The sequence below is a fragment of the Streptomyces sp. NPDC020807 genome (assembly GCF_040641575.1).
In the GTDB taxonomy this organism is placed as follows: Bacteria; Actinomycetota; Actinomycetes; order Streptomycetales; family Streptomycetaceae; genus Streptomyces.
This window is the reverse complement of the sequence record NZ_JBFADU010000008.1, coordinates 168,703-280,998: the sequence shown is the minus strand read 5'-3', so window position 1 is coordinate 280,998 and position 112,296 is coordinate 168,703. Positions and strand designations below refer to the sequence as shown.

95 protein-coding genes and 4 pseudogenes (1 of these 99 only partly in view) are annotated in these 112,296 nt (G+C 72.9%); 66 read left to right on the top strand and 33 right to left on the bottom strand.

Going from position 1 to position 112,296, the window contains the following annotated elements:
- Positions 1 to 104: 104 nt before the first annotated feature.
- From AB0G79_RS16170 to AB0G79_RS16125, 10 genes and pseudogenes are all read left to right on the top strand, one after another.
- Positions 105 to 539, top strand: a complete 435-nt coding sequence (locus AB0G79_RS16170; protein WP_360806607.1) for a PPOX class F420-dependent oxidoreductase — start codon at positions 105 to 107, stop codon at positions 537 to 539.
- A 114-nt stretch (positions 540 to 653) separates the two neighbouring features.
- Positions 654 to 2,063, top strand: a complete 1,410-nt coding sequence (locus AB0G79_RS16165; protein ID WP_360806604.1) for a UL36 very large tegument protein — start codon at positions 654 to 656, stop codon at positions 2,061 to 2,063.
- Between the two features lie 234 nt (positions 2,064 to 2,297).
- Positions 2,298 to 3,140: a nitrilase-related carbon-nitrogen hydrolase gene (locus AB0G79_RS16160; protein WP_360806601.1), complete on the top strand. Its 843-nt coding sequence runs from the start codon at positions 2,298 to 2,300 to the stop codon at positions 3,138 to 3,140.
- Entirely contained in the window at positions 3,137 to 4,417 is a 1,281-nt protein-coding gene (locus tag AB0G79_RS16155) for an aspartate aminotransferase family protein (RefSeq protein WP_360806598.1), read from the top strand. Before AB0G79_RS16160 ends, AB0G79_RS16155 begins: the two co-directional genes overlap by 4 nt.
- A gap of 26 nt (positions 4,418 to 4,443) precedes the next feature.
- Positions 4,444 to 4,824 (top strand): annotated as a pseudogene (locus AB0G79_RS16150) (amidohydrolase family protein); the annotation flags it as partial.
- Positions 4,825 to 4,883: 59 nt separating this feature from the next.
- The gene (gene hydA, locus AB0G79_RS16145; protein WP_360806595.1) at positions 4,884 to 6,275 is read left to right on the top strand and encodes a dihydropyrimidinase; all 1,392 of its coding nucleotides are present in this window, start codon (positions 4,884 to 4,886) and stop codon (positions 6,273 to 6,275) included.
- Between the two features lie 45 nt (positions 6,276 to 6,320).
- Complete coding sequence (locus AB0G79_RS16140; RefSeq protein ID WP_360806592.1) at positions 6,321 to 7,334, top strand: TIGR03842 family LLM class F420-dependent oxidoreductase; 1,014 nt, start codon at positions 6,321 to 6,323, stop codon at positions 7,332 to 7,334.
- A gap of 160 nt (positions 7,335 to 7,494) precedes the next feature.
- Positions 7,495 to 8,466, top strand: coding sequence for an ROK family protein (locus tag AB0G79_RS16135; protein ID WP_360806589.1), 972 nt, complete (start codon positions 7,495 to 7,497; stop codon positions 8,464 to 8,466).
- 121 nt (positions 8,467 to 8,587) lie between these two features.
- Entirely contained in the window at positions 8,588 to 9,778 is a 1,191-nt protein-coding gene (manA, locus tag AB0G79_RS16130; protein ID WP_360806586.1) for a mannose-6-phosphate isomerase, class I, read from the top strand.
- Positions 9,779 to 10,121: 343 nt separating this feature from the next.
- Complete coding sequence (locus AB0G79_RS16125; RefSeq protein ID WP_360806583.1) at positions 10,122 to 11,429, top strand: cellulase family glycosylhydrolase; 1,308 nt, start codon at positions 10,122 to 10,124, stop codon at positions 11,427 to 11,429.
- A 163-nt stretch (positions 11,430 to 11,592) separates the two neighbouring features.
- Here AB0G79_RS16125 and AB0G79_RS16120 read toward each other — a convergent pair whose 3' ends face one another.
- Together AB0G79_RS16120 and AB0G79_RS16115 are read right to left on the bottom strand one after the other, a co-directional pair.
- Positions 11,593 to 12,639, bottom strand: a complete 1,047-nt coding sequence (locus AB0G79_RS16120) for a LacI family DNA-binding transcriptional regulator (RefSeq protein WP_360806580.1) — start codon at positions 12,637 to 12,639, stop codon at positions 11,593 to 11,595.
- Positions 12,636 to 15,032: a glycoside hydrolase family 2 protein gene (locus AB0G79_RS16115; RefSeq protein WP_360806577.1), complete on the bottom strand. Its 2,397-nt coding sequence runs from the start codon at positions 15,030 to 15,032 to the stop codon at positions 12,636 to 12,638. The genes AB0G79_RS16120 and AB0G79_RS16115 overlap by 4 nt, the downstream gene beginning before the upstream one ends.
- A 275-nt stretch (positions 15,033 to 15,307) precedes the next feature.
- On the opposite strand from AB0G79_RS16115, the gene AB0G79_RS16110 reads away from it, so the two are divergent.
- The 3 genes from AB0G79_RS16110 (at position 15,308) to AB0G79_RS16100 (ending at position 18,597) form a co-directional block, all read left to right on the top strand.
- Positions 15,308 to 16,633 carry an ABC transporter substrate-binding protein gene (locus tag AB0G79_RS16110; RefSeq protein ID WP_360806574.1) on the top strand — a complete coding sequence of 442 codons (1,326 nt, stop codon included), beginning with the start codon at positions 15,308 to 15,310 and terminating at the stop codon, positions 16,631 to 16,633.
- A gap of 120 nt (positions 16,634 to 16,753) precedes the next feature.
- On the top strand, positions 16,754 to 17,725 hold the full coding sequence (locus AB0G79_RS16105) for a sugar ABC transporter permease (RefSeq protein ID WP_360806649.1): 972 nt from the start codon (positions 16,754 to 16,756) through the stop codon (positions 17,723 to 17,725).
- Positions 17,722 to 18,597: a carbohydrate ABC transporter permease gene (locus AB0G79_RS16100; RefSeq protein WP_360806571.1), complete on the top strand. Its 876-nt coding sequence runs from the start codon at positions 17,722 to 17,724 to the stop codon at positions 18,595 to 18,597. Before AB0G79_RS16105 ends, AB0G79_RS16100 begins: the two co-directional genes overlap by 4 nt.
- Before the next feature lie 79 nt (positions 18,598 to 18,676).
- Here AB0G79_RS16100 and AB0G79_RS16095 read toward each other — a convergent pair whose 3' ends face one another.
- Positions 18,677 to 19,714, bottom strand: a complete 1,038-nt coding sequence (locus AB0G79_RS16095) for a LacI family DNA-binding transcriptional regulator (RefSeq protein ID WP_360806568.1) — start codon at positions 19,712 to 19,714, stop codon at positions 18,677 to 18,679.
- Between the two features lie 285 nt (positions 19,715 to 19,999).
- Between AB0G79_RS16095 and AB0G79_RS16090 the strand changes: the two genes are divergently transcribed.
- Positions 20,000 to 21,682: a cellulose binding domain-containing protein gene (locus tag AB0G79_RS16090; protein ID WP_360806565.1), complete on the top strand. Its 1,683-nt coding sequence runs from the start codon at positions 20,000 to 20,002 to the stop codon at positions 21,680 to 21,682.
- A gap of 86 nt (positions 21,683 to 21,768) precedes the next feature.
- Positions 21,769 to 23,529: an ABC transporter ATP-binding protein gene (locus AB0G79_RS16085; protein ID WP_360806562.1), complete on the top strand. Its 1,761-nt coding sequence runs from the start codon at positions 21,769 to 21,771 to the stop codon at positions 23,527 to 23,529.
- Positions 23,530 to 23,608: 79 nt separating this feature from the next.
- On the opposite strand, the gene AB0G79_RS16080 is transcribed toward AB0G79_RS16085, so the two are convergent.
- A complete protein-coding gene (locus tag AB0G79_RS16080) occupies positions 23,609 to 24,916 on the bottom strand; it encodes a cellulase family glycosylhydrolase (protein ID WP_360806559.1) in 1,308 nt (435 codons plus the stop codon).
- 584 nt (positions 24,917 to 25,500) lie between these two features.
- Here AB0G79_RS16080 and AB0G79_RS16075 point away from each other — a divergent pair.
- From AB0G79_RS16075 to AB0G79_RS16000, 16 genes and pseudogenes are all read left to right on the top strand, one after another.
- A pseudogene (locus tag AB0G79_RS16075) lies at positions 25,501 to 26,301 on the top strand (amidohydrolase family protein); the annotation flags it as partial.
- An 81-nt stretch (positions 26,302 to 26,382) separates the two neighbouring features.
- Positions 26,383 to 26,754: pseudogene (locus AB0G79_RS16070) on the top strand (LLM class flavin-dependent oxidoreductase); the annotation flags it as partial.
- Positions 26,755 to 27,016: 262 nt separating this feature from the next.
- Complete coding sequence (locus AB0G79_RS16065) at positions 27,017 to 27,775, top strand: DUF6202 family protein (RefSeq protein ID WP_360806556.1); 759 nt, start codon at positions 27,017 to 27,019, stop codon at positions 27,773 to 27,775.
- Between the two features lie 22 nt (positions 27,776 to 27,797).
- Complete coding sequence (locus AB0G79_RS16060; protein ID WP_360806553.1) at positions 27,798 to 28,901, top strand: DUF6421 family protein; 1,104 nt, start codon at positions 27,798 to 27,800, stop codon at positions 28,899 to 28,901.
- Positions 28,898 to 29,734 (top strand): PhzF family phenazine biosynthesis protein, encoded by an 837-nt coding sequence (locus tag AB0G79_RS16055; RefSeq protein ID WP_360806550.1) that lies wholly within the window; start codon positions 28,898 to 28,900, stop codon positions 29,732 to 29,734. Before AB0G79_RS16060 ends, AB0G79_RS16055 begins: the two co-directional genes overlap by 4 nt.
- A 3-nt stretch (positions 29,735 to 29,737) precedes the next feature.
- Positions 29,738 to 30,739: a proline racemase family protein gene (locus AB0G79_RS16050; protein WP_360806547.1), complete on the top strand. Its 1,002-nt coding sequence runs from the start codon at positions 29,738 to 29,740 to the stop codon at positions 30,737 to 30,739.
- A 34-nt stretch (positions 30,740 to 30,773) separates the two neighbouring features.
- Entirely contained in the window at positions 30,774 to 31,643 is an 870-nt protein-coding gene (locus AB0G79_RS16045) for an aspartyl/asparaginyl beta-hydroxylase domain-containing protein (RefSeq protein ID WP_360806544.1), read from the top strand.
- Positions 31,640 to 31,894 carry a phosphopantetheine-binding protein gene (locus AB0G79_RS16040; RefSeq protein WP_360806541.1) on the top strand — a complete coding sequence of 85 codons (255 nt, stop codon included), beginning with the start codon at positions 31,640 to 31,642 and terminating at the stop codon, positions 31,892 to 31,894. Before AB0G79_RS16045 ends, AB0G79_RS16040 begins: the two co-directional genes overlap by 4 nt.
- Positions 31,891 to 33,738 (top strand): hypothetical protein, encoded by a 1,848-nt coding sequence (locus tag AB0G79_RS16035; RefSeq protein ID WP_360806538.1) that lies wholly within the window; start codon positions 31,891 to 31,893, stop codon positions 33,736 to 33,738. The genes AB0G79_RS16040 and AB0G79_RS16035 overlap by 4 nt, the downstream gene beginning before the upstream one ends.
- Positions 33,739 to 35,382: an amino acid adenylation domain-containing protein gene (locus tag AB0G79_RS16030; protein WP_360806535.1), complete on the top strand. Its 1,644-nt coding sequence runs from the start codon at positions 33,739 to 33,741 to the stop codon at positions 35,380 to 35,382.
- Entirely contained in the window at positions 35,375 to 36,703 is a 1,329-nt protein-coding gene (locus tag AB0G79_RS16025) for a hypothetical protein (protein ID WP_360806532.1), read from the top strand. The genes AB0G79_RS16030 and AB0G79_RS16025 overlap by 8 nt, the downstream gene beginning before the upstream one ends.
- A complete protein-coding gene (locus AB0G79_RS16020; RefSeq protein WP_360806529.1) occupies positions 36,700 to 37,968 on the top strand; it encodes an MFS transporter in 1,269 nt (422 codons plus the stop codon). Before AB0G79_RS16025 ends, AB0G79_RS16020 begins: the two co-directional genes overlap by 4 nt.
- 243 nt (positions 37,969 to 38,211) lie before the next feature.
- The gene (locus AB0G79_RS16015) at positions 38,212 to 39,528 is read left to right on the top strand and encodes a lipase (protein ID WP_360806526.1); all 1,317 of its coding nucleotides are present in this window, start codon (positions 38,212 to 38,214) and stop codon (positions 39,526 to 39,528) included.
- A 27-nt stretch (positions 39,529 to 39,555) separates the two neighbouring features.
- Positions 39,556 to 40,596, top strand: a complete 1,041-nt coding sequence (locus AB0G79_RS16010; RefSeq protein WP_360806523.1) for an alpha/beta hydrolase — start codon at positions 39,556 to 39,558, stop codon at positions 40,594 to 40,596.
- Positions 40,593 to 42,062, top strand: a complete 1,470-nt coding sequence (locus AB0G79_RS16005) for a carboxylesterase family protein (protein WP_360806520.1) — start codon at positions 40,593 to 40,595, stop codon at positions 42,060 to 42,062. Before AB0G79_RS16010 ends, AB0G79_RS16005 begins: the two co-directional genes overlap by 4 nt.
- A gap of 141 nt (positions 42,063 to 42,203) precedes the next feature.
- Positions 42,204 to 43,703, top strand: coding sequence for an NCS1 family nucleobase:cation symporter-1 (locus AB0G79_RS16000; RefSeq protein ID WP_360806517.1), 1,500 nt, complete (start codon positions 42,204 to 42,206; stop codon positions 43,701 to 43,703).
- Here the strand turns inward: AB0G79_RS16000 and AB0G79_RS15995 are convergent.
- From AB0G79_RS15995 to AB0G79_RS15985, 3 genes are all read right to left on the bottom strand, one after another.
- A complete protein-coding gene (locus AB0G79_RS15995) occupies positions 43,672 to 44,460 on the bottom strand; it encodes a serine protease (RefSeq protein ID WP_360806514.1) in 789 nt (262 codons plus the stop codon). The two genes, AB0G79_RS16000 and AB0G79_RS15995, sit on opposite strands and share 32 nt — an antisense overlap.
- A 191-nt stretch (positions 44,461 to 44,651) precedes the next feature.
- Entirely contained in the window at positions 44,652 to 45,707 is a 1,056-nt protein-coding gene (locus AB0G79_RS15990) for a biotin/lipoate A/B protein ligase family protein (RefSeq protein WP_360806511.1), read from the bottom strand.
- A gap of 76 nt (positions 45,708 to 45,783) precedes the next feature.
- Positions 45,784 to 47,061, bottom strand: a complete 1,278-nt coding sequence (locus tag AB0G79_RS15985; RefSeq protein WP_360806509.1) for an MFS transporter — start codon at positions 47,059 to 47,061, stop codon at positions 45,784 to 45,786.
- A gap of 136 nt (positions 47,062 to 47,197) precedes the next feature.
- Between AB0G79_RS15985 and AB0G79_RS15980 the strand changes: the two genes are divergently transcribed.
- The 9 genes from AB0G79_RS15980 (at position 47,198) to AB0G79_RS15940 (ending at position 55,946) form a co-directional block, all read left to right on the top strand.
- On the top strand, positions 47,198 to 47,521 hold the full coding sequence (locus AB0G79_RS15980; RefSeq protein WP_360806506.1) for a rhodanese-like domain-containing protein: 324 nt from the start codon (positions 47,198 to 47,200) through the stop codon (positions 47,519 to 47,521).
- A gap of 100 nt (positions 47,522 to 47,621) precedes the next feature.
- Complete coding sequence (locus tag AB0G79_RS15975; RefSeq protein WP_360806503.1) at positions 47,622 to 49,010, top strand: rhodanese-like domain-containing protein; 1,389 nt, start codon at positions 47,622 to 47,624, stop codon at positions 49,008 to 49,010.
- Between the two features lie 327 nt (positions 49,011 to 49,337).
- On the top strand, positions 49,338 to 49,919 hold the full coding sequence (locus AB0G79_RS15970; RefSeq protein ID WP_360806500.1) for a rhodanese-like domain-containing protein: 582 nt from the start codon (positions 49,338 to 49,340) through the stop codon (positions 49,917 to 49,919).
- Positions 49,916 to 50,827, top strand: coding sequence for a sulfite exporter TauE/SafE family protein (locus AB0G79_RS15965; protein ID WP_360806497.1), 912 nt, complete (start codon positions 49,916 to 49,918; stop codon positions 50,825 to 50,827). The genes AB0G79_RS15970 and AB0G79_RS15965 overlap by 4 nt, the downstream gene beginning before the upstream one ends.
- Before the next feature lie 57 nt (positions 50,828 to 50,884).
- Positions 50,885 to 51,721, top strand: a complete 837-nt coding sequence (locus AB0G79_RS15960) for an inositol monophosphatase family protein (RefSeq protein ID WP_360806494.1) — start codon at positions 50,885 to 50,887, stop codon at positions 51,719 to 51,721.
- 94 nt (positions 51,722 to 51,815) lie between these two features.
- Entirely contained in the window at positions 51,816 to 53,246 is a 1,431-nt protein-coding gene (locus AB0G79_RS15955; RefSeq protein ID WP_360806646.1) for an NAD(P)/FAD-dependent oxidoreductase, read from the top strand.
- A gap of 9 nt (positions 53,247 to 53,255) precedes the next feature.
- Positions 53,256 to 53,876 (top strand): L-threonylcarbamoyladenylate synthase, encoded by a 621-nt coding sequence (locus tag AB0G79_RS15950; RefSeq protein WP_360806491.1) that lies wholly within the window; start codon positions 53,256 to 53,258, stop codon positions 53,874 to 53,876.
- 84 nt (positions 53,877 to 53,960) lie between these two features.
- Positions 53,961 to 55,436: an AlkA N-terminal domain-containing protein gene (locus AB0G79_RS15945; RefSeq protein WP_360806488.1), complete on the top strand. Its 1,476-nt coding sequence runs from the start codon at positions 53,961 to 53,963 to the stop codon at positions 55,434 to 55,436.
- A 9-nt stretch (positions 55,437 to 55,445) separates the two neighbouring features.
- Entirely contained in the window at positions 55,446 to 55,946 is a 501-nt protein-coding gene (locus AB0G79_RS15940; protein ID WP_360806485.1) for a methylated-DNA--[protein]-cysteine S-methyltransferase, read from the top strand.
- A 9-nt stretch (positions 55,947 to 55,955) separates the two neighbouring features.
- Here the strand turns inward: AB0G79_RS15940 and AB0G79_RS15935 are convergent, their stop codons facing one another.
- Positions 55,956 to 56,675: a Sir2 family NAD-dependent protein deacetylase gene (locus AB0G79_RS15935; RefSeq protein WP_360806483.1), complete on the bottom strand. Its 720-nt coding sequence runs from the start codon at positions 56,673 to 56,675 to the stop codon at positions 55,956 to 55,958.
- A 65-nt stretch (positions 56,676 to 56,740) separates the two neighbouring features.
- On the opposite strand from AB0G79_RS15935, the gene AB0G79_RS15930 reads away from it, so the two are divergent.
- Complete coding sequence (locus AB0G79_RS15930) at positions 56,741 to 56,944, top strand: type II toxin-antitoxin system VapB family antitoxin (protein ID WP_360806480.1); 204 nt, start codon at positions 56,741 to 56,743, stop codon at positions 56,942 to 56,944.
- Between the two features lie 43 nt (positions 56,945 to 56,987).
- Here the strand turns inward: AB0G79_RS15930 and AB0G79_RS15925 are convergent, their stop codons facing one another.
- The 3 genes from AB0G79_RS15925 to AB0G79_RS15915 are packed head-to-tail and all read right to left on the bottom strand — an operon-like array spanning position 56,988 to position 59,384.
- Positions 56,988 to 57,491: an NUDIX hydrolase gene (locus AB0G79_RS15925; RefSeq protein WP_360806477.1), complete on the bottom strand. Its 504-nt coding sequence runs from the start codon at positions 57,489 to 57,491 to the stop codon at positions 56,988 to 56,990.
- A complete protein-coding gene (locus tag AB0G79_RS15920; protein ID WP_360806474.1) occupies positions 57,488 to 57,634 on the bottom strand; it encodes a hypothetical protein in 147 nt (48 codons plus the stop codon). The genes AB0G79_RS15925 and AB0G79_RS15920 overlap by 4 nt, the downstream gene beginning before the upstream one ends.
- 46 nt (positions 57,635 to 57,680) lie before the next feature.
- Positions 57,681 to 59,384, bottom strand: coding sequence for a BCCT family transporter (locus AB0G79_RS15915; RefSeq protein ID WP_360806471.1), 1,704 nt, complete (start codon positions 59,382 to 59,384; stop codon positions 57,681 to 57,683).
- Positions 59,385 to 59,496: 112 nt separating this feature from the next.
- Between AB0G79_RS15915 and AB0G79_RS15910 the strand changes: the two genes are divergently transcribed.
- Positions 59,497 to 60,648 carry a glycerate kinase gene (locus tag AB0G79_RS15910; RefSeq protein WP_360806468.1) on the top strand — a complete coding sequence of 384 codons (1,152 nt, stop codon included), beginning with the start codon at positions 59,497 to 59,499 and terminating at the stop codon, positions 60,646 to 60,648.
- A gap of 64 nt (positions 60,649 to 60,712) precedes the next feature.
- Here the strand turns inward: AB0G79_RS15910 and AB0G79_RS15905 are convergent, their stop codons facing one another.
- Positions 60,713 to 61,909 (bottom strand): helix-turn-helix domain-containing protein, encoded by a 1,197-nt coding sequence (locus AB0G79_RS15905; RefSeq protein ID WP_360806465.1) that lies wholly within the window; start codon positions 61,907 to 61,909, stop codon positions 60,713 to 60,715.
- Positions 61,910 to 62,085: 176 nt separating this feature from the next.
- Between AB0G79_RS15905 and AB0G79_RS15900 the strand changes: the two genes are divergently transcribed.
- The 5 genes from AB0G79_RS15900 to AB0G79_RS15880 are packed head-to-tail and all read left to right on the top strand — an operon-like array spanning position 62,086 to position 66,984.
- Positions 62,086 to 62,907, top strand: a complete 822-nt coding sequence (locus AB0G79_RS15900) for an ABC transporter ATP-binding protein (protein ID WP_360806462.1) — start codon at positions 62,086 to 62,088, stop codon at positions 62,905 to 62,907.
- Positions 62,908 to 62,920: 13 nt separating this feature from the next.
- Positions 62,921 to 63,724, top strand: a complete 804-nt coding sequence (locus tag AB0G79_RS15895; protein ID WP_360806459.1) for an ABC transporter ATP-binding protein — start codon at positions 62,921 to 62,923, stop codon at positions 63,722 to 63,724.
- Positions 63,721 to 64,611: a branched-chain amino acid ABC transporter permease gene (locus AB0G79_RS15890; RefSeq protein ID WP_360806456.1), complete on the top strand. Its 891-nt coding sequence runs from the start codon at positions 63,721 to 63,723 to the stop codon at positions 64,609 to 64,611. The genes AB0G79_RS15895 and AB0G79_RS15890 overlap by 4 nt, the downstream gene beginning before the upstream one ends.
- A 28-nt stretch (positions 64,612 to 64,639) precedes the next feature.
- Complete coding sequence (locus AB0G79_RS15885) at positions 64,640 to 65,722, top strand: branched-chain amino acid ABC transporter permease (RefSeq protein ID WP_360806643.1); 1,083 nt, start codon at positions 64,640 to 64,642, stop codon at positions 65,720 to 65,722.
- Positions 65,719 to 66,984, top strand: a complete 1,266-nt coding sequence (locus AB0G79_RS15880; RefSeq protein ID WP_360806453.1) for an ABC transporter substrate-binding protein — start codon at positions 65,719 to 65,721, stop codon at positions 66,982 to 66,984. The genes AB0G79_RS15885 and AB0G79_RS15880 overlap by 4 nt, the downstream gene beginning before the upstream one ends.
- On the opposite strand, the gene AB0G79_RS15875 is transcribed toward AB0G79_RS15880, so the two are convergent.
- The gene (locus tag AB0G79_RS15875) at positions 66,972 to 67,808 is read right to left on the bottom strand and encodes an NAD(P)-dependent oxidoreductase (RefSeq protein WP_360806450.1); all 837 of its coding nucleotides are present in this window, start codon (positions 67,806 to 67,808) and stop codon (positions 66,972 to 66,974) included. The genes AB0G79_RS15880 and AB0G79_RS15875 overlap by 13 nt on opposite strands.
- 89 nt (positions 67,809 to 67,897) lie before the next feature.
- Between AB0G79_RS15875 and AB0G79_RS15870 the strand changes: the two are divergent.
- Positions 67,898 to 68,326 (top strand): annotated as a pseudogene (locus tag AB0G79_RS15870) (GNAT family N-acetyltransferase); the annotation flags it as partial.
- 72 nt (positions 68,327 to 68,398) lie between these two features.
- Positions 68,399 to 68,902, top strand: coding sequence for a GNAT family N-acetyltransferase (locus AB0G79_RS15865; protein ID WP_360806640.1), 504 nt, complete (start codon positions 68,399 to 68,401; stop codon positions 68,900 to 68,902).
- Between the two features lie 83 nt (positions 68,903 to 68,985).
- Here AB0G79_RS15865 and pssA read toward each other — a convergent pair whose 3' ends face one another.
- The 9 genes from pssA to AB0G79_RS15820 form a co-directional block, all read right to left on the bottom strand.
- Entirely contained in the window at positions 68,986 to 69,852 is an 867-nt protein-coding gene (gene pssA / locus AB0G79_RS15860; RefSeq protein WP_360806637.1) for a CDP-diacylglycerol--serine O-phosphatidyltransferase, read from the bottom strand.
- Positions 69,845 to 70,501, bottom strand: a complete 657-nt coding sequence (locus AB0G79_RS15855; RefSeq protein ID WP_360806448.1) for a phosphatidylserine decarboxylase — start codon at positions 70,499 to 70,501, stop codon at positions 69,845 to 69,847. The genes pssA and AB0G79_RS15855 overlap by 8 nt, the downstream gene beginning before the upstream one ends.
- A gap of 170 nt (positions 70,502 to 70,671) precedes the next feature.
- Complete coding sequence (locus AB0G79_RS15850) at positions 70,672 to 71,877, bottom strand: acyl-CoA dehydrogenase family protein (protein ID WP_360806445.1); 1,206 nt, start codon at positions 71,875 to 71,877, stop codon at positions 70,672 to 70,674.
- A gap of 2 nt (positions 71,878 to 71,879) precedes the next feature.
- The gene (locus AB0G79_RS15845) at positions 71,880 to 72,392 is read right to left on the bottom strand and encodes a MaoC family dehydratase (RefSeq protein WP_360806442.1); all 513 of its coding nucleotides are present in this window, start codon (positions 72,390 to 72,392) and stop codon (positions 71,880 to 71,882) included.
- Positions 72,393 to 72,396: 4 nt separating this feature from the next.
- A complete protein-coding gene (locus AB0G79_RS15840) occupies positions 72,397 to 73,374 on the bottom strand; it encodes a CoA ester lyase (protein ID WP_360806439.1) in 978 nt (325 codons plus the stop codon).
- Entirely contained in the window at positions 73,371 to 75,431 is a 2,061-nt protein-coding gene (locus AB0G79_RS15835) for a protein meaA (protein ID WP_360806436.1), read from the bottom strand. The genes AB0G79_RS15840 and AB0G79_RS15835 overlap by 4 nt, the downstream gene beginning before the upstream one ends.
- Before the next feature lie 14 nt (positions 75,432 to 75,445).
- Positions 75,446 to 76,783, bottom strand: coding sequence for a crotonyl-CoA carboxylase/reductase (gene ccrA, locus AB0G79_RS15830; protein WP_360806433.1), 1,338 nt, complete (start codon positions 76,781 to 76,783; stop codon positions 75,446 to 75,448).
- A 400-nt stretch (positions 76,784 to 77,183) separates the two neighbouring features.
- Positions 77,184 to 78,011 (bottom strand): TetR family transcriptional regulator, encoded by an 828-nt coding sequence (locus tag AB0G79_RS15825; RefSeq protein ID WP_360806430.1) that lies wholly within the window; start codon positions 78,009 to 78,011, stop codon positions 77,184 to 77,186.
- A gap of 127 nt (positions 78,012 to 78,138) precedes the next feature.
- The gene (locus AB0G79_RS15820) at positions 78,139 to 79,920 is read right to left on the bottom strand and encodes a 3-hydroxybutyryl-CoA dehydrogenase (protein ID WP_360806427.1); all 1,782 of its coding nucleotides are present in this window, start codon (positions 79,918 to 79,920) and stop codon (positions 78,139 to 78,141) included.
- A gap of 299 nt (positions 79,921 to 80,219) precedes the next feature.
- Between AB0G79_RS15820 and AB0G79_RS15815 the strand changes: the two genes are divergently transcribed.
- Positions 80,220 to 80,846, top strand: coding sequence for a HEAT repeat domain-containing protein (locus tag AB0G79_RS15815; protein WP_360806424.1), 627 nt, complete (start codon positions 80,220 to 80,222; stop codon positions 80,844 to 80,846).
- Here the strand turns inward: AB0G79_RS15815 and AB0G79_RS15810 are convergent.
- The 3 genes from AB0G79_RS15810 to AB0G79_RS15800 form a co-directional block, all read right to left on the bottom strand.
- Positions 80,817 to 82,097 (bottom strand): MFS transporter, encoded by a 1,281-nt coding sequence (locus tag AB0G79_RS15810; protein WP_360806421.1) that lies wholly within the window; start codon positions 82,095 to 82,097, stop codon positions 80,817 to 80,819. The two genes, AB0G79_RS15815 and AB0G79_RS15810, sit on opposite strands and share 30 nt — an antisense overlap.
- Before the next feature lie 101 nt (positions 82,098 to 82,198).
- The gene (locus tag AB0G79_RS15805) at positions 82,199 to 82,642 is read right to left on the bottom strand and encodes a RidA family protein (RefSeq protein ID WP_360806418.1); all 444 of its coding nucleotides are present in this window, start codon (positions 82,640 to 82,642) and stop codon (positions 82,199 to 82,201) included.
- Positions 82,643 to 82,720: 78 nt separating this feature from the next.
- Positions 82,721 to 84,451, bottom strand: coding sequence for an alpha/beta fold hydrolase (locus AB0G79_RS15800; RefSeq protein WP_360806415.1), 1,731 nt, complete (start codon positions 84,449 to 84,451; stop codon positions 82,721 to 82,723).
- Positions 84,452 to 84,651: 200 nt separating this feature from the next.
- Here AB0G79_RS15800 and AB0G79_RS15795 point away from each other — a divergent pair, with 200 nt between their 5' ends.
- Positions 84,652 to 85,095, top strand: a complete 444-nt coding sequence (locus AB0G79_RS15795) for an SRPBCC family protein (RefSeq protein WP_360806412.1) — start codon at positions 84,652 to 84,654, stop codon at positions 85,093 to 85,095.
- 240 nt (positions 85,096 to 85,335) lie between these two features.
- Complete coding sequence (locus AB0G79_RS15790; protein WP_360806409.1) at positions 85,336 to 87,834, top strand: MFS transporter; 2,499 nt, start codon at positions 85,336 to 85,338, stop codon at positions 87,832 to 87,834.
- A gap of 18 nt (positions 87,835 to 87,852) precedes the next feature.
- On the opposite strand, the gene AB0G79_RS15785 is transcribed toward AB0G79_RS15790, so the two are convergent.
- The gene (locus tag AB0G79_RS15785; protein ID WP_360806406.1) at positions 87,853 to 89,067 is read right to left on the bottom strand and encodes a hypothetical protein; all 1,215 of its coding nucleotides are present in this window, start codon (positions 89,065 to 89,067) and stop codon (positions 87,853 to 87,855) included.
- Positions 89,068 to 89,241: 174 nt separating this feature from the next.
- Here AB0G79_RS15785 and AB0G79_RS15780 point away from each other — a divergent pair, with 174 nt between their 5' ends.
- From AB0G79_RS15780 to AB0G79_RS15760, 5 genes are all read left to right on the top strand, one after another.
- A complete protein-coding gene (locus tag AB0G79_RS15780; protein WP_360806403.1) occupies positions 89,242 to 91,125 on the top strand; it encodes a hypothetical protein in 1,884 nt (627 codons plus the stop codon).
- A 95-nt stretch (positions 91,126 to 91,220) separates the two neighbouring features.
- Positions 91,221 to 92,054 (top strand): M55 family metallopeptidase, encoded by an 834-nt coding sequence (locus AB0G79_RS15775; RefSeq protein WP_360806400.1) that lies wholly within the window; start codon positions 91,221 to 91,223, stop codon positions 92,052 to 92,054.
- Positions 92,047 to 93,396: a M20/M25/M40 family metallo-hydrolase gene (locus AB0G79_RS15770; protein WP_360806397.1), complete on the top strand. Its 1,350-nt coding sequence runs from the start codon at positions 92,047 to 92,049 to the stop codon at positions 93,394 to 93,396. Before AB0G79_RS15775 ends, AB0G79_RS15770 begins: the two co-directional genes overlap by 8 nt.
- Before the next feature lie 20 nt (positions 93,397 to 93,416).
- Positions 93,417 to 95,444, top strand: coding sequence for a prolyl oligopeptidase family serine peptidase (locus AB0G79_RS15765; protein WP_360806394.1), 2,028 nt, complete (start codon positions 93,417 to 93,419; stop codon positions 95,442 to 95,444).
- A complete protein-coding gene (locus AB0G79_RS15760; protein WP_360806391.1) occupies positions 95,441 to 96,409 on the top strand; it encodes an LD-carboxypeptidase in 969 nt (322 codons plus the stop codon). The genes AB0G79_RS15765 and AB0G79_RS15760 overlap by 4 nt, the downstream gene beginning before the upstream one ends.
- A gap of 34 nt (positions 96,410 to 96,443) precedes the next feature.
- Here AB0G79_RS15760 and AB0G79_RS15755 read toward each other — a convergent pair whose 3' ends face one another.
- Both AB0G79_RS15755 and AB0G79_RS15750 read right to left on the bottom strand, forming a co-directional pair.
- Positions 96,444 to 97,532 carry an adenosine deaminase gene (locus AB0G79_RS15755; RefSeq protein WP_360806388.1) on the bottom strand — a complete coding sequence of 363 codons (1,089 nt, stop codon included), beginning with the start codon at positions 97,530 to 97,532 and terminating at the stop codon, positions 96,444 to 96,446.
- 263 nt (positions 97,533 to 97,795) lie between these two features.
- Complete coding sequence (locus tag AB0G79_RS15750; protein ID WP_360806385.1) at positions 97,796 to 98,566, bottom strand: GntR family transcriptional regulator; 771 nt, start codon at positions 98,564 to 98,566, stop codon at positions 97,796 to 97,798.
- A 180-nt stretch (positions 98,567 to 98,746) separates the two neighbouring features.
- Here AB0G79_RS15750 and AB0G79_RS15745 point away from each other — a divergent pair, with 180 nt between their 5' ends.
- The 3 genes from AB0G79_RS15745 (at position 98,747) to AB0G79_RS15735 (ending at position 100,151) form a co-directional block, all read left to right on the top strand.
- Entirely contained in the window at positions 98,747 to 98,998 is a 252-nt protein-coding gene (locus AB0G79_RS15745) for a DUF1049 domain-containing protein (protein WP_360806382.1), read from the top strand.
- Entirely contained in the window at positions 98,995 to 99,345 is a 351-nt protein-coding gene (locus tag AB0G79_RS15740; protein WP_360806379.1) for a hypothetical protein, read from the top strand. The genes AB0G79_RS15745 and AB0G79_RS15740 overlap by 4 nt, the downstream gene beginning before the upstream one ends.
- Positions 99,346 to 99,557: 212 nt before the next feature.
- Positions 99,558 to 100,151 (top strand): GNAT family protein, encoded by a 594-nt coding sequence (locus AB0G79_RS15735; protein WP_360806376.1) that lies wholly within the window; start codon positions 99,558 to 99,560, stop codon positions 100,149 to 100,151.
- On the opposite strand, the gene AB0G79_RS15730 is transcribed toward AB0G79_RS15735, so the two are convergent.
- Complete coding sequence (locus AB0G79_RS15730; protein ID WP_360806373.1) at positions 100,139 to 100,471, bottom strand: DUF6204 family protein; 333 nt, start codon at positions 100,469 to 100,471, stop codon at positions 100,139 to 100,141. The two genes, AB0G79_RS15735 and AB0G79_RS15730, sit on opposite strands and share 13 nt — an antisense overlap.
- Positions 100,472 to 100,614: 143 nt before the next feature.
- Here AB0G79_RS15730 and AB0G79_RS15725 point away from each other — a divergent pair, with 143 nt between their 5' ends.
- Entirely contained in the window at positions 100,615 to 102,573 is a 1,959-nt protein-coding gene (locus AB0G79_RS15725; RefSeq protein ID WP_360806370.1) for a DUF5107 domain-containing protein, read from the top strand.
- A gap of 383 nt (positions 102,574 to 102,956) precedes the next feature.
- On the opposite strand, the gene AB0G79_RS15720 is transcribed toward AB0G79_RS15725, so the two are convergent.
- Positions 102,957 to 103,769 (bottom strand): methyltransferase domain-containing protein, encoded by an 813-nt coding sequence (locus tag AB0G79_RS15720; protein WP_360806367.1) that lies wholly within the window; start codon positions 103,767 to 103,769, stop codon positions 102,957 to 102,959.
- Positions 103,770 to 103,858: 89 nt separating this feature from the next.
- Positions 103,859 to 104,377: a GNAT family N-acetyltransferase gene (locus tag AB0G79_RS15715; RefSeq protein WP_360806364.1), complete on the bottom strand. Its 519-nt coding sequence runs from the start codon at positions 104,375 to 104,377 to the stop codon at positions 103,859 to 103,861.
- 255 nt (positions 104,378 to 104,632) lie between these two features.
- Here AB0G79_RS15715 and AB0G79_RS15710 point away from each other — a divergent pair, with 255 nt between their 5' ends.
- From AB0G79_RS15710 to AB0G79_RS15700, 3 genes are all read left to right on the top strand, one after another.
- Positions 104,633 to 105,838: a sulfite oxidase gene (locus tag AB0G79_RS15710; RefSeq protein WP_360806361.1), complete on the top strand. Its 1,206-nt coding sequence runs from the start codon at positions 104,633 to 104,635 to the stop codon at positions 105,836 to 105,838.
- A 91-nt stretch (positions 105,839 to 105,929) separates the two neighbouring features.
- Entirely contained in the window at positions 105,930 to 107,162 is a 1,233-nt protein-coding gene (locus AB0G79_RS15705) for an aminotransferase class I/II-fold pyridoxal phosphate-dependent enzyme (RefSeq protein WP_360806358.1), read from the top strand.
- A 163-nt stretch (positions 107,163 to 107,325) separates the two neighbouring features.
- Positions 107,326 to 108,402 carry an MBL fold metallo-hydrolase gene (locus tag AB0G79_RS15700; protein WP_360806355.1) on the top strand — a complete coding sequence of 359 codons (1,077 nt, stop codon included), beginning with the start codon at positions 107,326 to 107,328 and terminating at the stop codon, positions 108,400 to 108,402.
- Here the strand turns inward: AB0G79_RS15700 and AB0G79_RS15695 are convergent.
- Together AB0G79_RS15695 and AB0G79_RS15690 are read right to left on the bottom strand one after the other, a co-directional pair.
- Positions 108,382 to 109,071: a VTT domain-containing protein gene (locus AB0G79_RS15695; protein WP_360806352.1), complete on the bottom strand. Its 690-nt coding sequence runs from the start codon at positions 109,069 to 109,071 to the stop codon at positions 108,382 to 108,384. The genes AB0G79_RS15700 and AB0G79_RS15695 overlap by 21 nt on opposite strands.
- Positions 109,068 to 109,847, bottom strand: coding sequence for an MBL fold metallo-hydrolase (locus AB0G79_RS15690; protein ID WP_360806349.1), 780 nt, complete (start codon positions 109,845 to 109,847; stop codon positions 109,068 to 109,070). Before AB0G79_RS15690 ends, AB0G79_RS15695 begins: the two co-directional genes overlap by 4 nt.
- Positions 109,848 to 110,003: 156 nt before the next feature.
- On the opposite strand from AB0G79_RS15690, the gene AB0G79_RS15685 reads away from it, so the two are divergent.
- Together AB0G79_RS15685 and AB0G79_RS15680 are read left to right on the top strand one after the other, a co-directional pair.
- Entirely contained in the window at positions 110,004 to 110,408 is a 405-nt protein-coding gene (locus tag AB0G79_RS15685; protein WP_360806346.1) for a hypothetical protein, read from the top strand.
- A gap of 200 nt (positions 110,409 to 110,608) precedes the next feature.
- A protein-coding gene (locus tag AB0G79_RS15680) for a phage holin family protein (RefSeq protein ID WP_360806634.1) crosses the window boundary here: on the top strand, positions 110,609 to 112,296 show its 5' portion. Its footprint extends 403 nt past the window's final position; the window shows 1,688 of its 2,091 coding nt (coding positions 1-1,688); it begins with the start codon at positions 110,609 to 110,611; the stop codon falls past the right edge of the window.

Genomic DNA, 112,296 nt, shown 5'->3' with positions numbered 1-112,296 from the left:
CCCGATACTGGGTGTATCGGGGTGATCCCGACAACGCGGCGAGCGTGCGTGCCGGGCGCCGCCGGGCAGGCGCCACTTTCGACACACGCCCTAGGCTCGGGCCCATGAAGCCCGAAGAGATGCCCGAGGAACTGCGCCGCGGCCGGTACGTCAGCCTGACCACCTTCCGGAAGAACGGCACCGGAGTGGCCACCCCGGTCTGGTACGCGGTCGAGGGCTCCGAGCTGTACGCGTGGACGCGCGCCGACTCGTGGAAGGTGAAGCGGCTGCGCAACGACCCGCGCGTCACCGTCGCCGTCTGCGACGTCCGCGGCAACGTCGCCGACGGCGCCCCGCGCCACTCCGGCGAGGGCCGGCTCGTCGACGGCGAGGAGCTCCGGCGCATCCGGAGCCTGCTCTCGCGCAAGTACACCTGGCAGTTCTGGCTCACCGACGTCCCCGCGATGATCGTCCGGCTCGGCAAGCGCCCGCACGCGGGCATCGTCGTCCGCCTCGGCGAATCCGGCGCGAGCGGCGAGCCCGGTGCGCCGTCCGAGTGACGTACGCGAGCGAAAACGGCCCGTAGCCGCCCCGTAACACGACTGCGGTCGAATATCTGCGGACCGGAAGGTTCCCCTCGGGGTTCCAGGCGAAGGCGGGCAGGTGCTGAGCGCATGACGGTGTATCAACTCCCCGGGGACATCGACACGTTCACGCGGTGGTTCGCGGAGCTCGCGGCCCGCGTCGAGGCGGGTTCCGGCTGGTACGAGGTCTTCGCCACCCGCGACCCGGAGGGGATGCGCGCCTGCCTCGACGGCACGGAGATCCCGCCGTGGGACGTCGTCGAATCCCTGCTCCAGGACGCCGGCGAACGTGCCGACGGCCCGCTCGCCGCACAGGCGGGGGCGCTGTACGCGGCGGCTGCCGGCGCCCACGACCACCGCCCCGGCGGGGCCGACGCACTCGCCCGCCTCCGGGACCTCAGGGAGAGCGAACGCCGGTACGCCGGTGCCCGCGCCCGCGAACTGGAACGGCGGCTTGGGGAGACCCGGCGGGGCTCGGAGCAGGCGGCCGTCCTGGCACACGACCTCGCCTGGGCGCGCGACGACCACGCGAGGGCCGCCGCCCGCGTCGCGGAACTGACGGCACGGCTGGTGAGGCTGGGGGATCCGGTACGGGCGGGAGCGCCGGCGGCGGCACCGGAACGCGCGTCCGCGAGTCCGGGGTGGGTACGTCCCCCGGAGCGAACCCACCCGCCCCGGCGCCTCGACCCGACGCGCCCGCCCCACGCGGCCGACGCCCCCGAACCACCCGCGACGGAACCTCCCGCGACGGAACCTGCCGCGACGGAGAACGCCGCCGCCCGGCCCGCACCCGCCCGGCGGCGCCCCCGTGGGGCCCGCTACGCCTGGCTGGACGGCGAGCCGGGCTCCGACGAGCCGGTGGCGGTGACGGCACCCGTCCTGCCGACTTGGGGAACGGCCCCGCGCGGCGCCCGCTTCGGCGGCGGTGAGGCGACCCCGGAAGCGGTCGCCCCCGCGCCCGACCCCGACGGTGTCGCCCGCGCCGCCGCCAACGCGGTCTACGCCCTCCGGCGGCTCCGCGCCCAGGGCCGCACCGGCGAGGCGCACGCCCTGCTGTGCGAGGCGCTCGCCGGCCCGCCCGCCCGGCTGCCCGCCCTCGCCGACGAGCTGGACCGGTCAGGTCTGGCCGCGGACTGGTCGACGCTCCTGTGGGAGGCGGCCTCACTGCCGCCCGGCAGGCTCGCCGCGGTCGCCGGTGCCCTCGCCGACGCGGGGCGGACCGCCGACTGCGAGCAGCTGATGCGCCAGGGCGTGGCCCGCCCGGTCGAGGAGCTCGCGGGCGCGTGCGCCGCCCTCCGTGCGGAGGGCCACCGGCGCGAGGCCCACGCGCTGCTCGCCGCCTTCGTGCGGGCGCGGACCCCGGAGGAGGCGGCGCGGCTGGCGGGCGCCGACCCGCGTGAGCTCGTACGACCGCTGCTCGACGCGGCGCGCGGGGTCTCGGTGACGCGCGAGCGGGATCTCCGGCACGCCCTGAGGGTGGCGGGTCTGCCCGGCGCCTGACGGCCGGGAGACGCGCGCCGCCGCGCGGACTCCGACGTACGTCCGCAGGTGTCCGAAGTTGTCCGCATGCGTCATCGTCTGCCCGACGTGGACCACTCGGGTGCGAATCATGATCGACCCGGCCGCTTCCCGGCGGCGGTCTTGCTCCGGGGTGTGACGGGGCTTACGTTCTCCTCCTACGCACCGTGTCTACGGGCGTAGAAGGTCTCTGACGCCGTGCCGAAGGGGCAGCTCATGACCGACGTCGTACGCGCCGCGCTCGTCCAGGCGACCTGGACGGGTGACACCGAATCCATGATCGCGAAACACGAGGAGCACGCCCGCGAGGCCGCCCGGCAGGGCGCCAAGGTGATCGGGTTCCAGGAGGTGTTCAACGCCCCCTACTTCTGCCAGGTCCAGGAGCCCGAGCACTACCGCTGGGCCGAACCCGTGCCCGACGGCCCCACCGTCACCCGCATGCGGGAGCTCGCCCGCGAGACCGGCATGGTGATCGTCGTCCCCGTCTTCGAGGTCGAGGGCGAGGGGTTCTACTACAACACCGCCGCCGTGATCGACGCCGACGGCACCTACCTCGGCAAGTACCGCAAGCACCACATCCCGCAGGTCAAGGGCTTCTGGGAGAAGTACTACTTCCGCCCGGGAAACGTCGGCTGGCCGGTCTTCGACACCGCCGTCGGACGCGTCGGCGTCTACATCTGCTACGACCGCCACTTCCCCGAGGGGTGGCGCCAACTCGGACTCAACGGAGCCCAGTTGGTCTACAACCCCTCGGCGACCCACCGCGGCCTCTCCTCCTACCTCTGGCAGCTGGAGCAGCCGGCCGCCGCCGTCGCCAACGAGTACTTCGTCGCCGCGATCAACCGCGTCGGCGTCGAGGAGTACGGCGACAACGACTTCTACGGCACGAGCTACTTCGTCGACCCGCGCGGCCAGTTCGTCGGCGAGGTCGCCTCCGACAAGGACGAGGAACTCGTCGTCCGCGACCTCGACTTCGGGCTCATCGAGCAGGTCCGGCAGCAGTGGGCGTTCTACCGCGACCGCCGCCCCGACGCGTACGACGGGCTGGTGAAGCCGTGAGCAGTCTGTACGACCGGCACCGTGCGGTCATCCCCGACTGGGTCGCGCTCTACTACCGCGACCCGATCGAGATCACCCACGGCGAGGGCCGCCACGTCTGGGACGCCGAGGGGCGCAGGTACCTCGACTTCTTCGGCGGCATCCTCACCACCATGACCGCCCACGCCCTGCCCGAGGTCACCAAGGCCGTCTCCGAGCAGGCGGGGCGGATCGTCCACTCCTCGACGCTCTACCTCAACCGGCCGATGGTCGAGCTCGCGGAGCGGATCGCGGGGCTCTCCGGCATCCCCGACGCCCGCGTCTTCTTCACGACCTCCGGCACGGAGGCCAACGACACCGCGCTGCTCCTGGCGACGGCGTACCGCCGATCGAACCAGATCCTCGCGATGCGCAACAGCTACCACGGCCGCTCCTTCTCGACGGTCGGCATCACCGGGAACCGGGCGTGGTCGCCGACGAGCCTCTCGCCGCTCCAGACGCTGTACGTGCACGGGGCCGTCCGCACCCGGGGGCCGTACGCCGAGTACAGCGACGAGCGGTTCGTCGAGGCGTGCGTGGCGGACCTCGAGGACCTCCTCGGCCACACCCGGGACGTCGCGGCCCTCATCGCCGAGCCGATCCAGGGCGTCGGCGGATTCACCTCCCCGCCCGACGGCCTCTACGCGGCCTTCCGCCGGGTCCTCGACCGCCACGGCATCCTCTGGATCGCCGACGAGGTGCAGACGGGCTGGGGACGCACCGGCGAGCACTTCTGGGGCTGGCAGGCGCACGGCCAGGCCGGGCCGCCCGACATCCTCACCTTCGCGAAGGGGATCGGCAACGGCATGTCCATCGGCGGGGTCGTCGCCCGCGCCGAGATCATGAACTGCATCGACGCCAACTCCATCTCCACCTTCGGCGGTTCGCCCGTCACGATGGCCGCGGGCCTCGCCAACCTCGGGTACCTCCTGGAGCACGACCTCCAGGGCAACGCCCGCCGCGTCGGCGGTCTGCTCATCGAGCGGCTGCGCGCGGCGGCGGCCGGAGTGGCCGCCGTACGGGAGGTGCGCGGCCGGGGCCTCATGATCGGCCTCGAACTCACCGAACCCGGCACCGACCGCGCCGCCCCGGAAGCGGCCGCCGCCGTCCTGGAGGCGGCGCGCGAGAACGGCCTGCTCATCGGAAAGGGCGGCGGCCACAACACGAGCACCCTGCGCATCGCCCCGCCGCTCTCACTGACGGTGGCCGAGGCGGAGGAAGGCGCCGCCATCCTCGAACAGGCTCTGCACACCCTCTAGTTCACCCATGACGTCAGGGAGAAGCCGTGAGCACCCACCGCACCCTGATCCGCGGCGGCCTCGTCGTCACCGCCGCCGACGAGGTCCACGCCGACGTGCTGATCGAGGACGGCCGCATCGCCGCCCTCGCCGCCCACGGCTCGGACGCGGCGGCCGGCTGGACCGCGGACCGGATCATCGACGCCACCGACCGCTACGTCCTGCCCGGCGGCGTCGACGCCCACACCCACATGGAACTGCCCTTCGGCGGCACCGCCGCCTCCGACACCTTCGAGACCGGCACCCGCGCCGCCGCCTGGGGCGGCACGACCACCATCATCGACTTCGCGGTCCAGACGGTCGGCCAGAGCCTCCGCGAAGGCCTCGGCACCTGGTACGCCAAGGCCGACGGCAACTGCGCGATCGACGTAGGCGTTGCGGCGGCCGTGGCCGTGGCTGGCAGCCGAGGAGAAGGGACTTCTGCGAAGTGACTCGGACTCTGATTACCGGCGGCCTCGTGATCACGGCCGCGGACGAGGTGCACGCGGATGTGCTGATCGAGCACGGCCGGGTGGTGGCGCTGGCCGCGCCGGGGACGCAGGAGTGGACGGCGGACCGGGTGATCGACGCGTCGCAGAAGTACGTGATCCCGGGCGGGGTCGACGCGCACACGCATATGGAGCTGCCCTTCGGCGGCACGTTCGCATCGGACACGTTCGAGACGGGGACGCGGGCGGCGGCGTGGGGCGGGACGACGACGATCGTCGATTTCGCGGTGCAGGCGAAAGGCGAGCCGCTTCGGGCGGGTCTGGATGCCTGGATGGCGAAGGCGGACGGGAACTGCGCGATCGACTACGCGTTCCACATGATCATGTCGGACGTGAACGAGTCGACGCTGCGGGAGATGCCGAAGCTGGTCGAGCTCGGCGTTTCCTCGTTCAAATTGTTCATGGCGTATCCGGGTGTCTTCTACTCGGACGACGGCCAGATTCTGCGCGCCATGCAGGTCGCCGGGGAGACCGGCGGGTTGATCATGATGCACGCGGAGAACGGCATCGCGATCGACGTCCTGGTGGAGCAGGCGCTCGCCCGGGGTGAGACGGACCCTCGCTATCACGGGGAGGTCCGCAAGGCGCTGCTGGAGGCGGAGGCCACGCACCGGGCGATCCAGCTGGCCCGGGTCGCCGGCTCGCCGCTATACGTGGTGCACGTGTCGGCGCAGGAGGCGGTGGCGGAGCTGGCGGCGGCGCGGGACATGGGTCTGCCGGTCTTCGGCGAGACCTGTCCGCAGTACCTGTTCCTGTCGACGGACAACCTGGCGGAGCCGGACTTCGAGGGCGCCAAGTACGTGTGCTCGACGCCGCTGCGCCCGAAGGAGCACCAGGCCGCGCTGTGGCGGGGGCTGCGGACGAACGATCTCCAGGTGGTGTCCACGGACCACTGCCCGTTCTGCTTCGTGGGGCAGAAGGAGCTGGGTCGGGGCGACTTCTCGAAGATCCCCAACGGCCTGCCGGGGGTGGAGAACCGCATGGACCTCCTGCACCAGGCGGTGGTGGACGGGCACATCTCGCGGCGCCGCTGGATCGAGATCGCCTGCGCGACGCCGGCGCGGATGTTCGGTATCTATCCGCAGAAGGGCACGATCGCCCTGGGTGCGGACGCCGACGTCGTCATCTACGACCCGCACGCCACCCAGGTCCTGTCGGCCGAGACCCACCACATGAACGTCGACTACTCGGCCTACGAGGGCAAGACGATCACAGGCCAGGTCGAGACGGTCCTGTCCCGTGGTGAGGTCGTCATCGATCAGCGGAAGTACGTCGGAAGCGCGGGGCACGGGGCGTTCGTGCCGCGTGGTCTTTGTCAGTACCTGGGCTGAGCAGCCCGGGGTCTCATCGCACCGACTCGAACTTGGAGGTCCCGCGTGGACTTCGGACTCGTCCTCCAGACCGACCCGCCGGCCTCCCAGGTCGTCGGCCTGATGCGCCGGGCGGAGCGCAACGGCTTCCGCTACGGCTGGACCTTCGACTCCGCCGTGCTGTGGCAGGAACCCTTCGTCATCTACAGCCAGATCCTCGCCAACACCACCAAGCTGCACGTCGGCACGATGGTGACCAACCCGGGCACGCGCACGTGGGAGGTGACGGCCTCCACCTTCGCCACCCTCAACGACATGTACGGCAACCGGACCGTCTGCGGCATCGGGCGCGGCGACTCCGCCATGCGCGTCGCCGGCCGCAAGCCGAACACCCTGGCCCGCCTCGGAGAGGCGATCGAGGTCATCCGGGACCTGGCGGAGGGGAGGGAGGCGACCGTCGACGGCAACACCATCCAGATCCCCTGGGTCAAGAACGGCAAGCTGCCGGTGTGGATGGCGGCGTACGGCCCGAGGGCCCTGGCCCTGGCCGGGCAGAAGGCCGACGGCTTCATTCTCCAGCTCGCCGACCCGTTCCTCACCGAGTGGATGGTCAAGGCCGTCCGCCAGGCGGCCACCGATGCCGGCCGGGACCCCGACGCCCTCACGATCTGCGTCGCCGCCCCCGCGTACGTCACGGCCGACGACTCGCCCGAGGCCCTCGCCCACGCGCGTGACCAGTGCCGCTGGTTCGGCGGCATGGTCGGCAACCACGTCGCCGACCTGGTGGACAAGTACGGCGAGCACTCGGACATGGTGCCGGAGGAGCTGACGGCGTACATCAAGAACCGGCAGGGCTACGACTACTCCCACCACGGCCGCGCCGACAACCCCGACACCGCCTTCGTCCCCGACGACATCGTCGACCGCTTCTGCCTCCTCGGCCCCGCCGAGGCCCACCTCGACAAGCTCCGCCGGCTCAAGGAGCTCGGCGTCGACCAGTTCGCCGTCTACGCCATGCACGACAACAGGGAGGGCACGATCGACGCGTACGGCCGCGACATCATTCCCGCCGTTCGCTGACGAAGACGGCTGGCCCAGGTGCCGATGCAGGTGGTGACGACCGCCCACCTGCATCGATCCCCCTCCTTAACCGGATCAGTTATGCTCTGGACAACGTTGTCATCGTTCAGCAGAGTGATGCCTCACGCGGTTTGGACGGTTCTGGAAGGGTGGGTGCAAGGTGTACGGAGCGTTGGACATCGGCGGTACGAAGATCGCCGGGGCGCTGATCGACGCCGAGGGACGTGTGGTGGTACGGGCTCAGCGGCCGACTCCGGCGCGGGAGCCCTCCGAGGCGTTGATGGCCGCCGTTGCCGCGGTCGTGGACGAGCTGGCCGCCCATCCCGAGTGGGTGTCGCTGTCCTGCCTGGGAATCGGGAGTGCGGGCCCGGTGGACACCTTCGCGGGCACGGTGAGTCCGGTGAACATCCCGGCCTGGCGCTCCTTCCCCCTGGTGGAGCGGGTACGGAGTCATCCTGCCGTTCCGGAGGTCATCGAGCCCGTGCTTGTCGGCGACGCGGTCGCCATGGCGGCGGCGGAGCACTGGATCGGCGCCGCGAAGGACGCGGCGAACGCCCTGTGCATGGTCGTGTCGACCGGTGTCGGAGGCGGTCTGATCCTGGGAGGTTCCGTCCACGCGGGGACGACCGGGAACGCGGGGCACATCGGGCACATCACCGTCGATCAGAACGGTCCCCTCTGCCCCTGCGGCGCCCGCGGATGTGTCGAGCGCTACGCCAGCGGCACGGCGATCGCGGCCCATGCGCTGGAACTCGGCTGGGCGCCCCCGGCCGGTCTTCCCGCCACCGCCCGAGAGGTCGAGGCCGCGGCCCGCGCGGGCGACCCGAGGGCCGTCGCCGCGTTCGACCGGGCCGGTCGTGCGCTGGCCGCCGCCATCGCGGCGACGGCCGCACTCGTCGAACTCGACCTGGTCGTGGTGGGGGGCGGAGTCTCCCAGGCCGGCGAGGTGCTCTTCGGGCCGCTGCGTCATCACCTGACGTCGTACGCGGTCCTCGACTTCACGCGTGCGCTGTCGGTCGTGCCCGCCGGGCTCGCTCTCGACGCCGGGCTGATCGGTGCGGCCGCCGCCGGTGTCGCCGGCTCGGAGCTGTCCCGTGCCGGAGTGGGCACGAGGGGGCAGGCGGCCCACTGACACCCCTCCTCCGGACACGGACGGGGCTGTTCTCCGTGCCCGGAGGCGTCGGCGCCGGGCGCCTTCCGGGGCGCCGTGGTGTCCGCCCGCCACCTCACCATCAGCACTCCGGGAAGTGACCATGGATCTCCTCAGTAATACCGTCCAGCCCTACGACTGGGGCTCCCGCACTCTGTTGCCGGAGCTCATGGGCGTGCGGCCCACCGGATCGCCCCAGGCCGAACTCTGGATGGGTGCCCATCCCGCGGCGCCCTCCCGGGTGTCGAGGGGAGGGGCCCTGATAACGCTGGACCGGTTGGTCGCCGAGGACCCGGAGGGACAACTCGGAGCGGGCACCGCGCGACGCTTCGGACCCCGCCTCCCGTTCCTCGTCAAGCTGCTGGCCGCGGACGCGCCGCTCTCGGTGCAGGTGCACCCGGACCTCGCGCAGGCCCAGTCGGGCTTCGCCAGGGAGAACGCTCTCGGTGTTCCCCTGGACGCACCGCATCGCAACTACCGCGACGACCAGCACAAACCCGAGATGATCGTCGCGCTCACCGCCTTCCAGGGGCTCTGCGGCTTCCGGAACCCGACGGACACCGCCGACCTGTTCGCCTCCCTGGAGGTCCCGGCGCTCCGGCCGTACATCGAGACCCTGAGGGCCGTCCCGGAGTCCCAGGCGCTCGCGGAGGTGTTCCGGGCCTTCCTCCGCCCGCCGGCGGGCCTGCTCGACGCCGTGACCGAGGCGCTCGCCGTCGCGGCGGTGGGCTCGGGCAGCGCCTGTGTCGTCGCCTACGACCGCATCGCCCGGACCTGGCCGGGGGATGCCGGGCTGTTGTCGGCGCTGATGCTTCAGTACGTCGAGTTGAGCCCCGGCGAGGCGCTGTTCCTCGGTGCCGGAGTGCCGCACGCGTACCTCTCGGGGCTCGGTGTGGAGATCATGGCGAGTTCCGACAACGTCCTGCGGTGCGGGCTGACCACCAAACACGTCGACGCGGAGGAGCTGATCCGGGTCGTCCGCTTCGCCGCGCCCCCGGCCCGTGTCCTGGTCCCCCGGGAGGAGGGGGGCGAAGAGGTGTATCCGGCGCCGGTCGACGACTTCCGCCTTTCGCGCCATCGCCTCCGATCCGGTGAGCCGAGGTCCCGGGTGACGCTGGACGCCCCGCAGATCGTCCTCTGTACCGCCGGGACGCTGACCGTCGTGTCGGCGGGGGAGAGTCTGGGCATCGGTCCCGGTCAGGCCGTGTACCTGCCTGCCGGCGCCGAGGCCGGGCTGGAAGGCGCCGGCGTGGCCTACCGGGCGACGACGGGTACGGCGGAACGCCTCGGCTGAGAGCTGAGTGCGGGCAACGAAACCGATCACTAAACTTAACCGGTTATGTTCCAGCTATTGTTCTCGGCCGTCACGAGCTCTAGCCTCAACTCGGCCGCCAGGAAATCGGCAGGGGAAATCGCTGACTGACGAACGCGACGACCTGAACCATGCCTGCGGTTAAGCCCCACTGCCCGGAATCGAGCCGCAGCATTATCCGGGCAGTGGGGTCCGGCGGCGGTCCGCCCACCCTCCCTGGGTCCGCCCGGGGCCACGGACCTCGACCAGCCGCGATCTCATTCCATGTCAGGCATCACCGCGCCCTTCCTCCTCCCCGGGCGCGGCACCGAGTTGGGAGCACCACATGAACAGGACACGGGTCTTCTCGGCGGCGACGCTGCTCGCCCTCGCCGCCACGATCACCTCGGTCCCCTTCACCGCCCAGGCCGCCGGGCGCTCCGACGGCTTCCGCGTCGTGGACGGACGGCTCGTCGACGCCACCGGAAAGGACTTCGTCCTCCGCGGCGTCAACCACGCCCACACCTGGTACACCGACCGCACAGGGCAGTCCCTCGCCGACATCAAGGCCCTCGGCGCCAACTCGGTCCGGGTGGTGCTCTCCACCGGTACCCGCTGGACCAAGAACGACGCCGCCGACGTCGCGGACGTCGTCGCGCAGTGCAAGGCCAACCGCCTCGTCTGCGTCCTGGAGGCACACGACACCACCGGCTACGGCGAGCAGGGCGACGCGGCCTCCCTGGCCGAGGCCGTCGACTACTGGCTGGAGGTGGCGAGCGCGCTCAGAGGGCAGGAGAAGTACGTCATCGTCAACCTCGGCAACGAGCCTCACGGCAACGCCGGATACGCCGCCTGGACGCAGGACACCAAGGACGCCATCGGCCGACTGCGCGCGGCCGGCTTCGACCACACCCTGATGGCCGACGCCCCCAACTGGGGCCAGGACTGGTCGAACACCATGCGCGAGAACGCCCCCGCCGTCTTCGCCTCCGACCCCGACCGCAACACCGTCTTCTCCATCCACATGTACGGCGTCTACGACACCGCTGCCGAGGTCGAGGACTACCTCGGCAGCTTCGTCGACCGCGGCCTGCCCATCGTGGTCGGCGAGTTCGGCTACGACCACTCGGACGGCAACCCCGACGAGGACGCCGTCATGGCCACCACCCGCAGGCTGGGCCTCGGCTACATGGGATGGTCCTGGAGCGGCAACGGCGGTGGCGTCGAGTACCTGGACCTCGCCACCGGTTTCGCCGCCGACCGGCTCACCGCCTGGGGCGAGCGCCTCTTCCACGGAGCCGACGGCATCCGGCAGACCGCGCAGGAGGCGGGTGTCTACCGTCGCGGCTGCTCCGTCGCCTACCGCCTGGACGACTGGGGCACGGGCTTCAACGCCGACATCACCGTCCGCAACACCGGCGAGCGGGACCTCACGTCCTGGAAGCTCGACTTCGCCCTCCCGGAGGGCACCACGGTGAACTCCGCGTGGAACGCCTCCGTCACCCAGGACGGCCGGCAGGTTCGCGCCGCCAGTGAGTCCTGGACCGCGTCCGTCCCGGTCGGCGAGGCCGTGAGCTTCGGCGTCAACGTCACCGGCCCCGGTGCCGTGCCCTCCTCCTTCAGCCTCGACGGAGTTCCCTGCGCCAACGGCTGATCCCGGTACCGCACCCGCCGTACGCGGTGCGAGAGGAGCGGGTTCCTTCGGCACGTCCCTGCCGAAGGAACCCGCTCCTCGTCGGTCTCCGCCGCTCAGGGGTCGGGTACGGGATCGGGGGGCCTGCCCGCGCGGACAAGCCCCCCGACCCCGTACCCGACCCCTACGTGCGCCGCGGTGGGCCCGTCGACCCTCTCGGCGTGAGGGACGGGGTGGGCACCTGTCGGGTGCCCTTGTGGGTGCCTTCGATGATTCCGAAGAGGGTCCGGGCGACGTCCGCCCCGAAGCGGTGGACGTCGTGACTCATCGCCGACAGCGGCGGGTGGGTCAGGCGGCACAACTGGGAGTCGTCCCAGGCGAGAAGTGAGACGTCCTCGGGGACCGAGAGACCCATCTCCGAGGCGACCGCCGCCCCGGCGACGGCCATGATGTCGTTGTCGTACACGATCGCCGTCGGCCGGTCCGGGGACATCAGGAGACTACGGGTGGCCCGAGCCCCTTCCTCCCCCACGAAACCGGTCGCCACCTGCCGTCCACCGTCCAGGCCCAGTTCGGCCATGGTCGCCTCGAAGGCGGCGGCGCGGATGCCGCTGTGGCCGAGACCGGCGGGGCCGCCGACGCGCGCGATCCGACGGTGCCCGAGGGCGGCCAGGTATCGCACCGCCTCGGCGGCCGCGGAGGCGTCATCCGTCCAGACCGCCGGGAACCCGCCGGTCAGCGACGGATGCCCGACGGCCACCAGAGGCATCCCGAGGGCCCTCAGGGGAGGGATCCTCGGGTCGTTCTGATGGAAGTCGACGAGGATCGCCCCGCCGACGGTCCGGCCGCGCCACCACTCCTGGTAGAGGGCCGCCTCCTCGTCCAGGTCGCGGACCAGCCGCAGGAGGAGTGAGCAGGAGCGCTCGGCGAGGACATCCTCGATGCCGGAGATGAACTCCATGTAGAAGGGTTCGAGTCCGAGCAGCCGGGCCGGCCGGCAGAGCGCCAGGCCGACGATGCCCGCCCGCCGGCCGGAGAGGTTCCGGGCGGTCTGGTTCGGGCTCCAACCGAGCTCCCGGGCCGCCGCGAAGATCCGCTCGCGGGTCGTCGGGGCGACTCCCGGACGGTTGTTGAAGGCGATGGAGACCGCACCTTTCGACACCCCCGCCAGCGCGGCGACGTCGTTGATCGTGACGCGCTGGCCGGGGACGCGGGAGGCTTGGGCGCTCACGCCGCTCCCACACTGAACAGGGCCGCCCGTACGGCTTCCGGGGTTTCGCCGGCCCAGCCGCGCACCCCGATCCGCACCTCCTCGCCCGGCAGCAGGGTCACCAGCCCGTGGTCGGCGCTCGCCGTCGGGGCCAGCCGGTCGGCCTGCAGCAGCAGGTCCCGGACCAGGGTGCGGGCGGTGATCGTCACGAACGCGTCCCCGTCCCCCGCCGGTTCCACCAGGACGTCGTACTCCGGTACCGGATAGGCGAAGTCCTTCTCGTGTACGGGGAGATGGACCGCACGCAGACCGTCCGCGTCGGCCACCAGGAGCTCCTTCCCGGAGTCGGCCGCGGGCAGCAGTGATGCCGGGACCACCATCCGCAGCACCGTCCGGGCAGCGGCCTCCAGATCGAACGACGCCTCCTTCAGAACGGTGCCGTCGGCGCCGAGTCGCCGCAGGGTGACGGTGGTGCGCCAGGTCGTGCCGGACTGGTTGTCGAGGGCGAGCACCGGGCCGCCCTCCGCGGGAACGAGGCTGAGGAGGCGGTCGGCGTAGACCCGGCGCAGCTCGTGGTAGAGCGGCTTGAGGCGTCCGTCGCCGTCGATCGCGGCCCAGGAGCTCACCGGCCAGCAGTCGTTGAGCTGCCACACGACCGAGCCCGCGCAGACGGGCCAGTGGGAGCGCCAGTGCTCGATGCCGGCCGCCACCGCCCGCGCCTGGACGACCTGGGCGAGGTAGTGCCAGCGGTCGAAGTCGTTCTCGGGCAGGCCGAAGTGCCGCTCGATGCCCCGGTTCAGTTTGCCGTTGCCGTCCTCGGCCTTCTGATGGTGCAGCATGCCGGGGGAGTCCGGGGAGAGGTCCTCGCCGGGCAGGGCGCGGCGCAGCGTGCTGAGCGCGGGCGGGGCCTGCCAGCCGAACTCGGCGCAGAAACGGGGGACGTCGGACCGGTACTCGGCGTAGTCCTGCCGGTTCCAGACCTCCCACGAGTGGTGGGTGCCGTGCCGGGGGTCGTTCGGGTGGTGGTCCCAGGAACCGGACCAGGGGCTGCCGGCCGTGTAGGGGCGGGTCGGGTCGAGCTCGGCGACGATCCGGGGCAGGATCCCGAGGTAGTAGCCCTCCCCCCAGGAGTCGCCGGCGAGCGGCTCCTCCCACTCCCAGTCGCGGAAGCCCCACAGGTTCTCGTTGTTGCCGTTCCACAGGACGAGGCTGGCGTGCGGCATCAGCCGGACGACGTTGTCCCGCGCCTCCGCCTCCACCTCTCCGCGGAGCGGCTGCTCCTCGGGGTAGGCGGCGCAGGCGAAGAGGAAGTCCTGCCAGACCATGAGGCCCAGCTCGTCGCAGACGTCGTAGAAGGCGTCGTCCTCGTAGATTCCGCCGCCCCAGATGCGGACGAGGTCGATGTTGGCGTCGGCGGCCTGGGTGAGACGGGTGCGGTAGCGCTCCGGAGTGACCCGGGACGGCAGGACGTCGTCCGGGATCCAGTTGACCCCGCGCGCGAAGACCCGTACGCCGTTGACGACGAAGGTGAAGCCGGTGCCGTGCTCGTCCGCGGAACGGTCGACGGTCACCGTGCGGAAGCCGATCCGGCGCGACCAGGCGTCGAGCGGCTCCCTGTCCTCGTTCAACAGCTCCACGTCCAGTCCGTACAGCGGCTGGCGGCCGTAGCCCCGCGGCCACCACAGTTCCGGCTCGGGCACGTCGAGGCGGAGGACCGCTTCAGCGCCCTCGAAGGAGGTTTCGGCGACCGCCCCGGCGGCCGTGGCGCGCAGTGTGAGCCGTCGGCCCGCGCCGCTCTCCGTACGCGCGGTCCGGACGCGCAGCTCGACACGGCCGGTCGTGCCGTCCACGGTGACCAGCGGTCGGACCTCGGCGAGCCGGGCGACCGACCACCTTTCCAGGCGCACCGGCCTCCACATGCCGGCGGTGACCACGGTCGGCCCCCAGTCCCAGCCGAAGGAGCAGGCCATCTTGCGGATGTACTGGAACGGCTCGGGATAGACGTTGGGCCGGTCCCCGGTGAGGGAGCGGACTCGCTCGGCCTCGTCGTACGCCGAGCCGAAGCGCACTTCCAGCGGTCCCGACCGGCCCGTCACGTCGAAGCGGTGGACGCGGTGCATGTTGCGGGTGGTGCCGAGCGACGAGCCGCCGAGCAGGACCTCCGCGGCGGTGTCGAGCCCCTCGAAGACCAGCTCGCTCCGTTCGTGCCCGTCGTCGGCGGCGAGATCCGTGAGGTAGGACCATGCCTGGCGGCCGACCCAGGCGATCTCCGTCTCGTTCAGCCCGAGGAACGGGTCCGGGATCACTCCTGCGGCGAGCAGGTCGGTGTGGACACAGCCGGGCACCCGCGCGGGGAGCAGTGCGTCCTCGTGGCGCAGGCTCCACCCCTCGTGCAGCTGGGTGACGTCCTTCATGGTGTGCGGCTCCAATCGCCTGGCAGTGGGCGGGATGCGTGTACGGGCCGACAAGCTAGCCGTACATTTACTTAACTGTCTATGAACCGGTGAAGTGCGGTCTGCGCGGCACCGTGGAACACCCGGTATGCGCGTCCATAGGGCCTTGGCGTGACGCGACCGCGGTAACGATTAGGCATCGCGCTGGAAATCAGTACTTTACCGGTTCACGTATGGCTGACATAGTGCCGTCATCCCACCGATGACCTGAGCCGTGACTTTGAAGGAGTTGGGCCATGGGGAACAAGAAGACGACCGCGCTCTCGGGCGCTGTGCTGGCCGCTGTGATGCTGACGCTCTCGGCGTGTGGCGGCGGAGGCGGCGGTGCCACCGGTGAGGTGGCCGCGCCTCCGTCCGACCCGAAGGAGGTCTCGGGCAAGATCAAGGTGCTGACCCAGCGGACCGACCTCGTGCAGAACGGCGTGCTGAAGCAGTACGCGGCCGAGTTCCAGAAGATCTACCCCAAGGTCGAGGTCTCCTTCGACGGCATCACCGACTACGAGGGGGAGGTGAAGATCCGCATGAACACCAAGGAGTACGGTGACGTGCTCTTCATCCCCGGCGCGGTGGCCAAGAACGACTACCCGAAGTTCTTCGCGCCGCTGGGTACGACGGCGGAGCTGTCGAAGTACCGCTTCGGCGACAAGGCCGAGGTCGACGGCAAGGTCTACGGCATCGCGCAGTTCGGCACGGCCGACGGCTTCGTGTACAACAAGAAGCTGTGGCGGCAGGCGGGCGTCACCGAGTGGCCGAAGACTCCCGAGGAGTTCCTGGCCGACCTGAAGGCGATCAAGGCGAAGACCGGCGCCACGCCGTACTACACGAACTTCAAGGACGGCTGGCCGCTGGTCCAGTGGACGAGCAACCTCGGCGTCGTCGGCTGCGACGCCCAGGCGAGCAACGCGCTCGCGGGCCCGGTCTCTCCCTGGAAGTCCGGCAGTGAGCTGAACACCACGGACACCCTGCTCTACGACATCGTCAAGCAGGGCCTGTCGGAGAAGGACCCGGCGACGACCAACTGGGAGATCTCCAAGGCGCTCCTGGGTGAGGGCGAGATCGCCACGATGATGCTCGGTTCCTGGTCGATCACGCAGATGCAGGCGGCCGCGGTGGAAGCCGGAGGTAAGGCTTCCGACATCGGCTTCATGCCCTTCCCCGCGCAGAAGAACGGGAAGCACTGCGCGGCCCTGGTCTCGGACTACCAGCAGGCGGTGAGCGTCTACTCGAAGAACAAGTCGGCGGCGCGCGCCTGGGTCGACTGGTTCACCGAGAAGTCGGGATTCGCTGAGAAGGAGGGCGTGGTGTCCGCGGTCAAGTCCGCCCCCATGCCGGCCACGCTCAAGGAGTTCGTGGACAACGACGTCTCCTTCTTCGACCGCTCCGAGGCGAAGACCGCGACGGTCAACGACATCGACGAGGCGGCCGAGATCGGGCTCAACAAGCAGGACTACCGCCAGAAGATGATCGACATCGCCACCGGTGCCGAGAAGGGCAGTCTCGAGGACTTCTTCGCCGACCTGAACAAGAGGTGGGACGAGGCGGCGAAGACCGTCGGTAGCTGATACCGACGGAGCGGGCCCCGGCCGCACGACACCGGCCGGGGCCCCTGGACCTTCCGCAGCCGCGGACATGAAAGGCCGGACATGACCCAGACCACCGACACCGCACCAGAGGACGCCGCCATGACAGGGCGATCCAGCACGGACAAGACAGACACGGAGAGCCGCGGCCGCAGCTCGGCGAACCGACGCCGAGGACCTGCCGCGCGGAGGCCGCGATCGTGGCGCGACTCGCCGCTGAGGCGGATCACTCCCTGGCTCTTCCTGGCGGCTCCGCTAGCCCTGCTGATCACGTTCACGTACGTCCCCGTGGCGAGCATGATCTCGTACAGCTTCACCGACTGGGACGGCGTCAGCCCCGACCGGGAGAACGTGGGTTTCGACAACTACGTCCAGATCTTCACCCGCCCCGAGCTCTTCCGGGTGTTCTTCGTCAGCGGCTACTACCTCGCGGCGTCCGTGGTCCAGATCGTGGTCGCGCTGTACTTCGCGGTGATCCTCAGCTTCAACCTGCGGTTCCGGAACTTCTTCAAGGGGATCCTCTTCTTCCCCTACCTGATCAACGGCGTCGCCATCGGGTTCGTCTTCCTGTACTTCTTCCAGGACGGCGGCACCCTCGATTCGGTGCTGGCCTGGCTGGGCGTGACCACCGATCACCCCTGGCTCGGCGATCCCACCTCCGCCAACGTGTCCCTCGCGGGCGTCTCCGTGTGGCGCTTCACCGGACTGAACTTCGTCCTCTTCCTCGGTGCGATCCAGTCGATCCCGGGAGAACTGTACGAGGCGGCGGAGCTGGACGGAGCGGGGAAGTGGAAGCAGTTCCGGCACATCATCGCCCCCAGCATCAAGCCGGTGATCAGTCTGAGCGCGATCCTGGCGATCTCCGGGTCCCTGTCGGTCTTCGAGATCCCGTACATCATGACCGGCGGGGCCACCGGCACCCAGACCTTCGTCATCCAGACGATCAAGCTCGCGTTCCAGTTCAACAAGACCGGCCTGGCCTCGGCCGCGGCCGTGGTGCTGCTCCTGATCATCCTGGTGATCACCTGGATCCAGCGCCGGCTCGTGCCCGACGACAAGGTGGACCTCGTATGACCTCCCCCGACCTCAGTGCCGCCCCGAACCGGCCCCGTGCCCACCGTCGGCGGCTGCCCGTGGGAAGCACGCTGACGTATCTGTCGCTGCTCCTGGCGTCCGCGGTCGTCCTGATCCCCCTGGCCGTCGTCTTCCTGACGTCGCTCAAGACCTCGGAGGAGGTCGGCTCGGGCGGCGCGCTCTCCCTGCCGGGGAACTGGTTCAACTTCGCGAACTACGTCACGGCCTTCAACGACGGCAAGATGCTGACGGCGTTCGGGAACACCGCGTTCATCCTCGTCTTCTCGATCGGTGGCACGGTGGTCATCGGCTCGATGACGGCCTACGCCGTCGACCGGTTCGACTTCCGGGGCAAGAAACTCGTCATGGCGGGCTTCCTGATCGCCACCCTGGTGCCGAGTGTCACCACGCAGGTGGCCACCTTCCAGGTGATCAACGGTTTCGGCCTGGTCGACACGCGCTGGGCGCCGATCCTGCTCTACATGGGTACCGACATCGTCTCGGTCTACATCTTCCTGCAGTTCATCCGAGGCATCCCCGTCTCGCTCGACGAGGCCGCCAGGCTCGACGGCGCCAACGCCTTCACCATCTACCGGAAGATCATCTTCCCGCTGCTCAAGCCGGCGATCGCCACCGTCGTCATCATCAAGGGGATCACGACGTACAACGACTTCTACATCCCCTTCCTCTATATGCACTCCGAGGACCTGGGCACGATCTCCACAGCCCTCTTCCGCTTCAAGGGACCCTTCGGAGCGCACTGGGAGGCCATCTCGGCCGGAGCGATCCTCGTCATCGTCCCGACGCTGATCGTCTTCCTGCTCCTCCAGCGGTGGATCTACAACGGCTTCGCGCAGGGAGCCACCAAGTAGGAAACGGCAACGCCATGACGCGGTGCCGGGCCGTACGAGGGGGCGGTCCGGCACCGCGTCGGATTCCGTGAGGGGGCGATCAGTGCTGGGCCGGCTCCGGTGGCGGGGAAGAGGTGCTGCCACGGGGCACGAAATGCGCGTAACCCTCACGCGTGTCGCCGACGTCCTCGCCGTCGATCAGGGCGAGCAGCGCGGTCGCGGAGTGGGCTCCGTACGCCGGGATGTCACGGGTGACCGCCGACAGCGTCGGGCGCACCACCTGCGTCAGCGGCGACTCGTCCCAGGCGACGATCGACAGGTCCGCCGGAATCGAGAGCCCCAGCTCCTGTGCCACCGACAGCGCGGCCACCGCCATGATGTCGTTGTCGAAGACGATCGCCGTCGGCCGCTCGGGCGCGATCAGCAGCGCCCGTGTCGCCCGTGCCCCCGCGTCGCCGGTGTAGTCGGTGTGCACCACCGCCGCCTCCGGGATGCCCGCCTCCCGGCACGCCTCCGCGAGCGCGGCGTCACGCACCGCCGTGTGCGCGAACCCGGCAGGGCCCGCCACCCTCGCGATCCGCCGGTGCCCCAGAGCCGCCAAATAGCGGACGATCTCGTGGACGCTCTCGCCGTCGTCAGACCAGACGGCCGGCAGTCCCCCCGTCACCTCCGGCGGGCCGATCGCCACCGCGGGCAGGCCGATGTCCCGCACGGCCTCGGCCCGGGCGTCCGCGGTCTGGAGGTCCATCAGGAAGACGCCGTCGACCCGACGCTCGCCCCACCAGCGCCGACAGACCTCAATCTCCTGCTCCTGGTCCGTCGCCATCTGCAGCATCAGCGCGTACGAGTGATCGGCGAGCACCGTCTCCACGCCGCTGATGAACTCCATGAAGAACGGCTCCACCCCGAGCGTCCGGGCCGGGCGCCGCACGACGAGCCCGACCGCCTGAGCCCTCCCACCGTTGAGAGCTCGGGCGGCGCTGTTCGGAAGCCAGCCGAGCTCCTCGGCGATGCTCTTGATGGAGGCGCGCGTCGCCTCCGACACTCCGGGCTGGTCGTTGAGCGCGTACGAGACCGCTACCTTCGACACACCCGCCCGACGCGCGATGTCCGCCATCGTCGGCCGCTTCACTGCCACCCCAGCTCCATCCTGAACCTCGATAACCCGACCCTACCGCCAGGTCCCCCGTCCGGTGGCGGGGCCTCAGCGGGAGCACCGGATGGGAAGCCGACCGCAGCCCGTGCTCCGGCAGGGCGCCCATCGGTTCAAGGTGCTTGTGGGTCAGGCTAGTTGGATTCATTGACACGTTCCCGCCCCGCCTCTACGGTTCCCTTCGAAGTTAACCGGTTAATTAACCGCCTGGTGAGCCGCCCCGCAGGCAGCCGGTTCCTCCTTCACCCCCTCCGGACGAAAGGGATCCCCATGAGCACGTCCCCCCGCGCCCTACCACCGGCGAGACGAGCAGGCCCGCTGGCTCTGCTCCTCGCGGCGGTCATGGCCCTCACCGGCCTGTTCCTCGCCCGCCCGACTCCGGCCGTCGCTGACAGCGCCGACTCGTTCGTCACCCGCTGCGGCATCCGCTTCTGCCTCGACGGCAAGGAGTACTTCTTCGCCGGAGCCAACGCCTACGACCTGTTCACCTTCGGGGCCGGCTCGGGCGACACCGAGACCCAGTACATGGACAAGACCCGCATCGACGCGCACTTCGCCCGCATGGCGGCCGACGGCGTCGACGTCGCCCGCGTCTGGATGTTCAGCCACGAAAGCTGGCACGGCTTCGAGGAGCGCGAGGGCGAGTTCAACGAGCAGCAGTACGCGGCCTTCGACTACATCATCGAGTCGGCCAGAACCCACGGGATGCGCCTGATCCCCGTTTTCGAGAACTACTGGGAGGCGTACGGAGGCATCGACACCCGGCTGCGGTGGGAGGGCCTCTCCGGCGGCCACCCCGCGCGCGCTGCCTTCTTCGACAAGAACCGCTGCCCGGGCTGCTTCACCTCGTACAAGAACTCCGTCTCGTACGCCCTCAACCGCACCAACCACTACAGCGGCGTGAAGTACAAGGACGAACCGGCCATCCTCGCGTGGGAGCTCATGAACGAGCCCCGTTACGAAGGCCAGAGCGCCGCCGAGAACGTCGACGGCACCACCCTGCGCGCCTGGGTCGACGAGATGGGCGCCTTCGTGAAGTCCATCGACCCGAACCACCTCCTCGGCACCGGCATCGAGGGACACGGCACGGCGTACGGATTCGGCGGAGACTCCGGCAATCCCTTCGTCCATGTTCAGAAGTCCCCGTACATCGACTTCACCTCCGCCCACCCCTACCCGACCGAGCACTGGGCGGACCTGGACATCGAGGAGACCAAGGAGCTCGTCCGCGCCTGGATCCACGACTCCCACGAGATCCTCGGCAAGCCCTTCTTCATGGGCGAGTTCAACGTCCACAACGTCGACCGGGCCCTGTGGTGGCGGGAGATCTACACCGCCTTCGAGGAGGCCGGCGGCGACGGCAGCGCCTTCTGGTGGTATCAGGACCGCAACATCGACGGCAAGTTCGGCGTCTCGCAGGGCTCTCCCGAACTCACAGTGTTCCGTGCCCACTCCGACCGCATGGCCGCGAAGAGCGGACTCCCCGGGGCCACGCCTTCGCCCACCGTTCCGACCACCCCTCCGACCACGGAGCCGACCGGGCCCACGACCCCGCCCACGACCCCTCCGACCACGGAGCCGACCGGGCCCACGACCCCGCCCACGACTCCGCCCGCGACACCTGCCCCCGCCGGTTGCGCCGTCACCTACACGCTTTCCGACTGGGGCACGACCTTCAACGGCAGCGTGACCATCCGCAACACCGGCGGAACGCCCGTCGAAGGCTGGCGGCTGGCGTTCGACTTCCCCGGTGACCAGCGGATCACCCAGATGTGGAACGCGGTACCCGCCCAGGAAGGACGGTCGGTCACCGCCTCCAACCCGTCCGGCTACAACGTCACCATCGCTCCGGGAGCCGGTGTGAACTTCGGCTTCAGCGGCACGTCGACCGTGGGCACCAATGGCGTGCCTACGGCCTACACCCTCAACGGGAAGCCCTGCAGCATCACCTGACCTCGATACAGCGACGCAGGGGTGCCCGCGTACGCGGGCACCCCTGCGTCGCTGTCCGGCCACGACGAAGGAAGCCCGCAGAATCCATGAGCCACAGTCCCCTCGATCACCGGTACCGCGGCGAACACCCGCTCCGCACCGTCCACTACCTCTTCCACCACGACCGCGCACGGCTCGCCGGGGCCGTCGTGGTCTTCTTCGCCAAGCACGCGCCCGTCTGGCTGCTCCCGCCGGTCACCGCGAACGTCATCGACGTCGTCGTCGAACACCGGCCCCTTCCCGAACTGTGGTGGAACTGCGCCGTGATGCTCACGGTCCTCCTCCTGAACCCACCACTCCACCTGCTGTACGTCCGCTGGACGCACGGAGCGATCCGCCGGCTGGGCCGTGACCTCCGGTCCGCGCTCGTCACCCGTATGCAGCAGCTCTCGATCGGCTTCCACAGCCGGACCAGCTCGTCCATGCTGCACGCCAAGGTGGTCCGGGACGTCGAGACGTTGGAAACGGGACTCCAGCAGACAGCGGACAACGGCCTCACCGCCCTCGCCACACTCGTGGGCGGCCTCGCCGTCGTCGCCGTCGTGACCCCGGTCTTCCTCCCGGTCTTCCTCGTTCTCGTCCCCGTCGCGGTCCTGCTCATCGGCGCCCTGCGCGCGCGGCTGGGCGAGGGGAACACCACGTACCGCCGCTCGGTGGAGCGCATGTCCGCCTCCGTCAGCGACATGACCACCCTCATCCCCATCACCCGCGCCCACGCCCTGGAACCCACGGCCCTGGGCCGCGTCGGACGCGAGCTCGACCGGGTACAGCGGGAGGGGACACGGCTCGACCTGCTCAACGCCCGCTTCGGGTCGCTCTCCTGGGTCGTCTTCAACGGACTGGGCACGGTCTGCCTCGCCGGTGCGGCGCTGGTCGCCTACCACGGCTGGACAGCGGTCACACCGGGCGAGGTCGTCATGCTCAGCGCCTACTTCTCCACCCTCACCGGTGCGGTCACGAGCCTGCTCGGCCTGGCGCCCGTGGTGGGCAAGGCGGTGGAGTCCCTCAAGTCCGTCGGAGAGGTCCTCCAGGCACCCGACCTGGAGGTCAACGACGGGAAGCGCCGCGTGGGGTCGGTCACCGGCGCGTTCCGCTTCGAGGGTGCCGGTCTGCACCATGGTGAAGGCGACGAGCCGGCCCTCACCGACGTGGACCTCGACGTGCCGGTCGATACCACCCTCGCGATCGTCGGCGGGTCCGGAGCCGGAAAGTCGACGCTGCTCAACCTCGTGCTCGGCTTCCACCGTCCCACGGCGGGCCGGGTCCTTCTCGACGGCGAGGACATGGCGGAACTCGACCTGCGGAGCTATCGGCGGTTCGTCTCCGTCGTCCCGCAGGAGTCCGTCCTCTTCGAGGGGAGCATCCGGGAGAACGTCACGTACGGCATGGAGCGCGTCGACGACGTGACGCTGTGGCGCGCGCTGAGTGACGCGAACGCGGCCGAGTTCGTGGAGGCGCTCCCGGACGGCATCGAAACGGTCGTGGGAGAGCGCGGTGCTCGGCTCTCGGGCGGTCAGCGTCAGCGGCTCGCGATCGCTCGCGCCCTTGTCCGCGACCCCCGGGTGCTGGTTCTGGACGAGGCCACGTCGGCACTGGACGCCCGTTCCGAGGCGCAGGTCCAGGAAGCCCTCGCCCGCCTGGTCGCCGGCCGGACGGTCTTCGTCGTGGCCCACCGCCTCTCCACGATCCGACGCGCGGACCGCATCGTGGTGCTGGAGGCGGGGCGGGTGGTGGAGTCGGGCAGCCACCGGGAACTGCTCGCCCGCGACTCGGCCTACGCGCGGCTCCAGGCCACCCAGCTGGCCTGAGCCGTGAGTCGGACAGAGGGTGCCCACCCGTCGCCTGGGACGGGTGGGCACCCGGGTGTTCAGTACTCAGCGATGGTGCTCAGCGGTCGGCGGCGCTGCCTCGGACGACGCAGGAGCGGCTGTTCTCCCAGCCCCAACCGTCGCCGTCGGGGTCGGAGGAGGAGCCGTTCACGCAGTACGGGTAGCCGTTCGGAGCCGTGCCACCGGTGTTGCCGCCGCCGGATCCGGTGTCGGCGGCGCTGCCGCGGATGACGCAGGAGCGGCTGTTCTCCCAGCCCCAGCCGTCGCCGTCGGGGTCGGAGGAGGAGCCGTTCACGCAGTACGGGTAGCCGTTGGGGGCGGTGCCACCGGTTTCGCCGCCGCCTTCGTCGCCGCCTCCGAAGACCGTGGCGCGGGCCGAGGTGGCGGAAACGCCGTCGGCGCCGTTGAAGAACCGGTTGCCCCAGGCGGTCAGGGAGCCGGCGTCGAAGCCGCTGACCATGTCCAGGTAGTCGACACCGCTGCCGTTGCCGCTCCAGGACCAGCCGAGGTAGCCGACGCGAAGCGAACGCGCGGTGGCCATGATGGCGTTCTCGTCGGGGTTCCCGTCGCTGTGGTTGTCACCGAACTCGCCCACGACAATGGGAAGTCCGTTGGTGACGAAGTGGTTCAGGTAGCCCTGGACCTCCGCGGCGGTGTCGTACACGCCGTACATGTGGATGGAGAAGATCGTGTTGCGGCGCGGGTCGGAGGCGAACACCGAGGCCGCGTTGTTCCGCATGGTGTTCGACCAGTCCTGGCCCCAGTTGGGGGCGTCGACCATGAGGGCGTTCTCGATGCCGGCGTTCCGGAGCTTTCCGATGGCGCTCTTGGTGGCGTCGGTCCAGGCCTGGTAACCGCTGTTGCCGAAGGGCTCGTTGCCGATGTTGACGACGACGTAGTCCTCCTTGCCCTGCAGGGCGCTTCTGATGCCCACCCAGTAGTCGGCGGCCTGGCCGAGCGTGGCGGCGGCGCCGTCCTCGCCGTAGCCGGTCGTGTCGTGCACCTCCAGGACGCAGATGACCTTGTTTGTCTTGCAGTCGTCGATGATCGACGAAACCTGGGACGCGCTGGTCTTCGTCCAGCGGTCGCCGCTGGAGAGGACGACGCGGACGCTGTTGGCGCCCTTGGCCGCGATGTCGGCGATGGCGTCGGTCTCGCCGGGGTACCAGGCGTGCGCGTGGTTCACCCCGCGCATCACGAACTCACTGCCGTTGGCCTCGTACACGCGGCCGTTGCTGACGTGGATGCCGCCGTCGGCGGCGTGTGCGGCTCCTGCGGTCCCGAAGACGGGCAGCAGCGTCCCGGCGACGCCGGCGAGAGCGCTGCCGACGGCCGTGAGCCACGTCCTCCGTGGTGACTTGGTCATGCCTCTCCTCGTGAGAAGTGGGGAAGGGCCCCGACCACATGCAACTCCGACAATATGACAACGTTGTCGGAGCGTGATGACCGAGCCGCTGGTCCGCACGTCGGGGGTGTGTCCACCATGAGGCACCCGTGGCCGGATTTCTGTCAAGCGTGAAGGACGTTTTGATTGCCATAAGGCTTGGCGATGAGGTTGGTTCATTAAACCCGTGCTGAACGTTCAGCCGATCCTTTCGATCTGCTACTGGCCCGAAGGCGACCTTCTGCTGGACTACGGTAAGCGGTTCTGAAATTGCGTTGCGGTCCGTGCGCGCACCTGTGGCAGGGCCCTCGGTCGGCGATGTTAGGTGTCACCCGTGCCGGGGGTGCGTTCTGCGCCTGCGACTGGGGCTGGCTCTCAGGGTGGTGAACCGAACTGTGCTGGAGCCGCCGGAAGCCGGTGGTGTGATCTCGTGGAAATGGGCTCCGAAGGGCGAGGCGGAGAGCAGAGGAATGTAGATCCCGGAAAAATGCGAGCAGTATGAAATGGGGGGAACGGCATTCTCTGAGGGCTGGAGCGGCTGGCGACGCCAAGGGGGTATGCCAATGAGATCCCCGGCCCGCGGGGAGACCGACGCGCGCTACCACGGGGAGGTCCGCAAGGTCCTCCTGGAGGCCGAGGCGACGCACCGGGCGATCCAGCTCGCCCGGGTCGCTGGGGCGCCGCTCTACGTCGTCCACGCCTCCGCCGAGGAGGCCGTCGCGGAGATCGCCGCCGCCCGGGACATGGGTCTGCCGGTCTTCGGCGAGACCTGTCCGCAGTACCTGTTCCTGTCGACGGACAACCTGGCGGAGCCGGACTTCGAGGGCGCGAAGTACGTGTGCAGCACGCCGCTTCGGCCGAGGGAGCACCAGGCGGCGCTGTGGCGGGGGCTGCGGACGAACGACGTCCAGGTGGTGTCCACGGACCACTGCCCGTTCTGCTTCGTGGGGCAGAAGGAGCTGGGCCGGGGGGACTTCTCGAAGATCCCCAACGGCCTGCCGGGGGTGCAGAACCGCATGGACCTCCTCCACCAGGCCGTCGTCGAGGGGCACATCGGCCGGCGCCGCTGGATCGAGATCGCCTGCGCGACCCCGGCGAGGATGTTCGGCCTCTACCCGCAGAAGGGCACGATCGCGCCCGGCGCCGACGCCGACGTCGTGATCTACGACCCGAACGTCCGCCAGACCCTGTCGGCGGCCACGCACCACATGAACGTCGACTACTCGGCGTACGAGGGGAAGGCGATCACCGGCCAGGTGGAGACCGTCCTGTCCCGCGGCGAACTCGTCATCGACCAGCGGAAGTACGCGGGCCACGCCGGCCACGGCTCCTTCGTCCCCCGCTCCACCTGCCAGTACCTGAACTAGGAGAATGACGTTGGACTTCGGACTCGTCCTCCAGCATCGGGCGCGGCGACTCCGCCATGCGCGTCGCCGGCCGCAGACGGGCCGAAGGCCCTCGCCCACGCGCGTGACCAGTGCCGCTGGTTCGGCGGCATGGTCGGCAACCACGTCGCCGACCTGGTGGACAAGTACGGCGAGCACTCGGACATGGTGCCGGAGGAGCTCACCGCGTACATCAAAAACCGGCAGGGCTACGACTACTCCCACCACGGCCGCGCCGACAACCCCGACACCGCCTTCGTCCCCGACGAGATCGTCGACCGCTTCTGCCTCCTGGGGCCCGCCGAGGCCCACATCGAGAAGCTCCGCCACCTCAGGGACCTCGGCGTGGACCAGTTCGCGGTCTACGACATGCACGACAACCGCGAGGGCACCATCGACGCCTACGGCGCCACCGTCATCCCCGCCCTTCGCTGACGAGGCGCCCGGGGAGAGCGATCGGAGACAGTCAGGAGAGAGAAGGCGGCCCCGTCACGGCAGGGGCCGCCTTCTTCGTTGGACTACATCTGACGATTCGTCAATTGCGACGCCTCGGCGACTCGTTCACACCGGCCCCGGGCCTCTCACCTCACTCAATGGCCGTTGACAGGCACACCTGTGCCATTTAACGTGTGGCATGTGAAATGTTACTGCGCCAAAGGGGGGCGTTGTGCCTGTAGTTACGGGGCTTGACGAGCGAGTGACCACGGTGGTGAAGGCGGCCGGACTGACCCGGCCCGACAACCGGTTCTTCGCCGCCGCCCGAGTGGCCGAGGAGGTCGCCGCCACCGACGCGCTGGCGATCGCCCGGCAGTGGGAGGCCATGACGAAGGCCTTCATGTTCACCACCATCGCCGGCCTGGGTGCGGCCGCCCGCCGCTTCGCCGGCCAGGCCGCACCGGAACGCGAGGTCCTGGCCGCCTTCCAGACCGCCTTCCGGGTCATCGGCGACGACCTGGACAACCTGGCGGCCGAATTCGGCGCCGTCGCTCCGCGCGGCGCGGCCGGCATCCACTACCTGTGGTGGAACGACACCATCACCGCCCCGCTGGCGGAGCTGACCGGCGAGCGCACGCCCGCCGAATTCCCTTCCGGCGTGGCGAAGTTGATTGCCGCCATGGACGACCTGGCTGACCACAGGCTCGGCGCGGCCGTGCAGCTCCGGGTGGTCGAGACGATCGCGCTCGACATCGCGGTGGCCTTCCGTCGGATGTACGCGAAGGTGCGGACCTCCGACGGCGGGAAGTTCTTCGCCGCCTCCGACGCGCTGGTCTGGATCGACGCCCACATCAAGGCCGAGACCAGCCACGCCGCGTCGGTCAGCGACGAGGAGACCGGTATGACCGCGCTCGTCGAGAGCGATGCCGACGCCGACGAACTGCTCGTCCTGGCGACGGAGTACGCGGACCGATGGGCCGACGCGCTCGACGACTTCGCCGACCAGCTCTCGCCCCGTTGATCCGGAACGGGGGAAAGAGTCAGTGAACGACGTCATCGCCACCGCGGTGAACGAGCTCCGCACGACGGTACGGCCGGAGGACCTGCGCGACCCGCTCTTCCTCAAGCAGCTGTCCCACGGGCTGACCGAATCCCCGGTGCTGCGCGATCTGCCGATCGCCCAGGCGCTGGCCGAGGATCTGCTCACCTTCCCCGAGGACGGCCTGCTCGCCCGCACCAAGGCCCACATCAACGGGCGGGTGGACAACCACATCCTCTCGCTCTTCGACGCCTCCTACTTCCCGTCCCTGTCGCTGGACTTCCTCAGCTACCGGACTCTGCCCACCAACGAACACCTGGCGGCCCGGTACCCCAGCCCGACGGTGCCGGTGGCGATCGAGCACCGGTCCACGGGCTTCGCGGCCCGCCCGGTGGTGGCGCTCTTCCCGGAGAACCACCTCGACGGGCGGCAGGAAAGCCACGACCTGATCTTCTACTTCATCGACAAGTTCGTCGAACGGCACCTGCGGACCACCCGCGTGCTGATCGCGAACACCATGGCCGAGGGCTCGTTCCCGCTGGTCGAGGAGGCCGGGCCGGCCGAGGTCGAGCAGGCCTCGTCCTGGTGGGTGCAGCTGCACGAGTACCACCACCGGCAGGGCGACATGCCGATCCCCGACTACCTCCCGGTGAAGAAGGCCAAGCCGCTCGCCGGCCTGGAGGAGCTCCGGGTCGACGTCTCGGCACTGCTCGCCTGCCGCAACGACCCCCACCTCCCGCAGCGGGAGGCCCGGTTGGCCTACGAGTACATCCTCTCCGAGCGGCTGCTGCGCTACGCGGTGGAGGGCGTCCCGCGTCCCAACTACGACGCGGTCGCCTCCCAGCTCCTGTTCACCTACCTGCGGGCCGCCGGCGGCATCCGGCTGCACGACGGCCTGATCCACCTGCGCCCCGAACTCGACGACGTTCTCGCCGAGTTCCTCGGTGAGATCCAGGCGATCGAACGGCACATCCGCACCGAGCCCGCCGAGCGGGTCCGGGAGCGCCTGCTGGGGTTCACGAACCGGTACACCGACTACGACGAACAGGCGAAGGACTACCGGCACATCGCCTTCTTCGCCGAGGCCAAGAAGAGGCTGGGCGTGTGATCGAGATTCCGCTCTACCAGGTCGACGCCTTCACCGACCGGGTCCTGTGGGGCAACCCGGCGGCCGTCTGCCCACTGGAGGAGTGGCTCCCCGAGCCGCTGATGCAGGCCATCGCCCTGGAGAACAACCTCCCCGAGACCGCCTTCATCGTCCGCAACGGCGAGGCGTACGACCTGCGGTGGTTCACCCCGACGCAGGAGGTCGACCTGTGCGGGCACGCCACCCTGGGCGCTGCCCAGGTGGTGCTGACCCGGCTGGAGCCCGGCCGGGACCAGGTCACCTTCCACTCGGCCAGCGGCCCCCTGGTGGTGACCCGGAGGGGCGGGGACTACGAACTGACCTTCCCTGCGCTGGAGTTCACCGGGGCCGTCGAACCGCCGGCCGAACTGCTGGCCGGTCTGGGGCCGGTGGCGCCCGTCGCGGTCCACCGGTCGATGGACTGGATCGCGGTCTACGAGAGCGAGGAGCAGGTACGGGCGATCGTGCCGGACCAGCGCGCGCTCGCCGCCCTCGACCTCCGCGGCGTCGTGGTCACCGCGCCCGGCGCCGAGGCGGACTTCTGCTCCCGGTTCTTCGGCCCGAAGCTCGCCATCCCCGAGGACCCGATCACCGGCTCGGCGCACTGCGCGCTGGTCCCCTACTGGGCGCGGCGCATCGGCCGCACCGAGCTGCGCGCCCACCAGTTCTCACCCCGGCTCGGCCGCACCCGGACCATCACCGTCGACTGCCGGCTCGACGGGGACCGGGTCGGCCTCCGGGGTGCCGCCAGGCCGTACCTGACCGGCGTGATCCACCTGTCCGACGAGGACCTCGACCAGAGCCCGGAGGGCTGACACGTGCGCACCAACCGAATCTTCCACGCGGTGGACTCCCACACCGAGGGCATGCCCACCCGGGTCATCACCGGCGGCGTCGGGGTGATCCCCGGCGCGAGCATGGCCGAGCGGCGGATCCACTTCCGCGAGAACCTCGACCACATCCGGACGCTGCTGGTCACCGAGCCGCGCGGCCACTCCTCGATGAGCGGCGCGATCCTCCAGCCGCCGACCCGGCCGGACGCCGACTGGGCCGTGCTCTTCATCGAGGTCTCCGGCTACCTGCCGATGTGCGGGCACGGCACCATCGGCGTCGCCACCGTGCTGGTGGAGACCGGCATGGTCGAGGTCTCGGAGCCGGTCACCACCGTCCGGCTGGAGACCCCGGCCGGCCTGGTGGTGGTCGACGTGGCGGTCAAGGACGGCCGCGCCGAGCACGTCACGCTGCGCAACGTGCCGGCCTTCGCCGAGCGGCTGGACGCCGAGCTGGAGGTGCCCGGCTTCGGAACCGTCCGCTACGACCTGGCGTACGGCGGCAACTTCTACGCGATCGTCAAGCTGGACGACTACAAGCTGCCGTTCGACCGCAAGGCCAAGAACGAGATCACCGCGGCCGGCCTCGCCACCATGAAGGCGATCAACGAGACCGACGAGCCGGTGCACCCGGAGGACGACCGCATCCGCGGTGTGGGGCACGTGTACTTCGAGGCCCCGGGTTCCACCGCCGCCCACTCGCGGCACGCGATGTCGATCTACCCCGGCTGGTTCGACCGGTCGCCCTGCGGCACCGGCACCAGCGCCCGGATGGCCCAGTTGCACGCCCGCGGCGAGCTCGCGCTCGGGGCGGACTTCGTCAACGAGTCCTTCATCGGATCGAAGTTCACCGGCCGGCTGGTCGAGGAGACCACGGTCGCCGGACGTCCCGCGGTGGTCCCGACGGTCACCGGGCGGGCCTGGATCACGGGTACCGCGCAGTACTTCCTCGACCCCACGGACCCCTTCCCGGCGGGCTTCGAACTCTGATCGCCCCGGTCACCGCAAGAAAGGAGGCGCACCCGTGGCCTCAGTGATTCTCAGTCGCATCCCGTTCGACGAGGAGCGGCTCGTCAAGGACGTGGCCCGGCTGGCCACGCTGCCGGCCCCGCAGGAGCCGTACGAGGTCTTCACCACCGGCACCTGGCTCAACCTCAACCTGTGGAACGCCACCGGCGACCACAGCGACGGCTTCTGGTACGGCCACGAGCAGCGCCCGGGACAGGCCACGGCGCTGCTCGACGAGGTGCCGTACCTGCGAGAGGTGATCACCTCGTGGTTCAACCTGGACCGGCTCACCATGGTCCGGGGGCGCAACGTCTCGCAGTTCTCGATCATCCCGCACCGGGACTTCATCGAGGCCGGCCACGTGACCGAGTTCTTCCGGGTGCTGATCTTCCTGGAGGACAACGAGCACACCGTCAACTCCGACGAGGACATGGTGTTCCACGTCCGCAAGGGCGAGGTCTGGTACCTGGACGCCGCCCAGGTGCACGCGGGGATGAACATGTCCACCCGCAGCCGCTGGTCGCTCTGCCTGGACTTCGCGGCCGGCCCGGGATTCGAGCCCGGTGACATCTTCGCCCGGCCCGAGTTCCACCAGCCCGACCTGGAACCGGAACTGGTGGTGCGGCGGCCCGCCGATCCCGGCCTGCCCGAGCGGCTGCGGGCGCTCAGCGGTGTGGTGTCCCGGCACAACATCAAGGACATCGCCTTCCTGCTGGGCCGTATCCACTTCACCGAGGAGGTGCCGATCGCCTCGTCCTGGGACTGGCTGCTGGACATCACCCGGGAGAACGGCGATCCGGAGCTGATCGCGATCGCCGAGCGCGCCAAGAAGTTCTTCGTCCTCTCCCGCGAGGTCGGCGAGGACTTCAGGTTCCTGCCCGGATGAGCGCGGACGAACTCCCGGGCCCGGCCCTGCTCGCCCACGTCATCGCGGTCTGGCAGGACGAACTCGCCCTCGACCCGGTCGCACACGACCAGGACTTCTTCGAGCTCGGCGGCCACTCGCTGGGGGCCATGCGGGTCGCCGCGCGGCTCGGCGAGGAGCTCGGCTGCGACCTGTCGCTGCGGGCGGTCTTCGAGCACCGCACCGCGGCGGCGCTGGCCGCCGAGCTCACCAGGATGGGAGCGAAGCAGTGATCAGCCTGTTCCGGCCGGCCGACAGCGAGGACGAGTTCTCGCGCGCGGTCGCCGAGTTCCTGGCGGACGGCGGCGGGCCGGTGCCGGTGTGGACCGGCGGGCGGCCCGACCTGGTGGCCTCGCTCGACCTCGCCGCCGGTCTGTACTCCTCGCCGCGTCGGCCGCCGGTCTGCGAAGCCGGTGTGGTGGTCGGCGAACTCCCGGCCTCGATCAGGGAGTTCGCCCGGCCGGCCGCCCGGAGCTGGACCACCGGAGCCGCCGGCGTCCGGCTGCCGGTCAGTGGATCGCTGCTGATCCTCGGTCGCTACGAGAACCTCACCATGGCGGCGATCGGGCCCGCGCTGGTCGAGGCGTACCGGACCGGGCGGGACGTGTTCCTCCTGACCGGCCGCGACCCGCAGTCGATCAGCTGGGCCGTCGCCAAGCAGTACGCCGCGGTCGCCGCGGACGGCGCGACCGGGCTCTTCACCGACCTCGACACGCAGCCGCTGCCTTCCCCCGTCCCCGCCGGCGACGAGCCCGTCTACCTGGACGCGCGCACCGTCGGCGGAGCCGACCTCACCCGGATCGCCTCCGAGAGGATCTGGAAGCGGGTACTCGTCAGCGGGCACGGCACCGAGGACAGCATCAACCTCGGCGCCCACACCGTCTGCGGGCTCAGCCCGGTTGCCCGACCCGGGCAGCCCGGCCCCAGCTGCGCACACGGCCGCGGCTGCCACAAGCCCGAGGACAAGCTGGTCCCCGCCCACCGGATGCGGACCGCCGAACTGGTCCTCGGCGGCTGCGACAGCGGCGCGCTGGCCGACCTCGCCACCTACGGCCCGGACCACCAGCTGCTGCTCAACGCGATCGACGGCCCTGCCCAGACGGTGGTCGCCGGGATCTCCATGCACCAGTCGGCCCGGGTGGAGAACCTGCGCTGGCTGGAGGCCGCCGAGGGTGACGGCGCGACCGCCCGGCTGCTCAACACCGCGCTGCTCACCATGCACCCGTACCCGTCCTTCGTCCAGGCGGGCCTGCCGTCCTCGGCCTACCCGCACGCGGTTCCCGCGGACGCGGGGCGTTCGCGGCCGGACCGGCCCGCCCCGGCCGACCGGCCCGCCGGGTCGGTCCACGCGCTCGCCGCCCGTGCGCACGCCTTCCTGCTGCCCGGCATGCTGTCGGCCGCACACCCGCTGCGGGCGGAGTTCGAGCGGCTCGGCGAGCTGATCGAGGCCGGTGCCGTCCGGACGGTGACGGGACTGGCCGGGCCACGAGCCGAGTTCCTGCGCGCCGCGGAACAGGGCGGCACCGATCTGGACGCGGCCATCGCCCGCCGCCTGGCGGAGCGCCCCGACGACCCGCTCTCCGAGTTCCCCCGGTACTTCGGCGACCGCAGCCGCGTCGACCCCGCCGAGGCGGTCAACCCGCCCTGCGTGCTGTGCGGCCGGCCCGCCTGGCAGTACCCGCGTCACGGCTTCACCCCCCGTATTCCGCTCACCACCGCCCACGTCTGCCTGAGCTGCGGCCCGGTCGGCTACTGGATGGACGGCGGCCCGCGGCTGCACTCCCGCGCCGACCCGACCGTGACGGCGGGAGGGACCCTGCGGATCGAGGCGACCGTCGCCCCCGAGCGGCCCGGCCCGGTCCAGGTCGGCCTGCTGCTGCCCTGGCACGTGCGGGCCGCGATCTCGCCGCCGGTGCACAGCCTCCCGGCGGGCGGGGCAGGCCCGGTCGTCTTCGAGGTGCGCTTCGACCCCTCGGCCCCGCCGCAGGAGCACCACTACACCGTCTTCGGCGTCCAGGACCTCGCGCTCTCCCTGCTGCGCTGCCCCTTTGCCGTACTACCGCCCGGGGAGGCATAGATGGCGACCACCCCGTACGCGGCGGACGCGCCGCCCACCGTATCCGCCGAGGAAACCCTGCACGCCGCCGTCGCCCGCCGTGCGGCCGAGCGGCCCACCCACCCCGCCCTGCTCGACCGGGGAGTGCCGATCGACTACCGGACCCTGGACCGGGCGGCCGACCACCTCGCGCGGCTGCTCACCGAACAGGGCATCGGGCCGGGCAGCCTGGTCCCGGTGCTCCTCGCCCGTTCGGCCCGGCTGGTGCTGGTCCAGCTCGCCCTGCTGAAGGCCGGCGCGGCCTACTCGGTGCTGGACCCCACCTGGCCCGCCGGACGCCTCGCATCGCTGGTCGGGCGGCTGCGCTCGCCGCTGGCCGTCGCCGACCCGGGCGAGCACGCCTTCCCGGTCTGGACCCCGCCCGATCAACCCCTCACCGCCCTGGCGGCCTCGGCCGCCCCGGCCGGTACCCCGTCGCCCGGCCAGGTGGACAGCGCCTCGCCCGCGATGGTCATCTTCACCTCCGGCACCACCGGAACCCCGAAGGCCGTGGTGCTGCCGCACCGCGCGGCGCTGCGCCTGTTCCGCGACCACAGCCCGGCCGCCTTCGGCCCTGACCACGTGCTGCCGCAGGTCTCCAACCCGGTCTGGGACATGTACGCGATGGAGGTCTGGGGCACCCTGGTGGCCGGCGGCACCTGCCTGCTGCCCGAGGAGCCGTACTTCCTGCCCGACTCGCTGCGCGCCGCCGTCGCCGACCGGGGCGCGAACACCGTTCACCTGCCCACCGCGCTCTTCCACCTGTTCGTCGACACCGACCCGCGCTGCTTCGCCGGCCTGCGGAAGGTGCTGGTCAGCGGCGAGGCGATGTCGGCCGCGCACGCGGCCAGGTTCCTGCGAGCCCACCCGGACACCGCACTGGTCAACTGCTACGGCCCGGTCGAGTGCTGCATGTTCGTCTCCTCCCACCGGCTGGCCCCGCGCGACTGCGAGTCCCCGGGCGGCGTGCCGCTCGGCACCGCCTCGCCCGGCACCCGGCTGTACGTGATGGAGGACGGCGTGCTCTGCCCACCCGGCACGCCCGGGGAGATCTGCGTGGCCGGCGAGGGCCTGGCCGACGGCTACATCGGGCAACCGGAGCTCACCGCCGAGCGCTTCACCGCCGTACCGGTCGACGGCCGGCCCACCCGGGTCTACCGCACCGGCGACCAGGGCTGGGTGGACGAGGAGGGCCGGCTGCGTTACGTCGGCCGCCGGGACCGGCAGGTCAAGCTCCGCGGCTTCCGCGTCGAGCCGGCCGAGGTGGAGCGGGCGGGCCGAGCCGTGGCGGGCGTGCTCGACTGCGCCGCCGTACCGATCCGCGAGGCCGACGGCGGCTACCAGTCGATGGTCCTCGCCTACACCGCCGCACCCGGTGTTCCCGCCCCGGCCGCGCCGACCGGCCCGACGGCTCCCGCCGCCTCAGCTGCCTCAGCCGCCCCGGCCGTCCCGCCGACCGACCCGCTCGGGGTGCGCCGGGCGCTGGCCGCCGCGCTGCCCGAATTCCTTGTGCCGTCCCGCGCGGTGGTGGTTCCCCGACTGCCGCTGACGCCGAACGGAAAGCTCGACCGTGCCGCCCTGGAGGAATGGGGCAGCACGCACTACCGAAGGAGGACCCATGGCTGACAGCCGACCCCGCCTGCTGCTGCTGGGGCTGGACCGCTACGCGCTCGACGCGTGCGTCCGGCTGGGGGTGGACGCCGTGGTGGTCTGCGGCGCGGCCACCCGGGACGACGGTCTGATGAGCGTGCCGCCCGAACTCCGGCTGCTCCGCGTGGACGACCAGAGCAGCGCGGAGTCGGTGCTGCTGGCGCTGCACCGCGCCGGCCTGGCCGCGGGCGGATTCGACGCCGTGCACACCGCCGACGAGTACTCCATGGTCACCGCGGGCCTGCTGGCCCGCCAGCTCGGCGTGCCGGGGATCGACCCGGACGTCGCGGCGCGCTTCCGCGACAAGTCGGTGCAGAAGGCGGCGGTGCGCGAGGCCGGCCTGCCCACCGCCCGCTGCCTGGTGATCGACGACGTCCTCGACCTCGACGGTGTGGGCGAGCTTCCGTTCGCGCCCGCCGTGCTCAAGCCGGTGGCCGGTGCCGCGACCGCGCTCACCTCCTCGGTACGGGACCGCGCCGAGCTGTCGGCGCGCAGTGCGGAGTACCGGCGCACGAAGCCCGCCCAGCGCACCTTCGTGCTGGAGGAGCACATCAGCGGCGAGGAGTGGTTCGTCGACGGCGTGGTCTTCGACGGCGAGCTGCTGTTCCTCGCCGTGGGCGCGTACGGCGACCCGTGCCTGGCGTCCCTGGAGAGCGGGACGCCGCTCTGGCTGCGGCACTTCGACCCGGACGCGGAGAGCTGGGTCTACGACCGGGCCCGCGGCGTGGTCGCCGACGCGCTGGCCGCGCTCGGCCTGAGCAGCGGCTCCTTCCACATGGAGCTCTTCCACGACCCCGAGTCCGGCACCCTGACCTTCGGGGAGTGCGCGGCGCGGCGCGGCGGCGGCCTGATCCACGAGCAGATCCAGGCCAAGTTCGGCGTGCACATCGGCGAGTGCGCGGTGCAGGCGGTACTCGGCCGCCGGCCCGTGATCGAGCCCAAGGTCCGGCCGGAGGTCTTCGGCGGCACCTACCTGCCCGGTCGGCCCGGCATCCTGCTGGACTGTCCGGACCCGGCCGAACTGACCGCGCTGCCGCAGGTCGAGTTCGCCCGGATCGAGCACCCGGTGGGCACGCACTTCGCGGCCGGCCCGGCCAACACCAGCCAGCGCGTGGGCCAGTTCATGGTCGTCGCGGAGACCGTCGAGCAGCTCACCGCGCGGTTCGACGAGGTCCGGCAGTGGTTCGACGAACGGCTGACCGTCCTGCCCGACGACCTGACCACCAGCGGCCGGCGCGAGTTCCAGCGCTCCTGGCGGCCCGACGCCGACTTCCGCGACACCCTGTGGCAGTCATGACCGCACGGCTGACATCCCTGCTGACGACTCTGCTGCCGGCCGACCGGGGCCGGCGCAGGGTCGCACTGTCCTCCTTCGTGCACAGCGGCGGCACCGGCCTGTCGGTCGCCGCGGGCGCGCTCTTCTTCACCCGCGTCGTCGGCCTGCCCGCCGGACAGGTGGCCACCGGACTCCTCGCCTCGGCGATCACCGGACTGGCCTCCGGCGTCTACGTCGGCCGGCTGGCCGACCGCTTCGGCGCGGCCCGGGTGCAGATCATCGTCAGCGTGCTCGGCGCGGCGATCAACGCGTCCCTGCTGCTGGTCCACTCCTTCGCGAGCTACCTGCTGGTCTCCATGCTCTCCGGAGCGGTGATCGCCGCGAGCTGGACCACCCTCGCGCCGCTGGTACGCGGCTTCGGCGGCGAGACGCCGGCCGCCTTCCGGGCCTACCTGCGGTCGGTCGGCAACCTGGCGATGGCCCTCGGCGCGGTCGCCGCCGGCTTCGCCATCCAGCTGGACACCGCGGCCGCGTACTACGCCGTCATGATCGCCCGCTCGCTCACCTACCTGCTGTCCGGCCTGCTGCTGTACCGCCTGCCACCGTTCCCCGCCACGGCCGCCGCCGAAGCCGCCGAAGCCCCCGAGGCCACGCCGGACGCCACCGACGGCCGCCGCCGGGCGGCTCTGCGCGACCGCCGCTACCTGGCCGCGACCGCCGCCAACGCGGTGATGTCGCTGCACTTCGCGGTGCCCACCTTCCTCCTCCCGCTGTGGATCGAGGGACACACCTCGGCACCGCGCTGGACCATCTCCGCGTCGCTGGTGCTCAACACCGTGCTGGTCGTCGCGCTCCAGGTCCGTCTCAGCCGGAACGTCGGAGACGTGCCGGGCGCCGGACGCGCCATGCGCCGGGCCGGTCTGGCCCTCGCCCCCGGTCTCGCCCTGATGGCCCTGGCCTCCGGGCCCTCCGCCTGGCTCGCCGTCCTCTGCCTGGCGGTCGGCATGGCCGTCTACACCCTCGGCGAGATCTGGCACACCGCGGCTTCCGCCGAGTACTCCTTCGGCCTCGCCCCCGCCGACTCCCAGGGGGAGTACGCCGGCGTCTTCCATCTCGGCCAGGGGCTCTCCGACGCCGTCTCTCCCATCATCCTCAGCGCCGTCCCGCTGGCCCTGGGGATCCCCGGCTGGCTCGGCCTCGCGGCCCTCCTCCTGCTCACCGGCCTCACCGCCCACCCCCTGATCCTCCGCGCGCAGGCCCGCCCCCTCGTCGGACAACCCGCCTGAACAGCGCCGGGGACCGGGGCGGCGGGGTCACAGCCCCGGTGTGCTGGGTGGTGCCGCGGCCGGTGGGGTGATCAGGCCGCGGTGATCAGTTCGGCGAGCGCGTCAACCCATGAGCTCTCTCCCCTTTATGTGTGTCACCCACATGCCCGCTCGCCGGGCCGTCCGCCTAGCGTGTGCACACCCGATACCGGGACGGGCATCGGGCGGACGCGCCGGGAGCGCATGACGGAAAGAGGGCCGGAGATGCCGCACGCGGTCGAGAGACGGACCCCGGGCCGCCGCTGGCGGCAGCGCGCCGCCCGCGCCCTGGCGGTGGCGGGAGTCCTCGCCGCCGTCGTGGCCCCGCCCGCCGCGGCCGGCGCGGCGGAAACCGCCGCCCCGCCCCCGTACCTCACCCTGGAGGCGACCTACGGAGCCGGGACCGTCGGCAACGGCTGGCAGAGCGTCGAGCGGTACGCCGACTCCACCACCGGCTTCCGCACCGAGGGGTTCCCGCCGGACGGCCGGGGCGACCAGGACGGCAAGCGCGTCACCTACTTCGGCGGCGTCTCCCGTCCCTCCTCCGGCAGGTTCCTCCTCTACTCGGCCCCCGGCTGGAACACCGGCACCCGCACCACCCCCGTCCTCCTCGTGCACGGGGCCAACGACACCGCCGACCGCGCCTGGGCCAACCCCGGCGAGTCCGGAGGCTACGGCTGCGGCGCCGCCACCTGCCCCTCCACCGGGCTCATGCAGTACCTCTCCGCGCGCGGCCACCGCGTCTTCGCCGTCGGCTTCGCCCACAAGCAGGGCGACAACCTCATGCAGGCGCAGATCGTCGGCGACGCCATCGCCGTCATCAAGGCCAAGCTCGGCGTCTCCCAGGTGGACCTGGTCGGCTGGAGCAAGGGCCAGATGTCGACCCGCGCGTACGTCTCGTCCGTGAAGCCGGGCTGGGGCCGCCCGTACGCCGGGGACGTCCGCCGCCTCGTCACGATCGGCGGCCCGAACGGCGGCTACGACTACCCGTACGCCCACGGCTGGGCCCACGACTTCTCCATCTGGCCCGCCTGCGGCGGCCAGGTCAACGCGCCGTCCCCGCACTCCCACATGACCTGCTACGGCACGTACACCGCGCGCCCCGAGTTCTCCATGACGCCGTCCAACGGTTACGACAACTACCCGGGCCAGCGCCAGATGCTCGCCCGCTGGGACGGGGTGTACGGAGTCGACGGCGCCGCCCAGGACTGGTACACGACGTACTACGGCGGCCAGGGCTTCTACACCGCCGGCGGCGGCATCCAGGCCGCCATCGACGCGGGCTCGCTCGTCGCCCCGCTGCACAGCGCTGGGATCCCCGCCTCCGTCCCCACCTACCTCCTCGCGGGCGGCTCCGCCGACATCGTCGGCATCTTCAACGAGAACCGCGGCCCGAGCGACGGCGTCGTCTTCGTCTCCAGCGCGCTCGACACCACCGGCATCGGCACCGTCGGCGGCAAGGCCACCGTCACCGGGGCCAACCACCTCGAACTCGGCTGGCACAGCTCGGTCACCGCGCAGATCGCCACCTGGCTCTCCTGAACGCCCGCTCCCGCGAAGGACCTCGACATGACGTCACTGCACACCCGCCGCGTGGCCACCGACCGCCTGACGCAGCAGATCACCGAGCTCGCCGACGCCCCGGCCGACGGCGAGGCCGTCGTCTTCGTCCACGGCAACGTCTCCTCCTCCACGTTCTGGCACTCCACCCTCACCGCCCTCCCGGCCGGCTACCGCCCCCTCGCCGTCGACCTCCGAGGCTTCGGCGGCACCGACGCGCCGCCCGTCGACGCCACCCGCGGCCTGCGCGACTACGCCGACGACCTCGGCGCCCTGCTCGACGCCCTCGCCGTCGAACGGGCCCACCTGGTCGGCTGGTCCATGGGCGGCGGCATCGTCCTCCAGTACCTGCGCGACCACCCGGAGCGCGTCCGCTCGCTGACCCTCGTCAACCCGGTCTCCCCGTACGGGTTCGGCGGTACGCGCGAGGCGGACGGCACCCTCAACTCCCCGGACGGCGCCGGATCCGGCGCCGGCACGGCCAACCCCGAGTTCGTCCGGCTCCTCGCCGAACTCGACCGCGGCGAGGACACCCCCCTCTCCCCGCGCTCCGTCCTCGCCGCCTGCTACGTCAAGCCGCCGCTGCGCTTCGACCCCGAGGTCGAGGACGCGTTCGTCGAGTCCATGCTCGCCACCCGCACCGGCGACGACCACTACCCGGGCGACAGCACGACCTCCGCCTCCTGGCCCGGCACCGCCCCCGGCACCCGCGGCGTCCTCAACTGCATGGCCCCCACCCACTTCCGCGTCGACGACCTGCACCTCGTCGAGCCCAAGCCGCCGATCCTGTGGGTACGCGGCGAGGACGACGTCATCGTCTCCGACACCTCGATCTTCGACCTGGCCCACCTCGGCTCGCTCGGCGCCGTGCCGGGCTGGGACGGCACGCCCGCCCAGCCGATGGTCGCGCAGACCCGCCACGTCCTCGACCGGTACGCGGCCGCGGGCGGCCGGGTCAGGGAGGTCGCGGTCGCCGACGCAGGTCACTCCGTCCACCTGGAGAAGCCCGAGGAGTTCGGCAAGGCCCTCCTGGAGGTCCTGTCCGCATGACCGAGCCGGTGACCGTGTGCGGTACGAGGCAGGGCGCGGTCCGTGGCCGCGCCCTGCCCGGCGGAGTGACGTCCTTCCTCGGCATCCCGTACGCCGCGCCGCCCGTCGGCGCGCTGCGGCTGCGCGAACCGGCCCCGCCGGAACCCTGGACGGGCGTCCGCGACGCGACGGCCCACGGCCCGACGGCGCCCCACGCGCCCTACGCGCCGCCGTTCGACGTCCTCATCCCCGAGAACCACGTCGCGGGCGACGACTTCCTGAACCTCAGCATCTGGACCCCCGCCCCGGAACCCGGCGCGGGGCTTCCCGTCATGGTGTGGCTGCACGGCGGGGCGTTCACCAACGGCTCCGGGTCGGCGTCCGCGTACGACGGCGCCGCCTTCGCCCGCGACGGCGTCGTCTGCGTCACGCTCAACTACCGCCTGGGCGCGGACGGATGGCTCCGGTTGCCGGGCCGCCCAGACAACCGGGGCCTGCTCGACCAGATCGCCGCCCTCCGCTGGATCCGCGAGAACATCGCCTCGTTCGGCGGCGACCCGGAGCGGGTGACGCTCTTCGGGGAGTCGGCGGGCGCGATGAGCATCGGCACGCTCCTCACCACCGGGGCCGCCCGGGGCCTGTTCCGCAGGGCCGTCCTCCAGAGCGGGGCCTGCCACCACTTCCTGCGCCCCGCGTCGGCGGCGCGCATCACCGCCCGCCTGGCGGAGAAGCTCGGCATCGCGCCGACGGCCGAAGCCCTCGCGGCCGTACCCCTCCCGGAACTCCTCGCCACCCAGGCCGAGTTGCGCGGCGAGGTCGGAGCCGACCCCGACCCGGCGCGCTGGGGCGAGGCGGCGCTCAACATCATGCCCTTCGAGCCGGTGCTCCCGGACCTCGTACTCCCCGGCCCCGACCCCGGCGTCGACCTCCTCGTCGGCAGCAACCGCGAGGAGTACCGCCTCTTCCTCGTCCCGACGGGCCGCCTGCCCGCCGTCCCGGAACCCGCGCTCCACGCCCTGACGGCCGCCTACGGCCTCGACCCGGCCGCCGCCCTCCCCGTCTACCGGGCCGGCCGCCCCGGCGCCACACCCGGCGAGCTGCTCTCGGCCGTCGCGACCGACTGGTTCTACCGCGTCCCCGCCGTGCGCCTCGCCGAGTCCGTACCCGGCACGCACCTGTACGAATTCGCTTGGCGCTCACCGGAGTTCGACGGCGAGCTCGGCTCCTGCCACGCCCTGGAGCTGCCCTTCGTCTTCGACCGCCTCGACGACCCCTCGTACGCACCGATGGTCGGCGACGACCCGCCGCAGGGCCTCGCGGACGCGATGCACGCGGCCTGGGTCGCCTTCGCGAAGACGGGCGACCCGGGCTGGAAGGCGTACGACGGGGTGACCCGGACGACGATGGTGTTCGCCGACGCGTCCGGGGGCACCCCGGTCGACGACCCGCGCCCGGGGGAGAGGCTCCTGTGGGAGGGGGTGCGCTGACGGTCGGGCCGTGCGGGCGCGTGTACGCGGGAACTCCGAGGGTACGACTAGAGCCACCCCTCGCACGCCCTGCGTGCGCCCCCACGCACGCCCCACGCACGGCCTCGTCGTTCCGCATCCCCGAACGAAGGGTTCCGCCGCATGACCGACACCGCACCAGCGGGCAGACGCGTCGCGTCCGACGCCTCCGCGACCGCCCCCGACGCCCGCTTCGCCAACGCCGACCTCCTCCCCGTCCCCGTGGCCCGACGCCAGTGGACCACGTACAACTTCGCCGCCCTCTGGGTCGGCATGGCGCACAACATCCCCTCCTGGATGCTCGCCTCCGGGCTCATCGCCCTCGGCATGGACGGCACGCAGGCCATCCTCACGATCGCCCTCGCCAACGTCGTCGTCCTGCTGCCGATGCTGCTCACCGGCCACGCCGGACCCCGGTACGGCATCCCCTTCCCGGTCCTCGCCCGCGCCTCCTTCGGCCTGCGCGGCGCCAACCTGCCCGCGCTCGTCCGCGCCGCCGTCGCCTGCGCCTGGTTCGGCATCCAGACCTGGATCGGCGGACAGGGCCTGTTCGTCCTCCTGGACAAGATCTTCGGCGGGAGCTGGGCGCAGGCCGAGCGGGTGGCCGGACAGCCCTGGCCCCTCTGGCTCTGCTTCGTCCTCTTCTGGGCGCTCGAACTCGCCATCATCCACCGGGGGATGGAGACCCTGCGCCGCTTCGAGAACTGGGCCGCGCCGTTCGTCGTCGTCGGCGCGCTCGCCCTCCTCGTCTGGATCACCGTCAAGGCGGGCGGATTCGGGCCGCTGCTCGACCAGCCGTCCCGGCTCGGCTGGGGCGCGGACTTCTGGCCGGTCTTCTTCCCGGCGCTCATGGGGATGATCGCCTTCTGGTCCACGCTCAGCCTCAACATCCCGGACTTCACCCGCTTCGGGAGGAACCAGCGCTCCCAAGTCCTGGGCCAGTCCCTCGGGTTGCCGACCACGATGACCCTCTTCGCCGTCCTCTCGGTGCTCGTCACCTCCGGCTCGCAGGCGGTGTACGGCGTCCCGGTCTGGGACCCGGTGGCGCTCGCCGCCCGGACCGACAACGTCTTCGGGCTCCTCTTCGCCCTCGTCACGGTCCTGGTCGCGACCCTCTCCGTGAACCTCGCGGCCAACGTCGTCTCCCCGGCCTACGACCTGGCCAACCTGGCACCGAAGACGATCGACTTCCGCAAGGGCGCGCTGATCACGGGAGTCGTCGGCGTCCTCGTCATGCCGTGGAAGCTCACCGCCACGCCCGAGCTGTACATCTTCACCTGGCTCGGCCTCGTCGGCGGCCTCCTCGGCACGGTCGCCGGCATCCTCATCGCCGACTACTGGATCGTCCGCCGCACGGTCCTCGACACCGAGGGGCTGTACCGCGCCGACGGCCCCTACTGGTACCGGGGCGGCTGGAACCCGGCGGCCGTCCTCGCGTTCGCCCTCGGCGGCGTCCTCGCGGTCGGCGGCTCCCACTCCGCGCCCGGCACCGGACCCTTCCCCGAGGACGGCCTGATCCCCTTCCTGAAACCGCTCGCCGACTACGGCTGGGCGGTCGGCCTCGCGGCCTCCCTCCTCCTCTACACGGCCCTCATGCGGCGGTCGTCCGCCCGATCCAGCTGAGGTAGGACGAGACCCGGGTGTTCACGGCCGGACTCTCGGTCGCGCACCCCTTCCCGTACGAGACGAGCCCGACGACGTACGGCCGTCCGGCGACCCGGTGCACGAGCGGGCCGCCGGAGTCGTACACGCAGGTGTCGCGGCCGGGGGAGTACGTGCAGAGCTGCTCCGCCGTGACGGCGGTCATGCCCCGTGCCACGCAGGCCGCGTTCCCCATCGTGTCGAGCGCGACGACCCGCAGCACGTCGGAGGTGCCGCCCCCGTAGGAGGTCGCGCCCCAGCCGGGCGCCTCGACCCGCACGTGGTCCAGGGACCCGTGAGCGGACGGGTCCGGCAGCCCGACCGGACTCACGTCGCGGTTGTACGCGACCGGCCGGGCGAGCCGGACGAGCGCGATGTCGTTCCGCTGGGCGGCCGGGTCGTAGCCGGGGTGGACGAGGAACCGGTCGGGCGGGGCGAGCACGGCGTTCGGCGCGTCGTCGCGCACGGTCAGGTCGTGGTCGCCGAGCAGCACCCCGACCCGGGCGGTGTCGGCGTACGCCCCGGTGAGGCAGTGCGCGGCGGTCAGCACGTACCGCTCCGAGACGAGCACCCCGCCGCACATCACCCGCCGCTGTTCGAGGTCGACGAGCCCGGCCATGAAGGGGAACTGGTGCGGGACGGCCTCCTGCCCGCCGACGACCGCGTGCGCGGCCCCCGCTCCGAGGGGGGTCACGGCCGCGAGGACCGCCCCCGTCGTCGCGGCCAGGAACCGTCTCATCCGTCCCACGGTGTCTCCGAACTGCCGGCAGCGGTGTTCCGGGGCCGGAACCGTCTGCGGAGACGTTTCCTCAGCCCGTCCCGACTTCAACGATCAAGGAGGGACGGAGTCACCGGTCCGCGTCGGGACGCCACCCCGGGCCGTGCGCGGCCACCGCCGCGTCCCGGGCCGGACACGAGGAGGCCCGGCCCCTACGGCACCCGTGCCGTCCACTCCGCCGTGCCGAACTTCCTCTCCGCCAGCTCCTCCGCGCGGGTCAGCTCGTCCTCCGTGACGGCGCCCTCCGTCAGGCCGTAGCGGCCCCGGAAGGAGGCGATCATGCGGTCGATGACGGCCTCGCGCGGGAGGCCCGTCTGGCGGCGCAGGGGGTCGACGCGCTTCTTGGCGCTCTTCGTTCCCTTGTCGGAGAGCTTCTCGCGGCCGATGCGGAGCACCTCCGTCATCTTGTCCGCGTCGATGTCGTACGCCATCGTCACGTGGTGCAGCACCGCGCCCTCGCCCGCCACCATCCGCTTCTGCGCGGCGCCCGCGATCTTGCCGGCCTCCGTCGCGATGTCGTTGAGGGGCTGGTACCAGGCCTTGATGCCCATGTCGCCGAGCGCGCCCAGCACCCAGTCGTCGAGGTAGGCGTAGCTGTCGGTGAAGGAGAGGCCCTGCACGAGCGCGTCGGGCACGGAGAGGGAGTACGTGATCGTGTTGCCGGGCTCGATGAACATCGCGCCGCCGCCGCTGATCCGGCGCACCACCTGGATGCCGTGGCGCTCGGCGGCCTCGGGGTCGACCTCGTTGCGCAGGGACTGGAAGCTGCCGATCACCACCGCGGGCGCGCCCCACTCCCAGACCCGCAGGGTCGGCGGGCGGCGGCCGGCCGCGACCTCGGCGGTCAGGACCTCGTCGAGCGCCATGTGGAGGGCGGGGGAGCGCGGCGTCTCGTGGATGAGCTGCCAGTCGTAGTCCGTCCAGTCCGTGGCGTGCGCGAGCGCGCGCCGGACCGCGACGCCGACGCCCTCGGAGGTGAGGCCGTACATCTGCGTGCCCGCCGGCAGCGCGGCGTCGATCCGCGCCGCGAGCCCCGCGGCGTCGGTGTCGGCGGGCGCGCCCTCCAGGGCCCGGTCGATGGCGAGGATCGCCTCGTCGGGCTCCAGGAAGAAGTCCCCGGCCACCCGGACGTTCCGGAGCACGTCGTCCTCGACGTCCAGGTCGACGACGACGAGCTTCTCGCCGGGCGCCTTGTACTCACCGTGCACCGCTTCGTTCCCTTCCCTCGGGACCCGGACAGATCCCTGCATACCGTCCCTTGCACTGTAGGGCAGCCCGCCCCGGTCAGGGGCGGGGCCGGTCGGTCATCCAGCGGGCGGCGAGGAGGCCCGAGAGCGCGGTGAGGACGGCGGCGGCGAGGACGGTCGCGTCGAGCCCCAGCGCGTCGGCGAGGACACCCGCGACCAGGGCACCCGCCGCGTACCCGACGTCACGCCAGAAGCGGTACGTGCCGAGCGCGTGGGCCCGCCAGGAGGGGTGGGCGTGGTCGGAGACCGAGGCGATGAGCGCCGGGTAGACGAGCGCGGTGCCGAGGCCCAGGCCGACGGCGGAGAGGACGCCGGCGAGCAGCGGGCGGTCGAGGAGCGTGAGGGCGAGCAGGAGGGCCGCCGCCTGGACCAGCATGCCGGTGACGACGAGCGGCTTGCGGCCGACGCGGTCGGCGAGGTGGCCGGCGGGGATCTGGCCGACGCCCCACAGCAGCGGGTAGAGGCCCTTGATCAGCCCGATGGCGGCGATGCCGAGGCCGTGGTCGGCGAAGAGCAGCGGGAAGACGCCCCAGGTCAGGCCGTCGTTGAGGTTGTTGACCAGCCCTGCCTGGCTGGCACCGCGGAGGGAGCGGTCGCGCCACGAGGTCCGGGTGAAGGTCTCGGCGAAGGGGGGCTCGCCGACGCCCGGCGGTGACGGATGGCGGGCGAGTTCGAGCGCCAGGTGGGCGGCGGTGTCCTTGGCCCGGAGGGACAGGCCGAGTCCGGCGGCGAGGAACACGACGCCGACGAGTTCGGGCGCGGGCCGCAGCCCGTACCGCGTGGCGAGCCAGCCGGTGAGCAGGGCCGTGGCGCCGACGGAGACGTACCCGGCGGCCTCGTTGAGCCCGGTGGCGAGCCCCCGGCGGGCGGGTCCCACGAGGTCGATCTTCATGTTGACGGTCATCGACCAGGTCAGCCCCTGGTTGACGCCGAGCAGGACGTTCGCGGCCACGATCCACCACCAGGACGGGGCCCAGGCGAGGACGAACGGCACGGGGGTGCCGATCACCCAGCCGGCCAGGAGGAGCTGCCTGCGGCGGAAGCGGGCGGTGAGGACGCCGGCGGCGAGGTTCGTGAGGGCCTTGGCGAGGCCGAAGGCGACGATGAACGAGAAGACGGCGAGGTTGCCCGTGAGCCCGAAGACCTCGGTGCCGATCAGCGGGACCGTCGTCCGTTCCAGGCCGACCAGCGCCCCGACCGCCGCCGTGACGACGACGAGCAGGGCGAACTGCCCCCGGTTCTCCCGAAGCCCGAGCCGGACGGCGCCCGGGTCGGTTCCCGGGGCGGGCCGCTTCGTGGTGGTGTGGCTGTACATGCAGCTCACCATACCCCTGGGGGTATTAATGCTCTGTGGCGAGGGATACCTGGGGGGGTATTTGACGCAGCCTTCCGGCCCTGACTAAAGTCCATGCCATAAGTACCCCGGGGGGTATCCGAAAGGGTGATCTTCCATGCGTGAAGTGGATCTGGACGCCTTCGCGTCCGAGCTGGCGGAGGGCGCCTTCGCCATCGACGTACGAGAGCCGGACGAGTTCGCGGCGGGCCACGTGCCGGGAGTCCGGACCGCACCGCTCTCCGAGCTGGGTGCCCACCTCGCCGCGCTGCCCGCCGACCGGCCCGTCTACGTCATCTGCGCGAGCGGCAACCGGAGCGCGTGGGCCGCCGAGCACCTGGAGGCCGCCGGCTTCTCCGCGCTCTCGGTCGCGGGCGGCACCTCCGGCTGGGTCCGCACCGGCCGGCCGGTCGTCCGCGGCGCGGACGCCCACGCCGCCTGACCGCACACCGGGCCGCCCGAACGGGCTCCCGTCGCTCGACCCGCAGTTCCCCCTCCCGCAGGGCTCCGCCCTGCGCGTGCCTTCCCTCGAAAGGAACGCCGTGTTCTTCGCCCAGTACTACCTCGACTGCCTCTCCCAGGCGTCCTACATGATCGCCGACGAGAAGACCCGCCGGGCCGTGGTCGTCGACCCGCGCCGGGACGTCTCGGAGTACCTCGCCGACGCCCGCGCGCACGGCTTCACCGTCGTCGGCGTGATCAACACCCACTTCCACGCGGACTTCGTCGCCGGCCACCTGGAGATGGCGGCCGAGACGGGCGCCTGGATCGGCTACGGCTCGCGCGCCGAGACCGAGTACCCGATCCGGCACCTCGCCGAGGGCGAGCGGATCGCCCTGGGCGACGTCGTCCTGGAGGTCATGGAGACCCCCGGCCACACCCCGGAGTCGATCAGCGTCCTGGTGTACGAGCGGGCCGCGGACACCGTCCCGTACGGCGTGCTCACCGGCGACGCGCTCTTCATCGGCGACGTCGGCCGCCCCGACCTCCTCGCCTCCGTCGGCGTCACCGCCGAGGAGCTCGGCGCCATGCTCCACGACAGCGTCCAGCACAAGCTGATGGGCCTGCCGGACGAGGTCCGGGTCTTCCCCGCGCACGGCGCCGGATCCGCCTGCGGCAAGAACCTCTCGACGGAGAAGTCCTCCACCATCGGCGACCAGCGGGCCACCAACTACGCCTGCGCGCCGATGGGCCGCGAGGAGTTCGTCGCCCTCGTCACCGCCGGCCAGTCGGCCGCGCCCGGGTACTTCGCCTACGACGCCGACCTCAACCGCAAGGACCGCACCCTGTACGACGCCACCGCCGCGGCCCGGCCGCTCGCGCTCGCCGAGTTCGGCGGACTGCGCGCCGGGGGAGCGGTCGTCGTCGACGCCCGCGACCCGCAGGAGTTCGCGGCCGGGCACCTCGCCGGCGCGGTCAACGTCCCGGCCGACGGCCGCTTCGCCGAGCAGGCCGGCACGGTCCTCGACCCGGCGGACGAACTCGTCGTCATGGCCCCGCAGAACCGCGAGGAGGAGATCGTCACCCGCCTCGCCCGCATCGGCTTCGACCGGGTCGCGGGCTACGTCCGCAACCCCGAGGACGCCCTGCGGGTCATGGCCGACGAGGTCGCCCCGGCCAGCCGGGTCACCGCCGCCCACCTCAAGGAGGCCCTCGCCGGGGACAACCCGCCCCTGGTGGTGGACGTGCGCACCTGCGGCGAACGCCAGGCGAACGGGTTCGTCCCCGAGGCCCTCCACATCCCGCTCAGCGAACTGCCCGCCCGTACCGGCGAGCTGCCCGCCGACCGGCCGCTGGTCCTGCACTGCGCGGGCGGACACCGCTCCTCCATCGCCGCCAGCCTGCTCCGCCACCGAGGCTTCCGCGACGTCTCCGACATCCTCGGCGGCTGGGCCGCCTGGGCCCTCGCGACCGAGTCCGCGGCTGTCTGACGGTCCTGCGGACCGCCGGGTCCGCGGCTGTCCGACGGTCCTGCGGACCGCCGGGTCCGCGGCTGTCCGACGGTCCTGCGGACCGCCGAGCCCGCCGCCGTCCGACGGACCCCCCCGACCGCCGGCGCGGTCCGGATGCACCCCCCGTCCGGCCCGCGCCGGCTCCCGGCGAGGGGCGGAGGCCGCACTGCCTCCGCCCCTCCGCCCTTCCGCCCTTCCGCCCCGTCGCGGGCGCGGGCCCGCCGCCCCGCCCGCGACGGCCCACCCCCTCCAGCAGACACGCACAGCCCCCTTCCCCGTACCTCTCCTCCCCCCCCGGAGTCCCGCATGAGCGCCGAGCGCACCGTCCAGTCGATCAGTCCCGCCCTCCTCCTCCGCCTCGTCCAGGAGGGCCGCGCCCCGCGCCTGCTCGACGTCCGCACCCCCGGCGAGTTCCGTACCGTCCACATCGCCGGCTCGTACAACGTCCCCCTGCACACCCTGCGCGAGCACCGCGCGGAGCTGCGCTCCCACCTGGACGAGGAGGTCGTGCTCGTCTGCCGTTCCGGGCAGCGGGCCCGCGAGGCCGAGAAGGCCCTCGCCGAGGCCGGCCTGCCGAACCTCCGCGTCCTGGAGGGCGGCATGAACGCCTGGGAGGCCGCGTCGGCCCCCGTGGAGCGGGGCGCCGAGCGCTGGGACATGGAGCGTCAGGTCCGCCTCGTGGCGGGCTCGATCGTGCTCGCCACCGGCCTCGTGGGCGTCCTCGTCCCCGGCGCCCACCTCGTCGGCACGGCCGTCGGCGCCGGCCTGACCTACGCCGCCCTCAGCAACACCTGCGCCATGGGCGTCCTGCTCTCCAAGCTCCCCTACAACCGCGGCCCCCGGACCGACGTCCGCACCGTGATCGCGGAGCTGCGGAGCGCGTCGTGACCGCCCTGATCGTCGCGGTCTCGCTCCTCATCGGCGTCAGCCTCGGCATCCTCGGCGGCGGAGGGTCGATCCTCACCGTCCCGATCCTGGTCTACCTGGCCGGGCAGGACACAAAGGAGGCCATCGCCACCTCCCTGTTCGTCGTCGGCGTGACGAGCCTCGCCGCACTGGTCCCGCACGCGCGGGCCCGCCGGGTGCGGTGGCGGACGGGACTGCTCTTCGGAGCCTTCAGCATGGTCGGCGCCTACGGCGGCGGCCGGCTCGCCGAGTACGTCCCCGGCACGGTCCTGCTCGTCGCCTTCGCGCTGATGATGCTGGCCACCGCCGCGGCGATGCTCCGCAAGCCGCGGGAGGGCGCGCGGAAGAAGGCCGGTCCGGACCGCGGCGACCTGCCCGTCGGACACATCGCGGTCGAGGGCCTGGTCGTCGGCGCCGTGACCGGTCTGGTCGGCTCCGGCGGCGGATTCCTCGTCGTCCCCGCCCTCGCGCTCCTCGGCGGACTGCCCATGGGCATCGCCGTCGGCACCTCGCTCCTCGTCATCGCGATGAAGTCCTTCGCCGGACTCGCCGGGCACCTCTCCGGCGTCTCCGTCGACTGGGGCGTCGCCGTGACGGTCACCGTGGCGGCGGTCGCCGGCAGCCTCGTCGGCGCGCGCCTCGCGGGCCGCATCCCGCAGGACGCGCTGCGCAAGGCCTTCGGCTGGTTCGTCGTGGTGATGGGCGTCTTCGTCCTGGCCCAGCAGCTCGACCCCGCCGTCTGGACCCACCCCGCCACCTCGGCGGTGCTCGGAGCGGCCGTGAGCGCCGCGGTCGTCAGCCGCCTCTGCGCCCGGTCGAGGACGGCGCCCCCGGCGCCGGTGTCCTCGGGGCCGGCGCCCCGGGGCCACCAGGATCCGGCACTGGAGTGAACGACGGATGAAGGAGGCCGCGTTCCCGTTGTCGGACGGGCGTGCTTAGCTGGAGGCATGATCGAAGACTTCCTTGAGCACGTCCTCGGCGGCCGGACGACCGAGGTGGAGGAGGCGCTCCGCAAGGCGGCCGCCGCCGAGATCATGCCGCGCTTCCGGCAGCTCGCCGAGCACGAGATCCTGGAGAAGAACGGGCCGCACGACCTCGTCACCGTCGCCGACCGGGGCGCCGAGCTCCACCTCACCGCCGCCCTCACCGCGCTGCTCCCCGGCTCGGTCGTCGTCGGCGAGGAGGCGGTCCACGCCGACCCGTCGGTGTACGAGGCGCTGCGCGGCGACGCGCCCGTCTGGATCGTCGATCCGGTCGACGGGACCCGCCAGTTCGTCCACGGCGACCCCGCGTTCTGCACCCTCGTCGCGCTCGCCGTGCGCGGCGAGGTCCTCGCCTCCTGGACCTTCGCCCCCGCCCTGGACCAGATGGCCGTGGCCGTGCGCGGCCGCGGTGCCACGCTCAACGGCGAGGCGATGCGGTCCGGTTCGCCGGAGCCCGGCGAGGTCCTGGAGGTCGCCACCTCCCACCCCGACTACACGACCCCGGACCAGAAGCGCGCCCTCCTCGGCCTCCGGGTCGACGGCGTCGCCCCGCGCCCCTGCGGCTCGGCCGGGCTCGAATACCTCGCCGTCGCGCGCGGACTCCTCGCCGGCACCGCCTTCTCCTGGGAGCTCGCGTGGGACCACGCCGCCGGACTCCTCCTGGTCGCCGAGGCCGGCGGGGTGAACACCACGGTCGACGGGGAGCCGTTCCGCGTCACCGGGGGCAACGCCCTGCCGTTCACGGCGGCCCGCGACACGGCGACCGCCGAGCGGATCCGCTCCCTCCTCCGGGGGGAGTGAGGGGCATCTCCAGGGGGAGCGAGCGGCGGACGGCCCCGGCCTATCCTGAGGTCCTGGTGGCACCGGCTGACGAAGGAGTCCGAAGGTGACGAACGTGACGTCGATGCTCGATGCCGTCGTCGTGGGGGCCGGCCCCAACGGGCTCACGGCCGCCGTCGAGTTGGCCCGGCGCGGCTTCTCCGTCGCCGTCTTCGAGGCCGAGTCCACCGTCGGCGGCGGCGCCAGGACCGAGGAGCTCACCCTCCCCGGCTTCCGCCACGACCCCTGCTCCGCCGTCCACCCCCTCGGCGCCGGTTCGCCCGTCTTCAAGACGATGCCGCTCGACCGGTACGGCCTGGAGTGGCTCCACCCCGAACTGCCCATGGCCCACCCGTGGGACGACGGCACCGCCGCCGTCCTCGCCCGCTCCGTCGCCGAGACCGCCGCCTCCTTCGGAGCGCACGACGCGGGCGCGTACCGCCGCCTCGTCGCCCCCTTCCTCGGCAGGTGGGACACCCTGGCCCGGGACTTCATGCAGCTCCCGCTCACCGCCCTGCCGAGCGACCCCGTCACCCTCGCCCGCTTCGGCCTCGCCGGACTGCCGCCGTCCACGTGGCTGATGCGCCGCTTCCGCGACGAGAAGGCCCGCGCGCTCTTCGCCGGACTCGTCGGCCACGTCATCGCCCCGCTGAGCGGCATCGCCACCGGAGCCGTCGGCCTCGTCTTCGCGCTCGCCGCGCACGCCGGCGGCTGGCCCATGCCCCGGGGCGGCTCCCAGTCGATCTCCGACGCCCTCACCGCGTACCTGAAGGACCTCGGGGGCGCCGTCCACACCGACTTCGAGGTCAAGCGCCTCGACGACCTCCCGCCGGCCCGCGCCTACGTCTTCGACACCTCGCCCACCGCCCTCGCCCGCATCGCCGGCTTCGGCGGCCACTACGACCACTACCGGTACGGCGCGAGCGCCTTCAAGATCGACTACGCGCTCGACGGCCCCGTCCCCTGGACCGCCGAGGAAGCCCGCCGCGCCGGTACGGTCCAGGTCGGCCCCACCGCGGGGGAGATCGGTCTCGCCCTGCGCCAGGCCTCCTCCGGCACCGCCCCCGACGCCCCCTTCCTCATCACCGCCCAGCCGAGCCTCGTCGACCCCTCCCGCGCCCCCGAGGGCAAGCACGTCTTCTGGGCGTACGGGCACGTGCCCAACGGCTGGCGCGGCGACCTCACCGAGGCCGTCGAGCGGCAGGTCGAGCGCTTCGCCCCCGGCTTCCGCGACCGCGTCCTCGCCCGCGCCACCGCCGGCCCGCCCGAACTCGCCGCGCGCAACGCCAACTACGTCGGCGGCGACATCGCCTGCGGCGCCGCCCGAGGCCTCCAGCTCCTCCTGCGCCCGACCCTCTCCGCCCGCCCCTACGCCACCCCGCACCCGGCCGTCTTCCTCTGCTCCTCCGCCACCCCGCCCGGCCCCGGCGTGCACGGCATGTCCGGGCACAACGCGGCGAAGGCCGTCTGGCGCCGCCTGCGAAGCGGTACCGCCGACCGAAAATAGACTGTCCCCATGGCCAAGTACTTCGACGTGCACCCCGACAACCCCCAGCCGCGCACCATCGGCTCGGTGGCCGACAGCATCCGGAACGGTGCGCTCGTCGCGTACCCCACCGACTCCTGCTACGCCCTCGGCACCCGGCTCGGCAGCCGCGACGGCATCAGCCGCATCCGCGCGATCCGCGACCTCGACGACCGCCACCACTTCACGCTCATGTGCCAGAACTTCGCCCAGCTGGGCCAGCTCGTGCACGTCGACAACGACGTGTTCCGCGCGGTCAAGAACGCCACCCCCGGGGCGTACACCTTCATCCTGCCCGCCACCAAGGAGGTGCCGCGCCAGCTCCTCCACCCCAAGAAGAAGACCGTCGGCGTCCGCATCCCCGAGCACGTCGTCACCCAGGCGCTCCTCGCCGAGCTCGGCGAACCGCTGCTCTCCAGCACGCTGCTCCTCCCCGACGAGGACGAACCCCTCACCCAGGGCTGGGAGATCAAGGAACGCCTCGACCACCAGGTGGACCTCGTCCTCGACTCCGGCGACTGCGGCACCGAGCCGACCACCGTCGTCGACTTCTCCAGCGGCGAGCCCGAGATCGTCCGCCGGGGGGCGGGCGACGCCTCCCGCTTCGAGTAGGAGCCGCGCACGGAGTGCGAGGGGGCTGACGCTGATGTCGTTTTCTCGCCAGCCCCCGCGCCCTCCGTCCCCGATCCTGGAGTCATGCACCACGACACCGAGCGCTGCGTCAGGGCCGTCCAGTCGAAGGACGCCCGTTTCGACGGCGTCTTCTTCACCGCCGTCCGCACCACCCGGATCTACTGCCGGCCCAGCTGCCCGGTCGTCCCGCCCAAGCCCGAGAACATGGAGTTCCACCCCAGCGCCGCCTCCTGCCAGCGCGCCGGGTTCCGGGCCTGCAAGCGGTGCCGCCCCGACACCAGCCCCGGCTCGCCCGAGTGGCACGTCAGGGCCGACGCCGTCGCCCGCGCCATGAGGCTCATCCAGGACGGCGTCGTCGACCGCGAGGGCGTCCCCGGCCTCGCCAGGCGGCTCGGCTGGTCCACCCGCCAGATCGAGCGCCAGCTCCTCGCCGAGCTCGGCGCCGGACCCCTCGCCCTGGCCCGCGCCCAGCGCGCCCAGACCGCCCGCGTCCTGATCGAGACGACCCCCATGCCGCTCGGCGAGGTCGCCTTCGCCGCCGGTTTCGCCTCCATCAGGACCTTCAACGACACCGTCCGCGAGGTCTTCGGCCTCACCCCCGGCGAACTCCGCGCCCGCGCGGCCCGGCCCCGCCCCGAGACGGCGGCGACCCCCGGCGTCATCACCCTCCGCCTCCCGTTCCGCGCCCCCCTCGAACCCTCCAACCTCTTCGGCCACCTCGCCGCCACCGCCGTCCCCGGCGTCGAGGAGTGGCGCGACGGCGCCTACCGCCGCACCCTGGCCCTCCCGTACGGGCACGGCATCGTCGCCCTCGCGCCCCGCGCCGACCACATCGCCTGCCGGCTCTCCCTCACCGACCCCCGCGACCTCACCCACGCCATCAGCCGCTGCCGCAGGCTCCTCGACCTCGACGCCGACCCCGTCGCCGTCGACGACCGGCTCCGCGCCGACCCCGTCCTCGCGCCCCTCGTCGACGCGGCCCCCGGCCGCCGCATCCCCGGCAGTGTCGACGCCGCCGAGTTCGCCGTACGGGCCGTCCTCGGCCAGCAGGTGTCCACCGCCGCCGCCCGCACCCACGCGGCCCGGCTGGTCACCGCCCACGGCACCCCCGTCGAGGACCCCGAGGGCGGCCTCACCCACCTCTTCCCCGGCCCCGAGGTGCTCGCCGGGCTCGACCCCGAGACCCTCGCGCTGCCCCGCAGCCGCCGCACCACCCTCCTCACCCTCGTCGGCGCCCTCGCCGACGGCTCCCTCACCCTCGGCCCCGCCGACGACCGCGAGGAGGCCCGGGCGAAACTCCTCGCCCTGCCCGGTTTCGGCCCCTGGACCACCGAGATCATCGCCATGCGCGCCCTCGGCGACCCCGACGCCTTCCTCCCCGGCGACCTCGGCATCCGCCGCGCCGCCGTCGGCCTCGGCCTCCCCGGCTCCCCGGGCGCCCTCACCGCCCGCGCCGCCGACTGGCGCCCCTGGCGGGCCTACGCCGTCCAGTACCTCTGGGCGACGGACGACCACCCCATCAACCACCTGCCGGCCTAAGGATCCCCCATGCCGACCATCCAGCACACGGTCGTGGACAGCCCGTACGAGCCGCTGACCCTCGTCGCCGTCGACGGCGTCCTCAGCCGCGTCCACATGACCGACCAGCGCCACCGCCCGCCCGAGGAGACCTTCGGCGAGCCCGACCCGCGCCCCTTCGGCGAGGCGATCCGCCAGCTCGACGCCTACTTCGCGGGCGGGCTCACCGAGTTCGACCTCCCGCTCCACCTCGTCGGCACCCCGTTCCAGCTGCGCGTCTGGGAGGAGCTCCGCCGCATCCCGTACGGGGAGACCCGGACGTACGGCGAACTGGCCGAGGCCCTCGGCAACCCCGCCGCTTCCCGGGCCGTCGGCCTCGCCAACGGCAAGAACCCGGTGAGCATCGTCGTCCCCTGCCACCGCGTGATCGGCACGGGCGGCAGCCTCACTGGGTACGGCGGCGGGCTGGCCCGCAAGCAGCGCCTGCTGGCCTTCGAGGCGGGCACGGCGGAGCCGGACGGGCTGTTCTGACCGGAGGGATCAGCGGAGCCGGTCGAGCAGCGCGGGCAGCGCCGTCCCGATCGGCTCGCGCACGAGCTCGTCGGCGACGGGGTCGTACGGCGTCGGCTCGGCGTTCACGATGACGAGCCGGGCGCCGTGCTCGGCCGCGATCCCGGCGAGCGAGGCGGCGGGCTGCACCTGGAGGCTGCTGCCGACCACGACGAAGACCTCGGTGGCCTTGGCGATGGACATCGCCTGCCCGAGCACCCCGGGGTCGAGCCGCTGCCCGAACATCACCGTCGCCGACTTCAGGATGCCGCCGCAGACCCGGCACGCCGGATCGTCCTCACCGGCCCGCACCCGGTCGAGCGCCTCCGCCATCGACGAGCGCGCGTGGCACGCCGTGCACACCACCGACCGCGCGGAGCCGTGGAGTTCGACGACCTTCCGCTCCGGCATCCCGGCGGCCTGGTGCAGCCCGTCCACGTTCTGGGTGATGACCCGCACGGCGTTCCCGCTCGTCCGCTCGTACTCCGCGACGGCCCGGTGCGCGCCGTTCGGCTCGGCCGTCAGCACCGGCCCGTCGAGCCGCATCCGCCAGGAGCGGCGGCGGATCTCCGGGTCGCTCATGTACGGCCCGTAGGTGACGAGCCGCTCGGCGCCGGGGTCCCGCCGCCACAGCCCGTCGGGCCCCCGGTAGTCGGGGATGCCGGAGTCCGTCGAGATACCCGCCCCGCTGAGAATCGCCACCATCGTCATGGCGAGGACGATAGGCACCCCGAAACCGCTCCCGCCAACGGCTTTCCGGGTGTTACGTTCGCGGCATGGCCAAGGTGAACATCGCGCTCGACGCCGAACTCGTCGTGGAAGTCATGGTCCTGGCGGGGGTCGGCAGCCCGCAGGACGCCGTGGAGGCGGTCGTCCGCGACTACATCGCGCGCGGACACCGCACCGAGGCGATCGTCGCCGACCGCACCGACCCGCAGGGCCGTCACGACGTGCTGCCGCCGGAGCCCCCTCAGGGCTGAGGCCACGTGAGACCCCGGCCCCCGGGACCGGACTCCCGGAGCCTCAGGAGACCGCCGGGAGTCCGTTCTCCAGCTCCACCGGGCCCCGGCCCGTCTCCACGGCGTCGAGCGCGGCGAGGACGCGGAGCCCCAGGGTGCCCGGCAGGTGGGCGGTGACCTCCGCGCGGTCGATCAGCTTCCAGGAGAGCAGCTCCTCCTCCTGGAGCCGGATCGCCGCGAACCGCTCCTCGGTCAGGACCCCGCCGTCGTACACGTACGCCACGATCGGCGGCCGCGGCCGCGGCTGCGTGCCCTGCACCCAGTCGACGGCGAGCAGGGGTCCCAGCTCCACGTCGAGGCCGATCTCCTCGGCGGTCTCCCGGCGGGCGCCCTGCCGGGGCGTCTCGCCCGTGTCGGACTCGACCGTGCCCCCGGGCAGCGCCCAGCCCTCGCGGTAGTTGGGCTCCACGACGAGGACGCGCCCCTCCGCGTCCCGGAAGAGCGCGGCGGCGCCGGCGAGCACGCGCGGGAGACTGGCGATGTACGTGGCGTAATCGGTGGTGGTCATGGCGTCAGCGTAGCCAGCCGGAGGGTCGCCCCGTACGCGCCGTGCTCGGCGGGCTTGCCGAGCACGTTCCCGGCGGTCCGGCCCGTCCGGCCGCCCAGGATCCGGTCCCGGAGGAGGTCGTGCTCCCCGAGCGTGGACCCCATGCCTCCGGTGTACCGAGAAGGGCGGCCGGACGCGCGCCGGGGAGGGTCAGCCCTTGCCGTCCTGGGGCGGCTCGGAGTCCGTACGGGCCTTCGCGGCCCGCCGCAGCCGGTGGTGGCGGTCGCCACCGCCCTGCTCGGTCATGGCCTCGCCGACCAGGGCCCGCACGGCGTCCCGCATGCCGTGCATCGGGTGGTGCCGGACGGGTCCGGCCCCCGGGTCCTCGCGCAGTTCCCGGACGAGTGCCCAGCACAGCGCCAGCATGACGACCACGAACGGCAGGGCCACCAGGATCGTCGCCGTCTGGAGCGAGTTCAGACCGCCCACGACGAGGAGGACGGCGGCGACGGCGGCCATGAGGATGCCCCAGGTCACGACGAGCCAGGTCGGCGGGTGGAGCGAGCCCCTGCTCGTCAGCGAGCCCATGACCAGCGAGGCCGAGTCGGCGCTCGTGATGAAGTACGTCATCACCAGGATCATCGCGAGGACCGAGGTGACCGTGCCGATCGGCAGCGCCTCCAGCATCGCGAACAGCGAGGCCTCGGCGCCGTCCTTGACCGCCCCGGCGAGGTCCGCCGCGCCGGTCGTCTCCAGGCGGATCGCCGTACCGCCCATCACGCAGAACCACACCACCGTCGCGCCGGACGGCACGAGGAGGACGCCCACCAGGAACTCGCGGATCGTGCGGCCGCGCGAGATGCGGGCGATGAAGGTGCCGACGAACGGCGCCCACGACAGCCACCAGGCCCAGTAGAAGATCGTCCACGCGCCCAGCCAGTCGGGGTCGCTGAAGGCGCCCGTCTGGCTCGCCATCGGCAGCAGGTCGTGCAGGTAGCCGCCGACGGAGGCCGGGATCGTGTCGAGGATGTAGACCGTCGGGCCGAGCAGGAAGACGAAGACCATCAGGCAGCCGGCGAGGACGATGTTCAGGGTGGAGAGCCACTTCACGCCCTTGTGCAGGCCCGAGAAGGCCGAGAGCACGAAGGCCGCCGACAGCGACACGATGATGATCAGCTGGGTGGCGGTGGAGTTCTCCACGTCCATCGTGATGTTCAGGCCCTCGGCGACCTGGAGCGCGCCCAGACCGAGGCTCGTCGCCGTGCCGAAGACCGTCGCGAACACCGCGAGCAGGTCGATGGCCTTGCCCGGCCAGGAGTTCGCCCGCCGCTCGCCCATCAGCGGCACGAAGGCCGAGCTGAGGCGGTTGCCGCGGCCCTTGCGGAAGCCCGCGTACGCGAGGGCGAGGCCCGCGATGCCGTAGATCGCCCACGGGGTGAGCGTCCAGTGGAAGAACGAGTACTCCATGGCCGTACGGGCCGCCTCGCCGGTCCCCGCCTGCGCGCCGCTCGCCGGGGGCGGGCTCAGGAAGTGCTGGAGCGGCTCCCCGACGCCGTAGAACATCAGACCGATGCCCATGCCGGCGCTGAACATCATCGCGATCCAGGCCAGGTTCGTGAACTCCGGCTCCGAATCGTCCGCGCCCAGCCGGATCCGGCCGAAGCGGCTCAGCGCGATCACCACGCAGAGGACGAGGAAGGTGTCGGCCGCCACGACGAACAGCCAGGCGAAATTGGACAGCACCCAGTCGAGGGCGGAGGACGAGGCGCTGTCGAAGGAGTCCTCGCCCAGCGCCGCCCAGGCGACGACGGCGACGACGGCCGCGATTCCGATCCCGATGACCTTGCCGTCCGGCCTGCCGTCCGGAACGTCGGGCGCGTCCGGCGCGTCTGGAGCGATCTTTTCCGTACTCATGTGACCCCACTATGGTGCGGAATATCGCTTTATCAGGGGGTGGCACGCCGTCCGGGCGTACGGATAGGGTCGGCGCTGGCGCGACTGCACGTTCGAAAGCAAGGGATGCAAGGTGACGGACGGGGCAGCAACTCAGGTCGCTCACGTGCTCGTGGCGGCCGACAAGTTCAAGGGCTCGCTCACGGCCGTGCAGGTCGCGGAGCGGGTCACCGCTGGTCTCCGGCAGGTCGTCCCCGACCTCGCCGTCGAGACGCTCCCGGTCGCCGACGGCGGCGACGGCACGGTCGCGGCGGCGGTCGCGGCCGGATTCGAGCGGCGCGAGGTACGGGTCACGGGGCCGCTCGGCGAGCCCGTCACCGCGGCGTACGCGCTGCGCGACACGACGGCGGTCGTGGAGATGGCCGAGGCCTCCGGCCTCCAGCTGCTCCCCGCCGGCGTGTTCGCCCCCCTCACCGCCACCACGTACGGCTCCGGCGAACTCCTCCGCGCGGCCCTCGACGCGGGCGCCACCACCATCGTCTTCGGCGTCGGCGGCAGCGCGACCACGGACGGCGGCGCGGGCATGCTCGCGGCGCTCGGCGCGCGCCTCCTGGACGCGGCGGGCGAGCCGGTGGGCCCCGGCGGCGCGGCCCTGGCCGACCTCGCGACGGCCGACCTCACCGCCCTCGACCCCCGCTTCTCCTCCGTCGACCTGATCCTGGCCAGCGACGTCGACAACCCCCTGACCGGCCCCAAGGGCGCGCCGGCCGTCTACGGCCCCCAGAAGGGCGCCACCCCGGACGACGTCCGCACCCTCGACGCGGCGCTCGCCCACTTCGCCACCGTCCTGGAGAAGGCCATCGGCCCCAAGGCGGCCGAAGCGGCGGTCGCGCCCGGCGCGGGCGGCGCCGGCGGCATCGGCTACGGCGCGCTCATCCTCGGCGCGAGCTTCCGCCCCGGCATCGAGCTGATGCTCGAGGTCCTCGGCTTCGCCCCCGCCCTGGAGCGCGCCACCCTCGTCATCACCGGCGAGGGCTCCCTCGACGAGCAGACCCTCCACGGCAAGGCCCCGGCGGGCGTCGCGGCGGCGGCCCGCGCGGCGGGCAAGCCGGTCGTCGCGGTCTGCGGCCGCCTGGCACTCCCGCCGGAGGCCCTGACGGGCGCCGGCATCTCCCGGGCGTACCCCCTCTCGTCCCTGGAACCGGACCCGGCCAAGTCCATCCCGAACGCGGGCCCGCTCCTGGAGCGGATCGCGACGGCCATCGCCCACGACCACCTGACGTAGCCCCGGCGAGGCGCGACCGGGCGGGGGCGGGCGCCCGACCCCGCCCGCCCCTGCCCCGCCGCCCCTACCCCGCCGTCAGGCGGAACGCGTCCAGGGCCAGGGTCATCTCCGTGAGGTCCCGCGGGCGGGACAGCGACCGGGACGTGAGCTGTTCCAGGCGGCGGAGGCGGTTGAAGACCGTGTTCCGGTGGCAGTACAGACGGCTCGCCGCCCGCCCGGCGGAGCCCTCGCAGTCGAGCCACGCGTCCAGCGTCTCCAGCAGGACCGCCCGGTCCGCCGGGTCCAGTTCGAGCAGCCCCCCGAGGACGTCCGAGACCAGCAGGCTCGCCATCTCCGGCTGGCCGACGACGAGCGCGCCCGCCATCCGCCGGTCGAGCCGCACGATCCGCCGGCTGCCCGGCGGACAGGTCCGCAGCGCCAGTTCGGCGAGCCGCCGCGCCCGGCCGAGCTCGGTCAGGCCGACGACGACGGGGCTGATCCCGCCGGGGCCGGGACAGCGGCCGTCGAGGAGTTCGGAGAGCGCGTCGAGACCGGTCGCGTCGGCCAGCGCCACCACCCCGATCTCGCAGTCCGTGCCCATCCGCCACAGGAACCGCACGCCGTCGCCCTGCACCTGCCGGTGGAACGGTTCCCGTTCCTCCCGGCGGTCGTAGCGCAGCACCACCACCGCGTACCGCCCCTGCTCGGGCAGGTCGAGCCCCGCCGCCGCGCGGGACACGAGCTCGGGGGAGCCCTCCCCGTGCAGGAGCGCGTCCAGGAGCGCCTGGAGCTGCTCGTCGGTACGGCGCCGCAGCTCCGCCTCCGCCGCCCGGTACGCCTCCGACGCCGTGTCCGCCTGCGCGTCCACCGCCGACCACACCGTCGTCGCCGACTGCATCAGCGCGGCCAGCTGCGCCGCGTCCTCCCCGGCGCCCTCGATCAGCGCGTCCCACACGAGGTGCCCGGCGTGCCGGTACGCGTGCACGACGAGTTCGAGCGGCATGCCCTGCGCTGCCCGCCGCCCGCCCATCTCCTCCGCGTACTCCAGGTCCCGCCGCGGCGAGCTCCGCGGCGCCGCGATCATCTCGACCCCGATCCGCATCGCCTCGTGGGCCTCCTGCCAGTGCTGGTCGTACGGCAGGATCCGCCCGTAGGCGGGCTCGTACGCGTGCAGCTCCCGCAGGTGCTCGTCCACCAGCTCCGGCACCCGCTCCAGGAGTGCCGTGCACGCCTCGGCGAGCACCTTCCAGTCGTCTCCGGTCCGCCTTCTGCGCCGTCCCATGACCGGAGCATCCACCGCCCGGAGCCCCCGGAACAGCCCCTGAACCGCAGCGTTGTGCGCATGCACAGCCCACCCCCGCCGCCACTGGTCACCGGCAGCGATTCGGCCGGGAGCCGTGGACGGGCGGTCGGGCCCGGTGCTGGGGTGAGCGCCACCGAAGAACGGGAGGGTGGTCCATGGGAGGAACCGCGCCCGCCTTGGAGGTCGACGACCTCACGGCGGGATACGGACCGGTGCGCGCGCTGCGCCGGGTGTCGCTGACCGTACCGGCGGGCGCCGTCGTCACCGTCCTCGGCGGCAACGGCGCCGGCAAGTCGACCCTGCTGCGGGCCGTCTCGCGCACGCTCCGCTTCCACGGCGGGTCCGTGGTCTCCGGCACGGTGCGCCGCGACGGCCGCCCGCTCGACGGGCTGACGCCGGACCGGGTCGTCGCGGCCGGCGTCTCCCAGGTGCCGGAGGGCCGCCAGGTCTTCGCCCGGATGACCGTCGAGGACAACCTGCGCGCGGGCGCCCTCGGCGACCGCCGGGGCGGGCGCGCCGCGAGGTCCGCCGCGCTCCGCCGGGTCCACGAGCTCTTCCCGGTCCTCGCCGACCGCGCCCGCCAGCCCGCCGGGCTGCTCTCCGGCGGCGAGCAGCAGATGCTGGCCGTCGGCCGGGCCCTGATGGCCGCGCCGGGGCTGCTCCTCCTCGACGAGCCGTCCCTCGGGCTCGCCCCGCTGATGGCGGCCCGCATCGCGGACGCCGTCCGCGAGATCAACGCCCAGGGCACGGCGGTGCTCCTCGTCGAGCAGAACGCGGCGCTCGCGCTGCGCCTGGCCTCCCACGCGTACGTCCTCGAGGTCGGCGAGGTCACCCTCTCGGGCCCGGCCGCCGATCTGGCCGCCTCCGACGAGGTCCGCCGCCGCTATCTGGGCGTGGTCGACGAGGACGCCGCCGCCGACGCGGCCGACGCCCGCACCGCGCCCCCCGTCCTGTCCCGCTGGGAGGCGACCCCGTGACCGAGGAGACCCGATGACCGAGGAGACCTCCGTGACCGAGGAGACCCCCGCCCCGCTGGTCGTCGAGGACCTCACCGTGCGCTTCGCCGGGCTCACCGCCCTCGACGGCGTCGGCTTCACCGTCCGCCCCGGCACCGTCCACGCCCTCATCGGCCCCAACGGCGCCGGCAAGTCGACCTGCTTCAACGTGCTCTCCGGCGTCTACCGCGCCACCTCCGGCTCCGTCCGCCTCGGCCCGCACGAGCTGACCGCCCTGCCGCCGCACCGGATCGCGGACCTCGGCGTCGGCCGGATCTTCCAGAACCTGGCCCTCCCGCCCCGCGCGACCGTCGAGGACAGCCTGATGCTCGGCCGCCACCGCCTCACCCGGACCGGTTTCCTCGCCGCCGGCCTCCGGCTGCCGTCCGCCGCGCGCGAGGAGGCCCGCCACCGGGCCAGGGTCCGGGAGATCGCCGCCTTCGTCGGCCTGGAGGACCAGCTCGCGCGCCCCGCGGGCTCCCTCCCGTACGGGCAGCAGAAGCTCGCCGAGCTCGCCCGCGCCCTCTGCACGGAGCCGAGGCTCCTGCTCCTCGACGAGCCCGTCGCGGGCATGACGGCCGAGGAGCGGCGCCGTACCGCCTCCGTGATCGCGGGCGTCCGCGACGGCCTCGGCATCTCGGTCCTCCTCGTCGAGCACGACATGGGCCTGGTGATGCGGCTCGCCGACTCCGTCACCGTCCTCGACTTCGGCCGGCGCATCGCCGACGGCGCCCCCGAAGCCGTCCAGAACGACCCCGCGGTCGTCCGCGCCTACCTGGGAGAGGAGACCCCCGCGTGAGCACCTTCGCCGAGTTCCTGATCAACGGCGTCTCGCTGGGCTCGATCTACGCCCTCATCGCCCTCGGCTTCGTCGTCATCTTCCGGGCCACCGAGGTCGTCAACTTCGCCCACGCCTCACTCCTCCTGGCGGGCGGCTACGTCACCGCCGTCCTCCACGACGACATCGGCTTCTGGCCCGCGCTGCTCGCCGGGATCGCGGGCGCGGCGGTGGTCGGCGCGGCCGTGGAGTTCCTCGTGATGCGCCGTCACCGGGGCGGCGACCACAGCGTCCTCGCGATCGTCACGATCGGCGTGGACATCCTGCTCGCGACCGAGCTGACCCGCCGGATCGGCACCGACATCCTCGCCCTCGGCGACCCGTGGGGCGACGCGGTCCTCACCGTCGGCCCCGTCACCGTCGCCCAGACCCGGGTGGCCGCGCTCCTCGTCGCGGCCCTGCTCATCACCGCGTTCCTGCTCGCCTTCCGGTACACGTCCTGGGGCGTCGCCATGCGGGCCGCCGCCGAGAGCCAGGAGACCGCCGCCCTCATGGGCATCCGGCTCGGCCGGGTCTCCCTCGGCGCGTGGGCGGTCGCGGGCGCGCTCGCCGCCGTCGCCGCGCTCTTCCTCACGGTCTTCCCGACGCCGGGCCTGGAGCGGGCCACCTCGCTCGCCGCACTGAAGGCCTTCCCGGCCGCGATCCTCGGGGGCCTCGACTCGACCACGGGCGCCCTCGTCGGCGGACTCCTCGTCGGCGTCACCGAGTCCCTCGCCACCGGCTACCAGAGCGACCTGGCCTTCCTCGGCCGGGGCATCGGCGACCTCGCCCCCTATCTCGTCATGGTCGCGGTGCTGCTGCTCCGCCCGGCCGGACTCTTCGGCACGAAGGAGCTCGCCCGTGTCTGAGGCACTCGCCCGCGGAGGACTCACGGCGGTGGTCCGCACCCCCGCGCTGTACGGCGGGACGGCGGCGGCCCTCGTCCTGCTCGCCCTCCCGTTCTACCTGGACCGGTTCTGGCTCCAGGCGGGCCTGTTCGCGATGGCGGCCGCCATCGGGGCGATCGGCATCAACCTGCTGACCGGCGCGACGGGCCAACTCTCCATGGGGCACGCCTTCTTCCTCGCCGTCGGCGCTTACGGCTACTGCCTCTTCGCCGGTGACGGCGCGGACGGCCTGGCCGGTCTCGGCCTGCCCGGCTGGCTCGCCGCCGTCCTCGCGGTGGCCCTCGCGGGCCTGACCGGTGGGGTGTTCAGCCCCATCGCCGGGCGGCTGCGCGGCGCGTACCTCGGGATCGCCACCCTCGCGCTGATCTTCATCGGCCAGCACGTCCTCTTCAACGCCCATGACCTGACCGGCGGTTACAACGGCCGTGCCGTACCGCCCCTGTCCCTCTTCGGTCTCACCTTCGACGACGCCGAACTCCTCGTCGCGCAGGTGCCGTTCGGGGCGGTCGAGAAGCTCTGGTACCTCGGCCTCGCCCTCCTCGTCGCCGGAGTCCTCTTCGCCCGCGGAGTGCTCCGGGGCCGACCGGGGCGCGCCATGAACGCGATCAGGGACCACCGGATCGCCGCCGGCGTCATGGGCATCCCGGTGGCCCGCTACCGCGCCGCCGTCTTCGTCCTCTCCTCCATGTACGCGGGTCTCGCCGGCGTCCTGCTCGCCCTCGTCTTCCAGCGCACGGTGCCCGAGTACTTCGGCATGGCGCTGTCCCTCGAGTACCTGGCCATGATCGTCATCGGCGGTCTCGGCTCGGTCGCCGGGGCGGTCGCCGGCGGCGTGTTCGTCTCGCTCCTGCCGCAGCTCCTCACCCGCTACAGCGACGCGCTGCCCCTGGTGTCCGCCCCGGGCACGGGCGGGATCACGCCGGGGGAGGCCTCCCGCTACCTGTACGGGGCCGCCGTCGTCGCCGTGGTCCTCTTCCTGCCCGGCGGCCTGACCCGCCTCGCGGCCCGTGCGCGAACCCGTACCCGTACCCGTAAGACGATCTCCACCGAACCCTCAGGGGAGGCACGATGAACCACCGACGACAGGCCGTGCGGGGCCTGACCGCCGCGCTCGCCGCGCTGGTCGCCCTCACCGCCGCCGGATGCAGCTCCAAGGCCAAGACCGGTGACGGCGAGCAGACCGGCGCGGGCGGGGTGAAGACCGGTGTCGGCGTCACCGACAAGACGATCGCGCTGGGCGCCCTCACCGACATGACCGGCGTGTACGCGACCCTCGGCAAGAGCGTCACCCAGGCCCAGCAGCTGTACGTCAAGCAGGTCAACGCCGCCGGGGGCATCTGCGGCCGGCAGCTGGAGCTCACGGTCCGCGACCACGGCTACGACCCGCAGAAGGCGCTCGCCGCGTACACCGAGCTGGAGCCGAAGGTCGTCGGCTACGCCCAGTTCATCGGCTCCCCGTTCGTCGCCGCCGTGAAGCCCCGCGTCGACGGCAAGGACAAGGGCCTCGTCCTGCCCCAGGCCTGGTCGGCCTCGCTGCTCGGCTCCCCGTACATCCGCGTCCTCGGGGCCACGTACGACGTCGAGACGATCAACGCCGTCGACTTCCTGCTCAAGGAGAAGGGCCTGAAGTCCGGCGACAAGCTCGGCCACGTCTACTTCGAGGGCGACTACGGCGAGAACGCGCTGAAGGGCTCGAAGCACGCGGCGGCGAAGGCGGGACTGACCGTCGTCGAGCAGAAGATCAAGCCGACCGACAACGACATGTCGGCGCAGGTCGCGGCGCTCAAGCAGGCCGGGGTCAAGGCCGTCGTCATCAGCGCGGGCCCCCGCCAGGCCGCCTCGCTCGTCGGCGTCGCCGCGGCCACCGGCCTGAAGGTCCCGGTCGTCGGCAACAACTCGGCGTTCGCGCCGCAGCTCCTCGGCACGCAGGCCGGTCCCGCCCTGGAGAAGATGTACTGGTTCGCCTCGCCGAGCCTGCCGATCGGCGCCGACACGGCGACGGCGAAGAAGCTCGTCGCCGACTACCGGGCGGCCTACCCCGGCGACAGCCTCGACAACGGCATCGTCGCCGGCTGGACGGCGGCCGGCGTCTTCGGCGAGGCCCTGAAGAAGGCCTGCGCGGACAAGGACCTCACCCGCGAGGGCGTCGACAGGGCGCTCCTGACCCTCACGGCGTACGACGCGGGCTTCGGCATGACGCACGACCTGAGCGACCCGAAGGCGCCCTCCTCCCGGGAGTCCGTCATCATCCAGCCGGACAAGTCCGTCCCCGGCGGCATGCGCGCGGTCCGGCAGCCCTTCGTCGCCGAGGCGGCGGCCTCCTACGCGCCCTGATCGACGAACCCGGTCCGCCACGACGGGCGGGCCGGGACCCAGCCCAGGGCCCGGGCGCGCCCGTTCGACGCGCCCCGGGCCCACGACGCCCGGCCCGCCATCCGGTCCGGGGCGGGGGCCCCGAGCGCTTCGGTCAGGGCCGGCAGCCACTCGTACCCGGTGGCGGGCTCGTCGTCGACCACGTTGTACGCCCCCGGGGGCCAGTCGAGCGCCTGTACGGCCGCCTCGGCGGCGTCGGCGACGTGCACGAAGGAGCTCACCGACCCGTCCGCCACCGTGCTCCCCAGGAAGGCCGGTCCCGCGGTCCCGCCCAGCCAGGCGGCCACCGCGCCGCCGGGCGCGTACCAGGTGCCGGGACCGTAGAGGATCCCGTACCGCAGCACGACCGCCTCCGGGAGCTCCGCCACCGCCGCCTCCAGGGCCCGCACCCCGGCGACGACCCGCGCCCGGGGCCCCTGCTCCGTCGGGTCGAGCGGCACGGACTCGTCGGCGGGTCCTTCCCCGGGGGCGTACGCCCAGGCGATCGACTGCGCGACGATCCGCCGCACCCCGGCCGCCAGCGCCGCGTCCACGAGGTTCCGGGTGCCCTCGATCCGCACCCGGTTGTTCGCGGCCCCGTCCGCCCCGCCCAGGTCGGTCAGCTGGTGCACGACGGCGTCCGGCGCGGCCTCCGCCACCGCCCGCCGCACGGCCCCGGCGTCGAGGACGTCGACGGGGCGCGGTCCGCGCCGCGAGATGCCCACGACCTCGTGCCCGGCCGCTTCCAGACGGGGGACGAGCTGACGACCGACGGCGCCCGTGGCGCCCGCGACGAGTACACGCATGCCGGCGAGCCTGGGTGATCTTCACATCGGCGACCCCGCATCGCGGCTCTTCACCTCGCGGAAACATCCCGGTGCGAGGCTCGGCTCCCATGAACGCACCCCGCATCGAGGAGAACCGCTCCCACCCCGGCCTCGCCGCCCTGCTCGGCGCCTTCCACCTCGCCAACCAGGCCGAGAAGGGGCAGCCCGTGGGCACCGTCTCCGAGCTGCCCGCCGTATACCGCGCCGAGGCCGAGGACCCGGCCGCCGCCTTCGCCGCCGACACCGTCCTCCTCGTCACCGCGCCCGGGGAGGACCGCCCCACGGGGTGCGTCGTCCTCAAGGCGGCCGAGGACGGGCTCGCGCCCGAGATCAAGCGCCTCTGGGTCGAGCCCGAGGCCCGCCGCAAGGGCCTCGCCGGGGCCCTCATGGCCGAGGCCCTGCGCCGCGCCGCACTGACCGGCGCCCCCGCCGCGCGGCTCACCGTCTGGGCCTGGCGCGAGGAGCCGCTCGCGCTCTACCGGAGCCTCGGCTTCGAGCCCGTCGACTCCTGGGACGAGCGCCCGGACCTGCTCTGCCTCCGCAAGCCCCTCGACGCCCCCGTCGTCCGGCTGTCCCCGGAGGACGTCCGGGCGCACGCCCCCGGCGCCCTCGCCGAACTCCTCGTCGACGCCGTCGACGGCGGGGCCTCCGTGGGCTTCCTGGCGCCCCTGGAGCGCTCCGACGCGGCCGCGTGGTGGTCGGGCGTCGCCGAGGACGTCGCGGCGGGCGTACGGGACGTGTGGGCGGCCCCCGGCCCGGACGGCGTCCCGTCCGGCGTCGTCACCCTCGTCCGCACGGGCACGGCCAACGGCCGCCACCGGGGCGAGATCGCCCGGCTGCTCGTCCACCGCTCCGCGCGCGGCCGCGGCCTCGGCCGCACCCTCCTGGCCACCGCCGAGGCCCACGCCGCCGCCACCGGTCTGACGCTGCTCGTCCTGGACACCCAGACCGACAGCCCGGCCGAGCGCCTCTACCGGGCGGCGGGCTGGACGCCCGCCGGCACGATCCCGGACTTCGCGGCCGACCCGGTGGGGACGCTCCGCCCCACGACGCTGTACTACAAGCGGCTGTAGCCCCGCCCCGGGCACGCGAAAGGGCCCCGCACGCGAAAGGGCCCCGGAAGGCTTTCGCCTCCGGGGCCCTTTCGTACGACTGCTTACGGCAGCTGCGCCGCCCGCGCCTCCCGGCTCTCACGCCGGTTGCCGCGGAAGGTGTTGACTCGGCGGGCCGTCGCGAAGAGGGGGATCACGGCGCCCAGCACCACCTGGAGCGCGCACCCGGTCTGGAGCAGGAACGCCCCGCCGGGGGCGTCGAACGCCCAGGCCGCCAGCATGGCCATCGCTCCGACGATCCAGCTGAGCATCGCCACCGCGAGGACGCCCCGCGGCTTCGGGTACTCGACCCGGCTCACCATCAGCCACGCGACACCGATGATCGCGAGGAGCGTCGGGATGAACGGCAGCTCCAGGAGCACGATCGAGACGACCGTCAGCGCTCCGAAGGGGCTCGGCATGCCCTGGAACATGCCGTCCTTCATCGTCACGCACGAGAATCTCGCGAGCCTCAGGACCACGGCGAGCAGCACCACGATCGCGGCGACCGCCGAGACCTTCTGCTGCGCGTCGTCCGCGACCATGCCGTACACGAGCACGAAGTAGGCCGGGGCGAGACCGAAGCTGATGAGGTCCGACAGGTTGTCGAGCTCGGCGCCCATCGGCGAGCTGCGGAGCTTGCGCGCCACGATGCCGTCGAAGAGGTCGAAGATCGCCGCGGCCAGCATCAGGATGACGGCGGTGGCGGCGCTGTTGCGCGCCATGCCGGTCTCGCTGCTGCCGGTGAGGTGCGGGATCAGGATGCCGGTCGTCGTGAAGTAGACCGCCATGAAGCCACACGTGGCGTTACCGAGCGTGAGGGCGTCCGCTATGGACAGCCTCAACGACAGCGGCATCTCCTCGGCCTCTTCGGCCGCCTCCGCGTCGGCGTCGGCGGCCCAGTCGGCAGCCCGTGTGTCGGGATCAATCACGGTCAATGCGAGTCACCCCCGCGGTCGTGGCCTGCCCGACCTCGACGGCGACCTCGACACCCTCCGGGAGGTAGATGTCGACGCGCGAGCCGAAGCGGATCAGGCCGATCCGATCACCCTGCTCGACCTTCGTCCCCTGCGGGATGTACGGCACGATGCGTCGCGCCACGGCACCCGCGATCTGCACCATCTCGATGTCGCCGAGCTCGGTGTCGAAGTGCCAGACAACGCGCTCGTTGTTCTCGCTCTCCTTGTTGAACGCCGGCACGAACCCGCCCGGGACGTGCTCCACGGAGGTCACCGTGCCGGCCAGCGGCGCGCGGTTGACGTGGACGTTCAGGGGGCTCATGAAGATGGCGACCCGGGTGCGCCCGTCCTTCCACGGCATGATGCTCTGCACCACGCCGTCGGCGGGGGAGATGACCCGGCCCTGAGCGATCTCGCGCTCGGGGTCGCGGAAGAACCACAGCATGCCGGCCGCGAGAGCGGTGGTCGGCACGGCGATCGCCGCGGCGCGCTTCGAGCCGCGGGAGCGCGCGAGGCTGAGCGCCGCGGTGGCCACGGTCGGCAGAAGCCACGGCGACGCTCCGCGTGCGATGCGTACGCCCTTGAAGCTGTCGCGATGTGCAGAGGTTCGACTGTCGGGCATGAATGACCTTCGTAGCGGATGATGCCGCACTGGCAACGGGGGGACGGCGGCTTTCCGGCGATGCTATCGGTTGCGGGGCGCAACTGGGCAAGCCAGGAACCGAGTCGACGGCCGGAAGACGAACACGGGGTGTGATCTTCTTCGCGGCCGAACCGACTCAAAACCGACAATCAGCCCTGGAATCGGTACTCCTCCAGGAGCCGACGACCAATGATCATTTTCTGGATCTCGGCGGTACCTTCACCGATGAGCAGCATCGGCGCCTCGCGGTAGAGACGCTCGATCTCGTACTCCTTGGAGAAGCCGTATCCACCGTGAATGCGGAAGGCATCCTCCACGACCTCCTTGCAGTATTCGGAGGCGAGGTACTTCGCCATCCCTGCTTCCAGGTCGTTTCGTTCCCCGGAGTCCTTTTTGCGTGCTGCGTTCACCATCATGGCATGAGCGGCCTCGACCTTGGTAGCCATCTCGGCAAGCTTGAACTGAATCGCCTGGTGTTCGGCGATGGCCTTGCCGAAAGTGTGACGTTGCTGGGCATACGAGACACCGAGTTCGAAAGCACGCTGAGCGACACCGCAACCACGCGCCGCCACGTTCACGCGGCCGACTTCCACGCCGTCCATCATTTGGTAAAACCCGCGGCCCGTCGTGCCGCCGAGGACCCGATTGGCCGGAATGCGCAGTCCGTCCATGATGAGTTCGGTCGTGTCGACGCCCTTGTAACCCATCTTGTCGATCTTGCCGGGAATGGTGAGGCCGGGGCGGACCTCTCCGAAACCGGGCTCCTTCTCGACGAGGAAGGTCGTCATCGACTTGTGGGGGGCGGTGCCCTCCGGGTGGCCTTCGTCACTTCGGACGAGAACGGCGACCAGGGTTGACGTGCCGCCGTTGGTCAGCCACATCTTCTGGCCGTTGAGGACGTACTCGTCGCCGTCCTTCACCGCCTTCGAGGTGATGGCGGACACGTCCGAGCCGAGGCCCGGCTCCGACATCGAGAACGCGCCGCGCGTCTCGCCGGCCGCCATGCGCGGAAGGAAGTACTCCTTCTGCTCCTGGGTGCCGTGCTGCTTGAGCATGTACGCGACGATGAAGTGGGTGTTGATGATGCCGGAGACCGACATCCAGCCGCGCGCGATCTCCTCCACGCACAGCGCGTAGGTGAGCAGCGACTCACCCAGGCCCCCGTACTCCTCGGGGATCATCAGACCGAAGACACCGAGCTCCTTGAGCCCGTCGACGATCTCCTGGGGGTACTCGTCGCGGTGTTCCAGCTCCGTCGCGACCGGGATGATCTCCTTGTCGACGAAGTCCCGCACAGTGGCGAGGATCTCCTGCTGGACATCGGTCAGACCGTGGGTCCGGGCGAGTCGCGCCATCGTTACTTCCCCTGTTCCTTGAGCTCCGGGCGGCCGGCCTGCTCGCCGCCGCGTGCCTCGATGTACTCGGCGGTCGGGACCATCACCTTGCGGCGGAAGACGCACACCAGGGTGCCGTCCTGCTTGTAGCCCTTGGTCTCGACGTGGACGATGCCGCGGTCGGTCTTCGACCTGGACGGCGTCTTGTCGAGGACGGTCGTCTCGCCGTAGATGGTGTCGCCGTGGAAGGTCGGCGCCACGTGCCGCAGCGACTCGATCTCCAGGTTGGCGATGGCCTTGCCGGAGACGTCCGGGACGGACATGCCGAGCAGCAGCGAGTAGACGTAGTTGCCGACGACGACGTTCTTCTTGAAGTCCGTCGTGTTCTCGGCGTAATTCACATCCATGTGCAGCGGATGGTGGTTCATGGTGAGCAGACAGAAGAGGTGGTCGTCGTACTCGGTGACCGTCTTCCCGGGCCAGTGCTTGTAGACGGCACCGACCTCGAACTCCTCATAGGTGCGGCCGAACTGCATGGTGCTACGCCTCCGGGATCTCGAACTTGCTGGTGCGCTGCATGCCGGCGGCGCGGCCCTTGCCGGAGATGACCAGGGCCATCTTGCGGGAGGCCTCGTCGATCATCTCGTCGCCGAGCATCGCGGAGCCCTTCTTCCCGCCGGCCTCGGACGTGTAGTAGTCGTACGCGTCGAGGATCAGCTCGGCGTGGTCGTAGTCCTCCTGCGAGGGCGAGAAGATCTCGTTCGCGGCGGCGACCTGGTCCGGGTGGAGCACCCACTTGCCGTCGAAGCCCAGGGCGGCGGCGCGCTGGGCGACCGCCCGGTAGCCCTCCTGGTTGCGGATCTGGAGGTAGGGGCCGTCGATCGCCTGGAGGTTGTTGGCGCGGGCCGCCATCAGGATGCTCATCAGGATGTGGTGGTACGCGTCCGCCGGGTAGCCGGGCGGCTGCTCGCCCACGACCAGCGACTTCATGTTGATCGAGGCCATGAAGTCGGCCGGGCCGAAGATGATCGTCTCGACGCGCTGGGAGGCCTGCGCGATCGCTTTGACGTTGTTGAGGCCCTGCGCGTTCTCGATCTGCGCCTCGATGCCGATCTTGCCGACCTCGAAGCCCATCGTCTTCTCGATCTGCGTGAGCAGCAGGTCGAGCGCCACGATCTGCTCGGCGTTCTGGACCTTCGGCAGCATGATGCAGTCGAGGTTCTGGCCGGCGCCCTCGACGACGGTCACGACGTCGCGGTACGTCCAGTGGGTCGTCCAGTCGTTGACGCGGACCACGCGGGTCTTGCCGGTCCAGTCGCCCTCGTTCAGGAACTTCACGATGGTGTGCCGGGCCTCCGGCTTGGCCAGCGGGGCGCAGGCGTCCTCCAGGTCGAGGAAGACCTGGTCCGCGGCGAGGCCCTGGGCCTTCTCCAGGAAGCGCGGGTTGGAGCCGGGGACCGCGAGGCAGGACCGGCGCGGGCGCAGACGGTTCACGGGGCTGGTCGCGGGGCTGGTCATGCGGGGACCTCCGTACATTCAAGGGGGCTGAGCTTGTTGGCTTTGCGGATCTCGTCGACGATACGGCCGATGATCTCCGTGATGCCGAAGTCCTTCGGGGTGAAGACGGCGGCGACACCCGCCCGCTTCAGTTCCGCCGCGTCGGCGTTGGGGATGATCCCACCGACGATGACGGGGATGTCCGCGGCCCCCGCCTCGCGGAGGCGGTCGAGCACGTCGGGGACGAGCTGGGAGTGCGAGCCGGAGAGGATCGACAGGCCGACGGCGTGCACGTCCTCCTCCAGGGAGGCGTCCACGATCTGCTCCGGGGTGAGCCGGATGCCCTGGTAGACCACCTCGAACCCGGCGTCGCGGGCCCGGACGGCGATCTGCTCGGCGCCGTTGGAGTGCCCGTCGAGGCCCGGCTTGCCGACGAGGAAGCGGAGCTTCCCGATGCCGAGGTCCTCGGCCGTACGGGACACCTTGCGGCGCACCTCGGAGAGCGGGGAGCCCTCCTCGGCGGCCACGGCGACCGGGGCGGAGGAGACGCCGGTGGGGGCGCGGAACTCGCCGAACACCTCGCGGAGCGCCCCGGCCCACTCACCGGTGGTGACACCGGCGCGGACGCACTCCAGCGTCGCGTCCATGAGGTTCTCGTCGGTCCGCGCGACCTCCTTCAGGCGCTCGATGGCCTGCTGGGTGGTCGGGAAGACGAACGGGTCGCCGCCGCCCTGCCGGTCCGTGGACTCCTGCCGCTCGGCGCGCCAGCGGCCGACGGCGCCGACCACGCGGGCCTCGACGGCCGGGTCGACCGTCATGATCGCGGTGTCGAGGTCGGCGGTGAGCGGGTTCTCCTCGGTCGCCTGGAAGATGTTGACGCCGACGATCTTGTCCTCGCCGGCCTCGATGCGGGCCCGCCGCTCGGCGTGCGAGGAGACCAGCTGCGACTTGAGGTAGCCGGACTCGACGGCGGCCATCGCGCCGCCCATCTCCTGGATCCGCTCGATCTCGGCCAGGCACTCCTCGACGAGCGAGTCGACCTTGGCCTCGATGACGTGCGAGCCCGCGAAGATGTCCTCGTACTCCAGGAGGTCCGACTCGTGGGCCAGGACCTGCTGGATGCGGAGCGACCACTGCTGGTCCCAGGGGCGCGGCAGGCCCAGCGCCTCGTTCCAGGCGGGGAGCTGGACGGCCCGGGCGCGGGCGTCCTTGGAGAGGGTGACGGCCAGCATCTCCAGGACGATCCGCTGGACGTTGTTCTCCGGCTGGGCCTCGGTGAGGCCCAGCGAGTTGACCTGCACGCCGTAGCGGAACCGGCGCTGCTTCGCGTCCTCGATCCCGTACCGCTCACGGGTGACCTTGTCCCAGATGCGGCCGAAGGCGCGCATCTTGCACATCTCCTCGACGAAGCGGACGCCCGCGTTCACGAAGAAGGAGATGCGGGCGACGACGTCGCCGAACCGGTCCGCGGGGATCTGGCCCGAGTCGCGGACGGAGTCGAGGACCGCGATCGCGGTGGACATGGCGTACGCGATCTCCTGGACCGGCGTGGCCCCGGCCTCCTGCAGGTGGTAGCTGCAGATGTTGATCGGGTTCCACTTCGGGATGTTGTTGACCGTGTAGCAGATCATGTCCGTCGTGAGGCGGAGCGAGGGGCCGGGCGGGAAGACGTGCGTCCCGCGCGACAGGTACTCCTTCACGATGTCGTTCTGCGTGGTGCCCTGGAGCTTGGTGATGTCCGCACCCTGCTCCTCGGCGGCCACCTGGTAGAGCGCAAGGAGCCACATGGCGGTGGCGTTGATCGTCATCGAGGTGTTCATCTGCTCCAGGGGGATGTCCTGGAACAGCCGGCGCATGTCACCGAGGTGCGACACGGGGACGCCGACCCGGCCGACCTCGCCGCGGGCGAGGACGTGGTCGGGGTCGTAGCCCGTCTGCGTCGGCAGGTCGAACGCGACCGAGAGGCCGGTCTGACCCTTGGCGAGGTTGCGCCGGTACAGCTCGTTGGACGCCTCGGCGGTCGAGTGACCGGCGTAGGTCCGCATGAGCCACGGACGGTCCTTCTTGCGCTCAGTCATCTGTGGTCCCGGGCTCAGACGTTGCGGAAACGGTTGATGGCGTCGATGTGCTTCTCGCGCAGCTCGGGGTTGGTGACGCCGAGACCCTCGCGCGGGGCGAGCGCGAGCACGCCGACCTTGCCCTGGTGCAGGTTGCGGTGGACGTCGTACGCGGCCTGGCCGGTCTCCTCCAGGGAGTAGACCTTGGAGAGCGTCGGGTGGATCTTGCCCTTGGCGATCAGGCGGTTGGCCTCCCACGCCTCGCGGTAGTTCGCGAAGTGCGAGCCGATGATCCGCTTCAGCGACATCCACAGGTAGCGGTTGTCGTACTGGTGCATGTAGCCCGAGGTCGAGGCGCAGGTGGTGATGGTGCCGCCCTTGCGCGTGACGTACACCGAGGCGCCGAAGGTCTCGCGGCCCGGGTGCTCGAAGACGATGTCGATGTCCTCGCCGCCGGTCAGCTCGCGGATCTTGGAGCCGAACCGCTTCCACTCGCGCGGGTCCTGGGTGTTCTCGTCCTTCCAGAACTTGTAGCCCTCGGCGTTGCGGTCGATGACCGCGTCCGCGCCCATCGAGCGGCAGATGTCGGCCTTCTCGGGGGAGGAGACGACACAGATCGGGTTGGCGCCGCCGGCGAGGGCGAACTGCGTGGCGTACGAGCCGAGTCCGCCGCTCGCGCCCCAGATGAGGACGTTGTCGCCCTGCTTCATGCCGGCGCCGTTGCGGGAGACCAGCTGGCGGTACGCGGTGGAGTTGACGAGACCGGGGGAGGCGGCCTCCTCCCAGCTGAGGTGGCCGGGCTTCGGCATCAGCTGGTTGGACTTGACGAGGGCGATCTCGGCGAGACCGCCGAAGTTCGTCTCGAAGCCCCAGATGCGCTGCTCGGGGTCGAGCATCGTGTCGTTGTGGCCGTCGGAGGACTCCAGCTCGACCGAGAGGCAGTGCGCGACGACCTCGTCGCCGGGCTTCCAGGAGTTGACGCCCGGGCCGGTGCGGAGCACGACGCCCGCGAGGTCGGAGCCGATGACGTGGTACGGCAGGTCGTGGCGCTTGGTCAGCTCGGAGAGGCGGCCGTAGCGCTCCAGGAAGCCGAAGGTCGAGACCGGCTCGAAGATCGAGGTCCAGACCGAGTTGTAGTTGACCGAGCTGGCCATGACGGCCACCAGGGCTTCGCCCGGGCCGAGTTCGGGGAGCGCGACGTCGTCGAGGTGGAGCGACTTGCGCGGGTCCTTGTCGCGGCTGGCGAGCCCGGCGAACATCTCCGCCTCGTCCTTGTGGACGGTGACGGCACGGTACGACTCGGGGAGCTTGATGTTCGCGAAGTCGGCGGACGTGGAGTCCGGGGACTGGATCGCGTCCAGGATTTCCTTCACGGGTTGCCTCCGGCGGTGAGCGTCCTGAGGGAGGGACGCCTGAGGGGTTACGTCGGGGAGTGCTGCTGCTGTGGAGGTGTGCCGTCGGTTCGGCGCGGGGTGGTGCGGTTGGCCGCGCGGGTGGGCGCGAGGGTGCCTGTGACGCAGGCGTCCGGGCGCACGGGACCAAGGCCCGCGGGGACAGCCGGCGAGCGGGGTTTCCCGCCTCTCCGGCCGCCCGGACAACATCAACGTATGGCACGCCGTGTCACGTGACAAGGCACCGAGTGCCAACAATTTCTCTCAGTTGTCATCGGGGCGTCTCGGATGAGCGATGATCGATCGAAATCCGCCCTGAACTGGGACGATACGACGAAGGCCGCCCCCGGAAACCGGGGGCGGCCCTCGTGCGAAGGGGGTGTCAGCGCTTCTGGAGCGCCTCCTGGATCGTGCGCATGACCTCGTCGAGGGGGGCGTCGGTACGGGCCACGGCGACCACCACGTCGCCGGTCGCCGAGGCCTGGGCGACGGGCGCCGGCGCTGCCTGTCCCGACTCCGCGGCGGGGGCCGGACGCCCCGCGCCTATGCCCGTCCCGAAGGTCTCCCGGACGATCGCGAAGGCGTGGTCGAGCTGCGTCTCCACGTCGCCCTGCCCGCCCGCCCGCAGCCACCGCCGCAGGACGTGGTTGTGCGCCGTGACGACCGCCGAGGCCGCCACCTCGGCGAGCAGCGGGTCGTCGTTGCCGTCGTGGTGGTCGAGCTCGTCGAAGTGGCCGAGGAGGTAGCGGGTGAAGAGCCGCTCGTAGCGGGCCACGGAGGCGATCTCGCGCTCGCGCAGCGTCGGGACCTCGCGCGTGAGCCGGTAGCGCTCCACGGAGACCGCGGGCGACCCCGCGTACATCTTCATGACTTCCTTGATGCCCCGGCACACCGTGTCGAGCGGGTGCTCGTGCGGCGGGGCCGCGTTGAGCACCGCCTCGGCCCTGACGAGGGTGTCGTCGTGGTCCGGGAAGATCGCCTCTTCCTTGGAGCGGAAGTGGCGGAAGAAGGTGCGCCGCGCGACCCCGGCCGTGGCCGCGATCTCGTCGACGGTCGTCGCCTCGTACCCCTTGGTGGCGAAGAGCTCCATCGCGGCCGCCGCGAGCTCCCGGCGCATCTTGAGCCGCTGCGCGGCGGCGCGGGTCCCGGCGGCGCTCTCGGGAGCGTCCGACGGGGAGGTGGCACGGGGTGTCTTCACGGCCTTGGGCATGGTCCGAACGTACTGCATCGGAGTGGCGGTGTGCCCAGGTGGGGGCGGGGAGCCCCCGGGGGAGCCCCCCGGGGCACCGGAGGCGCCCGGGGAGCTCAGGAGGCCGCCCCAGCCCGTCGTGCGCGGATCAGCGGCGGGCATATTCGCGGAAGCCGCGTCCCGTCTTGCGGCCCAGGCAGCCGGCCGCCACGAGGTGCTCCAGGAGCGGGGCGGGGGCCAGGCCCGGGTCGCGGAACTCGCGGTGCAGCACCTGCTCGATCGCGAGCGAGACGTCCAGGCCGACCACGTCGAGCAGCTCGAACGGGCCCATCGGGTAACCGCCGCCCAGCTTCATCGCGGCGTCGATGTCGTCCAGGGTCGCGTAGTGGTCCTGGACCATCTTGATCGCGTTGTTGAGGTACGGGAAGAGCAGCGCGTTCACGATGAAGCCGGCGCGGTCGCCGCAGTCCACCGGGTGCTTGCGGATCTTCGCCGTGACCTCACGGACGGTGGCGTGGACGTCGTCGGCGGTCAGGACCGTACGGACGATCTCGACGAGCTTCATCGCCGGGGCCGGGTTGAAGAAGTGCATCCCGATGACGTCCTGCGGGCGCGTGGTGGCGCGGGCGCAGGCCACGACCGGCAGCGAGGAGGTCGTGGTGGCGAGCACCGCGCCCGGCTTGCAGATCTTGTCGAGCCGCGCGAACAGCTCCTGCTTGACCGCCAGGTCCTCGGCGACCGCCTCGACCGCCAGGTCGACCCCCGCGAAGGCGTCGAGCGAGCCCGCCGGGGTGATCAGGGCCAGCGTCGTGTCGCGCGCCTCGGCCGTCATCCGGCCCTTGTCGACGGAACGGGCCAGCGACTTCGCGATCCGCGCCTTGGCCGTGTCCGCCTTCTCCTGGGAGCGGGCGGCGAGGACCACCTCGTACCCGGCCTTGGCGAAGACCTCGGCGATGCCGGAGGCCATGGTGCCGGAACCGGCGACGCCGACCGAGCGGACCTCGCGGCCCGCCGCGTCGTCGGCCGAGGTGAGCGGGGTGAGGGCGTCCCGCACCACCTCGGCCGAGCCCGGAGCCGCGTACGTGTAGAAGCCGCGGCCTGTCTTGCGGCCGGTCAGACCGGCCTCGCTGAGCTGCTTGAGGATCGGCGCGGGGGCGTGCAGCCGGTCGTGGGAGTCGGCGTACATGGCGTCGAGGACGGTACGGGCCGTGTCGATGCCGATCAGGTCGAGCAGCGCCAGGGGGCCCATCGGCAGGCCGCAGCCCAGCTTCATCGCCGCGTCGATGTCCTCGCGGGACGCGTACTTCGCCTCGTACATCGCCGCGGCCTGGTTCAGGTAGCCGAAGAGCAGCCCGTCCGCGATGAAACCGGCCCGGTCCCCGACCGCCACCGGCTCCTTGCCGAGATCCTCCGCCAGACGGGTGACGGCGTCCACCGCGCGCGGGTCGGTCAGCACCGAGGAGACGACCTCGACCAGCTTCATCGCCTGCACGGGCGTGAAGAAGTGGAGGCCGAGGACGCGCTCGGGGTGCGCCGAGTCGGCGGCGAGGCGGGTGACGGAGAGCGCGTTGGTGCCGGTGGCCAGGATCGCGTCGGCGCGGACGATGCCGTCCAGCGCGCGGAACACCTCCTGCTTGGCCTCGTACGACTCCGGCACGACCTCGATCACCAGGTCGGCCTCGGAGGCCGCCTGGAGGTCGGAGTAGGTGCGGAAGCGGGCCAGGACGTCCTGCCGCTCCTCCTCGGTGATCCGCTCGCGGGACACCGCGCGGGCGGTGGAGGCCTCGAGGGCGGCGACGGACCGGGCGGCGGCGGCGTCGTCGATGTCGATGCCGATGACCTCGCGGCCGGCCCGGACGAGCACGTCGGCGATGCCGGTGCCCATGGTGCCGAGGCCGACGACGGCGATGGTGGAGAGAGGGGTGTCCATCAGGGGACTCCTGGGAGGAAGAGTGACGACTGAGGGCAGTGCGAAGCGCAGTGCGAAGCGCAGTGCGAGGCGCGCGCGGAAAAGGGCGCGGAAATGAGGAGAGGGAGAAGGCGACGGACTCTGTCCCGGAGTCACGTCGAAACCGCAGAACCGACGAGCAGGCACGGACGGCTGCGTCACCAGGCCGTCGTGCGAAGCGGGGGGTGACCCGCTCACCTGAGACTAACCGGCCGGTAACGAGCGCGCCAGCCTTGGAGAGTCGGGAAAATGTGATCTGGATCGCGGATAGGCTCGGATTCATGGAATACGCCGAGGACTTCACCGGTGACTTCGCCGAGGATCCCGAATTCTGCTCGATGATCGATCGATTGCGGGAAGAGGGCGAGAATGCCGGCGGGGAACTCCCCGCCCTATTCCGGGAACTCGCCGACACCACGGACGCGGAGGAACTCCACCGCGTCCTCGCCGCCCCCGGCCGCCCGCTCTGGGCCCACGAGATCGCCGCCTTCAAGCTCGGACTCGCGGGCGACCGGCGGGCGTTCGAGGCGCTCGTCCTCCTCCTCAACCACCGCGACCCCGAACGCTGCGTCTCCGCCGCCCACGCCCTCGTCCGGCTCGGCGACCCGCGCACCGCGCGTGCCGCCGCCGCGCTCGCCACCAACGAACTCCGCGTCGCCTACGCCCTCCTGCCGGTCCGGCTCCTCGCCTCGCTCCGTGCCCCGGAGTCCGTACCGGCCCTGATCACCGTGCTGGAGCGGCGACTTCCCGCCGACGACCCGCACTGGCGGGTCGGGCTCGCGTGCGTCGAGGGGCTCGGGACCCTCGGGGACCCGCGCGCCCGCCCCATGCTCGAAGCGGCGCTGCCGCACCCCCGACTCGGCCGCGCGGCAGGGGAGTCACTCGCGCGGATCGGCTCCGCCGGCTGAGGCCCTCGGCAGCAGCGTCACGAGCGCCGCGCCGACGGCCGGGAGCGCGGCGAGCGCGAAGCAGGCGGCGAGCGGCAGCCGCCCGACGAGCAGCCCCGCCCCGGCCGTCGCCGCCGTCGTGCCCGCGTTGAACGCGGTGTTGACCCAGGCACCGGCCCGCGTGCGGCGGCCGGGCGCCGCCGACTCGTCGGCGAGCAGATAGGCGCTCGTCAGCGCGGGCGCCAGACAGAGGCCGCCGAGCGCGACCCAGCCGACCAGGACGTACGGATGCGGGGAGAGGCCCGCCGTCGCGAGCACCGCGCCGAGCCCGAGCGTCAGCAGCGAGAGCCGTAGGGCGGTGGGGACCCGGACGTCCACGGCGCCGAGCACCAGACCGCCCACCGCGCTGCCCGCCGAGAGGGCCGACATCGCCCACGGCACGATCTCGGGCCGCCGGTGCTCCTCGGCGAAGGCGATCAGGAGGAGGTCGAAGCCGCCGAGGCAGACGCCCAGGGCGGCCGCGACGGCGACGGCCCGGACGACCCCGGTTCGCGCCCGGGCCGCGGCCCCGGCCTCCGCCCCCGCCTCGGCGGCTTCCGCGGTTTCCGCGGTCCCCGCACCCCTGGCGCCCTCCGCGTCCCGCATCCCCGGCGCCGAGACGAGGGCGAACGTGCCCGCCACGACGAGTCCGGCACAGACCGCGAGGCCGGTCGCCGGCGGCGCGAAGCCGACGAGGAGCCCCACCAGCAGGGGCCCGGAGACGAAGAGGAACTCCTCCGCCACCGTGTCCAGGCTGTACGCGCGCCGCAGCAGGTCCCGGTCCGTGACCAGCCGGCTCAACCGGGCCCGCGTCACCGGCCCGAGGGGAGGGGTCACCGCGCCTCCGGCGGCGGCGAGGGCGGCGAGCACGGACACGGAGGCCGGGCCCCGGGCCGCCGTCACCGCAAGCGCGGCGAACAGCACCCCGTACCCGACGGCGAGCGGGGTCAGGGCCCGGCGCGGCCCGAAGCGGTCGACGAGCGCCGCCCGCGCGGGCGAGAGCAGCACGGTGGCCAGGCCCCACACGGCCATGACCGTGCCGACCGCGGCGTACGAGCCGGTGCCCGCCTTGACGGAGAGGAGCAGGGAGAGGGGGGCGATCCCGTTGGAGAGCCGCCCGACGAGCGCCGAACCGAAGACGCGGAGGACGTGCGGGTGTCTCAGGACCGCCGCGTAGGACGGGGCGGGCGCGGGCGGGCGCACGGGTGCGGGGGCAGGGGAGGTCGCGGACATGGCGAAGTACCTCGGATGTTCCTCGAAAAGGGCAGAAGGGTCCCGTGGGTCGGCGGCGCGCCGACCGGGCGACTCCTACGCGCGGAAGAGGAACATGGGCGTCAACGTATCAAACGAAGATCGGGCGCGGACCCGTCCGCGACCGGCTCGGGAACCAGCGCGAACGCCTCGATCTCGATCAGCAGCTCCGGCCGGACGAGCGCCGAGACCTGCACCGCCGAGCTCGCCGGCAGCGGCACGCCCGCGAAGTACGCGTCCCGGGCGTCCCGCACCGCCGGGAGGTGGGCCACGTCCGTCACGAAGTACGTGAGCTTCACGACGTCCCCGAAGCCCGCGCCCGCGGCGGCGAGGCAGCGCTCCAGGTTGGCGAAGACCTGCCGGGCCTGGGTCACCGCGTCGCCCCCGCCGACGACCGCGCCCGAGGCGTCGAGCGCGCACTGCCCGGATATCGCGACGAAGCGCCCGGTCCCCCAGACGACGTGGCTGTACTGGGGGCTGGGCGCGATGCCCTCGGGAGCGGTCACGTGGGTCAGGTGGCTGGTCATGCCCCACATCCTCGCGCACACCACTGACAACGCCCGCGACCTGGGAGGACGCGGGCGTCGCGGGTGCGCGAGGGGGTGTCAGCGCACGTGGCCGAGGAGCCCGTGCAGGGTCGTGCCGATCGGCTCGGCGCGCAGCGCGCCGACCCGGTTCCCGGCCGAGGAGCTCGCGGGAGCCGCCGCGTCGGCCTTCTCCGTCCCGGGCGCCTGCGTCCCGGCCGGCTTCTCCGTCCCGGGCGTCTGCGTCCCGGCCGCCTTCGCCCCTGCCTCCTTCTTCGGCTCCGGGACCACCGGGTCCGGCTCCGGCTCCGGGAGCGCCTCGCAGACCGCGTCCACCTCGGCCCCGGCCTCGCCGCGCGGCACCGCGCCGGTGGCGAGGTAGGCCGCGAGGTGCCCGTCCAGGCAGTCGTTGCCGCCGAGCGTCACGCCGTGGTTGCCGCCGCCCTGCTCGACGACCAGGCTGGAGCCGCTCATCAGCCGGTGCAGGGCGACCCCGCCCTCGTACGGCGTCGCCGCGTCCTCGGTGGCCTGGAGGATGAGGACCGGCGCCACCCGGTCGTTGGAGACGTCCGGCGGGGTCAGCGAGGAGACGGGCCAGAAGGCGCAGGGCGCGTTGTACCAGGCGTTGTTCCAGGTCGAGAACGGCGCCTTGGCGTGCACGTCCCAGTTGTCCTTCCGCCACACGCTCCAGTCGCGCGGCCAGGCCGCGTCCCTGCACTGCACGCTCGTGTAGACGGAGTACCCGTTGTCGGCGGACGCGTCGGCCTCGCCGTACCGCTCGTACGCCTCCTTCAGCGGCTCGCCGTCGCCGTCGTTCACGTACGCGGAGAAGGCGCTCGCGAGGCGCGGCCAGTACCCGTTGTAGTACCCGCCGGGGAGGAACGTGTCCTCCAGCTCGCCCGGCCCGACCTTCCCGCCGGCCGGGCTGTCGCGCAGCGCGTCCCGCATCCGGTACCAGGCCGCCTCGACCGCCGCCGGGTCCGTGCCCAGCTTGTACGTGGAGTCCTTCCGCGCCACCCAGGCCATGAAGTCCTTGTGGCGGGTGTCGAAGGCGTAGTCCTGCGCGATGTTGTCCTCGTACCAGACCCCGTGCGGGTTGACGACGGAGTCGAGCGCCATGCGCCGCACCCGCTCCGGGTAGAGCCGGGCGTAGACGGCGCCGAGGTAGGTGCCGTACGAGTAGCCGAGGTAGTTGACCCGCGGCGCGCCGAGCGCCGCGCGGATGGCGTCCATGTCCCGCGCGGTGCTCACGGTGTCGATGTACGGCAGGACGTCCGCGTACTTCCGGCCGCAGGCCTCGGCGAAGGACTGGGCGCGTTCGAGCGCCGCCTTCTCCGCGTCGGCCCCGCGCGGGACGGAGTCGGGGCGCACCGGCGCGAAGTGGCCGGGCCGGCAGTCGAGCGCCGGCTCGCTCTTGCCGACACCACGCGGGTCGAAGCCGATGACGTCGTACTCGGCGGCCACCTTCGGCGGCAGCGAGGCGGCCACGTACCCGGCCATCCCGCGCCCGCTGCCGCCCGGCCCGCCGGGGTTCACGAGCAGCGGGCCCTGGAACGTCCTCGCCGTGTGCGGGACCCGGGTGAGGGCCAGGGTGATGCTCCGCCCGGCCGGGTCGTCGTGGTTGAGCGGCACCTTCAGGGTGGCGCACTGGAGCTTCGGATAGGCCGTGGTGGCACAGCCGGTCCAGGAGAGTCGGGGGAGCAGCGGTCGGGGGGCCGGCTCACCGGCGCCCGCGGAGGCGGCGGGCAGGACGGTGACCGTCCCGGCGACCAGCGCTCCAGCGGCGATCAGCATTCCTGCGCGTGGGGTCATAGGGCCTTTGTGTCCCGCGCGGGGCCCGCGAGGACCTGATTCGCCCAGACTTGACCCGAACGGAGGGGATCGGACGGCGTGTCAGGTGCCCTGGGCGGCGCATCTGTTCCCTTTGCCGGGGAGGCCCGGATTTCGCGCGCCGGAGCCCGCGTGGTTCGCTTGGGCCACACCCCTGAGGAACCACGAGCTGGAGGAAGTCAATGGCGCAGGTCGAAGCCACCACGGAACGGATCATCGCCGCGGACGCGGAGACGGTGTTCGACGCCCTGGCGGACTACAGCGGTACGCGCGGGAAGGTGCTCCCCGAGCAGTACAGCGAGTACGAGGTCCGCGAGGGCGGCGACGGCGAGGGCACCCTCGTCCACTGGAAGCTCCAGGCCACCAGCAAGCGGATCCGCGACTGCCTCCTCGACGTCACCGAGCCCACCGACGGGCAGCTCGTGGAGAAGGACCGCAACTCGTCCATGGTCACCACCTGGACCGTGACCCCCGCCGGCGAGGGCAGGTCCCGCGCCGTCGTCTCCACCGTCTGGAACGGCGCCGGAGGCATCGGCGGCTTCTTCGAGCGGACCTTCGCGCCCAAGGGGCTGGCCCGGATCCACGACGCCGTCCTCGCCAAGCTGGCGGACGAGGTCGAGAAGTAACGCCCTGGGCGTTCACCGATTCGAGTGGTTCGCCCGCGCCCCCCGTACCGGAGCCCCGCGCACCGAGGGGGCGCGGGCGTTCTCGCAAACGCGCTGATGAGCGACCCAAGTGCGCCGTATCGCAGGGGCGTTCGGCGCACGGGACCCCACTGAGCCCCCGTACCGCCCGACTTGCTCCCGGTTCGCGCCGCATGCGAAGAATGCGCGCGGCGCAGACGCCGTGACGAGGGGAGCAGGTGCATGGGTGCGATCACCATCGCGAAGCGCGTCGAGGGGGACGCGGGGCCGCTGACCGCGGACGGGCCGCCGCCGGCGGACGCCCCGCTCCCCGTGGACGGCCCGCCCGCCGGACCCGTGGCCCTCGACCCCCGCCGCGTCCGGCTCGTCTTCTGCGGCCTCATGCTCGCGCTGCTCCTCGCCGCGCTCGAGCAGATGATCGTCGCCACCGCGCTCCCGAAGATCGTCGGAGAGCTCCAGGGCCTCGACCGGATGTCCTGGGCCATCACCGCCTACCTGCTGACCTCCACCATCGGCCTGCCGATCTACGGGAAGCTCGGCGACCTCCTCGGCCGCAAGGGCGTCTTCCTCTTCGCGATCGTCGTCTTCGTCATCGGCTCGGGACTCGCCGGCTGGTCACGCTCCATGGACGAGCTCATCGCCTTCCGCGCGATCCAGGGCGCGGGCGCCGGCGGGCTCATGATCGGCGTCCAGGCGATCATCGCGGACATCGTCCCGGCCCGCGAGCGCGGCCGGTACATGGGCCTGATCGGGGCCGCCTTCGGCCTCGCCTCCGTCGCCGGGCCGCTGCTCGGCGGCTTCTTCACCGACCACGTCTCCTGGCGCTGGTGCTTCTACTTCAACGTGCCCTTCGGGCTCGTCACCCTCGCCGTCGTCGCCACCGTCCTCAAGCTGCCGAAGCCCGTGGCACGCGCGCGTTTCGACGTCCTCGGCGCGCTGCTCCTCGCCGCCGCCTCCACCTGCCTCGTCCTGCTCACCAGTTGGGGCGGGACGGAGTACGCCTGGGGGTCGCGGACCATCCTCGGCCTGGCCGGCGGCGCCGTCGCGACGACCGTCCTCTTCCTGGTCGTCGAGCGCCTCGCGCCCGAACCGCTCATCCCCCTGCGGCTGTTCCGCGACTCGGTCTTCACGGTCACCGCACTCGTCGGCGCCGTCGTCGGCATCGCCCTCTTCGGCGCCGCCAGCTACCTGCCGAGCTTCCTCCAGATGGTCGAGGGCGCCACCGCCACCGAGTCGGGGCTGCTGATGCTGCCGCTCATGGGCGGGATCGTCGTCGCCTCCGTCGTCTCGGGACAGCTCATCAGCCGCACCGGCCACTACAAGATCTACCCCGTACTCGGCGGGGCCGTCTCCGTCCTCGGCATGTGGCTGCTCTCCCGCATGGACACGGACACCCCGCGCCTTCAGCACAGCCTCTGGCAGGCCGTCCTCGGCACCGGCATCGGACTCGTCATGCCGGTCCTGGTCCTCGCCGTGCAGAACTCCGTGCGCCCCGCCGACCTGGGCACCGCCACCAGCGCCCACAACTACTTCCGCCAGATCGGCGGCAGCGTCGGCGCGGCCGTCTTCGGCACCCTCTTCGCGTCCCGGTTCGACGACGCCCTCGGCGACCGGCTCGCCGTCGTCCTCGCGCAGGGCGGACAGCAGGCACTGCCCCCGGCCGAGTCGATCACCCCGCAGTCGGTACGCGCCCTGCCGCCCGCCCTGCGCGAGGCGTACGTGCAGGCGTACGCGGACGCGATGCCGCGCATCTTCCTCTACCTCGTGCCGGTCCTCGTGCTCGTCCTCGTCCTCGCCTTCTTCCTCAAGGAGAAACCGCTGGTGACCCATCACAGCCCGCTCACCGAGGCCGCCGACACCACGGGCTTCGCCGCTCCCCATGCCGCTTCCCCCGCCGCCTCCCAGCCCGTCCCGCACGCCCGGCACGCCGCACCCGCGCCCGTACCCCCGTACGAGCAGCACTCCGGGGTCGCGGTCTGCGGCACCGTCCAGCACCACGACGGGAGCCGCGTGCCACGGGCGGCGCTCACGCTCATCGACGTCCAGGGACGCCAGGTCGGGCGCGGCGCGAGCGGCGAGGACGGGCGGTACGCGCTGAGCGTCCCCGACCGGGGCGCGTACGTCCTCATCGCCGCCGCCGGCGGACACCAGCCGCAGGCGGTGTCCGTCACCGTCGGCGACCGGCCGGTGGAGCTCGACGTCGTCCTCGGCGGCGCGGGACGGCTCGCGGGCAGCGTCGTGACCGCGGACGGGACGCCGGTGCGGGACGCGGCCGTCACCCTCACCGACGTACGCGGCGAGGTCGTCGCCTCGACGCGCAGCGGGCGCGAGGGCGGGTACGTGATCACGGAGCTCGTCGCCGGCGAGTACACGCTCGCGGCCAGCGCCCCCGCCTTCCGGCCGGCCGCGCTGCCGGTGAGCGTGCAGTCCTCGCGGGAGACCCGCCAGGACATCGAGCTGGCGGGCGGGGCGGTGCTCCGCGGGACGGTACGGGCCGGCGGCGGGCGCCCGGTCGAGGACGCCCGGGTCACCCTGCTCGACGCGGCGGGGAACGTCATGGACACGCTGACGACGGGGGCCGACGGGACGTTCCGCTTCGTCGACCTGTCCTCGGGCGAGTACACGGTCATCGCGGCCGGGTACCCGCCGGTGGCCACGGTCCTCCAGATGGCCGGCGGAGGCCGCACGGAACGCGACCTCCAGCTCGGCCACCAGGACTGACCTGCCCGTCCTCCCGGCTCAGGAGGTGGTCGTCGCCTTGCGCAGCGCGCTGATGCAGGTGCCGATCGCCTCCTGGAGGGCTTCGAGGCGCTGGAGCATGTCCGCCTCGTAGATGTCCTCCTCCATGACCTCGTCGAGGGTGAGCTCCTCGAAGACCTTGGTCGCCTTCTGCAGGCTGTTGTAGAACTTGGTCCGCCGCTCCTGGACCCGCAGCTCCGGGTCCTCCTCGACGGCCTTCGCGACGAGCCCCTTCACGGCGTCGTACGCCTCGCCGGCCCACTCGCCGGCCTCCTCGGAGTCGTCGAGCTCGTCGATGAGCGACAGGTGGCGCTCGGCCTCGGCGCGCAGCTCGGCCGGGGCCTCGACCGTCTGCCCGGCCGGGGTCTTGATCTGGCCGTTCTCGACGATCTGCCGCACGTAGCCGATGCGGTCGGCCGCCTTCGCCTCGTTGGCCACGGCCTTCTTCAGGTCGTCGGTACGGGCGATGGCCCGCGCCATCTCGGTCTGGAGGGCCGGGTCCTCCTTCATGCGGTCGAGCAGCGCGCCGCGCGCGGCCTCGGCCGTGCCGGGGTCGGCGAGGATCGCGGCCCGCAGCGCCGTCGGGTTCTCGGCGACCTCCAGGGCCTTCGTCGGGCGGATGCCCTCGGCCTCCGCCGCCGCGCTGATCGCCTGGCCGCGCACGGAGGAGGCGCTGTTGCGGGAGGTGTAGTACGACAGCCAGACGTCGGCGTCGGGCAGCTCGACGTCCTCGCCCGGGACCAGGACCTCGAACTGCGGGACGAGACCGTCGTCGGCCGCCATGTCCCAGGCCTTGTAGTAGCGCATGACCCGGTCGGGCGAGCACCCGGCGAGCGCGGCGAACGCCTTCGCCGACACCTTCGCGGCGGCCGTCCCCTCGGCCGGCTGCCCACCGGGCCGCACGCTCCGCGCGACCTTCAGCGCGAAGGCCCAGCCGCCGGTCCTGGCGTAGATCCCGAAGTCCCGCGCGTCGCGGACGACGACGGGGTCGTGCTCGGCGGAGCCCTCGTCGTCGGTGTCCGCGTACTCGGTCTGCTCGGTCGGACCGGTCGGCTCGGCCTGCTCCGCGGATTCCGTCGGGTCCGTCGGCTCCGGCGGCGACGGCACCCAGAACTCCGGCTCGGAGATCGCCGGAAGGGCGGTCTCGGCCGCTTCCGCGGTCGCCGAGGCGGACGTCTCGGCGGAGGTTTCGGACGGGGTGATGGCGATGGTCACCGAGGGCTCTCCGGAAGGTCGTACGACAACTGCGGCCGACAGCCTATACGCACAGGTTGGCGATATTTCGCCCATTTCGAGCCGCGATTCGAGCCATTCAAACCAGTGGCGCGCCGACCGCCCCTACCGGAAGGATGCCCCCATGACTCACGGAATCGAGCTCCACCCCGCGCGTTGAGCGCCACACCCGGGCGCCCGACGCCCGCACCCGTCCCGACCGAGGGCCCCGCCCTGTACGCGTACGCCGAGAGCCTGCGCGCCCGCGCTCCCCACGCGCCCCCGCCCCCCGGCGGGCACCCGCTGCCCGACACGGCACGGCCCCCGGCCCGGCGGAAGGGCCTCTCCTACGCGGACGCCCGCACCGCCGTCACCGACGCCCTGCTCCCGTACCTCGGGGCCGCCGACCCCGTGCGCGCGGCCCGCGCCGCGGAACGCGCGCTCGGCGCGACGGGAGTCGTCCGCGCGCAGGCCGTTCACGCCGCGGCCGCGGCGATCGACCTGTCCGACGAACCCGCCGCCCGCGCCCGGACCCGCTTCCTCGCCCGGCGGCTCGTGCGCACCGGCACGACCGTCCCGGGCGTGTCGGCCGGCCTCGGGCTCCTGAACCGGCTCGGGGAACCGGAGGACGTGCCGTACCTGCGGGCCCTCGGCCTGCTCGACGGCCTGCTCCACCCCGTCGACGCGGCCCTCGCGCCCCTGGACCGGGAGGCCGCCGGCCTCGTCTGGCTGAGCCACCGGGACCGGGACGAGGAGCTGCGCGGTCTCGTCGACGCCCTGGCCGCCGGTGACCGGGCGGCCGTGACCGACCTGCTCGTGGGGCTCCCCACGGGCGAGCGGCGAGCGGGGCCCGAGTTCTCGCGCCGGATCGCCGAGGCCGTCGGGCTCGCCCGGCTCGTCCGGGAGGAGCCGGACCGTCCCGGGCTCCTCGCCGTGGCCGTGTGGCTCCTCGGCCGGATGACCAGCAGCAGGGACTACCACGCCGAGATCCTGCGGTACGGGGACGCCGTCGAGCTGTACGGGACGATCGCCGCCCACGCCCACCGGCTGCCCGGCGACGTGGACCACCGCGCCCCGCTGCTCACCCTCGCCCTCGACCTGCACAGCGGCGCCTCCCACCTGCTGCCCTGGCCGCCGGGCCGGCGCGAGGAGCTCCACCGCGCCCTCCTGGACTTCGCCGCGGGGAAGGGGGACGGGGACGAGGAGGCGTCGGCGTCGTCGGCCGACGGAGCGGGGCAGGCCGCGCGGAGGCGAGCCGAGTGGATCCGCCGCACGGTACGGCAGCTGCGGGCCGTACCGATGGACCCGCCCCGGTTCCGCGTCGAGGTGGCCGTCGCCGATCCCGGCGAGCCGGACGTCGTCGAGACGCGGTTCCTGATCGACGGGCGCCCGCTCGTTCCGGAGGCCTTCGGCCCCGGCCCCGGTGACCCTCCCGAACGGCTCCTCGACAGCGGTGCGCTGCGGGCCGGCCCCGAACCGCGGGAGGTACGGCTCGCGGAGGCGTACTGCACCGAGGGGTGCTGCGGCGCGCTCTACGTGACCGTACGCCGGGAGGGCGGGCACGTCGTGTGGAGCGACTGGCGCAGACCCCGGCTCCTGGCCGCCGCGCGGGGCGAGCTGCCCGCGTACCGCTTCGACGCCGCCGCGTACGACGCCGAGATCGCGCGCGCCGAGCGGGACCACGGCTGGACCTGGCCGGCCCGTCGCACCGCCCGGCTCGTCGCCGCGGGGCTCCGCGACCGGCCGGAGCTCCTGACCGGCCGGGGACTGCGGCTGCGCTGGATCAGCACGGACTTCGGCGAACCGGAGACCACCGTGGTCGCCTTCAGCGGGCCGCCGCTCGCCGCCGGGGGCCCGGAGCGGGGTGCGGGTCCGGGCGCGGATTCGGGCACGGGCTCCGGCACGGGTTCGGGCGGAGGTTCGGCGCAGGGCGAGGGCAAGACCTGCTACTTCCAGTGGCGGCTGCCCGACGACGGCACCCCGCCGGAGCGCCGCGCGGCGGACGCCCTGCGCCGGCTCGCCGCAGAGGATCCCCGCCGGTATCCGGAACTGCGCGCCTGACCGTACCGCCGTCCCGGTGACCGCCATTGGTCCACGCCAACGGCGGTTATCCACAGGGGTGGTAGGGGTGCCGCGCGGCGCGTACGGTGCCAGGCATGAAGATCCTCATCAGCGCCGACATGGAGGGCGCGACCGGTGTGACCTGGCCCGCCGACGTGCTGCCCGGCACGCCGCAGTGGGAGCGGTGCCGGGCCCTGTTCACGTCCGACGTGAACGCGGCCGTGCAGGGCTTCTTCGACGGCGGCGCCGACGAGGTGCTGATCAACGAGGCGCACTGGACCATGCGGAACCTGCTCCTGGAGCGGCTCGACGAGCGGGCCGAGATGCTCACCGGGCGGCACAAGGCGCTGTCGATGGTCGAGGGCGTGCAGCACGGGGACGTCGACGGGATCGCGTTCGTCGGCTATCACACGGGCGCCGGCGCGGAGGGCGTCCTCGCGCACACCTACCTCGCCAACTCGATCACCGGCGTGTGGCTGAACGGCGAGCGGGCGAGCGAGGGCGTGCTCAACGCGCACGTCGTCGCGGAGTACGGAGTGCCGGTCATCCTCGTCACCGGAGACGACCTGACCTGCGAGGACGCCCTCGGGTACGCGCCCGAGGCCCGCAAGGTCGCAGTCAAGGACCACGTCTCGCGGTACGCGGCCGTGTGCCGGACCCCGGCACGCACCGCCGCCGACATCAGGGCGGCGGCCAGGGACGCGACCTCGCTCGCCGTCCGGCACGAGCCCGTCAGGGGCGGCCCGTTCACCGTCGAGGTGGAGTTCGACGCGGAGCACCTGGGCGCCGCCGCCACGGTGGTTCCCGGCGTCGTGCGGAGCGGCGAGCGGCGCGTGTCGTACCTCGGGGGGACGATGTACGAGGCAATTCGCACGTTCAAGGCGGTCACGACCATCGTCTCGGCCGCGGTGGAGGAGCAGTATGGCTGACGAGATCCGGGGTCCCGACCCCACGGCCCCCGACCCGGCGGCGCTCGACGAGGTGGTCACGTACACCTCCGAGCTCATCCGCATCGACACCACCAACCGGGGCGACGGCGACTGCCGTGAGCGGCCGGCCGCCGAGTACGTCGCCGAGCGGCTCGCCGCCGCCGGGATCGAGCCCACGCTCCTGGAGCGGACGCCGGGCCGGACGAACGTGGTGGCCCGGATCCCCGGCACCGACCCCTCGGCCGACGCGCTCCTCGTCCACGGCCACCTCGACGTGGTCCCCGCCGACCCCGCCGAGTGGAGCGTCCACCCCTTCTCCGGGGAGGTCCGCGACGGGCTCGTGTGGGGGCGCGGCGCCGTCGACATGAAGAACATGGACGCGATGGTCCTGGCCGTCGTCCGCTCCTGGGCCCGGCAGGGCGTCCGGCCGCGCCGCGACGTCGTCCTCGCCTTCACCGCCGACGAGGAGGCCAGCGCCGAGGACGGCTCGGGCTTCCTCGCCGACCGGCACGCCGCCCTCTTCGAGGGGTGCACGGAGGGCATCAGCGAGTCCGGGGCGTTCAGCTTCCACCCGCAGCCCGACACCCGGATCTACCCGATCGCGGCGGGGGAGCGGGGCACCGCCTGGCTCAAGCTGACCGCCCGCGGCCGCGCCGGACACGGCTCCAAGGTGAACCACGCCAACGCCGTGACCCGGCTCGCCGCCGCCGTCGCCCGGATCGGCTCGCACACCTGGCCCGTCCGCCTCACCACCACCGTCCGCGCCGCCCTCACCGAGCTCGCCGCGCTGTACGGCATCGAGGTCGACACCCACGCGCGCGACCTCGACGTCGAGCTCCTCCTCGACAAGCTCGGCCCCGCCGCCGCGCTCGTCGAGTCCACCGTCCGCAACAGCGCGAACCCGACGATGCTGTCCTCCGGCTACAAGGTCAACGTCATCCCGGGCGAGGCCGTCGCCTACATCGACGGCCGGACCCTGCCCGGCGGGGACGCCGAGTTCGCCGCGACCATGGACCTGCTCACCGGGCCCGACGTGGAGTGGGAGTACCACCACCGCGAGGTCTCCCTCGAAGCCCCCGTCGACTCGCCCACCTTCGCCAAGCTCCGGGCCGCCGTCGAGCGCTTCGATCCGGACGGGCACGTCGTCCCCTTCACCATGTCCGGCGGCACCGACGCCAAGCAGTTCTCCCGGCTCGGCATCACCGGCTACGGCTTCTCGCCGCTCCGGCTGCCGCCCGGACTGGACTACGGGGCGCTCTTCCACGGCGTCGACGAACGCGTCCCGGTGGACGCGCTGCACTTCGGCGTCCGCGTGCTCGACCACTATCTGAAGTCCGCGTAGGACAGGGAGGGGGCGCGGGGATGGCCGCGACCATGATGAAGAGGACCGCCCCGTACGGGAGCTGGCCCTCGCCCGTCGACGCGGCCCTCGCCGCCTCCCACGACGGCCGCCCCGAGTACGTGGGGGCCGTCGGCGACGAGCTGTGGTGGACGGCGCCACGCCCGGAGGAGGGCGGCAGGCGCGCCCTCGTCCGGCGGCGCGCCGACGGCACCGAGGAGACCGTCCTCCCCGCCCCGTGGAACGTCCGCAGCAGGGTCGTCGAGTACGGCGGACAGCCCTGGGCCGCGACGGCGCGGGCCGAGGGCGGACCGCTCGTCGTCTTCTGCCACTTCCCCGACCAGCGGCTGTACGCGTACGAGCCCGGGTCCGGGGCGGCCTCGGCGGACGGCGGGGCGCCCCGCCCGCTGACCCCCGTCTCCGACGTCGGCGGCGGGCTGCGCTGGGTCGACCCGGTGATCCACCCGGACCGGGGCGAGGTGTGGTGCGTCCTGGAGGAGTTCACCGGCCCCGCGCCGACCGACGTGCGGAGGGCGGTCGTCGCCGTGCCCCTCGACGGCTCGGCCGCCGACGACCGCTCCGCCGTGCGGGAGCTCTCCGACGGGCGGCACCGGTTCGTGACCGGTCCCCGGCTCTCGCCCGACGGGCACCGGGCGGCCTGGATCGCCTGGGACCACCCCCGCATGCCCTGGGACGGCACCGAGCTGCGGCTCGCCGAGGTCGGCCCCGACGGCACGTTCGCGGGTGAGCGGACCGTCGCCGGCGGACCGGAGGAGTCGATCCCGCAGGTCGCCTGGGACGCCCGGGGACGGCTCCTCTTCGCGAGCGACCGGACGGGCTGGTGGAACCTCTACCGGGCGGAGGTGGACGCGTCGGGGAGCGCGGGGGAGCAGGCCGCGCTCTGCCCGCGCGAGGAGGAGTTCGCCGGGCCGCTCTGGAAGATCGGGCTCACCTGGTTCGCTCCCCTGGACGACGGCCTGATCGCCGTCGTCCACGGCACGGGCAGCACCGCCCTCGGCATCCTCGACCCCGCGACCGGCGCGGTCGCCGACGCGGCCGGGCCCTGGACCGAGTGGGCCTCCACCCTGGCCGTGCGGGACACCCGGGTCGTCGGCGTCGCCGCGTCGCCGCGCGGCTCGTACGAGCTCGTCGAGCTCGACACCGGCACGGGCCACGCCCGCGTGGTCGGCGCCCCCCACACGGACGCCGTCGACCCCGCGTACTACCCCGAGCCCCACGAGCGCGTCTTCACCGGCCCCGGCGGGCGCGAGATCCACGCGCAGATCCACCCGCCCCACCACCCGGCGTTCACCGGCCCCGACGACGAGCGCCCGCCCTACGTCATCTGGGCCCACGGCGGCCCCACCGGGCGCGCGCCGCTCGTCCTCGACCTGGAGATCACCTACTTCACCTCGCGCGGGATCGGCGTCGCCGAGGTCAACTACGGCGGCTCGACCGGCTACGGCCGGGAGTACCGCGACAGGCTGCGCGAGCGCTGGGGCGTCGTCGACGTCGAGGACTGCGCCGCCGTCGCGGCCGCGCTCGCCGCCGAGGGCACCGCCGACCCCGCGCGGCTCGCGGTGCGCGGCGGCAGCGCGGGCGGCTGGACGACCGCCGCGTCGCTCGTCTCCACCGACGTGTACGCCTGCGGCACGATCATCTACCCCATCCTGGACCTCCTCGGCTGGGCCACCGACGAGACCCACGACTTCGAGTCCCAGTACCTCCACGGCCTGATCGGCCCCCTCGACGAGGTGCCCGAGCGCTACCGGGAGCGTTCCCCGATCGAGCACGTCGACCGGATCACCACCCCGTTCGTGCTGCTCCAAGGGCTCGACGACGTGATCTGCCCGCCCGCGCAGGCGGAGCGCTTCCTCGCCCGGATGGCGGGGCGGGGCGTCCCGCACGCCTACCTGGGCTTCGCCGGGGAAGGGCACGGCTTCCGGATGGCAGACACGATGGTCCGGGCCCTGGAGGCCGAACTCGCCCTGTACGTGAGGACCTTCGGTCTCGACCGGACGGACGTGCCCGGACTGGAGCTGCGCACGTGACTCGGCCCCTGGAACCCCCGACGCGGGCGCCCCGGCCTCTGGAACCCCTGACGCGGGCGCCCCGGCTGCGGCCCGGCGCGCGGGTCGCCGTCGTCGCGCCGAGCGGGCCCGTACCCGGGGAGCGGCTCGCGGCCGGGCTCGCCATCCTGCGCGGCTGGGGCCTGGAGCCGGTCGTCGCCCCGCACGTCCTCGCCACCCACCCCACCCTCGGGCACCTGGCGGGCACCGACGAGGCGAGGGCCCGGGACCTGACGGAGGCCTGGTGCGATCCGGCGGTCTCCGCCGTCCTCTGCGCGCGCGGCGGCTACGGGGCCCAGCGGATGGTCGACCTCCTCGACTGGCCGGCGATCCGGGCGGCCGGACCCAAGGTCCTCGTCGGATACAGCGACATCACCGCCCTCCACGAGGCCTTCGCCCTCCGCGCGGGCCTGGCCACGCTGCACGGGCCGATGGTCGCGGCCGGCACCTTCCTGGAGGACGCCCGCACCCAGGAGTCGCTGCGCGCGACGCTCTTCGAGCCGGAGTCGGTCCGGACCCTGGGCCTGGAGACGGCCCGGGCGCTGGCCCCCGGGCGGGCCCGGGGCGTCACCTTCGGCGGCTGCGTCAGCCTGCTCGCCGCCGACCTCGCCACGCCGGGCGCCAGAACCTCGGCGCGCGGCGGGCTGCTGCTCGTCGAGGACGTGGGGGAGGAGCCGTACCGGCTCGACCGCGTCCTCACCCAGCTGCTGAGATCGGGCCTGCTCGACGGGGTCACGGGCATCGGCCTGGGCTCGTGGGAGGAGTGCGGCCCGTACGAGGAGGTGCGGGCGGTCCTCGCCGACCGGCTCGGCGGCCTCGGCATCCCCGTCGTCGAGGAGCTGGGCTTCGGCCACTGCCGGACGGCGCTGACCGTGCCGCTGGGGGTGCCCGGCCTCCTCGACGCGGAGACGGGCACCCTCACCCTCGACGTACCGGCCCTGGCGTGAACCGGGGCCGGCGGCGTTCCGCGGGCGCGGGCGCTCAGAGAGCGGCGTAGCCCGGCCGGACGACCTCGTCGATCAGATGCTGCCGCTCGGGCAGCGGCAGGAACGCGGCCTCCAGGGCGGCGACGGTGAACTCCTCGAACACCTCGGGGCCGTAGCCGAAGGCGTCCACCATGTGCTGGAACTCCTCGCTCATGGTGGTGCCCGAGACCAGGCGGTTGTCGGTGTTGAGCGTGACGCGGAAGCCGAGGCGGCGCAGCTCGTCGATCGGGTGCGAGGCGTAGTCCTTCGCGGCGCCCGTCTGGAGGTTGGAGGTCGGGCAGACCTCCAGGGCGATGCGGTTGTCGCGGACGTACGAGGCGAGGTGGCCCAGCGTGCCGTCCTCGGCGATGTCGTCGGTGATCCGCACGCCGTGGCCGATGCGCTCGGAGCCGCAGACCTGCACGGCCTCGTGGATCGACTCCGCGCCGACGGCCTCGCCCGCGTGGATCGTGAAGTGGCAGTTCTCCCGCTTGAGGTGCTGGAAGGCGGGGAGGTGGCGGGCCGGCGGGTTGCCGATCTCGCCGCCGGCGATGTCGAAGCCGGCCACGCCGTTGTCCCGGTGGGCGACGGTGAGCCGCGCGATCTCCAGGGAGCGGTCGGTGTGGCGCATGCCGGTGAGGAGCGTGCGGACGGTGATCCGGTCGCCGGTGCGGCGCTCGCCCTCGCGGAAGCCCTCGTTCACCGCCTCGACGACCTCGTCGAGGGTCAGGCCGCCTTCGAGGTGCTGCTCGGGGGCGTAGCGGATCTCGGCGTAGACGACGCCGTCCGCGGCGAGGTCCTCGGCGCACTCGGCCGCGATGCGCGTGAGCGCCTCGCGGGTCTGCATCACCGCGCAGGTGTGGGCGAAGGTCTCCAGGTACCGCTCCAGGGAGCCGGAGTCGGCGGCGTCCCGGAACCAGACCGCGAGCGCGGCCGGGTCCTCGGTCGGGAGCGCGGTGTAGCCGACCTCGCGCGCCAGTTCGACGATGGTCGCGGCGCGCAGGCCGCCGTCGAGGTGGTCGTGGAGGACGGCCTTCGGGGCGCGGCGGATCCACTCGGAGACGGTGGGGGCGGCAGGCGCGGCAAGGTTGTCAGACAAGTGCATGGCGGGGAAGTGTACGCCACGCCGAGACCGCGCGCTGTGACGGCCATGACAAGGCGGTGGCGGGCGGGCCGCGGGGGCCGGGGCCGGCGGGGTCGGACGGCCGGCGACCGGCGGCCGGCGGGGACGGACTGCCGGTGACCGGTGGTCGGTGGGGCCGGACGACCGGGGGCCGTCGGACGGCGGGGCCGCTGGGGGACGGGTGCTCGGTGGGGCGACGCGAAGGGGGGTGTCGTCGGGCGGCGGGGCGGACGGAGGGCCGGCGGTCAGTGGGACTGGAGGACCGGCAGGGCGGGGGCGCCCGTCGGGAGCATGTGCTTCGCCGCCAGGACCGGGACGTCCCCGACCCGTACGACCTGGGTGACCAGGACCGCGGGGGTGTCCGCCGGGCGGCCGAGCTGCTCGCCGCGCCGCCGCCCGAGCAGGGTCGCCGTGATGCCGCTGTGCGCGCTGAGCGCGGTCTCGCGGGAGGCCCCGACCAGGACCGAGAGCATCGACACGGCGGGCGCGGGCCCAGCCGGGGCCGTGGACTCCGCCGCGCTCCGCAGGGCGCGCGCGAACTCCGGGTGCGCCCGGTTCAGCACGTCGTCCGCCGCCGCCCACTCGTGGCTGAGGGCCGCCGCCGTGCCCTCCCCGGCCAGCACGGTCTCCCAGAACCGCAGCTCGGCACGGGCCGGAGCCAGCAGGTGCTGGGTCGTGAAGTCGGTGGGCTCCTCGACCGTCCGGAGCAGCGCCCGGACGCGGAGCGGGCCGCCCGCGCCGATCAGCTCCTCCAGCGGCTGGACGTGCTCGAAGCCGCGGCGCGGCGGTCGGTCGTTGACGGTCCGGCCGACCCCGCGCCGCACGGAGAGCAGGCCGTCCTCCTGGAGCAGCAGCAGGGCCTCGCGCAGCGCGGGCCGGCTCACGCCCAGTTCGGCGGCGAGCTTCGGCTCGGAGGGGAGGGTCGAACCGGGCGGGTAGGTGCCGTCGTGGACGGCGTCCGCGATCCGCTCGTAGAGCGCCACGACCGGCCGTCGCCGCTGCCCGCTGACCGTCACGGCCGTCTCCTCGCCTCTCGCTGCCCGGCTCTCCGCCCGCTGCCGGACGGTGTCAGGACCCCACGGTAACCGCCCTTGTTGTCTGACAAGTCACCCGTACGGCTCTGCTCACCATCACGGCGGGGCGTCACGCGCCCCATTCTGGTCCCAAGCCGGCACGACCGAGGAGAGGGTGGGTCCATGAGTCCCAAGCAGACGTCCGGGGCGTCGGGAGGCGGCACCTCGCGGTTCAGCGGGGCGTTCACCCCGGGGCGGATCGCCATGATCGTGGTCGCCGTCCTCACCCTGGTCTTCATCTTCGAGAACACCCGCGAGGTCAAGATCCGGATCCTGATCCCCGAGGTGTCCCTGCCGCTCTACGTGGCGCTGCTCGCGACCGCCCTCCTCGGTGCCGGTCTCGGGTTCTACGCGGCGGCCCGGAGGCGCAAGTGAGGCGGGCCGCCTTCGTCGGCGCGGGCGCGGTCCTCGCGCTCGCCGCCGTCGCCGTCGGCTCGGCCGACGATCCCGCCGTGCCGGGCATGCCGATACCCGCCCGCCCGATGCCGGACCTGCTCGACGTGCCGCTGTGGCGGGTCTTCACCCGGCTGCCGCGCCGCACCCGCCTCGACGTCCACGACGCGAGCGGCCGGGACCGGCGCGTGCTCTGGCCGTCGAACTGGCGGGTGTGCACGCAGTACCCGGCCGCCGGTACGGGCGTGGGGCGCCGCACGACCGCCGTGATCGGCGTCGTACGCAAGGGCGAGAGCTGCCCGCCCCGCGTCCTCACCGCCCGGCGCTGACCCGGACGGCTCGCATCGGGGGCCGGGCCGGAGCACGACCCGGTGGTGCGTGGTCAGGCGCTGGTCGTCACCCGGGCGCCGCGCTGCGTGCGCCACCTCCTCAAGAGTCACGGGCAGCCGCCGAAGGTGAGGGCGCCGCCGCGTCCTGACCGCCGCCGTCCTCTCGCGCGACCCCCGGGCCTTTCCGGGCCCGGGCCCCCTACCCTGGCCCCATGCCCGACGACCAAGGACGCTTCCTCGCCACCGGGCCCCGCGTGGGCCTGCGGCCCTTCTCCCCGGACGACGCCGAGGAGTTCACGGCACGCGCCCGGGAGAGCCGCGAGCTCCACCGGCCGTGGCTCTTCCCGCCGTGCACGCCCGAGGCGTACGCCGTGTACGCGGGCGCGCTGACCGGTGACCCGGCGCGCGCCGGGTTCCTCGTCTGCGAGCACGAGGGGCCGGGGGTCGCGGGGCACGGCGACGGCGGGCGCATCGCCGGGTTCGTCAACATCAACAACATCGTCCGCGGCGCCTTCCGCAGCGGGGCCCTCGGCTACGGTGCCTTCGCGCACGCCGCCGGGCGCGGACTCCTCGGCGAGGCTCTCGGGCTCGTCATGGCGTACGCCTTCGGGCCCCTGGAACTGCACCGCCTGGAGGCGAACATCCAGCCCGGCAACGCCGCCTCCCGCGCGCTCGTCCGGCGTGCCGGCTTCCGCCTGGAGGGCTTCTCGCCCGCCATGCTCTTCGTCGACGGGGCCTGGCGGGACCACGAACGGTGGGCGATCACCGCCCCCGACGGTCCGGCCGCGCCGCCTCAGCGCTTGTAGTTGATCTTCATCGTGTCGAGGTCGGTCACCGTCGAGCGCAGCGCCTTGTACCCGTGGCCGAGCGCCCGCAGGGCGTTCTCCACCCGCTCCTCCGCGAGCGCGCCCGCCATCTCGTCGCCGTCCGCCGCGTCCGAGACGACCACGAGCCGGTACGAGAAGTGCTTGAGCGTCCGGTCGTAGGTGAGCGAGCCCTCCTCCGTGAACTGCATCGCCGCGAGCCCGTGCTCCTCGACCTCGGAGAGCAGTCGCGACCGGCTCTCCTCCGACAGTCCGTCGAAGGTGCCGCGCACGATGACCCGATAGGTGTGCTGCGTGCTCATGTCCCGTACTCCCGCGGTGCTCCCGGAGGCCGCCCGGACGGCAGCCGACCCTCCAGCCTAGGACGGCTCCGGCGACGGTGCCCGCGATTTTCCGGCCGGGAGAACCCCTGGTCACGGCAGACCCCGCCGTGTTCCATGGGTGGATGACGACCGTACGACGTGCCGTACTGACGCTGCCCGCGGCCCCCTTGGGACCGGACAACCCCCTGCCCGCCCTGCGGACCCACGACCGTGCGCACACGATCGACCCGGAGACCCTCGCCGGGCTCCCGCGCGACATGGCCCGCAACCTCGGCCGCGCACCCCTGCGCAGCCTCCTGCCCGCCCCCGTGCGCGACGGTTACGGGCGCGAGCGCACCCCCACCGGCCTCGACGCGATCGTCATCGAGAACGACCGGCTCCGCGTGACCGTCCTGCCCGGCCTCGGCGGCCGGGTCCACTCCCTCCACCACAAGCCCACCGGACGCGAACTCCTCTACCGAAACCCGGTGTTCCAGCCCGCCGCCTTCGCGCTCAACGGTGCCTGGTTCTCCGGCGGCATCGAGTGGAACACCGGGGCCACCGGCCACTCCACCCTCTCCTGCTCGCCCCTCCACGCGGCCGTCGTCACCGCCCCCGGCGGCGGTCCGATGCTCCGCCTCTGGGAGTGGGAGCGCCTGCGCGACCTGCCCTTCCAGGTCGACCTGTGGCTTCCCGAGGGCTCCGACTTCCTCCGCGTCGGCGTCCGGATCCGCAACCCGCACGAGCGGCCGGCGCCGGTCTACTGGTGGTCCAACATCGCGGTGCCCGAGGACCGCCGCGTCGTCGTGCCGGCGGACGCCGCCTGGCACCACGGCTACGAGCGCGGCCTGCACCGGGCGCCCTTCCCCGTCGCGGAGGACGGCGGGGCCGACCGCTCGTACCCGCACGCCGCCGAGCACGCCGCCGACTGGTTCCACGACCTGCCCGACGGGCAGCGCCGCTGGATCGCCGCTCTCGACGCCGACGGCACCGGCCTGGTCCAGACGTCCACCGACCACCTGCGCGGACGCAAGCTCTTCGTCTGGGGCCGCGGTCCCGGTGGCCGCCGCTGGCAGGAGTGGCTCACCGAACCCGGCACCCCCGGATACGCCGAGATGCAGGCGGGCCTCGCCCGCACCCAGCTGGAGCACCTGGAACTGCCGGGCGAGAGCGAGTTCAGCTGGATGGAGGCGTACGGGCCGGTGGCCGCCGATCCCGCGACGGTGCTCGGCGAGGACTGGGCGGCAGCCCGTACGGCCGTGGAGGAAGGCCTCGCGCGGGCGTTGGCGCGCGCCGAGGTCGACGCGGCGTACGAGGCCTGGATCGCGCACGCGGCCGACGCCGAACCCGGGGGCGTCCTCGCCGAGGGGTCGGGCTGGGGCGCCCTCGAAGTCCTGCGCGGGCGGTACGAGTTGCCCGGCACGCCCTTCCACGAGTCGACACTCGGCCCCGAGCAGGCTCCCTGGCGCGCCCTGTTGGACACCGGCGTCCTGCCCGCACCGGAGAAGGGCGCCCCGCCGGGACCGCCCCTGGTCTCCGCGCCCTGGCGGGACATGCTGGAGACCGCCCCCGCCGACCCGTCCACCGAGTACCACCTCGGCATCGCCCAGTGGCACGCCGACGACCGGGCGCAGGCGGTACGGAGCTGGGAGCGCGGCCTGCGCGAGGCGGCCGTGCGCTGGCCCCTGCTGTACTGCCTGGCCGTCGCCGACCGCGAGGACGGACATCCCGCACGGGCCGCCGAGCGGTTCGCCGAGGCCTTCACCGACCACGCGGACCGGGCGGGCGAGGACGAGGCGGTCGCCGCCGCCCTCGGCCGCGAGGCGCTCACCGCCCTGCTCGCCGCCGGACGCCCCGGCCGGGCGCGCGAGGTGTGGGGGCGGCTGTCGGACGCGGTCCGGGAGCGGGGCGCCTTCCGGCTGATCGAAGCGCGGCTGCTGCTCGCCGAGGGGCGGACGGCCGAGGCCCGCGCCGTCTTCGACGCGGGCTTCGAGGTCGCGGACCTCCGTGAGGGCGCCGAGGTCATCGGAGACCTGTGGGCGGACATCAGCGACGAACCGCTCCCGTATTCCTACGAGTTCAGGATGCGCCCGGCCGACTGACGGTCGGTACGCTGGGCGGTGCGACCCGCGAGGGGGAGGTGTGGGCATGGCGGCCTGGGCGACGGCCGAGTGCCGGTGCGGACATCCGCGCTTCCGTCACACGGGGTCCCGGTTCTCGGGTTCCTGCGGTGCCTGTCTGTGCGACGCGTTCGTCCTGCCTCCGCCGGGGCCGGGGTACTTCGACCCCGACCCGGCGGCCCCGGAACCGGACCGCACCCCGCATCCGAGCTGCCCGCTCCAGGATCCGGACTGCAACGGGTTCCACGACTTCTCCTGATCGCTGATCGCTGATCGCTGATCGCTCATCCCTGATCGGCCCGATGCGGCCCGCTCCGGGCCGATGCGGATCTGGTGCCGCCCGATGCGGATCAGGTGCGGCCCGGTCAGGACACCCGGCACAGGATCTCGCCGTGCGGGACCATGAACCACGCGTCCTCCTGCTCGCCCCACTCCCGCCACGCCTCGCCGATCGCCGCCAGCTCGTCGGCGGTCGCGTGGCCGCCGGAGACGGCCAGGCCCGCGTACGACGAGGCCGTCGTCCGGTCCGCCCACAGGCCGCTCCACCAGGCCCGTTCCTCGGGGGTCGCGTAGCACCAGGTGCCGGCCGTCGTCGTGACGTCGGTGAAGCCCGCCCGGCGGGCCCAGGCGAACAGCCGCCGCCCGGCGTCCGGTTCGCCGCCGTTGGCGCGCGCGACCCGGTGGTACAGGTCCAGCCACCCGTCCAGGGCGGGCCGCTCGGGATACCAGGCGAAGGCGCCGTAGTCGCTGTCGCGCGCGGCGACGACCCCGCCGGGCCGGCAGACGCGCCGCATCTCGCGCAGCGCCTGGACCGGGTCGCCGACGTGCTGGAGCACCTGGTGGGCGTGGACCACGTCGAAGGAGTCGTCGGGGAAGTCCAGGGAGTGGACGTCCGCGACCGCGAACTCGACGTTCTTCAGGCCGCGTTCGTCGGCCACGGCACGCGCCTTCTCCAGGACGTCCTCGGCGGCGTCCACCGCGACCACCCGGCCCGGCGCGACCAGGGCGGCCAGGTCGGCGGTGATGGTGCCGGGACCGCAGCCCACGTCCAGGACGTCGAGCCCCGGTCGCAGCTCGGGGAGCAGGTAGGCCGCCGAGTTGGCGGCGGTCCGCCAGGTGTGCGACCGCAGGACGGACTCGTGGTGGCCATGGGTGTAGGTGGCGGTCTCGTGCGTCATCGAACGACTCCCTCGGTGTGGGTGCGTCCCTCCACCGTACGCACTCCTGCCGAATAGTGAGACCCGCGTCTTGCCATGTGGACATCGCCTCAGGCGAACAGCTCTGTCCCGTACCGGAGTTCCTCGAGCTCCCTCCCGGCCGTGACGTCCCACGCCGAGGCGCCGTCGGGCCGCCACCCCGCCGCCTCGTAGAACCGCCGGGCCCGCGCGTTCCCGGCGAACACCCAGAGCGCCGCCGTCCGGAACCCGGCCGCCCGGAGGGCTTCGGCGGACGCGGCGAGCAGCTCGCGGCCCACGCCCGTGCCCCACGCCTCCGGCAGGGCGTACAGCGCCGACAGCTCGGCCGTGGCCGTGGGGTCCAGGTCCTCGCCCGGCCAGGCGCGGAAGGCGGAGAAGCCCACGACCCGCCCGCCGGGCTCCGTCGCGAGCAGGACGGTGGGCCGGTCGGGTGCCGAGAGCCGCGCCCGCCACACGGCGGCCCGCTCGTCCGGGTCCAGACCGGCGAGGTAGGAGTCGGGGAGCAGGTCGCGGTAGGCGGCGCGCCAGGACTGGACGTGGACGGCGGCGAGCTCGGCGGCGTCTTCGGGAAGGGCTTCACGTATCGACATGCCGCATTCTGGCCCGCCCGTCCCCGCGACCGCCTCCGCATTCCGGCCCGCCCGGTCCCGCGGCCGCCCCCGCGTTCCTGCCCGGTCCGGCCCCGCGACCGCCCCCTCGTTCCGCCCGCCGGGACCGCGGCCGCTCCCCGTCCCGACCGCCCCGCGTGTGACAACCCCGTGAACGGGCCGCCCGAGCCCTCTCCTCGGGCCCTCCGTATCCCTAGGATCGGCCCGCCGCCCCCCCCGAACCCTCCGAGGAGTTCCGTGCCGTACTCGCCCGTGCCCGCTCCCGACCGCCGTGCCCTCCTGAAGCTGCTCGCCGCGGGCCCGGCGCTCTCCGTGCTCGGCGGGATCGCCACGGCCCCCGCGGCCTCCGCCGCGACCGCCGCCCCGGGCATCCTCAAGCCCCTCCCGCCGGAGTGGTTCACCGTCCGCGGCACGAACGCCGAGGCCCGCTTCGACGCCTTCGCGGGCACCGGCCCCCGGACCTCCAACGAGCGCTTCTTCGTCCGCAACCACACCTCCACCCCCGTCCTCGACGCCGCCGACTGGCGCCTGACGCTCTGGGGCGACGGCCTCCACGGCCGCGCCCCGGTCCACTTCACGTACGGACAGCTCCGCGACCTGCCGTCCGTCACCCGTACGGCCCTGATCGAGTGCGCCGGAAACGGCCGCAGCCTCTACGCCACCCAGCAGGGCGAGCCCGCCACCGGAACCGCCTGGACGCTCGGCGCCGTCGGCGCGGCCCGCTGGCGCGGGGTGCGCCTCTCGGACGTGCTGCTGCGCGCCGGGATCGCCGCCGACGCCGTCGACCTCCTGCCGCGCGGCCTGGACGACCCGTACGTCTCCGGCGGCGTCGACTTCGGCCGGGTCCGCCGCCCGCTGCCGGTCGCCAAGGCCTTCGACGACGTGCTCCTCGCGTACGAGATGAACGGCGAGCCCCTTCCGTACGACCACGGCCACCCGGTCCGGCTCGTGGTGCCCAACTGGGTGGGCATCGCCTCCGTCAAGTGGCTCGGCGACATCGAGGTGTCCACCCGCCCGCTGACCTCACCCTGGACCACGGACTGGTACCGCCTCTTCGGCCCGGCGCACCCGCCCGGCGGCAGCGCGCCGCTCACGCTCCAGACGGTCAAGTCGGCGTACGAGCTCCCCTTCGGGGCCACCCTCGCGGCGGGACGGCTCCACCGGCTCACCGGCCGCGCCTGGTCCGCCCACGCCCCCGTCCGCACGGTCGAGGTATCCGTCGACGGAGGCGCCCACTGGAGGCCCGCCCGGCTCCTCGACACGCCCCGGCGGGGCGGCTGGGTCCGCTGGACCGTGCCGTGGCTCCCGCACCGCACCGGCCCCGCCACCCTCCTCTCGCGGACCACCGACGCCGCCGGGAACACCCAGCCGGAGCGGGCCGTCCACAACGTGCAGGGCTATCTCTTCAACGCCGTCGTACGTCACCCGATCACCGTCGCCTGAAGCGGCGAAACCACCCGAACCTTCGTATAAAGGGCACGGGGGTGCCTGCCCGGCGCCCCCGTGCGCCCAGCAGGTACGGGAGGTACGGGAGATGCGGCAGACGGCCCCGGACGGCCGTGGACCGGTGCGGTACGGGCCGCCCGCGCCCGACATCGGCCTGCCCGTTCTCCCCGGACTCGCCGCCCTCCTCGCCGCGGCCGCCGGCCGCGCCGCCGCCGAACCGCCCGGCGGTGGCCCCGTCCTGCGCGAGGCGGCCTCCGGCTACTGGTGGCGCAGGGGTCTGCGGACCCACGCCGAGGACGTGGTCGCCGCCCCCGGCGCGCCCACCCTCCTCCTCGCCCTGATCGCCGCCCACGGCGGTGACGTGCTCCTGCCCCGGCCCTGCCCCGCCTGGTGGGCCCCGCAGGTCCGCCTCCTCGGCCGCCCCGCGTACCACGTGCCGACCCCCGCCGAATGCGGCGGCGTCCCCGACCCGTACGCCCTCCTGGAGACCGTGCGGCGGGTCCGCGCCGAGGGCGGCGACCCCCGCGTCCTCCTCCTCTCCGTCGCCGACGACCCGACCGCCACCGTCGCCCCGCCCGAACTCGTCCGCGAGGCCTGCGAGGCGGCCGTGGCCGAGGGGCTGCACGTCGTCAGCGACGAGACCTGGCGCGACACCCTCCACCACCCGCAGGACACCGTGCTCCTGAGCCCCGCCGAGATGTGCCCGGACGACGTCACCGTCCTCACCGACCTGTCCGGCGCGCTCGCCCCCGCCGCCTGGCCCTGCGCCGTCGCCCGCTTCCCGCCCACCGGCCCGTCCCGCGCCGACCGCTGGACCGACCGCAGGGCCCGGACGCTCGACGTGCTCACCGCCCTCGGCGCCGTCGTCACCGGGCCCGTCGCCCCCGCCGCCGCGCACGCCCTCGACGAACCCGAGGACGTCATCGTGCGCGCCCGCCGGGCCGCCGCCCTCCACGGCCGGATCGCCGCCGCCGCGCACCGGGCCGTCCTCGCCGCCGGGGCCCTCTCCCGGCCCCCGCGCGCCGGACGCCATCTCTACGTGGACCTGGGGCCGTTGCGTGAGGGCCTCGCCGCCCGGGGCGTCACCGACTCCCTGGAGCTGGAGCAGCACCTCACCCACCGCCTCGGCGCCCCCGCCCCCGGCGGCCACCGCTTCGGCGACGAACTCGGCGCCCTGCGCGTCCGGTGGGGTACAGGGATGTTCCTCGGCGCCACCGAGGAGGAGCGGACCGAGACCCTGACGGTCCCGGACCCCGAGGAACTCCCGCATGTGGCGCGGGCGCTGAAGGAGTTCGGCGAAGCGCTGGAGGAGCTCCGGTGAGCCCGGCCGCGCGACGGCCGGAGCGCACCCCGGCCGTACGGCGACCGACACGCACCCCGGCCGCACGAGGGCCGAGGCGCACCCCGACCACCCGCCGACGTCACGAGTCCCGCCGGTCACGACCCGGCGGTCCCGCGCGAGCCGCGCAGAACGGAGCCCGCAGATGACCGAACGCACGGCACCCCCCGCGACGGCCGTCACCTCGCCGATCGCCCCCGGCGCTTCCGTCACCCCCGGCGCTCCCGCCACCGCCGTCACGCCCGTGGCTCCCTTCTCCACCCTCCAGCCGCTCGGCCGCCTCCGCGCCGACTGGCCCCGGACCTTCGCCGACCGGCTCACCGCGCCGCTCCCCGGCGTCCGCGCCATGGCCCGCCTCGCCCGCGAGGGCGCCGTACGCCCCCGCCCCGAAGGGCTCCGCGACATCCCCCTGCTCCCCTTCGAGCCGGGCCCGATGCCGGCCGCGGGAACCGACACGCTCGCCGTCACCTGGGCCGGACACGCCAGTTGGATCCTGCGGATCGGCGGGCTCACCGTCCTCACCGACCCCGTCTGGTCCCGCCGCATCTTCGGCACCCCCGCCCGCCTCACCCCGGTGGGCGTCCGCTGGCAGGACCTTCCGCCCGTCGACGCCGTCGTCATCAGCCACAACCACTTCGACCACCTCGACGCCCCCACGCTCAAGCGACTTCCGCGGCACACGCCGGTGTTCGTTCCCGCCGGGCTCGGGCGCTGGTTCGTCCGGCGCGGGTTCACCCGCGTCACCGAGCTCGACTGGTGGGAGGCGGCCGAACTCGGCGGCGTGCGCTTCGACTTCGTCCCCGCGCACCACTGGTCCAAGCGGACCCTCTGGGACACCTGCCGCTCCCTGTGGGGAGGCTGGGTGCTCACCGATCCGGCCGGCCGTCGCGTCCACTTCGCCGGGGACACCGGCTACGGCCACTGGTTCGGCGAGATCGGCCGCCGCTTCCCCGGCATCGACCTGTCGCTGCTGCCGATCGGCGCCTACGACCCGCGCTGGTGGCTCAGCGACGTCCACACCGACCCGGAGGAGGCGGTCCGCGCCCACCAGGACCTCGGCGCGCGCCGCATGGCCCCCATGCACTGGGCCACCTTCGTCCTCTCCTCGGAGCCCGTCCTCGAACCCCTCACCCGGGTCAGGGCCGCCTGGGAGAAGGCAGGGCTGCCGCGCGAGGACCTGTGGGACCTGCCGGTCGGCGGCTCACGGGTGCTCGCGCCCTGACGGGCGGGACACCTTCGCCGCACCGGCCGCCACCACGTCGGACGTGCCCCGCAGCCGCCGCCACAGCGCGGGGACCGCGCTCACCAGCGCCGTGAGGCCGACCGCCGCCACGACCCCCTGCCAGGGCTCGGGGAAGAGCGAGCCGCCCAGGATCCCGATCAGCTGGTACGTCGCCGCCCACGCCAGGCACGCCACGGTGTCGCCCCGGACGAAGCGCCGCAGCGGCATCTCCGCGAGCAGGCACGCCAGCATCACCGGGATCCGGCCGCCCGGGACGAGCCGGGAGAGCACCAGCACCTGCATGTGGTGGCTGTCGAGCCGCTCCTGAGCGTGCGCGAGCCGCTCGGGCGTCACCCGGCCCTTCAGCGCGCCCAGCCACCGCGAGCCGCTCTGCGAGCGGACCCCGCGCTGCCCGAGCCAGTACAGCGCGGAGTCGCCGAGGAGTGCGGCGGAGGCCGACACGAGGAAGACCCAGAGCAGCGAGAACGGCGAGGACTGGTGGAAGGCGACCACGGCCGCCGTGCTGACGATCGCGCCCGTCGGCACCACCGGAACGAGCGCGCCGAGTGCCACGAGCAGGAACAACGACGGGTAGCCGACGGCCTGTTGCGTCGACTCCGGCGGGAGGTCGCGCGCCGCGGCGGCGAAAGCGGTGAATCCTCCGCTCACTTGGCGACCTCCGGCCGCACCCGCTCGCCGTGGCCGAGCAGATGCACCGCGACCTTCGGGGCGAGCGCCGCCGCGTGCCGGACGAACTCGTCGCCGGGCGCGTGGAATTCGTGCGGCCTGACCCCGTCCATGCCGATCGGCCAGTACGTGCCGTAGTGCACCGGCACCGCGGCGGCGGGCGAGAGCGCGGCGAGCGCCCGCGCGGCCCGGCCCGCGTCCAGATGGCCGTGGCCGAGGTACGGGCCCCAGCCGCCGACCGGGAGCAGTGCCACGTCCACCGGGCCCACCTCCTCGGCCATGCTGTCGAAGAGGCCGGTGTCCCCGGCGAAGTACGTCCGCGCCTCGCCCTCGACGACGTACCCGAGCGCGGGGGAGCGGTGCCGCCCGACCGGCAGGCGGCGGCCGTCGTGGAGTGCCGGCACGGCCCGTACCGTCACGCCCTCCACCGTGACCTCGTCGCCCGGCTCCACCTCGGTGAGCCGCAACCCGGTCGTCGCGAGCCGGCGCAGCCCCGGGACGGCGGCGGGGGCGCCGCGCGGCACGAGGACCTCGGTCCCCGGCGCGAGCCGGGCCAGCGAGGGCACGTGCAGGTGGTCGGCGTGCAGGTGCGAGACGAGGACGGCCTCGGCGCGGGTGGCCTCGGCGGGCGGCAGGGCGCCGCGCCGGCGCCGCAGGTGCGCGAGCCGCCGCGCGAACAGCGGGTCGGTGAGGAAGCGGACCCCGGAGTCCTCGACCGTGCAGGTCGCGTGACCCCACCAGGTGACCTCCACCGGCATGCCGCCGCCCCGCTTCCCGGTCCTCGAACCTCGTCGTACCGCGTCTCGGCCGGACGCGATGTCCGCGCTCGTGCCGTACCTCCTCTCACGAGGGTAAATGTCCGGAGCGTGCTCCGGAGGATGTTCGGCCGTGCCGAAGCCCAGTAGGGTCGGTCCATGGACGACGTTCGGGTGGCGGCGATCGCCAGCCTCACCCCGCTCGAAGAGCTGGACAGCGACCCCTTCCTGGTCGACACGCGCGGCCAGCACGACATGTGCGCCCGCTGGGCCCGCGACAAGGGGTACGTGCTCGCCCGCCAGCTCCTCTTCTACGGCATCCGCCCCGATCACGCCGCCCTGTGGTCGGACGTGGAGGAGGGGGCCGTGGACCTCTTCGTGGCCGCCAACGAGCGGGTCCTCGCCCGCGCGTTGACCTCCGTCGAGGGCTTCCGCGCGGAGTGCGAGCGGCGCGGGGTGCGGCTGGAGACGGTCTCCCTGGACGAACCGGCGTACGACGGGCGGGCGAGGGCGGGCGTGCACCGGCGCCTCTCCATGCCGACCGCCGGCTACGACGGCTGCTGACCCGCCCGTACCGCCTTCGGCGCATCCGCGCCCATCCACCCCGACCTGACACACCCGGGCCGCCGGCGGGTATCCCTTTCACGGCCTGATCGTGGGCGTTGTGCCACGCTTGGGGCAGGAAACGGGTGAAAGGTGCACGGGGCGTGGGAGACGGGCGATGGGGTGGCGCCGACCGCTGGCGTACCGCGGGCAGAGCGGTGATGCGGATGATCGTGGTGTGGGCGGTGTCGACGCTCACGATGCTCCTCCTCGCGGCGCTGCTCCCCGACTTCGAACTCCAGTCCGCCGACGGTGACAGCCTCACCCGCACGGCGATCACCGCCGCCACCGCCGCCGGGGTCTTCGGTCTCCTCAGCGCGCTCGTCTGGCCGCTGATCGTCCGGGCCTTCCTCCTCGTCCCGGCGCTCGTCCTCGGCCTGTTGGTGTTCTTCCTCAACGGCTCGCTGCTGCTCGTCGCCCTCTGGCTCATCCCGGACGGGCGCGGCGCCGCCGACCCCGAGACCGCCGTCGTGGTCGCCGCCGTCATGTCGGCCGTCGCCTCCGCGACCTCCACCGCGCTCGCCGTGCGTGACGACGACGCCTACAGCCGGCGCCTCTACCGCCTCACCGGCCGCACCCGCCCCCGCGCCGACGGCGAGGCCCCCGAGGCCGACCCCGGCACCGTCTTCCTCCAGCTCGACGGCCTCGGCCACCACGTCCTGCGCGCCGCCGTCGCCGAAGGGCTCATGCCCACCGTCGCCGGCTGGCTCGACGCGGGCCACCACCTCACCCCCTGGCGCACCGACTGGTCGAGCCAGACCGGCGCGAGCCAGCTCGGCATCCTGCACGGCACCAACGAGGACGTGCCCGCCTTCCGCTGGTACGAGAAGGACACCGGCCGTCTCATGGTGTCGAACCGCCCGGCCAGCGCCGTGGAGCTCCAGCGCCGGGCCGTGGCCCGCACCGGGGACGGCGGCCTGCTCACGTACGACGGGGCCTCCCGCGGCAACCTCTTCAGCGGCGGCGCCGACCAACTCGCCCTCGTCCTCTCGATGGCCGCCCGGCGAGGCCGCCGCAACCGCTCGCGCGCCGGGTACTTCGCGTACTTCTCCGACCCCGCCAACGCCGTCCGCACGGCGGGCTCGCTCGTCACCGAGGTCGTCCGCGAGATGAGCCAGTCGACCCGGGCCCTCGTCCGCCGCGAGAGGCCCCGCGTCTCGCGCGGCGGCACGTACCCCTTCGTCCGGGCCTTCGCCACGGTCGTCGAGCGGGACGTCGTCGTCGCGGCCGTGATGGGGGACATGCTCGCGGGGCGGACCGCCGTCTACGCCGACCTCGTCGCGTACGACGAGGTGGCCCACCACTCGGGGCCGCTCGGCCGGGACACCGACCAGGTCCTGCGCCGCCTCGACCGGGCCGTCGCGCTCATCGCGACCGTCGCCGGGCACGCACCGCGGCCGTACCGGATCGTGCTCCTCTCCGACCACGGCCAGAGCCCCGGGGAGACCTTCGAGTCGGCGTACGGCCTCTCCCTCAAGGAGCTGGTACGGGCCGGGTGCGGGCTCCCCGTGCCGCGCCGCGTCGGCCGCACCCCCAGCGGCTCCGAGGCCCGCGACGCGGCCAGGGACGCGCTGCGCAGCGCGCTCCACCGGCCGCTCGACAAGCGCGGCGAGAAGGGGCGCGAGCTGCCGTCGAAGCCGTCCGAGCCGATCGTCCTCGCCTCGGGCAACCTGGGTCTGGTCTCCTTCCCCGACGTGCCGCACCGGCTGACCCGCGAGGAGATCGACCGGCGGCACCCGGCGCTCCTGCGGACCCTCGCCCACCACCCGGGGGTCGGGTTCGTGCTCGTGGCGAGCGAGGAGCACGGCTCGGTGGTGCTGGCCCGCGACGGCGTGGAGGTGCCGGTCGC

Bases quoted from the DNA above. Each gene is read 5' to 3' on its own strand.
- AB0G79_RS16170 (WP_360806607.1), top strand. From the start codon at position 105: ATGAAGCCCGAAGAGATGCCCGAGGAACTGCGCCGCGGCCGGTACGTC.
- AB0G79_RS16165 (WP_360806604.1), top strand. From the start codon at position 654: ATGACGGTGTATCAACTCCCCGGGGACATCGACACGTTCACGCGGTGG.
- AB0G79_RS16160 (WP_360806601.1), top strand. From the start codon at position 2,298: ATGACCGACGTCGTACGCGCCGCGCTCGTCCAGGCGACCTGGACGGGT.
- manA (WP_360806586.1), top strand. From the start codon at position 8,588: ATGGATCTCCTCAGTAATACCGTCCAGCCCTACGACTGGGGCTCCCGC.
- AB0G79_RS16125 (WP_360806583.1), top strand. From the start codon at position 10,122: ATGAACAGGACACGGGTCTTCTCGGCGGCGACGCTGCTCGCCCTCGCC.
- AB0G79_RS16115 (WP_360806577.1), bottom strand. From the start codon at position 15,032: ATGAAGGACGTCACCCAGCTGCACGAGGGGTGGAGCCTGCGCCACGAG.
- AB0G79_RS16110 (WP_360806574.1), top strand. From the start codon at position 15,308: ATGGGGAACAAGAAGACGACCGCGCTCTCGGGCGCTGTGCTGGCCGCT.
- AB0G79_RS16105 (WP_360806649.1), top strand. From the start codon at position 16,754: ATGACAGGGCGATCCAGCACGGACAAGACAGACACGGAGAGCCGCGGC.
- AB0G79_RS16100 (WP_360806571.1), top strand. From the start codon at position 17,722: ATGACCTCCCCCGACCTCAGTGCCGCCCCGAACCGGCCCCGTGCCCAC.
- AB0G79_RS16090 (WP_360806565.1), top strand. From the start codon at position 20,000: ATGAGCACGTCCCCCCGCGCCCTACCACCGGCGAGACGAGCAGGCCCG.
- AB0G79_RS16085 (WP_360806562.1), top strand. From the start codon at position 21,769: ATGAGCCACAGTCCCCTCGATCACCGGTACCGCGGCGAACACCCGCTC.
- AB0G79_RS16080 (WP_360806559.1), bottom strand. From the start codon at position 24,916: ATGACCAAGTCACCACGGAGGACGTGGCTCACGGCCGTCGGCAGCGCT.
- AB0G79_RS16040 (WP_360806541.1), top strand. From the start codon at position 31,640: ATGAGCGCGGACGAACTCCCGGGCCCGGCCCTGCTCGCCCACGTCATC.
- AB0G79_RS16030 (WP_360806535.1), top strand. From the start codon at position 33,739: ATGGCGACCACCCCGTACGCGGCGGACGCGCCGCCCACCGTATCCGCC.
- AB0G79_RS16025 (WP_360806532.1), top strand. From the start codon at position 35,375: ATGGCTGACAGCCGACCCCGCCTGCTGCTGCTGGGGCTGGACCGCTAC.
- AB0G79_RS16020 (WP_360806529.1), top strand. From the start codon at position 36,700: ATGACCGCACGGCTGACATCCCTGCTGACGACTCTGCTGCCGGCCGAC.
- AB0G79_RS16015 (WP_360806526.1), top strand. From the start codon at position 38,212: ATGCCGCACGCGGTCGAGAGACGGACCCCGGGCCGCCGCTGGCGGCAG.
- AB0G79_RS16010 (WP_360806523.1), top strand. From the start codon at position 39,556: ATGACGTCACTGCACACCCGCCGCGTGGCCACCGACCGCCTGACGCAG.
- AB0G79_RS16005 (WP_360806520.1), top strand. From the start codon at position 40,593: ATGACCGAGCCGGTGACCGTGTGCGGTACGAGGCAGGGCGCGGTCCGT.
- AB0G79_RS16000 (WP_360806517.1), top strand. From the start codon at position 42,204: ATGACCGACACCGCACCAGCGGGCAGACGCGTCGCGTCCGACGCCTCC.
- AB0G79_RS15995 (WP_360806514.1), bottom strand. From the start codon at position 44,460: ATGAGACGGTTCCTGGCCGCGACGACGGGGGCGGTCCTCGCGGCCGTG.
- AB0G79_RS15985 (WP_360806509.1), bottom strand. From the start codon at position 47,061: ATGTACAGCCACACCACCACGAAGCGGCCCGCCCCGGGAACCGACCCG.
- AB0G79_RS15980 (WP_360806506.1), top strand. From the start codon at position 47,198: ATGCGTGAAGTGGATCTGGACGCCTTCGCGTCCGAGCTGGCGGAGGGC.
- AB0G79_RS15970 (WP_360806500.1), top strand. From the start codon at position 49,338: ATGAGCGCCGAGCGCACCGTCCAGTCGATCAGTCCCGCCCTCCTCCTC.
- AB0G79_RS15960 (WP_360806494.1), top strand. From the start codon at position 50,885: ATGATCGAAGACTTCCTTGAGCACGTCCTCGGCGGCCGGACGACCGAG.
- AB0G79_RS15950 (WP_360806491.1), top strand. From the start codon at position 53,256: ATGGCCAAGTACTTCGACGTGCACCCCGACAACCCCCAGCCGCGCACC.
- AB0G79_RS15945 (WP_360806488.1), top strand. From the start codon at position 53,961: ATGCACCACGACACCGAGCGCTGCGTCAGGGCCGTCCAGTCGAAGGAC.
- AB0G79_RS15940 (WP_360806485.1), top strand. From the start codon at position 55,446: ATGCCGACCATCCAGCACACGGTCGTGGACAGCCCGTACGAGCCGCTG.
- AB0G79_RS15935 (WP_360806483.1), bottom strand. From the start codon at position 56,675: ATGACGATGGTGGCGATTCTCAGCGGGGCGGGTATCTCGACGGACTCC.
- AB0G79_RS15930 (WP_360806480.1), top strand. From the start codon at position 56,741: ATGGCCAAGGTGAACATCGCGCTCGACGCCGAACTCGTCGTGGAAGTC.
- AB0G79_RS15925 (WP_360806477.1), bottom strand. From the start codon at position 57,491: ATGACCACCACCGATTACGCCACGTACATCGCCAGTCTCCCGCGCGTG.
- AB0G79_RS15920 (WP_360806474.1), bottom strand. From the start codon at position 57,634: ATGGGGTCCACGCTCGGGGAGCACGACCTCCTCCGGGACCGGATCCTG.
- AB0G79_RS15915 (WP_360806471.1), bottom strand. From the start codon at position 59,384: ATGAGTACGGAAAAGATCGCTCCAGACGCGCCGGACGCGCCCGACGTT.
- AB0G79_RS15905 (WP_360806465.1), bottom strand. From the start codon at position 61,909: ATGGGACGGCGCAGAAGGCGGACCGGAGACGACTGGAAGGTGCTCGCC.
- AB0G79_RS15900 (WP_360806462.1), top strand. From the start codon at position 62,086: ATGGGAGGAACCGCGCCCGCCTTGGAGGTCGACGACCTCACGGCGGGA.
- AB0G79_RS15895 (WP_360806459.1), top strand. From the start codon at position 62,921: ATGACCGAGGAGACCTCCGTGACCGAGGAGACCCCCGCCCCGCTGGTC.
- AB0G79_RS15880 (WP_360806453.1), top strand. From the start codon at position 65,719: ATGAACCACCGACGACAGGCCGTGCGGGGCCTGACCGCCGCGCTCGCC.
- AB0G79_RS15875 (WP_360806450.1), bottom strand. From the start codon at position 67,808: ATGCGTGTACTCGTCGCGGGCGCCACGGGCGCCGTCGGTCGTCAGCTC.
- AB0G79_RS15855 (WP_360806448.1), bottom strand. From the start codon at position 70,501: ATGCCCGACAGTCGAACCTCTGCACATCGCGACAGCTTCAAGGGCGTA.
- AB0G79_RS15850 (WP_360806445.1), bottom strand. From the start codon at position 71,877: ATGGCGCGACTCGCCCGGACCCACGGTCTGACCGATGTCCAGCAGGAG.
- AB0G79_RS15845 (WP_360806442.1), bottom strand. From the start codon at position 72,392: ATGCAGTTCGGCCGCACCTATGAGGAGTTCGAGGTCGGTGCCGTCTAC.
- AB0G79_RS15840 (WP_360806439.1), bottom strand. From the start codon at position 73,374: ATGACCAGCCCCGCGACCAGCCCCGTGAACCGTCTGCGCCCGCGCCGG.
- AB0G79_RS15835 (WP_360806436.1), bottom strand. From the start codon at position 75,431: ATGACTGAGCGCAAGAAGGACCGTCCGTGGCTCATGCGGACCTACGCC.
- AB0G79_RS15825 (WP_360806430.1), bottom strand. From the start codon at position 78,011: ATGCCCAAGGCCGTGAAGACACCCCGTGCCACCTCCCCGTCGGACGCT.
- AB0G79_RS15820 (WP_360806427.1), bottom strand. From the start codon at position 79,920: ATGGACACCCCTCTCTCCACCATCGCCGTCGTCGGCCTCGGCACCATG.
- AB0G79_RS15815 (WP_360806424.1), top strand. From the start codon at position 80,220: ATGGAATACGCCGAGGACTTCACCGGTGACTTCGCCGAGGATCCCGAA.
- AB0G79_RS15810 (WP_360806421.1), bottom strand. From the start codon at position 82,097: ATGTCCGCGACCTCCCCTGCCCCCGCACCCGTGCGCCCGCCCGCGCCC.
- AB0G79_RS15805 (WP_360806418.1), bottom strand. From the start codon at position 82,642: ATGACCAGCCACCTGACCCACGTGACCGCTCCCGAGGGCATCGCGCCC.
- AB0G79_RS15800 (WP_360806415.1), bottom strand. From the start codon at position 84,451: ATGACCCCACGCGCAGGAATGCTGATCGCCGCTGGAGCGCTGGTCGCC.
- AB0G79_RS15795 (WP_360806412.1), top strand. From the start codon at position 84,652: ATGGCGCAGGTCGAAGCCACCACGGAACGGATCATCGCCGCGGACGCG.
- AB0G79_RS15790 (WP_360806409.1), top strand. From the start codon at position 85,336: ATGGGTGCGATCACCATCGCGAAGCGCGTCGAGGGGGACGCGGGGCCG.
- AB0G79_RS15775 (WP_360806400.1), top strand. From the start codon at position 91,221: ATGAAGATCCTCATCAGCGCCGACATGGAGGGCGCGACCGGTGTGACC.
- AB0G79_RS15770 (WP_360806397.1), top strand. From the start codon at position 92,047: ATGGCTGACGAGATCCGGGGTCCCGACCCCACGGCCCCCGACCCGGCG.
- AB0G79_RS15765 (WP_360806394.1), top strand. From the start codon at position 93,417: ATGGCCGCGACCATGATGAAGAGGACCGCCCCGTACGGGAGCTGGCCC.
- AB0G79_RS15755 (WP_360806388.1), bottom strand. From the start codon at position 97,532: ATGCACTTGTCTGACAACCTTGCCGCGCCTGCCGCCCCCACCGTCTCC.
- AB0G79_RS15745 (WP_360806382.1), top strand. From the start codon at position 98,747: ATGAGTCCCAAGCAGACGTCCGGGGCGTCGGGAGGCGGCACCTCGCGG.
- AB0G79_RS15735 (WP_360806376.1), top strand. From the start codon at position 99,558: ATGCCCGACGACCAAGGACGCTTCCTCGCCACCGGGCCCCGCGTGGGC.
- AB0G79_RS15730 (WP_360806373.1), bottom strand. From the start codon at position 100,471: ATGAGCACGCAGCACACCTATCGGGTCATCGTGCGCGGCACCTTCGAC.
- AB0G79_RS15725 (WP_360806370.1), top strand. From the start codon at position 100,615: ATGACGACCGTACGACGTGCCGTACTGACGCTGCCCGCGGCCCCCTTG.
- AB0G79_RS15720 (WP_360806367.1), bottom strand. From the start codon at position 103,769: ATGACGCACGAGACCGCCACCTACACCCATGGCCACCACGAGTCCGTC.
- AB0G79_RS15715 (WP_360806364.1), bottom strand. From the start codon at position 104,377: ATGTCGATACGTGAAGCCCTTCCCGAAGACGCCGCCGAGCTCGCCGCC.
- AB0G79_RS15705 (WP_360806358.1), top strand. From the start codon at position 105,930: ATGCGGCAGACGGCCCCGGACGGCCGTGGACCGGTGCGGTACGGGCCG.
- AB0G79_RS15700 (WP_360806355.1), top strand. From the start codon at position 107,326: ATGACCGAACGCACGGCACCCCCCGCGACGGCCGTCACCTCGCCGATC.
- AB0G79_RS15690 (WP_360806349.1), bottom strand. From the start codon at position 109,847: ATGCCGGTGGAGGTCACCTGGTGGGGTCACGCGACCTGCACGGTCGAG.
- AB0G79_RS15685 (WP_360806346.1), top strand. From the start codon at position 110,004: ATGGACGACGTTCGGGTGGCGGCGATCGCCAGCCTCACCCCGCTCGAA.